Here is a 115,343-nt window from a genome sequence, read left to right on the forward strand (position 1 = left end):
ACTGTAGCGCCGGGTCACCGTCAGTTTGAGTTACCCCGTTAAACAAATAGTCGCTGGTTGCCGTTGCGGTTACGTCCCAGGACGCCTGCGCAGTGCCACTGATCAGGAGACCGGTAAACAGGGCTATATTAATCGCTTTTAAGTGCATTGAGTTGCTCCTCCATTTCGCCTGAGGCGTTATCCAGCGCACTGCTAATCTGAGTAATCTGCCCCGACAGTTTTTCTAAATCGTGCGTGGCGTCACTGATAGCGCTGATGTTTCGACTGATTTCTTCACTTACCTGATTCTGCTCTTCGGCGGCTGAGGCTACCTGGAACGCGTTGTCATTAATTGACTGTACTTGCTCAGTGGCTGAATTCAGCTGCTCGGAGGCTTGTTTTGCGCCTTCGAGTGTCTGTGTCACTTTTACCGCGCTGCTTTCCATTTGCTGAACACTTGCCTGAACCTGCTTTTGCAAACCCTGAATCAAGCCGTTAATTTCTTCTGTCGACTGGCGGGTACGTTGTGCCAGAGTTCTCACCTCATCAGCGACCACAGCAAACCCTCTTCCCTGGTCGCCAGCTCGGGCGGCTTCAATGGCGGCATTTAATGCCAGCAGGTTGGTTTGTTCGGCAATGCCATCGATGGTCTGTGTAATGCCGGTCACTTCGTCACTGCGGGCAGCAACTTCGGTAAATTGATGGCGTGCCTGGTCGAATTCTTCAGCCACTTGCTGGAAGGCTTTCAGGGTTTGATTGACCAGATCGTTTGCTTTAGTCAAAGACTTGCTCGACTCTTCTGCGCCCTGTGCCGTGTCACTGGCTAATGATGCAACCTGATTCGCTGTTGCGGTCATTTCGTTCATGGCGGTAGCCACTTGCTGAACTTGATCAGCCTGTATTTCGGTCGCGCTGGATGCCTGTTTCGAGCTATCGAGCATATGTCGGCTTTCCATCGCAACGTTTTCGGCAACTTTCTTCAAAGCCCGGACTAAATCGCGAAGTTTGGCAGTAAATAAGTTAAACCCGTCGGCCAGGTCGTTTAATTCACTGTGCGAGGTCCGCTCTAATTGTCGGGTAAGGTCACCCTCGGCACCGGCCAGTTCTTTCATTAGCATACTCAGGTTATTCAGTGGACGAGTGGATGCACTGACCCAGAAAAAGACCAGAGTGACGAATACGGCTAATAGTAATCCGGCAATCATTAATAGCCCCCAGACTGTTGAGGCCGTATCTTCTTCAAGGCTCTCTGACAGCTCAGTAACAGTTGCAAAAGCTAATTCGCGGGGTACGGAGACAATGATCCACCAGGTGGTATCAGAGGCTTCGGTATAAACCGGTTGCTTAACCACTATGTTGTCGGCGACGTTAAATTCTGACTGGCCAGGACTGTCGAGAAGCTCAGCTAATTCGGCATTAATAGATTCCAGCGACTTACCAAGACGGTTAGGGTGTTGGTTACTGGCGACGACGAAGCCGTTACTGCTGACCAGAAACATATTAGCCTTGCCCTGATAAAACTCCTGAGATTGTTGCTGAATACGGCTTTGCAATACCGGTAAGTTAATGTCGACACCCGCAACACCGCGAAACTCATTATTAACCACAACAGGATACACCAGTGAGGTTAACAGCATTTCTTCGCCGGGGCTGATCTCATATAAATAAGGCTCTATGAGGCAGGGTTTTAAGCTATCACGACTACAAAGGTACCATTCGGCTTCGCGGAAGCCTTGTTCGGTTAAGTTTGTAAGGTATTTCTCTGACGTGTCTTCGGTCTCAATAAATCGAGCCTGATTTGCGCCTTCCGACACCCAGTAAATTTCCAGAGTTCCCTGATTCGATGTATGTGGCTCACTGGAGCTGTATTCGTCATCAAGGGCGTCGTAACCATTGGGTTCGTACTGGTTATATATGGAAGAAACTGAGGGGTGAGCGAGTAGCAGGTTTCTTGCCAGAAGCTGTGCTTCGTCACGGGTATAGGGTTCTCCCTCACTGCCTACGGCGGTATTACGCATGATAGACGCAAGGCCTGCAGGAATATCGAAGCTACGGTTCAATAAAGCCTCAGTATTGCCGGCAAAGCGCAATGCTGTGTCATTTAAAGATGCGGTTACTTGCTCTTCCAGGGGCTCACTAATTTGCTCAATAGCATTTTGTCCGGCCTGGTTCATTGAGTACCAGCTGTACAGTGTCAGTGAGCCCATGCTTAGTATAAGCAGGCAGGCGGCACCAAATATAAGTTTAAAACGCAGTGACGCTGTTTGCATAAAAGTATCCAGGCATCCGATATAAAGGTTGTATACCTATATCGGGCTGAAAATACAAATCATGAGCGAAAAATAAGCAGTAATTTCTCTAGAAAACAGTTAGTCGGTAATTTACTGGCTTTATCGGCTTAACAACCAGAGCCAAAAGTTACGTTCAGCCGGCTCTGGAGGTAAGAAAGGCGCTAAGCGACTTCGCAATTTACTCACCTGATCCGCAGAAAGTTGAGCCGCTTCAGCGTGTGGGCTGCTCGCAAAACTCTCTTCAGCCATAAAGCGTTGATATACCTGAATGCTCTCAATAAAGTCATTGAGGTTTTTGCTGACCACAAACAGGTAATATTGTCTTTCGGTGTCGCAGTGATAAAGCGCAAAAATCTCACCCGACTCAGCGCACAAACATATGCGAAGAGGGTAGGTTTTTGGCAGGCTAAAGGTACCCAGAATGAACTTCAGATAATAGTCGTCGGGAAAGCCTTGGTGCCAGTTCCGTACGCTAATAATTGCGCCTTTCTCAAACTCAAATCCCGGGGCTTGTGTTGCTGTAAGTTGTTTAAATTGCGCTTTAAATGGTTCGCTTTTGAGCAGCTCAGGAATGTAATAGTACTTTGCCTTTTGCTTGTCTAAAGCCAGGTTAAGATTGTTCCAGCAGTCATAAGCTATCAGTTTTTCTCCGTCATGTTCGCAGGCCATAGGCACATTTATTGTCGGAGATGAATCGATATAAAAAATCTCGTTGGTGTTTAAATCAATCTCAACCAGCATCAAACTGAAGTAGGGGTCTGACAAGCTGCAATACAGGCGGGTGTTATCCGGGGTTGGTAAAAAAGGGCCGCAGAACAACCGATCAAACCTTTCTCCGTTTAAAACAAGCCCCACCAGCATTTCGCTTTTGCTCTGGTGGTAGTGGTCGCCAATCTCGCCGTCCAGCTGAATATCGACACCCAGTTGTTGCAGCTTACGAATGGGCGCATCGGAATAATTCCAGGGGTTTTCAACCGAATGTAGGGAAAAGTAGCCGGGTTCAGGAGGGTGAAGTCCCAAGTTTTTTGCTACCAGCAGGTGAGAGCCCCATCCATCGGTTTGAAACTTATCCGCCACGTGTTTCCAAAGGGTAAGGTACTTGTCTCGGTACCGGAAGAGGTTGAGATACGCCGGTCCATGCAGGCTGTCCAGAACCTGCAGGTGGAAGTCTTCATCGTCGCGATGTTCCTCGTAATACAGCCATGCGCGCTCATCGTTCATATATTTTAGGATGCCCGGAATGAGTTGTTCCAGCAGCTTCTTATTGTTCAGTTGAGTCGCCCAGGTATAAAAAAGCTCGAACATTCCAAGCTGATACAAACGACCACAGAGGTAGCTCGACTGATAGTTAAATTCTTGTGCTATCTTTTTACGCTCTGACAGGCTGCCGTGAACCATGGTGTTAATTAACATGATTTTGTTTTCATCGGAAAATAGCGGCTGATAACCGTCGGATGTCAGCCCATCAAAACACCAGCGCTGCGCCAATGCTTTGACTTCGTCTTTATTTAACTGGGCGAAACGCTCTTCTCCGGCGCGAATGGTATCCTCTGAAAGTGAGAAGACAGCGTAGAGCGTTTCTTTTAGACGTGTCGAACTGCTTTTTTTAGCCATTTTCTAAAAATGATTCCGATAGTTGATTAGCTTGAACTCATCAAAAGATAGGCAAAATAGGTTTCCGCCTGCGCTTTATACTGTTGCTGCTGCGCCTTCGGCAGCTTGCTTAACTGTTTTTCAAACAGCTTAATTAAGGCTTCGCTTTGCAGCATTCTCTTACTGGGCGGTAGTCTTTTCCCTTGTTCGGAAAGGAAAGTTTCCTGCCAGTTTGCCTCGCTGTGAAACATCCGAAATAAGTCATGAGCCACGCTGACAATAGCTACTGGATTCAGGTAGGGGTGCTGGTAATATGCGTCAATTAAAGACTGAATACGCTGGCGCACGTCCGGCATCACCATAAATTTTAAATCCAGTAACATCAGGTTCTGCATGTACCAGTAGATTTTTTCTTCCAGCTTTTTCCAATAGGTCTGATCGGCCTTTTCCTGAGCGGTGAAATGGCGCAGTTCATCGGAGCTATAATACAGCCAAGTGTAAAGAATGTGGCGCTCCAGCATGTTGCTGAATGCAGCGTCGTTTTTAGCTTCGTCAGCTACCTTTTCGTAAGCTTCTATAAGCTCAAGAGAAATATAAGGGGTGTGTGGTTGCTGCGCGTTGGCTCGGCGCTGTAAGTTTTTCAGGACCTCTACGCTGAGACACGCCTTAATAACGGGTTCAGCCAGTAATGCGTCTGAATTTTCGTAGCGATAGCCCAGTGCCTCTTCGCAACAGGAAGCGACAAGGTCAGCTTTATTTTGAATGGCATAAAGGCAGGCGGCATTGTGCACCAGCTCAGGCATTAACCACGCATAATCTTTAAAGCGTTCATAAAGCCTGATGCCCCGATCCGCCATGGTAATATTCGTGTCTTCGCTTATCTCACAGCACAGTTGCAGGCCGAAATTCAGTAACTGATACAAACGGGGCGCACTGCGATGTCGCTGCCATTTTAATGAAAAATCCCTGTCGAACCATTGCTGTATACATTCAAAGCGCTCCAGAGCGTTGCCATCGGGTATTTGTGGAAACCAGGTGTCGGGCTTAGGCTGCTGCGCGGGTTTAGGTGCCGGTGGCGTTAAGTCGTCGGGGCTGGAGACTCCGGGAAAGTCCTCTGTTTTGCTGCCAATTCGGCGCCCGCCCAGCCTGTAGTAGGCGTTTGCATCTTCAGCGTAGAGCTCATCATGAACTTTAAATGAACGCGCATCAGCGTCGGGAACAAGCTCCAGTGCCAGCTCACCATCAACCTCATTAGGGCTAAAAACCTGATCATCAACTAAAAAATAAAAATGGGCGTATTTACCAATACGACGGCAACGTCGTGGCTTCACTTTTATAAGTTGCTGACCAATAACTGCGTAGTTGTCATCCCGAATGCCCCAGGTGGTGGTTTTTAACGTTTCCGGGTTCAGCTCAGGAAAACGGTGAAAGCGCCAGGGAAACTGGTGACAATAGCTGTAAACCACCTTGCCGTTATAAAAGTACGAAAAATCCAGCTCTCTGGAACTCGGCTTAACGGTGGTGAGGCGCACAGGGTCAACGAATGTCGCTACACTAAGATCTAGCGTGCTCTTTTTACTTTTTGCCATGACATCCCTGTCTATTGGGTAATGCGAATATGAAACCCGAAAACCATAAACCGGACAAGCATCTTTACAGTAATCATACAGGAGAACCAGGGCCCGCTTGATTCCCAGACGACTTTTGACCATGCTTATTTAATTAAGTTACTGAGTAACGGTAAAAACTTGGAGGTTTAAATGGACAACAAAGACGCATTTGAGAAAAAGCACGAAGCAAAAATAGAAGAGATGAAAGCCGAGATTGACCGCTTAAAAGCCAAAGCAAAGCAGTCAGAGGCGGAATCTGAAATTAAGTATGAAGAAAAAATTAATGAGCTTGAAGCGTTAAAAGATGATGCGGAAAATAAGCTGGAAGAGGTTAAGAAATCCAGCAAGGACGCATGGTCTGACGTTAGTAAGGGACTGGAGTCGGCGACAGAGTCTTTATCAACGGCACTGAAATCGGCCAGTCAGCAATTTAAAAAATAAAGGGCAAAGGGGTGGCAGCTAGCTGGCTGTTAGCCACCCCGCAAAAAATGCTGCGACAAGTGCCCCGGCAATAATACCGATAAACCATGCAGCCCCAGCCCGGTTTCCTAAATTAATTGTCCAGCCAAGTATTGGATAAAATTTCGGCACCCAGCTGCGCGTATCTTTCTTGCTAAAGTATATGCCGAGCCACAAAGGCCGTGACCAGTTGCTTTCGTCATGCCATTCCTGAGAATTGATTTCTTCTTGAGTCATAGAGGCCTCCCAGAACAAATAATAGTCGATTTTTCCGGAAAATCACGGAGTGAGTTGATATCTCTATCAACTAAAGGTAGCTTCAGTCCATTCTCACTAATATGAAGCCATTATGTCCTCTTTATTAAACTGGATGAAAACTCTGGGCACGATACCTCTAGCCCTTTGCGTTCTTTTCGTTGTATTTCTGCCTTCGATTTTATTCGCGGCATTTATTGTCTGGATTTTCGACTTGCTGTTTCTTGACCTTGCATGGATGTCCTGGCCAACCTTTTGGTGGATACTCGGAACCTGGGTCGTAACTATGATTATTGCGTTAGCCGGCAATGCCGATAAAATTATGTTCGGCACCCCGAAGTAGATAGTTTTTAAAGTAGTTTAAGAGATATATTTAGTACATTTTTCTGGCTCTTTAACGAGCTATAAATGAGGTCGAATGAAACCGGGCAAGAAAGGCTTAGAACGAATTTGGTACGCAACTTTCAATTCGCTGCGAGGCCTGAAAAGTGCCTGGCAGTACGAGGCGGCCTTTCGACAGGAAGCACTAATGTGTTTGATTTTGGTGCCTGTTGCTTTTTACGTTGAAGCTTCGCTGGCCGAGCGGCTGCTATTGCTTGCAAGTCTTTTTATTCTGCTCATTACAGAACTTCTCAATTCGGCGGTGGAAGCCGTTGTTGACCGAGTTGGGGCAGAGTTCCACGAGCTTAGTGGCAGGTCGAAAGATTTAGCCTCGGCGGCGGTCTTTTTTGCCCTAATGTTTATGGTTGTGGTCTGGGTTAGCATTTTGTTTTTTTAATTTATAGCTTATTAGTCAGAGAGAAGAATTAGGTACAAATAAAACGGATTGCTGCTGGCGAAGCTCTTCTGGAACAATACCCAGCCAGCGTTTGCAGGCGCGTCGAAAGTTGTTGGGGTTACTGTAGCCCAGCTTCTGCGCAAGCTCGACATTGCTGTAGGGGTGTTTTTGCAGCAGGTTCAGCAGTTTGTGTAGCCGCACCAGGTCATATATTTGCTGAAAGCTGTAGCCATGACTTGCCAGTAGGCGTTTGCACGAGGACAGGCTAATGCCAATTTCAGCGGCTAACTCGGTCAGCGAGGCGTCGTGGCCCGTTTCAAGCTGATAATCCAGCCACTTAAAAACGCTTAGCATGACAGAAGCTTGAGCCTGTGTCTGATGCTGCATCTGACAAAAGCTAAGTGCCTGATGATATTGGGCTAAGTTGCGCTCAGGCGAATGTTCCTGAAGTTGCTCCGCCGGAATAGAGAGTCCACAAATAGGGCGTGAACTCACCTTTTTTACCCATTTTTTCCAGGTGGGTAAGGGCGAAATATTCTCAGGCAGAGCAACATGCCACTGGTTAACGGCTAAGCCTCGAGCTCTGCCCAGCATCAAAAGTATTGCTACACCAATTTTACAGTTGGCAGAATAGCAGAGTTGATTCATTTTCCCTGACAGCCCTTCAACTGGAATAAAGTCCAGTTGTAAGTAATTTTCAAAGCGTTGGGTGGGAGTAAATAAAAAGGGCTGTAGCAGGCTTTGAAAGCGCGATAAGTGAATAAGTGCCTGCTTTAGCGTTTGAGCGTGAACGGTCAGGTCAATCAGTGGGTTCAGTCTGTCGCTGAACAGTGTCTCTACAACCAATTGCCACAAGTGTGGGTCGTTAATTTTTTCTTCGGCAGACGCCAGTAACGACAGCATTTCATGATCGGTTAGCCGAAAGTTGTTTATCTGCAGTTTCTGTTCAGATAATGACGTGCCTCTGAAAAGCTCCGATGAGGAAATGCCGCGCCTCTCGGCAAGTGGCAGCAGTGCCCGAATAAAGGGTTTACCAAGCAAACGGCGCTGGTCGTTAGTTGGCCAGGGGCGCATAGTGAGTCATCTCCTCAACTCGCGTGTGTAATGCGGTAATTGCATCAACAGCTGAGAGTTCTTCAACGCAGTGAGTATGCACTTCCACACTCATGTAATTGGGTAACTCAAGTTCGGAGTTTAGATTCTGAGCTATAACCTTCATTAGCCTGTCGGCTTGCGACAAGCGAGTTTGCGGAAGCAGTATTAAGAAATGGTCACTGTGTTCCCGACACAGACAGTCCTGAGGCCTTAGCAGTAACACCATTAACTCGCTGGCCTGATGCAGGAGTTCGTCTCCGGCTTTTGTACCCATTTCATGATTATACTGGGCGAAGTTCTTGAAATTAACGCTAACCAGTACAGTCGACTCTGCATCAGTACTGTTTTGTAACGCTATTTCCCGTTCAACCAGCTTGATAAAATAAGGGGTGGTGTATAGCGAGGTTAAAGGGTCGACCCACTGATGAGACCGCAGGTTCTTTTCGCGTACCATAAGTTGTCGCGACAGCATTTTGTTTTCACGCCGCCATTCAGCTGCGGCAAAACTAATGATAATCAGCCCCACAGGAAGCGGAAAGGACTCCAGCCAGCTTAGTAACCGCAGTGCATCCGGATAGCGAAAAAATTCGTCTAATACGTCCAGCGTCATGGAAAAAATAAGCAGTAGACCACCGCTGTAAAACAGGTTGGTTACATTTCCCCGTGGCCGGTCAGTAACCGTAAATATGACAATTAAAATGGTCAGGAACAGGGTCGAGCCCTCACCAAGAATGTCCAGCGGATCAACGATTTCATAAGGTTTAACTACACCCAGTTGACTGCTAAGCAGCAAACAAATCAGAACCACTACGGCAATGAGCAGAACTCGCCAGTTGCTGATATAGCGTAAATTAATCAATCGCATTGAAGTCTCCGCATATCTAGGCATTAGAACGACAAAGACACTCTAACCTCCGGTTGTGACAGTTTGGTGACGCTGGTTTCGCTTTTTGGGCTTAACTGACCCGCATCAAAAGAGCTCATAAGTGGGTGATATGCATCCTCATATTGTCACTTTTTGCTTTTAAGGTATGTCGCATCAATCAAAAAACGACAGGGTTTGAATGATTATGAAGAAGACATATTTAGCTTGGCTTATTGCCGTTTCATGTGGTGCAACATCGCCACTTATGGCTCAGGAAGCGCAGGACGAGAGCACAGATAAAACAACCGAAGAAAAGCGCATTGAAGAGGTGCTGACTATTGGCTACGGCGATTCAATTAAACGTGCGGTGCAGGAGCAACGTGAGTCTGGCGGTATTATCAATGTTCTGAAAAAAGATGACATGGGTAAGCTGCAGGATGACAGCGTTAGTGATGCGTTGCAGCGAATTCCGGGTCTATCTGTAGAACGTGACCAGGGTGAAGGACGCTTTATTCGGATTCGTGGTTTAGCCCCCGATTTAAACTCGGTTTCATACAATGGCACCTCACTGGCGGCTCCTGAAGCCGGACGCCGAGCCGTGGCGCTAGATGTTATTCCGGCGGATTTGCTGGAATCGGTTGTGGTTAATAAAACCCTGACGCCTGATATCTCAGCAGGTAGCCTTGGCGGTAATATTGAACTGCAAAGCATGACTGCTTTTGACCGTGAAGGCTCGTTCTACTCTTTTACTGCTGATGTTGGTTATAACGAGCAGGCCAGCGAAACGAACCCGAAAGTTTCCGGTGTTGTCAGCAACACCTTTGATGTCGGCGATAAAGCGGACAGTTTTGGTATCGCCTTTGCCGGTAGTTATCAGGATCGCTCATTTACTACCGACAACGTTGAAACCGGTGGTAACTGGGACTTGGATGAACCGGGCCTGGAAGAATTTGAGCAACGTGCTTATTCGGTTACCCGTGAGCGAACCGGCTTAGCCTTAAACCTGGACTATCGCCCTTCGGATGATTCCGAATTCTACCTACGCTCGCTGTACAGTGAGTTTGCGGATACTGAAGTTCGTCAGGGTATTGTGACTGAGTTTTCTGATCCAATTGGCGCAGAAGCTAGTGCTGGCGGCGAAATTGTACGCGAGCTTAAAGACCGTAAAGAGACTCAGGAAATTACAGCAGTTGTGCTGGGCACTAAACAGAAGTTTGATGACTGGCATGTCACTTTGGAGGCAGGTACCAGCAAAGCCAGCGAAGATCAGCCTTTTGCTATTGGTGGAGCCAAGTTTACGCAGGAATTTGATGGCGGACTGGGCTACTCCGGCGTCAAACGTTTAGGGTTAATTGCCCCGGACAGCGCTTATCAGGCGTCAGAATATGAAATTGATGAAGTGGAAGTGAGTGACGCCTACACCGAAGAGACTGAAAAGAACGTTAAGCTGGATGTGGCTTATGACTGGTTACAACCCAGCTATCAGGTTACTTTTAAAGGCGGTGTTAAGTTAAGCCAGCGTGAAAAGTCCGCAGAAGAAAACATCTTTATTATGGAAGACTTTGCTGACCTGGGTGTTACTGGGCTAACGCTTGCTGACTACGAAACCTCGTCAAATGTTGAGTATGGCCTGGATCGATTTGGCCCCGGCGCTTCCGCTGACAAACTTTGGGATATGGTTAATACCTTCGAGTTACAAAACTTCCGGGATGAAGTTGAATCGAGAATCGCATCTTACGAAATTGATGAAGACATCAGTGCCGGTTACCTGATGGCCGACATGGGCTTTGGCAAGTGGCAGGTTATTGCTGGCGCGCGCTATGAACATGAGGAACGTACCGGGCGCGGTAACCGTTATGACGACGAGTTGGAAACCTTTACACCGGTCTCGGACAAATTCAGCGATGCAAACTGGCTTCCTAGTGTGGTGACTCGCTACGACTTAAGTAATGACACTATTATCCGTGCGGCCTACAGCACCGGCCTTGTCAGACCAAACTTTGAGCAAGTCAGATCCAGCTACTATCTGGAAAATGACGACGGCGACCTGAAGGCTGAATTCGGTAACCCGGATCTTGAACCATTAACCACGCAGAACCTCGATTTTGGTATTGAGCATTACGACGAAACCTTGGGTGTTATTTCCGCCATGGCCTTTTACAAAGACATTAAGAACTTTGTCTATGAAGCCGATGTTGCCGGACGTGCGGGTTACGAAAACTTTGATGAAGCTGTTACTTATATCAACGGTGATGACGCCTACGTTTATGGTTTAGAAATCAACTTTGTGCACCAGGTGTCTGGTTTTGATAACTGGCTGGATAACTTCTTAATCAATACTAACCTGACCTTTACCGACTCAGAAGCAACCGTTGACTGGACTGATGACGGGCAGCTCGTATCGCGCGACATTACTTTGCCAAGTCAGTCTGACACTACGGCAAACTTTGCGCTTGGCTACGAAGTTTATGATGTCAGCTTACGTCTGGCAGCGAACTACAAGTCAAAATATTTGGCTGAGCTTGGTGATGTTGAAGACAGCCGTTACGACATTTATGAAGACGACAATTTGACTCTGGACTTCTCCGCAAAATGGCTAATTAACGACCATGTCAGCCTTAGCTTTGCGGCCAACAACATTACCGACGAACCCTACTATGTTTATACCGGCCAGAAGCGATACAACGCGCAATACGAGAGTTACGGCCGCAGCTTTACTCTGGGTGTGCAGTTAATTAACTGGTAATGCGAAATAACGGTATTTAAAGGATAACTATGAGAAATAAAATGATTTTAAGCGCAGTAGCATCAAGTTTGATGCTACTTGCCGCTTGCGGTACGTCAGCGACAGAAACGAATCTTCGTCATAAAGTCGCACTGAATAATGACTACCTGAAAGTTACTGCTGATGGACTAAGCCTGGGTGATAAACGCGTTGCCGAAGGCGATTTTTTTCACCTGCGGACTATGCCGTTGAGTAATGGGGAAACTCTGGTTGGAGCTATGGATGGTAACACTCAGGAGCTTTTTCTGTGGCGTGCCAGCGGCAAAGATGTACAGCCGGTGTGGAAGGGCGAAATAACCAGCCGCGTGATAGAGGATATCTGCTTTTATGAGAGTAACGAAAACCAGCAGCTGTCTGTATTTCTGCTTGGCGGCCGTGGCGGTGCAGAGCAGCGATTGTTAAAGCAGGACGAGCAGTGGTTAAAAGAGCCGCTGGTTGTTCGCAATATGAACGTACCTTTTGACAGCACGGCTTGTGTTGTATCGAACGCGGAACAAAAGCTGTACGTTGCCGAAGCGGATCAGGCTGTGTGGGCGTATAACGCCGAGCCTGAAGTTGATCAGGGGCGCGACTTAATTGCAGCAGCTAAGCCTTTTGGGGTTATTGAAGGCGAAGTGAAAGCGCTGGAGCTGCTTGATGACGGCAGTTTGCTGGTGCTTGAAGAAGAGCCGCCGCGGCTGCTGGTGTATCGTCAGAATGAGCAGGGTTTTAAGTTTGATAAAGCCTTCGCAATTGACGACGCTGAAGCACTAACCGATGTGTCTGATTTAGGAAATGGCGAGCTATTGCTGACAGAAGAAGACATGACGGCAATGAGCAAGCTGACCATTGATACTCTGGAATCAAAACCGCGTCCGGGCATAAAGCCGGTGTCTCAGGTCGAGGCAACCCTGCAAACCGAACCCTCACCTTTACGCGGCGATGCGATTGATGATCCTGCCGTTTGGGTACATCCGGAAACACCTGAGAAAAGCCGCATCATGGGTACGGATAAGCGCACAGGTCTCTACGTTTATGACATGTCCGGTAAAATTGTTCAGGAATTTCCTGTGGGCCGCCTGAATAATGTCGATGTTCGGGGCTCCCGGGCAGTTGCTTCCTTGCGTGACAACAACAGCCTGCAATTGTTTGATATTAACGCAGACGGAGAGCTTTCGGTTGGTACCAATGCGCTTACCGATATTGAAGAGATTTACGGTCTTTGCATGGGTTATAACGAAGCGACAGAACAGGCCTCCGTTTATGTAAACGGCAAATCGGGTGTTATTCAGCAGTTTGTTATAAGCAACGACGGCAAGATGGAAAAAGTAAGAGAATTGAGCGTTCCTTCTCAGCCTGAAGGTTGTGTTGTGGATGATAAAACGCAACGCTTATTCGTTGGTGAAGAGGATGCCGCGGTATGGTTATTTGACGCTGCTGCTGATGGTTCAACCTCCGGTGAACCGGTTATTTTTGTTGACCAACATGAAGAGCTGGTCGCAGATATTGAAGGCGTCACTTTTGCCAGTGTTGATGGCCGGGACTTGTTGTTTCTCTCCAGTCAGGGCAACGACAGTTACATTGTGTTTGAAGGGCAAGCGCCCTGGTCGTTGCTTTCGCACTTCCGTATTCGCACCAATACCGAGTTAGCTATTGATGGCGCGTCAGAGACCGATGGCATTAACGTAACAACTCAGTCTCTGGGTAAAGGGTTTGAGCAAGGCGCGTTTATTGTTCAGGACGGACGTAACCGTATGCCGGAAGCGGGTCAAAACCTTAAACTGGTGCCGTTAGAGAATATTCTGAAAACCATTAAGTAAGTAGTTACTTCTCACACACTTACTGACAAAGCCGTCCGGTAGTTAAAGCTGCCGGGCGGCTTTTGTTCTTACGGCCTGAAGTTGCAGCTTTCTGGCTACATAAAAGCGAGTGCATTGTCTAGACTTAGTGCAAAGACACTAAATAGAGGAAAGCTATGACAGGTACTGAGCGACAAGATCTTGGACTGTTCACAGATTTGTATCAGCTCACAATGCTCGATGCGTATTTGCAGGAAGGCATGCAAGACGACGCGGTTTTTACCTTGTTCGTCCGGCGGCTTCCGAATGAGCGGAAATTTCTGTTGGCTGCGGGGTTAGATCCCTTGCTTGAAACCATTGAAAACCTGTCGTTCAGCGATGACGATTTGCGCTACCTAAAAGAGCAAAACTTCTCTCAAAAGCTTATCGATTATCTTCGTGATTTTGAGTTTACCGGGCAGGTCAGAGCGCTTCCTGAAGGTACGGTATTCTTTGAAAATGAACCCATTGTCGAGATTAAAGCGCCGCTGCCACAGGCGCAGCTTATTGAAACTCTGGTGATGAATCAGATACACCTGCAAACCCTATTAGCCTCAAAGGGAGCACGAGTTGCCCATGCGGCAGAAAAGCGGCCGGTTCTGGATTTTGGGGCACGCAGGGTGCATGGCATTGATGCGGGCAAAAAAGGCAGCCGGGCACTGTATTTAAGCGGTATTGCTGCCACTTCAAATATGCTGGCTGCGCGAACTTACGGTTTACCTGTAGCTGGCACTATGGCGCACAGCTATATTCAGGCTCACGATTCGGAATATCAGGCGTTAAAGAATTTTACCCAGGTTTTTCCGGAAACCGTCCTACTGGTAGACACCATCGATACCTTAAAAGGTGTAGAAAAAGTCATTCAGTTGGCCAATGAGCTGGGCGATGACTTTAAAGTAAAAGGCATTCGGCTTGACTCCGGTGACTTAGGTGATCTTGCTGTTAAAGCCAGAAAGCTGCTGGACGAACATAACCTTCACCATTTAGAGATTATTGCCAGCGGCGGTCTGGACGAACATAAAATTGCTCAGCTAATAGCAGACAAAGCACCAATTGATGGTTTTGGTGTCGGCACCGGCATGGGTGTCTCCGACGATGCAGCGGCACTTGATATGGCCTACAAACTGGTTGAATACGGGGGCAAGGGGCGTTTGAAGCTTTCCAGTGGCAAGCCTGTTTTGCCGGGCGAAAAGCAAGTTTTTCGCGAGTCTGGGGACAACTTCCGTCGCGACACTATTGCTCGTGCAGAAGAGCAGTTACCCGGCGAACCATTGCTGAAAAAAGTGATGCAAAGCGGCAAAAGGTTGCCTTCTCACCAGCGAGACATTGAAGAAATTCGACAGTACGCGCAGCAGCAGTTAAATAAATTATCCGAGTACGTCTCCTCGATAAGCAGCAAGGAGAAGTCTTATCCGGTCGAGATAAGCGATAAACTAGCGAGCTACCAGAAAGAAATAACCGAACACCTTAAACAAGAGGGTTAGCCCAGGTTTTCAGCGGAGGATATTCATGAAAGCGACTTTTGAACAAAACGATGCACTGATCATTGTGGATGTACAAAACGATTTTTGTCCGGGCGGCAAGCTGGCGCTGGACGAAGGTGGCGAGGTTGTGCCCGTTATTAATGCACTGAGCGCACAGGCTCAGGAGGCTGGCATTCCGGTCTTTGTTTCAAGAGACTGGCATCCGCGACATCATGTGAGTTTTGACGAGCGCGGCGGGCCATGGCCCGAGCATTGTGTACAGGATACCAAGGGCGCTGAGTTTCATCCTGATCTTATTTTGCCCGAGAACGCCCGTTTAGTCTCTAAAGGGGCTCGTTTCGATATTGATCAATATTCTGCGTTCGATAAAACGGGGTTGGTTTCGGAACTTGTGCACCTTAATATCAAACGCGTATGGGTTGTCGGCCTGGCGCTGGAAGTGTGTGTAAAAGCCACGGCACTAGACGCCACAAAAAATGACTATGAAACTTTTTTAGTGGAAGAGGGCACCCGCTTTATCGATAGAGTTGACGCTGAGAAAGCGCGGCAAGAATTAAAAGACGTCGGTGTTGTTATTAAATAGAGGTTTACTTCTTAAACAAAATGACTCGGTCGCTAACTACTTCAATGCGTAACTGGAAGCGTTGTGCTATCCACTGTATGGTTTTTGGTGTGTAAAAGCTGATATGGGTGGGGTCACCTTTGTAGCTCCACAGGTTAAAGTCGTCAGCCGTTTCTTTTGTGAACATGCAGGTCATTACTCCCAGCCAGCCGCTAGGTTTGACCAGGTTAATTAACAGCGCCCAGCTCTTATTGGGCTCCCGAAAGTGTTCTGCTACTTCGGTGCAGGTGACAAAGTCATACTGACGACTCAACTGGCCGGTATCCGGCGCGTAATAGATGTCATAAACAGACATCTTCATACCCTGTTCTTCAAGCATCAAATTCAATGTTGGACCGGGGCCGGAGCCAAAATCAAGACCCTCCATACCCAGAGACAGTTTATCCAGTAAAGGGGTTGCCAGGTGGTGTAAAAACTTACGGTAGCCAACATCGTTTGGACCATTTTCATGATAATCGTAAATGAGCTTCTCTTCGGCTTGAGACAGGAGGGTGTCAGGGTCTGCGAAAATAAGATCGCACTCCGTGCAGCGAAAATACTGACGCTTTTTATCTGCACAAAAAGGCTGGGATATTGAGGAACATAGAGTACATTGCATAGGGGTATGCTACCTCAGGGATTTAGAGTAAGCTAGTTTTTGAGCACATGGAAAAGGAGAATGGACATTGTATAAACATATATTTTTTATTGCATCGGTTTTGTTGCTATCAGCGTGCGGTGCGACTAAGCCTGAACCTTACGAAAAAGATGTCAGCCCTGAGAATAGGGAGAAATACAGCGGCGCTGAAGGTATGGAACAATATCAGAAAGATCAAAGCTATATCATGAGTAAGGAACTCGCTGACAAGTGCGCATCGGCGAAGATGGAGTTCCTTATTGCAGAGTCGGAAGAGAACACCAAAGAAATGGAAAAGCAAAAAGAGATAATAGAAGATACCTGTGTGTAAAAAGCGAGAAGAAAGCTGCTGCGTCTGAAACCTCAAATGCGGCGGTTTGTATCAATGTTCATTCCAAATTATTAAACACTTGCCTTAAAGTAACCGGCATTCCGATCTTTCGCTCTATTTCTCCTGTATCTATAAAACCTATCAAAGCAAACGAAATCTTGCCTTTGAGTAAGTAGCCGAGCGTTGCTATAACTTACATAACAAATATTCAAATTGAGCACAAAAAATAAGGAAGGCTAAATGACTAAATCAAGTGGTGGCGGTAAATGCCCTATCATGCACGGCAGCATGACCTCTGAGAAGAAAACAAACACCCATTGGTGGCCAAACTCGCTGAAGTTGGAAATTCTGCGTCAGCACGACACCAAAGCGAATCCGCTGGATGAAGATTTTAATTACGCGGAAGAGTTTAAAAAAATTAATTTAGAAGAGTTAAAGCAAGACCTGAAAAACTTTATGACCGACAGCCAGGAGTGGTGGCCGGCAGACTGGGGACATTATGGCGGTTTAATGATTCGTATGGCCTGGCACTCGGCGGGCTCTTATCGTTTAGCCGATGGTCGCGGTGGTGGCGGTACGGGTAACCAACGCTTCGCGCCGTTAAACAGCTGGCCAGATAACGTAAGCTTAGACAAAGCGCGTCGCTTGTTATGGCCAATTAAGAAAAAGTACGGCAACAAATTGTCCTGGGCCGATCTATTCATTCTGGCTGGTAATATGGCTTATGAATCCATGGGTCTTAAAACCTTTGGTTTTGCCGGCGGCCGTGAGGATATCTGGCACCCTGAAGAAGACACTTACTGGGGCAGCGAGAAGGAGTGGCTGGCGGAAACGAAAAACCGTTACAGCTCGGATGAAGAGCGTGACTCACTGGAGAACCCACTGGCTGCAGTGCAAATGGGCTTAATTTACGTGAACCCGGAAGGCGTTGACGGCAACCCTGACCCACTTCGTACCGCAAAAGATGTGCGCGAAACCTTTAAGCGCATGGCAATGAACGACGAAGAAACCTGTGCGTTAACTGCGGGCGGTCATACTGTGGGTAAGTGTCACGGTAATGGCAAAGAAGAAAACTTAGGCCCAGAGCCGGAAGCTGCAGACGTTGAAGAGCAGGGCATGGGCTGGCGCAACAGTGGCGGCAAAGGCGTGGGTCGCGACACCATGAGCAGTGGTATTGAAGGTGCCTGGACGACCAACCCGACCCAGTGGGACAACGGTTACTTCTACCTGCTGTTTAACTACGAGTGGGAGCTGAAGAAAAGCCCGGCCGGCGCCTGGCAGTGGGAACCTATCGACATTAAAGAAGAAGATAAGCCGGTTGACGTGGAAGATCCATCCATTCGTCATAACCCCATTATGACTGACGCCGATATGGCGATGAAAATGGATCCGGACTATCGCAAAATTGCGGAGAAGTTCTACAAAGACCCAGAGTACTTTGCTGACGTATTCGCCCGTGCCTGGTTTAAACTGACGCACCGCGATTTAGGTCCCAAAGACCGCTACTTAGGTGCCGATGTGCCGGAAGAAGACCTGATTTGGCAGGATCCTATTCCGAAAGTGGACTACACCTTAGGCGAACAAGAAATTGCTGATTTAAAAGAGAAGTTATTAAACACAGAGTTAACGTCTTACGAGCTGATTTCTACTGCATGGGACAGCGCACGTAACTTCCGTTGCTCGGATTTCCGTGGCGGCGCAAATGGTGCTCGTATTCGTTTAGCACCACAAAAGGATTGGCACGGTAACGAGCCGGAAAAACTGCACAAAGTCCTTCGTGTACTGGAAGAGCTGCAGTCGACGCTGGACAAGAAAGTGAGTTTAGCGGATCTGATTGTTTTAGGTGGTACGGCAGCGGTTGAGAAAGCCGCAAAAGATGCCGGTTATAACGTAACGGTTCCGTTTGCGCCGGGCCGTGGTGATGCGACAGACGAACAGACCGATGTAGAAAGCTTCGAGCCTTTAGAGCCATTGCATGACGGTTACCGTAACTATCTGAAAAAAGATTACGCGGTACCGGCGGAAGAGCTGATGCTGGATCGCACCCATTTGATGGGATTAACGGCGCCAGAAATGACAGTTCTTGTCGGTGGTATGCGCGCTTTAGGCGCTAACTACGGTGAGTCTGAGCACGGTGTATTCACTGACCGTGTCGGTACGTTAACCAACGACTTTTTCGTTAATCTGACCGACATGAACAATGTCTGGAAGAAAGCGGATGACCACTACGAAGTTCGTGACCGCAAAACTGACGAACTGAAGTGGACAGCAAGCCGCATTGACTTAGTCTTCGGTTCAAACTCTATACTGCGTTCGTACTCAGAGCTGTACGCTCAGGACGACAACCAAGAGAAGTTTGTAAAAGACTTTGTGAAGGCCTGGACGAAAGTGATGAACGCAGATCGGTTTGATTTATAGTCTGACATCAGGTTAGTGGGCAATTACAAAGGGCGCTTGATATCGAGCGCCCTTTTTCTTTGAACCGTTTAAGCTTTTAAATGCTTAAAACTCTGCCTCAAAACCAACACCAATTACCCTTGGTGCGCCGAATATCGCTAGTGGAACGTCAGTTCGTGCGTATTCAATGTATCCTTTATCGAAAATATTGTTGGCGAAAATATAGGCTGACCAGTCGAATTTATCATAGCTGATTTTTGCGTTAAATAAGGTTCGTGATGACACTCTACTATCTGTCTCGCGAGTGGACATCAATACTGAGTCGCGGTAATTCGCATTAACGTTCACCGTCCAGTCCCGGGCAGGGTATAAATTCACGCCTAAAGCGGCCGTATGTTTGGGGGCATAGATAAATTCTGTTCCTGAAAAGTTTCGGACCTGAGCCCCGGCAATAGCCTCAAACTGGTCGTACTGGGTTCTGGAATAAGAATACGAGCCGTACCAATCCATGTAGCTATTAACGTATTGACGTGCTTCCAGCTCCATGCCATATAAATGGGCTTTGCCGGCATTCACTGTGTGGCTATCAAAACTGTTTAGGCCGAAGTTGGCGCTGACTTGTTTGTCTTCCCAGTCAATATAGTAAAGGTTGCTGCTGACAAACAGGCTGTTATCTAACAGATGGCTGCGCCACGCCAGTTCGTAGTTTGTGGTGAATTCAGGGTCATAAGCAAAAACTTCTGCACGGGCAATATTGTAGGAGCTGCCACCGGAGCGGTAAGCACGCTGTACCGTCAAAGCCAGCGAATCGTTGTTATCGTAGTCCCAGCGGACCGCAAGTTTGGGCAAAAAGGCATTAAAGTCGCGGGTACTTTCGGGAACACTGTTACCTGCGCGCTCAACCAGGTTCAGTACTTCCTGATTGATACCGGTAATAATGCTATGTGGAGCTGTGCCGGCTTCACCGTAATTGGTTGGATCCGGTAAAGTTCCGGCAAAGGCTGTTTCGGTGAGTGACTCGTAGGTATAACGTTCCGTGTCGTAACGAAAGCCTGCAATCAGCGCCACGTTGTTGGTTAATGCGTATTCAACATCAGCAAATACGGCCCGGTTGGTCGAGCGGTCGGAGACATCGCTGTCATAATCAACAGGAATCAGGGGTAACTCCTGAGAGTAGCTGTTGGCAAATTGAGTGGCGGTAGCCTCGTCTAATCCCATATTTTGTAATGCGCCGACAATAGCCGCTACCGGAGTTGCAACACCAGCCATTTGGTTATCCGTTGCGTCTTTCTCACGGTTAGACCAGTAGCCGCCGAACAAACCATGAAAGTCAGGGTAATCAAAACTCAGCCGTATTTCTTGTGACTGGTTTTTATAATTATGATCCATCTCGCCGTAACGGTTATCTTCCGCTATTAAATCAATATCATACAAGCGCAGGGAGTCGGAATCTGACTGAGAGGTGACAGACGCCAGTGACCAATGTTCACTTAGCTCGTAACTTAAATCTAATGACACAATGTCCGTTGTAATATCGGTCACATTTTCGTGATCGGAAGTGGCTACCCGGTTGTCATAATAATTCTCTACATCGTAGCGGGTATAAGAAAATCGGTAAGGGTCTTCGCGGTCGTCACGCATAAAGTTTAATTTAGCAGTGAAGTCTCTTAGCCCGGCTGGATTCCAGAGCACTTTAAGGCGAGTCACTAAAGAGTCGACAGAGTCTTCCATCTCGTTGCGGGTAATATTCTTTGTAAAGCCGTCAAAGTCGCGTTTTTCTACGGCAACCCGAAAGGCCAGTTCGTCATCTATTAACGGACCTCCGCCGGCAAATGCCAGGCGTCTGTCGTTTGGATCTGACCAGATGGCCCGGGTTTTCCAGGTCCAGTCCATGGTCGGATCCTGAGTACTGATAATGATGGCGCCGGCTAATGAGTTTTCACCCTGCACCGTTGACTGCGAACCGCGCAGAATTTCCACCTGTGCAATATCCCATAAGTCGGTTGGGCCAGCGTCATTTACCTGACTGGGTATAGCAACACCATCGACATAGATTGTTGCTAACGGGTTGGCAGAAGCATTTTCATCGCGAATACCACGAATAGTAAAACCAGAGCCGCCGTAAGTTTCAGCAACGTTTGCGGTGCGGGAGATAATGTCGCTGAGGTCGAGCAAGTTTTCCTGATCAATTTTTTGTGCCGTTGTTACGGCGACACTACTGGTGGTTTCTGACAGTGAGCGCTCGCGTTTTTCACCCTGAACTTTAATAATTTCCAGGCCGTCTTTTTGCGACTGATCCATAGCGTCTTCTGCTGAAACAAGGGGAGGGGTAAAAGCAGCTCCAACAAAAATGAATGCACATAAACCTGTTATTATTCTTTCATTTTTTCCGGTCACTTTTTTGTTCTCCATGGTTTCGCTTGTGAGTCAGCTTTAATAAGAACGTCACTTTAATGTAAATGCGAATCAGTATCAATAACATGTTGGTTTTTTCTTCGAAAGGGTATAAAGCACGGTGCGTTATTATGCGTCGTTGATCGCTAAGCGAAGCAGAAGAGTACAATAAAGGTAGAAACGCGAACTTAAGGAGGAAGTATGTCCAAAGTATTATTGATAACAGGTGCCTCAAGCGGCATTGGTGAAGCTACAGCCCGAAAAGCGGCGAAAGAGGGATTAAAGCTGATATTAACGGCGCGCCGGAAAGAAAAACTGGATGCGCTGGTTGAGGAATTTGGTGCGGATAATGCCATTGGCATAGCTGCCGATGCCGGAAACTATGACGAGCTAGCCGAGGCTGTAAAGCAGGGCGTAGATAAGTTTGGTCAGCTGGATGCGGTATTCGCTAACGCCGGAACCGGGGTTTCGACCGCCGGAACAGAAGAGGGCGATCCGGACGAGTGGAAGTCTATGGTGGATGTGAATATCAATGGTCTTCTGTACACGGCTAAACTGACTTTGCCGCACTTACGTAAAACTACCGGTCACTTCTTAATGACAGGCTCTGCCGCCGGGCGAATTACGCTAAAAGGTTCGGTCTATGGTGCAACTAAGTGGTTCGTTCATGGTTTTGCCCAGAACCTGGCCGAAGAAATGAAAGAGTGGAACGGTCGCTGCACAACCATAGCACCGGGTATGGTCAATACGCCGTTTTTCGACGAACCTAAGCCGGACAAGCTGGCCCCTGAAGACGTTGCCGATGCGGTGTTGTATTCAGTCAATGCGAATCCGCGTAATTGTGTGCGCGAAGTGTTCTTAATGCCGGCGTATTGATTCAGCTCAGATTAAGAGACTTTAAAGACAAACAACAATAGTTATCATTTAATACTTCTCAAGGTTCCTGTATAATTTTAAGCCTGATTATGACATGAGCCTTGAGGAGTACTCGTGTTTTCCCGATTCTTTTTCCCTATTGCCTTAATAGGCACATTACTTTTCTCCGGTCAGGCTTTGGCCAGTTCTTCAGCGGATACTCAAAGTTCTGACATGCGTCAGTTATTGCAGCTGGCGGAATACGTTGGCGTAGACTATTCCGAAGCGGTAGCCAACGGTGAAGTCATTAATCCCGATGAATACAGCGAAATGACCGAGTTCGCCGGCCTCATTGGTGAAAAAACTGAACAGGCGCCGCAGGCGGTGCAACCAGAAATGCGTCAGCTGGTGGACAAGCTTAAGCAGTTGATTAATGACAAAGCCGACCCGGAAGCGGTGGTTACGCTAACCAGTGAGCTAAGAGACACTCTGCTGTCGGCTTTGCCAAAGCTAAGCCTCCCGTCAAAGCTGGCAAGTGAAAAGCACGTTGAGCAGTTATTTCAACAAAACTGCTCAGCCTGTCATGGTGCTGCCGGTCAGGGTGATGGCCCTGGTGCTACCGGGCTGGAGCCTGCCCCCACTAATTTTACCGACCGTGAACGCGCCAATAACCGCTCATTACTTGGGTTGTTTGACGCTGTTTCCGATGGCATCGACGGTACGGCAATGGCGTCTTTTAGTCATTTAAGCGAAGAAGAGCGGTGGGCGTTAACTTTCTACGTGGGCAGTCTGGCGTTTAATGACAGAGCTGACTCTGAGCAAAAAGTGGCGCTGAGCGAGTTAATTAATTACAGCCCGAATACCTTATTGCAGCGCGGCATTTCGTCTAACGCTATTGATTACTCGCGCACTCACGCTCGTGATTACTTTTCTGAAAGCTCAGTAAACAGTCCTATTGCAATTGCCCGCACAACCCTTGGCCAGGCTTTAAAGGCGTACCAACAAGACAATTATAGCGAAGCTAAACGGTTGGCTATTTCGGCGTATCTCGATGGTTTCGAGTTAGCTGAAAACTCCCTTAATGCCAAAGCTCCGGAGCTAATGCGAACCATAGAACGTGACATGATGGCGTTGCGTGGGGTTATCAGTAAACCCGGCAAGCTGCAGCAGGTAGAGCAAATGACAGCACAGTTGCAACAGGAACTGGACGTCGCGGCGAATACGATGTCGGAAGATAAGCTGTCAGAATCCGCATTGTTTGCCGCAAGCGCTGTTATTCTGTTACGCGAAGGGCTTGAAGCTTTACTCATTGTGCTGGCAATTGGCACAGTGCTGGCGCGCTCCGGGCGCAAAGACGGCCTGCGTTATGTGCACGCCGGATGGATCACGGCACTAATTGCGGGTGTCGGTACCTGGCTGGTGGCGGAATACTTTATCAGCATTAGTGGCGCCAGCCGCGAGATTATTGAAGGTGGGGCGGCGTTGCTGGCCGCCGTCATACTGTTCTATGTGGGTTACTGGATGCACAGCAAAACCCAGTCGCAGCAGTGGCAACGCTTTATTCAGGAAAAAGTGCAGACTCAGCTAAAGCAGGGCGCTTTATGGGGTCTTGCCGGTCTTGCCTTTTTAGCTGTGTATCGAGAAGTGTTTGAAACCGTATTGTTCTATCAGTCTTTATTGTTGCAGGCGCAGGATAATGGCAGCAGTGTCGCCTACGGTTTTGTCTTTGGCCTGGCGGTTCTGGCGGTAGTGGCCTGGGCTGTCATTAAATACTCAGTCAAACTGCCAATGAATACGTTTTTCAAGTTCACAACGTACATCATTCTGGCTCTGGTCTTTGTTTTGCTGGGCAAAGGCATTAGCGCCCTGCAGGAAGCTGCCTGGTTTAGTCATACGGCGTTCCCAGTGGATGTAACCTTCGACTGGCTGGGTATTTACGCCAGCTGGGAGACCTTAGGTGCGCAATTGGTGTATTTGATTCTTGTGATGGCTTTATTTAAACGGCAGGTTTCATCAAAATTGAATAAAGTCGTCTAAAAACTGTCATATTTAATCTTTAACATGCACCACAACTTAACATTGTTTGGTTATACTCCCTGGTTAAGTTTTTATGCCCCCAATATTTGGGGGCTTTTTTTTGGCTGTTTTAGACTAAAAAGTGTATTTCACCTGTACCCCAAACGAACGTCCGGGCTGACTGTACTGTTCCGTAGAGGCTTCGCTCTGGAGGCCTGCCACGCTCTGGTAGGGCACATAATATTTATCTGTTAAGTTACGCGCCGCAAGGTTAACTTGCCAGTTTGTCAGTGTGAAACCTGCCAGCACATCAACGGTGGCGTAGCCCGGTGTTTGAATAGATTCATCGGTTGGAACGCGACTCATGCTATCTACTGCGGTAACAACGCCACGCACATACCAGTCATTGCCGTGGTAACCCACTGAGGCATTGCCGGAAAGCGGTGACAAAGTGGTCAGGTAATCGTCTGTTGTTTCATCCTTGCCGGTTGTGTAGGCCACTGAAGAAGCTAATTGAATGTTGTCATTCAGCCAGTGAGTCACTGAGGCTTCAACGCCTTTTATTGTCACTTCGTCCTTATTAACATACTGGTACTCGACGCGATCCACACCCGGAATGTAGGTGGGACTGGTTCCGACGACCTGAGTATCGATAAAGTCGTCAAACTTGCTGTAAAAGGCTGACAGATTCCAGCGAGTGTTGTTGTCCGCAAATTTCAGGCCGGTTTCCAGTGAACGGCTGCTCTCAGGATCTAAGTCGGGATTAGGCAATATGGCATAAAAGGGTTCGATGCCGTGGTTCTGATACGCCTGATCATGAGGTGGAATTTTAAAGCCTTCAGCGTATTGAACGTATCCGCGAATATCATTTGAGAAAGTGTATATAGCCGCCAGTTTAGGTGACATAGCCGTTTCACGTATATCACTTAATAGCGACATGTCGTAGAGTGAATTGTCTTGAGGCGTCATGCGATAATGGTCGATACGGACTCCGGCAATGAATTTAATTGGGCTATCTTTCAGTTGAATGTTGTCCTGCAGGAATAGCCCGGCTAACCAGGTTTCTGCACCGGGAAAGGCTTTTTGCGGTTCGTTGTCCTGCAGTAAGGTGCCGTCTGCTGCGGTGCGAGTTTTAAAGCGTGGTCGTTCAGTGTCGTAGTAGTCAACATCGAACCCAAATACCAGATCTTGTTCCACTTGGTTGCCGGACAACAAGGTTTCGCCCTGCCAGCGAGCACCAATAATACGTTGTTCAAATCCGTAATCGTTATTGTCGATATAAGGACCGCTTTGATCCGCGCCTTGCACTATCTGGTCACTGTTTTGTTCGTAATGACTCAAATACAACTGCCAGTGTTGGGTATCGGTCAGCCAGTTGCTGTTATTATTGAGATAGTCGATGGAAAAGGCGGTTTGTTTATCTTTATCTTCGGTTTGCTCCGGCGGCTCCTGCAACTGCTCATTGTTTTGCTGGTAGTGATCCAGAGTAAACTTAAGTTCATTGTTATTTTCAAGCGCGATAGCCCACTTAGCCAGCACACCAACACTGTCGTAATCAAACTCCGGTAACGACTTTTCATAGTTCTGGGTTTCGTTTCCTTTGCGGGCGGTGAGCTGAATGGATGCCTGCGACCCGGAAAACTGTTTTGCCGCCTGCACACCTAAACTGCGTTCGTCTGCAATGCTATCGAAACCCGCCTGCAGGGAGAGTGCGTTTGATTCACCCTGTAGCATATCGTCAGGGTCAGGCGTAGTCAGAACAATAACCCCACCTAACCCGTCGGAGCCGTAAAGTGGCGATGCTGCGGCCTTAGCAACTTCAACTTGACTCAATTGTGAGACGTCCAGATAACCTCGGCCAACCAGATAGCCACCACCGCCGGCATAGGCGTCGTTTAAGCGTCGGCCGTCTTTAATGTACACCACCCGGTTACCGCCAATGCCTCGTATTGACAGGGTTTGTGCCTGACCCTGGCTGCCGGTTGAACTGATGCTGGGGTCATAACGAAAAATATCCGACAGGCTGTTACTAACCTGAATATCAATTTCTTCGGCTGTCACCACACTGACCGCACCGGCAACATCTTCCAGTTTTTCTTTACTGCGGGAACCGGTTACTACCAGTATTTCATCGGTTTCCAGCGTGGGTTCTGCTAAATCAGCAGCGTAAACGGTGGTTTGTAAGGTAGCGAAAATTGCTGTCGCCAATAAGCTTTTTGCAAAGCTGCGAGTTATTTTATGTCCTTTATTCACTTTTCATCTCCAATCCTGACTAACACGTCGTATGAAAAAATCAATAAGATCTAAACGAAAATGATTTGCATTTGCAAGTGAAAGTTACTATTTTTGATTTAGGACAAAAAAAGAAAACCTAATTCAGGAGTTTGATTGTGATGACAGGACGACAGTTTCTGGTTCATACCGGAGCCGCTTTTCTATTGTTGTTTTCGTGGTTCGGACAGGCTGAGGATACGCTGGGTGAAGACGTTAACCAGTTAATAACCGCAGGCGGAACCTTAACCGACATCGTGTTTGCGTTGAATAAAGACGACAGCCTGATTGGCGTAGATACTTCCAGCACTTCGCCTGCGGCTGTTAATCAGTTACCGAAAGTCGGTTACTACCGTAATTTATCCGCTGAGGGCGTTCTGAGCTTTGAGCCTGAACACCTGTGGGTGCTGGAAGGTGGCGGCAGCGATAAAGTGTTGCAACAAATTGAGGGGGCCGGAGTTTCTGTGGTTGTATTTAATAAACCAACATCGCTTCAGGAGCTGTACGACCTAATTGAAAATATGGCGGATCGCTTTGGCGCGCAAGCCGAAGGAAAGCAGGTGATTGCCGGTATCAAGTCGGCTTTGACGACGACTAGCTCGCGTAAAGAGCCTTTGAAGGCTCTGTTTGTTCTGCAGGCATCAGAGCGAGGCGTAGTGGCAGCCGGGAAGGATACGGTACCGGATTTGCTTTTCAGTTATTCCGATATTAACAACGTGTTTGCTCACGCTGGGTTTAAGACCGTTTCTACTGAATATCTACTGGCAGAACAGCCTGACTTTTTAGTTGCTCCTGAGCACGTGGTTAAAAGCCACGGCAGCAAAGAAGCGTTTTGTCAGGCGCAGGCACTTAAACTAATGGAAGCCGGGAAGAATTGCCGTGTTCTGGTTATGGACTCGCTGCTGGCGCTGGGTATGACAACCCGCATTGCAGAAGCTCAACAAGTGGTTGCTGAGTTTGCCAATGAGATAGCGGCGGGAAGGGAGTAAGACTATGCCGCTTGAACGTCGCTATTGGTTACTCGCCGGGGTGATGGGTATCGCCGTCAGCAGTATTCTGTTGCTTTCCAGCGGACCGGTGATGTCGGACTGGCGGTTGCCCTTTATCTGGTTACCGGGAGTCTTGTCCGAAGCAACCGATATTCAAAAGACGGTATTAATCGATATTCGGTTACCCCGGTTGGTTTTAGGACTAATGGTGGGCGCGGTGCTGGCGCAAAGTGGTACTGCAATGCAAACCTTGTGTCGTAATCCGCTGGCCGACCCCGGGCTCATTGGTATTTCGGGGGGAGCGGCTGTATTCGCACTGGCAGTTATTGCTTTAGGTCCCGAGTTCGGGTTGCAGGGACAGCTCTGGGTTTCCGGCGCGGCTTTTATCGGCGCGTTGCTGACCACCTTTGTGGTTTACCATTTGGCTGGAGGTCGTTCCGGAGTTCATGTTGCCACCTTACTGCTGGCAGGTGTTGCCATTAATGCGTTGGCCGGCTCCATTCTTGGTTTACTCAGCTACTACGCTAACGATGACGCCCTGAGGCTTATGAGTTTCTGGCAGATGGGCTCTCTGGCCGGAGCCGACTGGCAACAGTTACCACTTGGCTTTTTGTTTATGGGCGTTAGCTGCGTTGGACTCTTTATTCAGCGCCGGGCAATTAACACACTGCTTTTAGGTGAACGACAGGCGCGTTACCTGGGCGTTAATGTCGGCACTTTGAAGCGTCGGATAATTTTTTTCGTTGCGCTTGGTGTTGGTGGAGCTGTTGCCTTAACCGGCATGATTGGCTTTATCGGACTGATTATCCCCCACATAGCGCGAATGCTGGTTGGCGCTAATGTGCGCTGGTTAATGCCGGTATCCATGTTATTTGGCGCGGCCATTTTAGTGCTTACCGACTGGTTGGCAAAAACACTGGTTGCTCCGGCGGAATTACCTATTGGCATTATTACGGCGGCTATCGGCGCGCCATTTTTTATTTATTTGCTTATGAAGCAACGACGGAGGTTTTATGCTTGATATCGATGTGTCGAATCTATCTATTGGTCGGCAGCAAGTGTTAACGTCGCTGAATCTAAGTTTAGAAGCCCACCAATTTGTTGCCATTGTCGGTGAGAACGGCGCGGGCAAATCCACCTTTTTAAATATGTTGGCGGGGGAACTCCCTTATAACGGTTCTATTTACTTAAATGGAAGAGAACTGAACTCGTGGGATGCTTTGAAACTGGCGCCGATAAGAGCGGTTATGGAGCAACATCAGGCCGCGCCTGAAGGGTTATCGGTTAAGGAACTGGTGGTCATGGGACGATATTGGTCACAGGAGTCTGATGCCGATGCGGAACAACGCGCAACCCGATGGTTAAGCCGCTTTGATTTAGCCCAAATGGGTGAGCGAGGCATTGAAACCTTGTCTGGTGGTGAACAACAGCGGGCACATTTAGCCCGCTGTTTATGCCAGCTAGATAAAGACTTACCGGGTGAACAGTTGTTGCTGCTGGATGAACCGACCTCCGCGCTGGATGTGTATCATCAACATGCGGTGTTGCATGAAATTAAGTCGTTCAGCCAAAAAGGCAACCTTGTTCTGTCGGTTATGCACGATTTAAACCTGGCCTCTTTATATGCCGACCAGGTCATAGTTTTAGGCAATAACTGTATTCAGCATGTCGACAGCCCCGAGAGTGTTTTCCGGGAAGACATTCTGGAAAGAACCTATCGTACACCGGTGCATGTCAGCTCACATCCGAGCTTTTTAAAGCCAATGATTTTCACCGAGCCACGACATTAAGGAGTATTTTATAATGAATGAACGAATAAAAGCGGCGCGGGAAGCGCGAGTACTCGCACAAAATAACGATACCGCAGTGCTGTCTACTATCTCGAAGAAGTTACTGGGATATCCGTTCGGCTCGGTATCACCGTTTATGCTTTCAGCAGAAGGTCAGGTCATATTTTATGTGTCTGATATTGCCCAGCATGCCCGTAATTTATCAGTAGATAACCGTTTAAGTATTACCGTGTTTGATGCAGCTGAAAGCGGTGACCAGAATACTCACGGGCGACTGACGTTAACGGGAAATGCCCGGTTTTTAGTGGATGAGTCTTTAGGGGAATTGTACTTCCAGCGTTTTCCCGGCGCTTTAAGTTATCGCAATGCTCATGACTTTAAATTTTGGCAAATGGACGTTGAGCATATTCGGTACATTGGTGGCTTCGGCAAAATTTTCTGGATAAACCCTGCTGAATGGCTGCTGCTTGAACCCCAATGGAATTCGGCAGACGCATTGCAGATGATCCAGCATATGAATGATGACCATGCTGACGCTTGTGGCCTTATTTTGCGCCACCAGAAAGTGGAGTTCAGGAACTATGCAGGTAGCGTCAAAATGAGCAGTATTTATCCGGACGGGTTCCATCTAATTGCCGATGAACGCAGTGTTTTCATTCCTTTTGAAACGGACTGTGTGACCTCCGGTGAGGTCAGAAAGCAATTAGTAAAAATGACTCATGCGGCCCGAAATGTTATTGCAGCCTGACTTTTGAGCTAACACGTTAATACAATAAGCTTCATAAAACTGTAAGTTAAACGAAATCCTATTGAAACACTACCACATCTATCATACGTGCTCTCGTTTGGTAGCAGCCCTGGCAGTCACTCACTATTCATAGGATTTTGTTAATGAAAGCACGAAAATATCGTAATAAAAACTCAGTTAGTAAAAAAACGAAACTGAGTCAGGCAGTACAACAGGTTTTACTGAGCATGGCATTAAGTTCATCGGCTTATGCGCTTCAGGCTCAGGAGTTGAACGAAAGCGATAGTGCTGAAAAAGACGATATTGAAGTGATTGCGGTTAGCGGAAGCTACGTTAAAAGTCTGGAAAAAGCGGTTGATATCAAACGCTCCAATATCAGTTTTTCTGACTCGATAGTTGCGACAGATATTGCTGACTTCCCTGAACAGAACCTGGCAGAAGCTTTACAGCGCATGCCAGGGGTTACCATTGAGCGTAACAAAGGACTGGGTTCGAGAGTAAATGTTCGCAGCTTACCGACAGAGTTTACCCATGTATCCATTAACGGCCTGGCTACGGCCTCGGGCAGTGGAGGCCGTGATGTCGAATTTGATATTTTCGCATCGGAAATTATCCAGTCAGTAACTGTGAAAAAGTCGCCAACGGCGGCTGATGAAGAAGGCGGTATTGCAGGCTCTGTGCTTATCTCCACTGCCAGACCGTTTGATTACGATGAAACACAGCTTGTGGCTTCGGTAGAAGCGGCTCACAACTCTATTTCAGAAGAGGTTGACCCGAAGTTCTCTTTCCTTGCCAGTGACACATTCGGCGACTGGGGCGCGTTGGTATCGTTTTCACGTAGCGAACGCACCAACCGAACCGATTCTAACTCCGGCATCGATTTCCGACCACTGTCACGCTGGACTGAAAAGTCCGGTGATTCACAGTGGCAATCCGACCAAACCATTGCCGTGCTGGAACGAGACACTGGCGTTGTTATTGATGATCCGTTAGATAGTGACGAAACCGGCCGTGTGGTTTTTATGAACAAGGTCGGTGACCGTGCTTATTTAAACGAGCAGGAAAAGTGGGGTGCCACAGCGTCTATCCAATACAAGCCCAGTAATGACTTCAGCCTGACGCTTGATGCCATGTTAGGCGGTTATGACAATACCGAGGACGAATACGATGCAGCCGCTTATTCAGCCTCAAGTGTCAGTGCGTTAGAACGCATTCACGAATACGATGACACCACCTTCTCTGAGTACGGCATGGTGGTGCTTTCAGATGTGTCTTATGCTGCAACGCAACACGAATTTTTGAGCAAAGAGAACGTACACGAAACGGACTACAATCAACTGAGCCTGTCGCTGGACTGGCAGCTTGGCGAATGGACGGTTACCGGGTTGCTGGGGTACTCTGGTGCTGAGAAAACGTCGGACCGCACTAACCTAAAACATACGGCTTATGCGCCATCCAGAACGCGTTACACCAGCACGGGCGGTGAAACCATACCGAGCGATAACCCCGATACTATTGATATGTACAATTCGCCCGGTTCGTACTTGTTTGATTTCTACGATGTTGACCTTGAAGAGATTACCGACGATAAATACGCCGCACAATTTGACTTCAGCCGCGGTATTTTCTGGGATGCCTTTCCTGCATTAGCTAAGATCCAGTTCGGCGCGCGTTACACAGATAAGTCTAAAGAGCGGAACCTGGGCAATGTTCAGGTAAAAGGACCAACTGCGGGAGACAGCTCCTGGAGTGGTGAGCGAACGTTAGAGGACAGCGAGTTGACGCCGATTTCAGACTTAGTACCAGGCGGCGCTTACTTGCCGGAAGTTGAAGGGAAAGGTGGCTGGAGTCAGGTCTCTAATGGCTATGCGCGTAATGAATTTCGTTACGACGGCTTTAATGTGCCGTTCCAGGACAACCAGTTTTACCGCGTGGACGAGGAAGTGCTGAGCATTTACGCAATGGCAGATTTTGAATTTAATATCGGCCAGTTCCCAGTGTCTCTGAACACAGGCGTGCGCGCTGTTGATACCTCTGTTTTGTCTTTTGGTTACCATCAGGTTCAGATGCCTGACGGCAGCACGGGTTACACAGATGAGCCCGTGTCTAAAAAAGGGAGCTATACAGAGGTTTTACCCAGCCTGAATATGGTGGTTGAACTAAGTGACAGCGTTTTGCTGCGAGCTGCTGCTTCCGAAACCTTTATTCGTCCTGCATTAGGCGACATTGCCTATAAACGGACAGTCAGTGTCAACGAGTTCAAATACTTCGATGGTAACCCTGATTTGAAACCGACTTACGCCGACCAATGGGAGCTTGGTGTTGAGTGGTACTTAGATAACGGTGGTATTCTGGCTGCTTCCTATTTTGACAAAACCGTTGAAGGCGTCGTCCGTGAGTCTTTAACCGGGGTTGTAAAAGACGTGACCAAATACAATGATAACGGCACTCTGGATGGCGTTTATGACTTTGACGTGTATCAGAAGGTGAACGATGAAGGTTCTTACGATGTATCGGGAATTGAATTAATTGCTCAGTTCCCGCTTAAAGCGCTGCATTCGTCGTTAGAAGGTTTTGGCATTAACTCTAACTACACCAAGCTGGACAATTCGTTAACGGGGTCGTCTGATTTGGGTATTCCAACACCACCGCCGGGGTTGGCTGAAACCACCTATAACTTTACTGCTTATTATGAGAACAATAGCTTTGATGCACGGGTTTCATACAATTACAAAGACGACTACGTGGAGCGTATCGAACGTAGTATGTACCCAGTGTACCGCGACGCCTACGGTCAGGTTGATGTCTCTTTAGGTTACAAAATTAACGACTCAATTAAAGTGGTGGTTGAAGGAATTAACGTAACCGACGAAGCGACTAAAGGCTATACGATGGACTCTAAATTCCCGACCATGTATGAGTTCTCGGGACGTCGGATAAGCCTGGGCATTCGCGGCAGTATCTAAGCTATGAAGTGTTTATTAAGTACGATGTTACTTGCGCTGCTGTTTATGGCAGCGCAAGTCAAAGCTGACAATAAAGAGGTTCCGGCAGTTGCTTTTATGCCGGACATTCACTTTCACGATGTTTATGCCGACTTTAACGACGGTTCGTTCAAAGGCTTGCCGAACTCTCGTAGTAAGGATCACGCGACTATCCGCACTATGCAGGCTCAACTGCATTCTACCCGTCTGTTTAACGAAAACTACTTCGCACTGCTTGCCGCGCTAGATGATGCGGCAGCCAGAGGGATTAAACTCATTGCGCTTCCCGGCGACTTCAGCGATGACGGACAACAGGTGCACTTGCGCGGGCTGCAGAAAATACTCAAGCACTATCAGCAGAAGTACGATATGCGATTTTTTGCGGCACCGGGAAACCATGACCCGGTTCGTCCTTTCAGTCGTCCCGCCGGTAAACCGGATTATTTGGGCACAGACGGCCACCGACAGCGAATATTCAGCAAAGGTGCCGCAGAATGTACCGGGTATAAAGGCAAGCAGGCGGTTATTAAAACCGAAAACCCGCTGCCGACCATTTGCACAGAAGAAGTGCAGGAACTCGGGTATAAAGGTGTTTTATCGATATTGGGCGAGCACGGATTTTCGCCGCAGCCGGAATATATCTACTGGGAAACGCCGTTTAGCGGTTACAGCTACGAAGATTATGACTTAGCTAAGGGAAAAGCCAGCGCTGAACTCACTGCAAGACAATACGAAATTTGCAGCAACGGCAGCGGTGGCGAATTTAAGGCTGAAAACGCGGTTAACTGCGGGGAAATTACCGATGCCAGTTATCTGGTGGAGCCGGTTGAGGGTTTGTGGTTACTGGCCATAGACGCCAATGTTTATATTCCTAAAGCGCAGACAGGCAAGAAGTCGTTATCGGCTAATGACTTTCATGGCTCCGGTAACGCTGGCTATAACAAAGTGTTGACGCATAAAAAGCATTTAATGGGCTGGATAAAGGATATTGTAAAGCAAGCCGACGAGCGGGGAAAAACGCTGTTAGCTTTTAGCCATTTTCCTATGACAGAGTTTTATGACGGACAGTCTGACACGATATCTGAATTATTCGGTGAGGCGACGTTTCAACTGGCGAGGCGGCCAGATGACTCTGTTAGTAAACTGCTCGCCGAAACCGGGCTCAAAGTACACGTGGGCGGTCATATGCATATGAACGACACCGGCGTTACCCGCAGCGGCGAACAGTTTTTAGTGAATATACAAGCACCGTCACTTGCGGCTTATGTGCCTGCGTATAAAGTTTTAAGGCCTGGTAAGTCGGGCTCGCTAGCAGTTGAAACCATTGTTATTAAAGAGGTTCCGCGTTTTAACGAACTGTTTGAGCACTATAGAGAAGAGTACCAGCAGCTGCTGTCGACAGAGGCGGATAAACTCTGGGACAAAGAGGTTTTAACGGCAAAAAATTATCAGGAATTTACCAGTTGGCATATTCGCGAACTGACCCGTCAGCGTTTTCTTCCTAACGACTGGCCGGCTGATTTACGTGACTGGGTGTTTTCTTTAAACGGCGAGCAACTGTTGTCATTATCACAGCTGACAGAGCAGAGATCCTGGTCGGAGGCTAAAGCAGCAGGCGAGTCTTTAGCTCGCTCTAAAGGCTTCAAACCGTCAGACTTTTCGCAGTGGACGGGCTTTGAATTTGCGGTCGATTTCTACCGCATTCGTAATGCTGGCCGGTTAGCACTCAAGGATATTTCGAAGTCCCGTTTGCGTCAGTATCAGTTACTTGCCGTTAGCCTAAGCGAGCTCGCGAAAAAGGTTAACGCACCTGAACAAGTGGTTCAGGAAACCGAGAGTAAACACCAGTTGGCGGCTGCTCTGGCGCATCGTTTCGGACCGGTGCTGGATATTTTCCTTGCGCTGCAAGAAGGTGAGCCTGACGATAACTTCATTATAGACTGGCAATCGGGTGAGCTTAGCCGTTAAGTTAATGTAAGGGTTTTTGACATCCCCTCCCCACAACTCCATAATCCTTAATCTTTAGGCTTTGTGGGGAGTAAACGGCAGCAAGATGGCAGCTTCAGCGGAAGAAGAAAAACAATACAAAGCCTCGTGGAAACGCTTAACGCTATTTAGTGTGTTATTTGTTTTACTCACGGCTGCCGGATTTTACGCCATTTATGACCACTTTTCCGGCCGCAGTCTTACCTTCGATTTTCGTTTGTTTGCCCCTGAAGTTTTAAGTGCCGCAGTCTTGCTGTTACTGGTTTACTTCGCCGCCGACGGTTTGCGGCTTTACTACACTTTGCGCGCTCTGGGTTACCGTATTCCTAAAAAAGCCATGGCTAAACTGGTCTTTATTAATATCTTTTTCTCCAATATTACCCCTATGGCCACTGGTGGCGGTTTCGCGCAGGTTTGGTTCTTACACGAGCACGGCGTGCCTATTGGGCGGGCGACCGCTGCCACTACTATTCGTACGGTGTTGGCTATTTTCTTTATTTTTTCGCTGACGCCGGTGTTCTTGCTGGTGCTGGAGCCACTGCAGAACAAAGCTATTATTGGTGAAATTGGTACGGCTCTTGCCGTTTTCATTGTGCTTTATCTGCTCTTCTTCGCGGTGGTTTTGTTGCGGGCACATTGGTTAATTGGGCCGCTAAGCTATTTATGTAAAGCGGTGCATAAGCTGCAACTGATTAGTCCTGAGCGTCATCTGCGCTGGCAATACAAAACTCGCCGCGAAATGCTGCGTTTCTCCCGGAGTTTTTCGGAGTATTGTCGCGGCTCTAAAGTGGCTATTGCGCTGTCGGTATTGTCCACCGTCGTTTTTCTGCTCAGCTTATTCAGTTTTCCCGCGCTGCTAATGTGGGGTTTAGGATACGACGTTGATTACCTCGTCAGCCTGGGACTGCTGGTGGTTACCACCTTTATCATGTATTTCGCGCCAACGCCCGGTGCTTCTGGAATTTCCGAAGGTGTGTTTGGTAGCTTTTTTAATGACATTTTAGCCAATAACCATTTACTGTTAGTCACCTTTAGCTGGCGCTTTTTAACCATTTATCTTGGTATGTTATTGGGACTCTTTATTTTACAGCGCTACTTAGTTCAGTCGGCTAAAGTGCAGGGCATACAATGAATAAAACCAAGTTACTGAAAGTCCTGTTTTACCTCAACATTGCGGTTGTGGTTGGGCTTATTGGCTATAAAATTTATTTGAACCTGGTGACTTCAGAATTTGAGGCGGAGCATACCGAACAGCTCTCAGACATTAGTGCCCGGCTGGAAGGACAGGACAGTTACAGCTTTGCTGTCGTGGGTAATATCAATAATTCGGTTGGTATTTTCGAGCGTCGCATTATTCCTATGTTGAACGACACCGACATTGATTTTTTAGTGTCTGCGGGGAATGCTGTGAGCAGTGGAGGAGAAGATAAATACCGGGCAATAAAAGGTACTCTGTCGCGGCTGGATATGCCGTATTTACTGACCTTCGGTAACAATGAGTATGAAGAGTTTGGCAGCTTCCGCTTTTATGACCATTACGGTCCGCATTTTTTCAGTTTTACTGCCGATGACAGCCGCTTTATTTTCTTAGACAGCACGGGAAAAACGCCATGGCAATGGCAGCTTCGCTGGTTAACCGACATTCTTAAAGCCGACGATTCAAAGCATCGCTTTGTTTTTATTGGTCACCCACCTTTAGAGCCTGACGAAGAGTTTTTTTTAGCCCAGGAGGACGATTTCCTGCAACCCATGGAGTTCCGTCATGCGTTACTGCAGACAATAAGCAACTTCGGTGTTGATCGCGTCTTTTCATCCAATATCTCTATTTACTCAGAGCGTGAGCACAACGGCATTCCCTATATCACTACTGGGGGCGCGGGTGGTCTGGTACTGAATCAGGACGAGAGCTTTTATCACTATGTGAAAGTAACAGTGAATGCCGATGGCTCGGTTGAGCATTCTGTTGAAGAGCTGGAAATTGGTCAGCACCCCATTTTGAAGCAACTGGAAAGCCTGTGGTTCTTTATTCACTCGTTGTTTTACGTGGGCTACCTGAATTTTATTCTGCTGGTGAGCCTGTTTTTGGTTATTAGTACCAAATTGTACAACGCGGTATTCGTCGGTAAAGATTACTACCCGGACTACGATATTGACCCGCAGCCCTGGTTCAAAAAGCCGTTGCGCGTGGCCATGTTCACGAATAACTATCTGCCTTTTATCGGTGGTGTGCCAATTTCTATCGAGCGCCTGCGTCTGGGATTAGTTAAGCTCAAAGATAAGGTATTGGTTGTTGCGCCGCGCTATCAGCAAAGTAGTGAAAAAGAAGAGCATGTGGTGCGTATGCCGTCGCTGTTTTCTTTTGGTGAAAAGAGTGAGTTTCAGTTTGCCAATATTTTCTCCGGTGCCGTGCGTAAAAAGGTTAAAGCCTTTAAACCGGATATTATTCACGTTCACCATCCGTTCTGGATAGGTTCGCTTGGGGTCTTTATTGCGCGTCGCCTGAAAGTGCCAGTGGTTTATACTTATCACACGCGGCTAGAACATTATGCGCACTTTGTGTTTTTACCCGGTTCGTTGTTCCGCAATATTATTGCGCACTTTTTGGTGCGTCGCTTTGCCAACAAATGCGATGGCGTAATTGTGCCGACGCAATCGACGGAAGAATACCTGCGTATGATAGGGGTTAAGAAGCCTACCTTTGTACAGCCAACAGGTATTGAGTTTGAGCGTTTCCAGCAAGTTGACGACAAGCAAATAGAGGAGCTGCGCCAGCAACAAAAGCTAGGGGATGAAACGGTATTTGTTAGTGTGTCCCGGTTGTCGAATGAGAAAAATATCGACTTTATGATAGAGGCGGTGGCGCAACTGAAAGATCAAACCGATAAGCCGTTCCGTTTGCTGATTGTGGGCGACGGTCATCAACGCCACCGGTTACAGGAACGCATCGATAACATGAAACTGCAGCAGTACATTACTCTGGTAGGCTCAGTTCCGCCTGAGCAAATGGCCGCCTGGTATCAGTTAGGAGACGCTTTCCTATTTGCCTCGCAGTCAGAAACTCAGGGCATGGTCATTCTGGAAGCTATGGCAGCGGGCTTACCCGTGGTTGCGGTGCGCTCCAGTGGTATCGACGATGTTGTTGAAGACGGGCATAACGGTTTTAAGACACCGGCTAAGCAGGCTTTATGGTGTGAGCGGGTGAAACAGTTACTGGATGACGAGGCGTTACGCCAGAGCCTGGCAGAAAATGCTCTGGCTTTTGCCCGTGATTATTCGGTGGAAAAATTCAGTGATGACGTACGCCACATTTATGCGGAAACTCTGGCTCGGTATCACGAGAAAAAATAGCGCTGCAGCTAGCGCTACAAAATGTGGTTACCAAAGACCAGTAATTGGCAGACGATGATAATGGTCGTTAATAATACCCGTATACGGTAGTAGCCCATATAAGACGTCATAGCCGAACTGCGCGCCAGCTTTTGTTCAAAGTACAGAACTAAGGCAAAGCCCACCATCTGCATACCTAATGACCAGGCTGGCGCGCTAATTAAAATAGTGAACCAGGCCGCCAAAGCGAAAACATTGCTTAATAACAGTAAACCTGTTGTTTTTTCGCTTTCTGCGCGGTGCAGTGCCCGGCCCCATAAAGTGCCTCCCAGGAAACTGAGAATAATAGCGCCGTAAGTAATTAAAAACTCTAAAGGTGAAATGCCCCACCAGGTTCCGGTATGCATTAAAGCTGCAAGCGATGATGCCAGAAAGGGAATAAGCCCTAAAAAGCCCAGAGTATAAATTAGCCAGTTTTTACCTTTGTTCATAAAAAATGAGTCCACCAAAAGTCAGTTATTTTTATTTTACGATTATTGTTCAATTTACGTTTAGTCCAATTCTAAATGACTTACGTAATGAATACTAAACAGCAACTTTTATTCATTATGGCAGATTATCAGCTAGGTTTATTTGTATTTCGAGATGATCTCAGGGTTGAAGACAACCTGGCGCTTTATGAGGCCGCGCAGCGTAGTGAAACACTCATCTGCTGCTTTTGTTTTAATCCGACGCAGAATAAGTATGGCCATTATGGCATTCCGGCCATGGGTAAGCATCGTTTTACCTTTTTGCAGCAGAGCTTAAAGCAACTGCGAACCGAGCTGGAAAAACGTGGACAAAAACTCATTGTTTTGGCCGGGACATTTGACCGAATTTTAACCGAACTCATTTCTGAACGTCAGGTGGATGCAGTATTCCTGAGCCAGCATCAGGGCTACTACGAACGGCTTCAATTGGGTTTGTTACAGCAACGGTTTCCGTTTCTGCCTTTTCATGAAACACCAAACAACACCTTGTTTTCGGAGCCGGAACTTCCTTTTGAGCTAGCGGACTTACCGGAAACCTTTTCTCAATTCAGGAAAAAGGTCGAGCCGTTGAGCCGTGACTTTTCGGTTCAGCCGATAAACGCATTGCCTCCATTACCGGAGAACATCAGTTATCCGGGGTTCAAGGCTGAAACTCTGAATGAATTGGCGTCAGATGACTTTGAAGGTGGAGAAAGAGCCGCCTTAACGCATTTAACAAGCTACTTTTCTGGTGAGTCTGCCGGTACTTATAAACAAACACGAAATGCCTTAGACGACTTTTCGAGCTCGACCAAGTTTTCGCCCTGGCTTGCGCAGGGCTGCCTTTCCGTCCGGCAAATTATGGCAGCGTTAAGAGAGTACGAAGTGCGGTTCGGCGAGAGTGAATCCAGCTACTGGATAAGTTTTGAGTTATTGTGGCGCGAGTACTTTTTCTGGTACGCACTGAAACATGGAAAACGCCTGTTCGCTTTTGCCGGCCTCTCCGGTAAGTCACCCAAAACCAGCTTTTATTCTGAAAGGTTTCAGAAGTGGTGCTCTGGCAACACGCCTTATCCTATAGTTAACGCCTGCATGAAGCAGCTGAATGCCACCGGTTATATGTCGAACCGGGGGCGGCAGTTAGTTGCTAGTTGTTTTGTACACGAGCTGAGCCTGGACTGGCGCTACGGCGCTGCCTATTTTGAACAGCAGCTGATTGATTACGATGTTTCCTCCAACTGGGGCAACTGGCAGTATCTGGCGGGTGTGGGAGCCGACCCCAGAGGGCATCGCCAATTTAATTTGGAAAAGCAGACGGAACGTTACGACCCGGGCAATGAGTTTATTGAGCGTTGGGCCGGCGATCTGTCCGGGCAACCCATAGACAGCGTTGATGCCGCAGACTGGCCGGTGCGGTGAGCATGAATCGCACCGCAGTAGTGTGGCTAAAGCGCGACTTGCGACTGTCCGATCACGATGCGTTAGCTGCTGCTCTGAAGCATCACGACTCGGTTTTGCTGTGGTACAACGTTGAGCCTATGTTGCTGGATGATCCGCATTACGACATGCGGCACTGGCGGTTTATCTGGCAAAGTCTTTGTGACATGAATGAGCAGCTAAAACCCTATGGTGTAAACTTGCATATTTCCTGTGGCGACACTTTAGAGCAGTTGCAGCGGATACAGAATAAATTTGGCAGCATGGAGCTGTATAGCTATCAGGAAATTGGGTTAATCAATACTTACCAGCGCGACAAACAGGTTGCCAAGTTTTGCCGTGAGCAAAATATAAACTGGCACGAGTCTCCCTACGGTGCGGTGATACGGGCGGCTCGGTCGCGTACGGGATGGCGTAAAAACTGGAACAGAGTGATGCGGCTTGAGCCTGAAACTCTGGATTTAACAAGAGTTATTGTCAGTCCTTTCGAAATTTACCATCCACCCGCAGAATGGCAGGAGCACGACCCGTTGTTCCAGAAGGGCGGAGAGCTGGAAGCACGGCAGACATTGTTATCGTTTTTTGAAGGCCGGGGGAAACGATACGGAGTGAATATTTCCAAACCGGGATTAAGCCGCGAGAGTTGCAGCCGACTTTCGGCGTACCTTGCCTGGGGTAACTTAAGTCTGCGGCAGGTGTACCAGTATTGCTTAACCTACTGGCAGACACCTGGCTGGAGAAAACCCTTGCGTGCGCTGGTTTCTCGCTTGCACTGGCATTGTCACTTTATTCAAAAGTTTGAAAGTGAGGTAACTCAGCAGTGTAAGCCTATCAACCGCGGTTATGAGACTTTGCCGTTTCGAAATGATGAATTAGTTACTCAGCATTTAGAGGCCTGGAAACAGGGTAAAACGGGCTACCCGCTGGTGGATGCCTGTATGCGTTGCCTGATTAAAACGGGTTACATTAACTTCAGAATGCGCGCTATGTTGGTGAGCTTTTTGTGTCATTATCTGGCAGTAGACTGGCGTCTGGGTGCCGATTATCTAGCGTCACTTTTCCTCGACTTTGAGCCGGGCATTCATTATCCGCAGTTTCAAATGCAGGCGGGCGTAACCGGCATTAATACCGTGCGCATATACAACCCGACAAAACAGGCTCTTGAACAGGATGCCGAGGGTACTTTTATACGAACTTGGCTGCCAGAGCTCGCCGAGCTGCCGAATGAGTTGCTAATAGAACCCTGGCAGTTGACACCCATGGAATCGGCGATGTTCGATATTCAGCTGGGCACCGATTATCCGTATCCGCTCGTCGACAAAGACGAATATCGTGGGACCATGAGTGAAAACCTTTGGAACTGGCGCAAGAGCTCTCTTGTTCAATTAGAAAATAAAAGAATACTGAGCCGGCACGTTGATCGTTCAGGTTAGAGAGCAAGTAAATTAAACGTCAAACAACGATAATTGAGCTGTGATGAAGAAAAACGTATGGTTTGGTGCAGGCACCTTAAGAATTGAAGATATTGTCCGACTTTCTCGATGTGAGGCAAAAGCAGAACTGAATTCAGAGCCTCTATTCCGGGAGAGGATTCAGGCTGGTGCGGACTTTCTCGATAAACTCCTGTTGGAAGATGGTGTTATTTATGGTGTGACGACCGGCTATGGAGACAGCTGTACAGTAGCTGTTCCCACCGATTTAGTTGATGAACTGCCGCTGCACCTTACGCGCTTTCACGGTTGTGGCCTGGGCGAGCATTTTGATAAAGCAACGGTGCGGGCCATTCTCGCGGTTCGTTTATGTTCTCTGGCGCAAGGGTACTCGGGAGTAAGCTGGGAGTTACTTGAGCGACTGACCCTTATGATAAATGAGGATATATTGCCTCTTATTCCTCAAGAAGGGAGCGTTGGCGCCAGCGGTGACTTAACGCCTTTATCCTATATTGCCAGTGCGCTTGTTGGTGAAAATAAAGTGCATTTTCGCGGGCAGGTCATTTCAAGTGCGGAAGCCTTTAACACCTTTGGGTTATCCCCTTATAAACTTAGACCCAAAGAAGCTCTGGCACTGATGAACGGCACGGCAGTTATGACTGCAGTTGCTTGTCTGAACTTTGACAAAGCGGATTACTTCAGTCGTCTGTCGAGTCGTATTACGTCTTTGGTGTGTTACGCGCTTGACGGAAACGCTCAGCACTTTGACGAACATTTATTTCAGGTTAAGCCGCATGTGGGTCAACAACAGGTGGCTAAGTGGATACGCCATGATTTAGGGGAAATACCCACACAAAGAAATTCTGCGCGTTTGCAGGATCGGTACTCCATTCGCTGTGCTCCGCATATTGTAGGCGCATTAAAAGATGCTCTACCCTGGCTTAGGCAAACAATAGAAAATGAACTGAACAGCGCCAATGACAACCCTATTATTGACGCCGAGCGAGAACAGGTTCTGCACGGTGGTCATTTCTATGGTGGCCATATTGCTATGGCGATGGACACGCTAAAAACCCAAGTGGCTAATCTGGCCGATTTACATGACAGGCAAATGGCGCTGTTGATGGATCAGAAAGTTAATAACGGTTTACCGGCAAACTTATCTGCAGCCGATTCCTCAAGAGCTGCTATTAATCATGGATTTAAAGCGGTTCAAATTGGCTGTTCTGCCTGGACTGCAGAAGCACTAAAGCTGACTATGCCTGCCAGCGTTTTTTCCCGCTCTACTGAGTGTCACAATCAGGATAAGGTGAGCATGGGAACCATTGCGGCCCGGGACTGTGTGAGAGTTTTGGAGTTAACTGGACAAGTTGCTATCGCGACTCTTCTGGCCTCGTGCCAGGGGGTTCGGCTGAGGCAAAGAGTAAAGGGTACCTCGGAATCCTTATCTGTAGACGTGGAATACATGCTAAACGACATTGAAAAAGAATTTGCGCCGATAAAAGAAGACCGTGCGCTTGAAGGAGAGCTTCGTTTCTGGCTGGAGCAATTAGCTGAAAAACGCTGGTGTTTGTACACATCTTGATACTTATTTGTGCTACTTTCTAACAGGAGATTTTGCTAAATTAACGTGCTGCCTATAAGAACTTGCTACAAAAAGTTGATAAGGATAATAACAATGAAATATCTACTGGGAGCAGTTGCAGTCAGTTTGCTGACAGCCTGTTCACAAAATGCTGAAACAGAACAAGAGGCGAATACGCAATCTATGTCGTATCCGGAAACGCGTAAAGGCGATGTGGTTGATACCTACTTTGGTACCGAAGTAGCGGACCCGTATCGCTGGTTAGAAGATGACCGTAGCGAAGAGACCGAAAACTGGGTTAAAGCTCAGAATGAAGTGACTTTCGCACACTTAGAGTCTATTCCATATCGCGAGACGATAGAAAAGCGTCTGACCGAGTTGTGGAACTACGAGAAAATCAGCGCGCCGTTTAAAGAGGGCGATTACACCTATTTCTACAAAAACGACGGCTTGCAAAACCAGTATGTGGTGTACCGCCAGAAAGGTGACGAAGATCCGGAAGTATTCCTGGATCCGAACACCTTTAGTGAAGACGGAACAACCTCGCTGGCGCAGCTAACCTTTTCTGACGACGGTTCGTTAGCGGCATATTCAATTTCTGAGGGCGGCAGTGACTGGCGTAAAATTCGGGTTATTGACGCCGAAACCAAAGAACAGCTGGAAGAGCCGTTAGTGGATGTGAAGTTCAGCGGTATTTCCTGGGTAGACAATGAAGGTTTCTACTACTCCAGTTATGATAAGCCAGAAGGCAGTGAGCTTTCTGCAAAGACCGACCAGCACAAGCTGTATTACCACGAGCTGGGTACAGACCAGTCTGATGACAAACTGGTGTTTGGTGGAACGGATGCTGAGAAGCACCGTTACGTTGGCGGCTACGTTACCGATGACGACCGTTACCTGATGATTTCGGCGGCAAACTCCACCTCTGGCAATAAGCTCTTTATTAAAGATCTTACAGAAGAAGACAGTAAGCTGGTCACCGTTCTGGATCATACCGATTCGGATACTCGCGTATTAGATAACGACGGCTCAAAGCTCTATCTAGTGACGAACTTAGACGCGCCAAACCAGCGTGTTGTGACCGTTGATGCCAGTAATCCAACGCCTGAAAATTGGGAAGACTTTATTCCAGAAACAGAAAACGTGTTGAGCGTATCAACCGGTGCGGGTTATATCTTTGCCGAGTACATGGTCGATGCCGTAGCTAAGGTGAAACAATACGCTTATAACGGCGATATGGTTCGTGAAGTGCAGTTGCCGGGCGTAGGCAGCATAGGTGGCTTCTCAGGTAAAAAAGAAGCGGACGAATTGTACTATACCTTTACTAATTACAGCACACCGTCAACGATTTATAAGTTTGATCCGGACCAGGGCGGCTCTGAAGTTTATGCTGAGTCTGGTGCCGATTTTGACCCGGCAAACTATGAATCAAAGCAGGTGTTTTATACGTCTAAAGACGGCACCGAAGTCCCTATGATCATTACCTACAAGAAGGGCACTAAGCTGGATGGCTCAAACCCGACAATTCTGTATGGTTATGGTGGTTTTAATATCAGTCTGACGCCTTCGTTCAGCATTGCTAACGCAGCCTGGTTAGAAATGGGTGGCGTTTACGCCGTTGCTAACTTACGCGGTGGCGGTGAATACGGTAAAGACTGGCATAAAGCGGGTACCAAACTGCAAAAGCAAAATGTTTTTGACGACTTTATTGCCGCAGCTGAATACCTGATTGATGAGAAGTATACGTCATCTGATCATCTGGCTGTTCGCGGTGGTTCTAACGGCGGTCTGCTAGTTGGCGCAGTCATGACTCAGCGTCCTGAGCTGTTTGCGGTCGCATTACCGGCAGTTGGGGTTCTGGACATGCTTCGCTATCATACTTTCACCGCTGGTGCGGGTTGGGCGTATGACTACGGTACTGCCGACGACAGCAAAGAAATGTTCGAGTATTTGATTGGCTACTCGCCTGTCCATAACGTGGAAGAAGGCGTGGCTTATCCGGCAACGCTGATCACTACGGGTGACCATGATGATCGCGTGGTTCCAGCGCACTCATTTAAGTTTGCGGCGGAGCTTCAGGACAAAGCGGGCGGTGAAAATCCTCAGCTTATTCGTATTGAAACCAACGCTGGACACGGTGCTGGCACACCGGTTTCAAAAACCATTGAGCAGTATTCCGATATCTTCGGTTTTACTTTGTATCACATGGGGTTTGAAGAGCTTCCGGAGTAATTACTGACCAGTAAAGGCTTCGCTATAGACGGCGAAGCCTTTGCATCATTCTTTCTATATTTTTCTCATTTCCCGTTAATCTCTTTTCACTCCCACTCTCGTATTATGAGGATTCAATAATGAACAATGACTTTAATATTATGTGGGTAGTTGCCGCTGTAGTTGTTTTACTCTTACTGATAGCGTCGGTGCGCATTGTGCCGCAGCAAAGCGTGTATCTGGTTGAGTTGTTCGGGCGTTATCGGCGCATGCTGACGCCGGGGCTTAACTTTATTATCCCGCTTATTGAGCAGGTCGCTCATAAACAGTCAATGAGAACGCGGCAGCTGGATGTCGATGTTGAGACCAAAACAAACGATAACGTGTTTGTTATTGTCCGGGTGTCAGTACAGTATCGCGTGAGTAATGAAACCTCAGTTTATAATGCGTTTTATCAACTGGAAAACCCCGAGTGGCAAATGCAGTCTTACGTGTTTGATACGGTGCGCGCGCAAATTCCTAAGCAGAATCTGGACGCTGTATTCGACAATAAAGACTCTATTTCTAAAGATGTAAAAGAGCAGTTGCGCGATACCATGGAAGAATATGGTTTTGAGATTATTGCGTCGCTGGTGACAGACATTGACCCGGACCAGTCGGTTAAAGATTCAATGAACCAAATTAACGCCGCAGAAAGAGAGCGTCGTGCAGCAGAGCATAAGGCGGAAGCTGAAAAAATTATGCTGGTGAAGCAGGCTGAAGCCGACAAAGAATCGAAAATTTTGCAGGGTCAGGGTATTGCCGGTCAGCGTTTAGCGATTGCTGAAGGTTTGCGGGATTCTATTGCCATGGTTACCGATCAGGCAAACGATATATCCTCTAAAGATGTCATCGATTTGCTGAAATTTACTAACTATGTCGATGTATTGGGTTCTTTCGATACTGCCGCCAGTAAAGTGATTATGTTGCCACAGCCGACCAATCAACTGGACTCCTTATCATCTGATATTCTAAGTGCAATGGAAGCCGCTAAAGACACTAAAAAAGATGGCTGAAAGCTTCCCACTGCTAGCAGCTCAACCAATTTACGATAATAAAAATCGGTTTTATGCGGTTGAGCTGCTGTATCGCAGTGCTTTGAATTTAACAGCAGAAACGGTCGGAGACACAGCGGCAACCAGCGAAGTCGTGTTTAATCTATGCGCTGGCATTACCGATCAAACCGAACATTACGATGCTACTGCTTTTATCAATGTTTCCAGCGAATTTTTAGTGTCACAAAGCTTTTTACCTCTCGAACCGAACAAAGTGGTTATTGAGTTGGTGGAGCGAATTAAGCCAACTAGGGCAGTAGTCAATGCGGTTGCGCGTTGGTATGAGAAAGGTTTTCGTTTTGCGCTGGATGATTTTGAGTTCGACCCTGCGTGGGAGCCGCTGCTACAGTATGCGTCTTACATTAAAGTGGACGTATCGACTTTAACCTTGGCGCAAGCGCGGGCTTTTAAGCGGAAACTGAGTGGCTTCAAAGGTAAATGGCTGGCTGAGCGAGTCGAAGACGAGGCTACTAAGCAGGAATACGAAGAGTTAGGTTTTGAGCTGTTCCAGGGATATTACTTTGCAAAACCAGCGGTTGTTTACGGAACCAGGATGGAACCATCATCCTTGCAACTGGCAAAAGTATTGTCGCTTTGTTTTGAGGAAGAGCCCGACTTGACCGAGCTTTCCCGGGTCATTTCTGAAGACCCTCAGTTGTCGGTATGTTTACTTAAAATTGTAAATAGCCCCCTATACCCGACAGCCAGTCCGATAACCCGGGTAAAAGACGTTATTATGCGTCTGGGTATTGAAAAGCTACGGCGCTGGATAGCTTTAATTGGTGCAGTCACTGCAAGTAGCCCTGAAGCGTCCCGAATGGTCTTAGTGAGAGCACAAATGTGCTATGAACTGGCTAAATGGCAAAACTCGCCGGATTTAGATGCTGATCAATGCTATTTCGTGGGTTTACTCTCGGGTGTTGATATTATGCTGGGCGTGGATAAAGCCAGTTTCTTTGAAAAACTGCCGTTATCTGAGCAAACGAAAAAAGCGGTTGAGGACTGCGCCGGGCCTATGGGCCAATGTTTACGTATTGCACTTAAACTGGAGCGTTTAGTTCGAATGAAGGAACGGCTGGATAAAGTCGACTCGCGTCTGTTAACGACTTATCAGAGCGTGTCGACTAAAGTACAGGAGTTGTTTAATACCATTTAAGCCTGGCTGCTTTTTGCCAACTGCTGAATTCTTCCAACAATAGCACGTAAGCCGTTTCCGCGAGTCGGTGTAATGTGGTTTTCTAAGTCCAGCTGAGCAAAGTAGTTGTCGATATCAAAAGCAAGAATTTGTTCCGGAGTTTTGTCGTGGTAAGCCGCCATAACTAAGGTCAACAACCCCTGAACAATGACTGCGTCGCTATCAACGTGCAGCAACAGTTTGCCGTTTTTTTCTTCACTAATAAGCCAGACATTACTTTGGCAGCCGCGCACCAAATACTCATCTTTATGCTGGCTTTCCTGTAGACCGGGCAATGCTTTACCTAAATCAATGATGTACTGGTAACGTTGCTCCCAGTCATCTAAAAACTCTAAGTCATCAATGATTTCATCTGTGCTGGGTAAATTCATGCTTACCAATAACCTTCACTTATAAGTTAAAAGGACAACTAAAGTTAAAAGAAGACGCCGGCTTCAAGCTGAGCTTCTTCGCTCATCATGTCACGTGACCAGGGTGGGTCAAAAACCAGCTCAACGTTCACATTTTTAACGTGCGGTACCAGGGAAACCCGATATTCAACATCACCAACTAATACCGGACCCATACCGCAGCCTGGTGCGGTTAAGGTCATATCAATAGTAACGATACCGGAATCTTTATCAACAGCGACTTTGTAGATAAGTCCCAGCGAAACTAAGTTAATCGGAATTTCCGGATCATAAATAGTCTCTAACGCTTCCCAGACCTGATCTTCCGAAACTTCTCCGTTTGCTGGTGCTTCAAAGTCGAGCTTTTCTGGCTTACGACCAATAGCATCCGCATCAGTGCCGTCTATGCGCAGCATGTTACCCTGAAAGGTAACCGTATAGTTACCGCCTAAATCCTGAGTAATAGTAACAAACTCACCCTTAGGAATAACTTTAGGCTCACCCGTTGGTACGCGACGCGCTTTTACTTCACGGGTGGTGGACACCATTTTTTGCTGCATAATTTAAACTTCCGTTACTGCACGTTGAAGCTTTCGCCGCAACCACACTCATTAACAACATTCGGGTTGTTGAATTTAACCACGCCGTTAATGCCTTCTTTTACGTAATCAATTTCCGTGTTACGTACCAGTTCCAGCGCATTAGAGGCAATAGCGACTTTGATGTTGTCGTTAATATCGACCACTTCATCGCCGTCTTCCATCGCATCGACGGAATCAAGCACATAGGCATAACCCGTACAGCCACTTTGCTTAGTAGAAAGGCGAATTAGCTTGCCCGGTTCATCTTTTAAGCGTGACTCAAAGTAACGTACAGCGTTTTCTGTCATCGAAATTAACGAAGACGATGGTACAAATGTTTCTACAGACATGAGTCTCCTCCTGCCATTAGGCTAGCATTAAACGAGCTTTGTTGATGCCTTCAAAAAGCTTATCAACCTCGTCTAACGTATTATAAATGGTAAATGACGCTCGCGCAGTACCTGGTACATTCAGGCGTTTCATAAGCGGTTGAGCGCAGTGGTCACCAGTACGAATGGCAATACCTTGTTTGTCCAGCAAAAAGCCAATATCAGCCGGGTGTGCGCCGTCTAAAATAAAGCTTAGCACACCAATTTTGTTGTCGGCGTGACCAACAATGGTTAAGCCATCGGTTTGCTCTGCTAGTTGTGTTGCGCGTGCCAGTAAAGCGGTTTCGTGAGCTAAAATATCGGCCTTATTAAATTGCTGTAACCAGTTTATCGCTGCCGCCAGACCAATGGCTCCCGCGATATTTGGTGTACCGGCTTCCAGTCGGTTGGGTAATTCACCCCAGGTGGCGTCCTGGTAACTGACTGTCGCTATCATTTCCCCGCCGACTAACCATATAGGCCAGTCTTTTAAAACCTCGTAACAACCCCATAATACGCCAATGCCGGTTGGCCCGAATAGCTTATGACCGGAAAACGCGTAAAAATCACAACCGATGTCCTGTACGTCGATAGCGCCGTGCGCCACGCCTTGTGCGCCATCAATCATCACCAGAGCGTCTTTGGCCTTGGCGGCAGCGGTGAGTTCTTTAATTGGGTTGATGGTGCCCAGCGCATTTGAAATGTGCGGCATTGAAACGAAAGCCGTGTTCTCACTCAGCAGAGCGTGAAATTGCTCGGTATTGAGTGAACCGTCTTCATTAATGGGTACGACTTTTAACGTGGCGCCAGAACGCTTACACGCCTGTTGCCAGGTGACCAGGTTCGCATGGTGTTCCATTTCGGTCACCAGTACTTCTTCACCGGGTTTTAAGCGCTGAGCAACACCATTAGCGACCAGGTTAATACCTTCGGTGGTGCCGCTGGTCCAGATAACCTCTTCTTGACGATTAGCATGTATGTAATCAGCTACGGTTTTACGTGCGGCTTCGTAGCGACGGGTGGCTTCATCAGAAAGATAATGAGCTCCGCGATGAACATTAGCGTTGCACTGAGTATAGTAATCCGTCAGCGCATCGATGACCGCTTGTGGCTTTTGCGTGGTGGCAGCGTTATCCAGATAAACCAGTGGTTTACCGTTTACCTGCCGTTGCAGTATCGGAAACTGCTCACGAATTTGTGCAACGTTCAGGCTCATTGCTTCTCCATCATACTTTCAAAGCGGGTTTTCAAAATCGGCTGCAACCAGTCGGCCAGGGCTTTATTTGGCATCTGGAAAACCATTTCCTGTACGAAACCAAAGTTGAGCATAACCAGCGCTTGTTGCCTGTCGATGCCACGCGTCAGCATGTAATACAACGCTTCTTCGTCAATTTCAGCAACCGTTGCACCGTGCGCACACTGTACATCGTCTGCGTAAATTTCCAGCTCGGGCTTAGTATTAATTTGCGCACCACGAGTCAGCAGCAGGTTACGATTATTCAGTTCGGCCAGGGTTTTTTGCGCATGGCGGTGAATATGAATGCGGCCATTAAATACTGCTTTTGCCCTGTCACCGATAATGCCGCGGGCGTTCTCTTCGGTCGTGCCGTTAGGTGAGGCATGTTCGATGGTGCTGTGCAGATCGAAGTGCTGGCGTGGAGCCAGTAAATACACGTTATTAAACTTGGCGAACGCATGCTCACCAGCGTGTTCAATGTCTACGTCCAGACGCGTTAACTGACTGCCGTAGCCAATTAGGGTGCTGTTCAGTCTGGCGTGATCGTGCAGTTTAAAGTGACTGCCGCCAATATGAATCGCTTCGCCTTCGTGCAGGGCAAAACGGTAATGCTCTAAACGCGCTTTTTCGGCTATGTCATATTCAGCAAAGACCGTATTCAGGCTGTTACCTGAGCCGCTGCCGTGCTCAATAATGGTTGCCTGCGCATTTTCACCAACACGTACCAGCGTGCGCTGATGAGACTCGATACCGGCAGACGCAAAGTTAACAATGCGAATGGGTTGTTCAACTTTAGCGCCAGCCGCAATGTCGATAACGACACCTTGCTGCGCCAATACGTCGTTTACCAGGCCAAACAAATGACGGCTGGGTTTTACTTGCGCAAAAATAGCTTCAGCGGGTTCGCTGGGCGCTGACAGCTCACTAATAGTGATGCCTTCAGGTAACTTAAGCTTGCTGATGTCGGTACTAAGCTGGCCGTCCACAAACACCAAATCCAGACTGTTTAAGCCTTCAATGACTGGTGCTTCGGCGGTCGCGTTACCGGTGCTGGATTTCAGCTCTAAATCAGCAACCGGATGCAACGAGGTATAACGCCATGCTTCGGTGCGGCGTGTCGGCCATTGCTGTTGCTTTAACGTGTCCAAGGCTTGGGCCCGGACCGGAGATAGCCAATCGTCAACGGTCGAGGCACGCTCTAAAACGTGGTTTAACCATTGACTCATGCATCTGCTCCTTCTGCTTCAGCTAACCAGGCATAACCTGAGGCTTCGACTTCTTTCGCCAGTTCAGGACCGCCACTTTTCACAATTTTGCCTTTAGACAAAATGTGAACGTAATCTGGCTGAATGTAATCCAGCAGGCGTTGGTAGTGAGTAACAACAATAAAGCTGCGCTTACCGTCACGCTGACTGTTAACGCCATTGGCGACAACTTGCAACGCGTCTACGTCCAGACCTGAGTCGGACTCATCAAGGATGGCCAGTTTAGGCTCCAGCATGATCAGCTGCATAATTTCGTTACGCTTTTTCTCGCCGCCGGAAAAACCTTCATTGACGCCACGTTTTAAGAAATCCAGCGGTAATTCAACTTGCTTACAGGCTTCTTTTGCTTTTTTCAAAAACTCTGCAGAGCTTAAGGCGTTTTCGCCACGAGCTTCACGCATAGCATTTACAGATTCCTTCATAAATTCCATGTTGCTTACGCCGGGAATTTCAACAGGGTACTGGAAAGCCAGAAATATACCGGCTTGGGCGCGCTCTTCTACTTCCATGTCCAGTAAGTCTTTACCGTCCATTTCAACGCTGCCGCTTTCAACTTCGTAGCCATCGCGACCAGATAAAACGTAACCTAAAGTACTTTTACCGGCGCCGTTAGGACCCATAATGGCGTGTACTTCGCCGGGTTTTATTTCCAGATTCAGGCCTTTCAAAATCGTTGTTTCTTCTACACGTGCGTGCAAATCTTTAATCGATAGCATGTTTTACCCCACTGAACCTTCAAGACTGATTTCAAGCAACTTACCGGCTTCCACCGCAAACTCCATTGGCAGTTCGCGGAATACCTCTTTACAGAAGCCATTTACAATCATTGAGACTGCTTTTTCAGGGTCCAGGCCTCGTTGCCTACATAAGAATAATTGATCGTCACTCACCTTAGAGGTGGTGGCTTCGTGCTCAACAATCGCCGTTGGATTGCTGCTTTCTATATATGGGAATGTGTGTGCGCCGCACTGGTCGCCAATAAGTAGCGAGTCACATTCAGTAAAGTTACGTGCGCCTTCGGCACCAGGACCCATACGCACCAGACCACGGTAAGCGTTATTACTGCGACCGGCGGAAATACCTTTGGAAATGATGGTCGACTTGGTGTTTTTACCTAAGTGGATCATTTTGGTGCCGGTATCGGCTTGTTGTCTGCCGCGGGTTAACGCAACTGAGTAGAATTCACCAACGCTGTTATCGCCTTTAAGAATACAGCTTGGATACTTCCAGGTAACCGCTGAGCCTGTCTCTACCTGAGTCCAGGAAATTTTAGCGTTTTTCTCGCACAGGCCACGCTTAGTTACAAAGTTATAGATACCGCCTTTGCCGTTTTCATCACCCGGATACCAGTTTTGTACGGTAGAGTATTTTATCTCAGCATCGTCCAAAGCTACTAGCTCAACCACCGCTGCGTGCAGCTGGTTTTCGTCGCGTTGTGGTGCAGTACAACCTTCCAGATAACTGACATGGCTGCCTTCTTCGGCAACAATTAAGGTACGCTCAAACTGCCCGGTATTCTGTTCGTTTATACGGAAGTAAGTTGACAGTTCCATAGGGCAGCGAACGCCTTTTGGAATATAAACAAACGAGCCATCGGTGAATACGGCGCTGTTCAGCGCGGCAAAGAAGTTATCGCCACGGGGAACTACAGTACCTAAGTACTTTTTAACTAAATCAGGGTACTTGTGAAGAGCTTCGGAGATAGGACAGAAGATCACGCCTGCTTCTTCCAGTTTCTCGCGGAAGGTGGTGACGACAGAAACCGAGTCGAAGACCGCATCGACGGCTACGCCAGCCAGCATTTCCTGCTCATGCAGAGGAATACCCAGCTTTTCGTATGTGCGTAGCAGTTCCGGATCAACCTCGTCTAACGACTTAGGCTTGTCTTTCATACTCTTAGGTGCGGAGTAGTATGAAATTGACTGGTAATCTACCTTAGGATAATCGACGTGTGCCCAGTCAGGCTCTTCCATTTTTAACCAGGTGCGATAAGCCTTCAGACGCCATTCCAGCATCCATTCAGGCTCACCCTTAATGGCGGACAGACGGGCAATGACGTCTTCGTCCAAACCAATTGGGAAAGTTTCTGACTCTATTTCTGAAACGAAGCCTGCGTCGTATTTACGCGCAAGCGCCTGATCAATCTGTTCACTCATGATTTACCCACTCTAAAAGCTGCGGATGGGAGTTTCGCCCGTTACTGGCCGACAGTATAAAATACCTGACTAAAACACTCAACTTTATCTGCTGACCAACATTATACGGGATCACAGCCTTTTTGTCGCTTATTTCGCCGGGGAAGGTAAGCCTGTCGCTCTTTATTTTAAATGGTATGAGATAAATCAGAATGCTTGTTACATTTTGTTACATGTTCTAAGGTGCCATGTCTTTCAGTACAAATTTTAATCATATATTGTAAAGAGCTACATGAGTCGTTGGAAAAATGTAATATAAGAAGAATATAAGAAGAGAAGCACAGTAATAAAAATAAGTTTTTAGGTTTAGGGGGCTGTTATGGGGCGTTACACTCGGTTAGCGTTAATTGAACACCAAAAACGTACGCAGAACTTAGGGTTGCTTGCAGAATCCTTAGAAATGTCAGTCGTCCATCGTGCACTTTCTGAACTTGTTGATCATTCGCCAGAGCCCGAAACCATGGTGGCTTATTCTCTAGGGTCGGAGCAGTTATCTCGTTCTCACATTACCAATGAAATTGCTGCATTAACCAAAACCTATCCGTTATTTTTAGTTAATGCGAGAAAAGACGATGTTCGTCCTATTCAGGCCCTGAACCTTGGTGCTCGCGGTATCATCTATGAAAACGATCATTTAGACCGCGTACTGACTGCAATAAAAGTGATAAGCCAGGGGGAGCTCTATTATCCGCGTTCATTGCTTTCGGATAAAATTGAAGAAATGATGCTGCGCCGGCAAGCGGATGATTCTTTTACTACCGTGTCTCAAATTAGCTCCCTTACGCCACAAGAGTTAAAAATTATAGAGTTGGTTGCTACCGGAGCCCGCAATAAAGAAATTGCTGAGCACTTAAATATCAGTGCTCATACCGTGAAGACACACTTGTCTTCCATTTTTCGAAAGACCGGTGCGCGTAACCGGGTCGAACTACTAAAGTGGTCCAGTTACGCGACATCCGTTTAACGCTGATTAACTATCTGCACGCCAATACCCCATATCCAGGCCTTTTTCTATTAACTCTACCAGCGCCTTCTCCATTGCTTGTTTTACCGACAATTGAACCGGTTCGTTGGTTGAGTAGCCGCCTTCGAATTCGGCTAGCCGGTTGAGAGATACGTAGCGAAACAGGCCTGCCCGTAGTTCTTGAGAGAACACTTTTTTATTTGCTGATACCGAAACCAGCACCTGCCCACTATAAACGTCTACCGCTCGCAAATAGACGGATACCTGATCTTCCCGGTAGAGTTCAGATGCACCAATACCAAAATATTCTGCGCCGATACCTCCGGTACTAACATTGGTGTCGTAGCTTATAATACCGCCCTCCAGCAGCAGCCTGGCCTCACTTAACGGAGGAAGCTCTTTATTTTTGCTGGAGTTATGTATCTTTCGCTCGGTTAACAAATTTTGCAGGTTTTCACGCTCCATAGGTAAGAACCAGCCTGATTCCAGTAACATTTGAGTGAGCATAGAGGTTGCTCCCTGAGTCACTGCGGTAGAGAAACTGGAAACATTAGCCTGTGGTTTATACTGCCCCGTTTGATCCCTAAAGGAATAAACCGATACCGGAATACGGGTTTGAGGTAATGGGCTTTGCTTTAAAGTCGTCATTGTCGAGCTGGGAGCGTCAATTTCAGCGGGCTGTACATTGATGTCCGTTGGCTTGGGCATTAACGCACAGCCACTCATAATAAGTGAAGCTAGAATGAGGAAAAGTTTACGCATGATAATTCTCCTCAACTATATTGAAGGCATGGTGATAACAGTCTGTTCACCACTGCCGTTATGAGTGATGTAGACAACAACGCTACCGTCTGGCTGACCAACTACTTCAACCGTGTATTCACCTGTGTCATACAGGCCTTCAACAATTTCGCCATCTGCAATGCGACGGGTAAGTGAATTGATGATATTACGCTCTAACGCTTCACGAAAACGATCAACAAAAGAGCGGTCGGCGTCAGGTGCTGAATGGGCATTCTGACTTTGTGCTTTTTGTAATAAAAAACTCCCGTTCATTGGGTTTCCACCAAAGCTCGGGTTGATAGGTTGATAGACAATTTCAGTTGCTGCGGCATTCACTGCCACAAGCAAACAACTAATGAAGAGCCAACGTAATTTCATAATCTGCGCCTTTAAAAATTATTATCTTGTGGCGTATCAAATACAGAGTCCGCTTTTACTCGCGCGACTTCGTTAATACTGATCAAAATGGCTTTCTCGGCCATTTTCTTGACATCGTTTTGTCGTCTTCCGAAGTAAGTTTCGAAAACCTTTGTCTGCTCCATCTCTACCCATAAATAGGTGCCAGCCTGCGGATAGACTTGCTCGTGAATAACAACGGTAATGCCGTTAGTTGAAGGAATGTCACGCCAATAGCTGGTGTAGTAGAAGAAGAAGTCTTTACCGAAACGCGAAATGGTTCGGTCCAGCACCATGCCGCCAAGCTCTATTTCGTCGGCTTGACTAACCGGAGTAAACAGCAGAACGAGTAGAATGAGTTTCTTTAGCATAAGGACTAAGAAAGCGGCTGCACCAAAATGACGCAGCCGCTAATCTTACTTCTTAGTATTGAACAACAGTAGCGACGTTATAGTCGCCCTGCTGATATACGCTCATAGTGTTGCCGTCACTGGCCTGACCGCCAGTAACAACGTTGTAGTCACCTACTTGCTGAATATCAACACTACCGCCGCTACCGCCAACAATGAATGAACCTTCATCGCCAGCTATAACGTTGCTATTACCTTCCTGATAGAAGCTGATAAGGTTCTCATCGCCGCCAATAATGGTATCGATTAAGTTAATATCACCTTGCTGTTCGGAATCTAACGTGTTGCCTGAGGTTGTGCCTGCATCGTAAGAGTAAGCAAGAGTGACGTTGCCATCACCAACCTGGTTAGACATGACATCGTTGTCGTCACCAACAAACACAACTTCGGCTGTGTTTGCATCACCGCGCTGACGGCTCTGAATGTCGTTAGAAACGCCCTGGACAGCCACTGCGTTAAAGTTATCATCGCCACGGCTGCTGACCATGATGTCGTTTTGCTCACCGTAAGATTCACCGACGGCAGTGTTGTTATCGCCAGCCTGCTCAAGCTCAACATTATGCATGTCGCCTTCGGTTGCAAATACTGCGTAGTTATTGTCTCCGCGTTGGTACGCATCAATTAAGTTGTCGTTACCAATCATGCCATTCGCGGCTTCAACAACGTTTGAGCTACCTTGCTGCTGAACGACAATAAAGTTAGCTTCGCCTTGAATAGGCTGAATCAGGAATTCGTTTGCTGAACCGTCCTGAAATACATCGACAAAGTTTTCGTTGCCCTGTAAGTCTTCGGCAATGAAAATGTTAGATGAACCATATTGCTGAGCATAAACTTCGTTGTCATCGCCGTCTGCACCCACAACACCTGCAACGTTACCGTCACCTTCTTGTGATGCTTCAAAGGTATTGCGGTCGCCCGACGCATTGAAATAGCCTGACTCATTCAGTGAGCCAGACTGTTCACTTAAGAATAGGTTGTCACTGCCCGAAATCTGGAAGTTGCTCCAGTTGGAGTCGCCTGACTGATAAATTTCTGCTGCATTATAGTCACCACTGAGGTCGATGGTTGCCTCGTTTGCATCACCGGACTGATCAGCAATTGCTGTGTTACCGTCGCCCTGCAGGAAGATATTGGCAGAGTTCAAACTGCCTTCCTGATAAGCTGATAACCAGTTATCGTCACCAACGACATCGGCATTAAAAATGTTCCACAATCCAGACTGCTCGCCTTCGACCAAGTTGAAATCACCGGTTACGTAAGCATAAGCTTCCTGCCATTGGTCAAACTGCAGCAGTGATGTAACGTTATCGTCACCGTACTGGTCGGCATATGCCCAGTGTAAAACACCGGCTTGTTCGACATAAACTTCGTTACCAATTTCAGCGGCGCCAGCCGATTCCTGGTTGATGACGGCAATATGATTTTCGGCAACCGCGCTACCTGCAAAGGCAATGCCTATAGCAAGAGCGATAGCACTTTTCTTTATGAGTATTTTAGACATGATTGTTCTCCGTAATTGTTGTAATCAAAACTGCGTGATGGACATTTCAGCGGCAGAGCCTGATTGTTGGATAGTGATAGCGTTGTCGTTACCCAGCTGTTGTAGCTGAACAAGGTTGCTATTCCCCAACTGCAGGATGGTTGCTGAATTACCGCGTCCTGATTGTTCTGCAGTGACAGAATTATTGAACCCTTGCTGTTCCAGACTCAGAGTGTTCTCAAAGCCTGACTGAACCAAATACGCGTAATTTTGCTCGCCCGACTGGATAACTGAAGTGAGGTTATAAGATCCGAGTTGAGCAATTTCCGCATGGTTTGCAAGGGCCTGCCGCTCCAGTAACCCTGCTAGCGCAACAGGAATGTCTTTTGCCACTGCCACTCCGGGGAGTGAGACAAAAAGCAAAACCAGTGCTGCTAAAAGTTGTTTTTTGTAAGTCAAAGCGGAACACCTTTTGTTAATAATTCCGCTAACAAGAATAGGTGGTTCAGAGAGCTGAACAATCGTATGAAAGGGGTATTTTATGTGACTTATTGATGATGTTTTTGAATTGAAATATCTTTAATTTTCATTGCTTTGAATTTTTCCAGTCGCTTCCCTGCACCAAACGTCCTAGTCCTTTATTCGTATTTATGATCAGATTTCGTAAAGCTATATCTTTCGAGATATATTTACGTCAAAAATATGCTAGTTATTTTCTAGTGCTTAAGTTTTAGGCACGACGATAATTCATAAAACAACAAGACAGAGGAAGCAAAATGGCTAATATTAAAAAGTTAGTCGTTGGTATTTCTATGGCGTTAGTCGCGGGTTCAGCTGTAGCGGCAACCGATAAGAAAGCTGATGATGATTCACTGCTGGTGATGTTTAAGCAGTCAGTGACGAAAGAGCAACGGCAAGACTTAATCAAAAATGCGGGCGGCAGTTTACGCGCACTCGATGACAGTGGTCGTGATATAGCAATGCGTCATATTGCTGATGGCCGAATTGCTAAAGTTAACGTACGCAATGCAAAACAGCGTGATGCGTTAATCAAGCGTCTGTCTCAGCACCCGCTGGTTGAGGTTGCTGAGCCTAACTACGTTATTAGTATTAACGATTCAAAAGATCCCAAGTTTAATATACTTGCTACCCCGGATGATCCGGGTTTCGGTGATATGTGGGCGTTGGAAAACACCGGTCAGAGTGGCGGTACGCCGGGTGCGGATATTGATGCGCGACCAGCCTGGGATGTTACAACCGGTGACAGTAATATTGTTATAGGTGTGATTGATAGTGGTGTTGACTACACTCACCCGGATTTAGCTGGAAATATGTGGGTTAACCCCGGTGAAATCTGCGACAACGGGGAAGATGATGATGGCAATGGTGTTGTCGATGATTGCTATGGTTACTCGGCTATAACATCCAGCGGTGATCCAATGGATGAAAACGGCCACGGCACGCATGTTGCCGGAACCATTGGTGCAACATCAAACAATGGTGTGGGCGTTACCGGGGTTAACTGGGATGTGCAAATTATCGGTTGTCAGTTCCTCGATGCAGATGGCTATGGTAGTACAGCTGGCGCTATCGAGTGTATTGATTATATGGCCAATTTAAAGGCGAACCATGGTGTAAATTTGGTTGCGACTAATAACTCCTGGGGTGGCGGTGCTTATTCAGAGTCTTTGAGAACAGCCATCAGCGACAGTATTGATCAGGGTATTATGTTTGTTTCAGCGGCAGGGAACGATGGTATCGATGCCGATGTTACGCCAAGCTACCCGGGTGGGTATGATCTTGACGGGATTGTGAATGTTGCCAATACAACGCGTACCGACAGTATGTCCGGAACGTCAACCTATGGTCTGGAATCTGTTGATTTAGGTGCTCCGGGTACTGAAATTCTGTCAACTTACTTAAACGATGGCTATGCAACGGCAAGCGGAACATCAATGTCCAGCCCACATGTTGCTGGTGTTGCCGCATTAGTCTGGTCAATTGATCCAAGCCTGACAATTGCTGAAGTAAAGCAAATTCTTATGGATTCAGGCGAGAGTATTCCGGCATTATCGGGTAAAACTGCTTCAGGAAAGCGTCTGAACGCATTAAGTGCTTTAGAAGCTGCCGATCCAGATCCGACTTACCTGTTAACTTTGTCTCCGGGTCGACAGGAAATTGTCGCGGGTGACAACGCCTCCTTTACTCTTGATGTTGACAGCATTGCAGATTGGTCAGGCACTGTTGATTTAAGTGTTTCCGCGGAACCTGAACTGGATGTTTCGCTGTCTTCAAGCCAGGCCGGCGAAGGCGACAGCGTCGATGTGTTGGTAAGCACTACCGATGAAACGCAATGGGGCGAATACAGCATTACGGTTAGCAGCTCTGATGTTGAGACGGGTGAAATTACCCGTGAAGCGAGCTCGGTTGTGTATGTTCTGCCGCAAGGTTTGTCTGACTTCTATTATGAAGATACGGCGAATACCGACATTCCGGATAATGACAGTGAGGGTATTTCGCGAGTCATTAACGTACCTGAAACGGGTGTTGTTTTTGGTGCGGATGTGAGTGTTGATATTACTCATACCTGGCAAGGCGACTTGATTGTCAGCTTAACCTCGCCTGAAGGTACTGAGCATGTATTGCACGACCGTGCTGGTGGTAGTACTGAAGATTTAGTGCGCAACTGGTCTGTTGATACCTTTAATGGTGAAGATATGACTGGAGACTGGACGTTGACCGTTTCAGATAATGCTGGCGCTGATACAGGAACATTAAATCACTGGTCATTAACGTTAACGGCGGTGGAAGAAGACGATGGCTTACCGGATGCTCCGGTTGCCGGCTTCGAAGCCAGTGTTGATGATTTAACCGTAACCTTTACCAATACTTCGTCAGACAGTGATGGCGATATTGCCAGCTACTTATGGGAGTTCGGGGACGGTAATACATCGACTGAAGCTAATCCGGTTTATGCATACTCTGAAGCCGGAATTTACGACGTAACATTAACGGTTACAGATGAAACTGAGTTGTCGGATAGCGTAACGCAGTCGGTTAATGTCAGTATAACGGACATCGAACTGAGCGTTTATCGTGCGACTCATTTGCGTAACGATACAACCTTAGTTGATTTACGTTGGAGCGGAGCTGCCGGAGATGTGGATCTTTATCGTGACGGTGAGTTTATCGAAACCCTGGATAATTCAGGTCGATACCGCGATCGCTTTAAGTCAGATGGCAGTGACGTAGTTTATGAACTGTGTGAAACCGGAACTGAAGCTTGCCAGTCAGCTACAGCCAACTTCTAATGCTGAGTTGGGCTAAGCCGAAGTTTTAACGTATAAAGGGCACCAATTGGTGCCCTTTTTTTGCGCAATTATGCGTAGTGGCTAATTAAGGTTCATAGCGCGCTTCAAGATCGACGCCTGAGTAAGCGCTGTAGGCAAAGACACCAATGTGCCAGCGACCTTCCTGAGGGTTATCGATAGTGCAGACTTCTTCGTTTCCTGCATTATAAGGACGGCAGTCCCAGTCTGACTGAGTCGGTTCGCTGCCCTGACGCAGGTAAAGATCCGCATCGCCGCTTCCACCAGTGATGGTTACTGTCAATGTGGACATGCCAGCCGGAACGTCGAGATAGAAGCGGCTCCACTCATTAGTTGACGCCGATAAGTCATCAACAGTGCCACCACCGCCAGATGAGCCGTCGTCGCCACCATCATCGCCTCCATTGTCACCGCCGTTTCCGCTGCCGGAAGCCAGTGCTACTGCTGCAGCGGCATCAACGATACCAGTACCACAACCGTTGCAACTACCCGGGAAAGAACGGGCTGAATCGCGCAGAATCTGCTCGATATCATCTGGTGTTGCTGAAGGATCAGCTGCTTTAATTAAAGCGGCCGCACCGGCTACGTGAGGTGCTGCCATTGACGTACCCTGGCTGTAGCCGTAGCTATCAGAGCCTGGCGTTGAAGTACCTGTGTTGTAAGTAGACAGCACACCGTTAGGATCGTTAGCGCTTTGCATTGCACCACCTGGCGCTGCAACGTCAACATTCGAACCATAGTTTGAATAGTAAGCGCGATCGCCATTGCGGTCAGTAGACGCTACGTTAACAACGCCGTTACAGTTACCCGGGTTGTAGTTGGTTGAGTTGTCGTCACTGTTACCAGAAGCCACGACTACTGTAGCTCCGTTGTTGCGAGCTGTGTTGATTGCGTTTTGCGTGGTGGTGGAGCAGGTGCCGCTGCCACCCAGGCTCATGTTTAAGACATCGGCTGGGTTAGCGTTAGGGCTTGTTCCCGGAACAGAACCTCCTGAGGCCCAGACAATACCGTCGGCAATATCGGCTGTGGTTCCGCCACAGCGACCAAGAACACGTACGGGTACAATTTTAGCGCCATAGGCAACGCCGGCGACACCGCTGGAGTTATTTGTTTCAGCGGCAATGGTTCCGGCAACGTGAGTGCCATGCCAGCTCGAGTCTTGATCCTGAGCCGGGTAGCCATTACCACATGCTCCGGCACTGACCCAGTCGCCCGGATCTTGTGCGTCGCTGTCACGGCCGTCGCCGTCATTAGCGATAAAGCTATCTGAAATCATGTCATAACCGGGTAAAATATTACCGGCCAGATCAGAGTGTGGGCGATAACCGGTATCGAGTACGGCTACAACGACGCCGCTGCCGTCGACTGAGTCCCACGCTGTTGGAACATTCAGCCCACCAACGCTTTCATAATAATGCCACTGGTCGTCATAGTTAGGGTCGTTTGGTGTGGCAAAGTGACGGAGGATTTTATTTTCCTCTACGAATTCAACGTCGCTATCTGCTTTAAGTGACTGAAGGTATTCTTTCGTTTCTTCGGGGCTCAGTCGGCCTTGTGCTTTTACTACGAAATGTTGTTGCAGAGCCATTGAACGCTCAAAGGCGACACTTTTGCCGGTGCGCTTAGAAAGCACCGATGTAAAACCACGCATCTGTTGGGCGACAGCCGCAGCATTTGATGAAGGGTGTTCTGACGACTGTTGTTGCATTTGTTGCACAACTTGAGAGCCATCCTTGAGCTTGACGATAAAGCTGGTTGCTGGTCCATTTGACCGCTCTTTCAGTGATGGCTTTGCGCCATTGTTGCCGTTATCAGATCCGTTCTGCGATAAGGTTTCAGCTGCTACGCTGGTGCCAGCTAACAAGCCTGACAGTGCGATAGCAATTAACGTCTTATGCTGTTTATTTTTTGTCATCATAAGATTCTCTTTGTTGTTTTTCTGTGAATTTAAAATTAGTGATAAACAGCATCACTAGATACGTAACGTTATGTTACATAAGTAGATTCTGTAGAGAATGCTTGAGAAGTAAACCTTGCCAACAGTGTGGAAATATAATTAATGCTATAATATTTGAGGGGTTGTTACCCCCATGTTAACGTCTTGAAAGTCAGCGCTCACGCAAGTTGACGTCATTTTTAAAAATCACGAGTGATTTACACAACTTTACTTATATCGTTTTGTTATATTTTTATAGTAAAAATTAATTAACAGGAGCTGCATTTTTCTTCTGGCGCGTAAAAACGCGCTGATACGTCCGGGTGGGAGCGCTTTCTGCCTTTCATCACGTTTTCGCCAACGTTATGCAGCAAAGGGTTGCCCGGATCGCTGGTTGGCCCCTTAGCGTGTTTTGCTAAATGAGAAGGGAGTTTTAACACAGGAACCGAAGCATTCAGCTGAGCAGCCATGAAAAATGCCGATGAATAACGGGTAACCCCCGCTTTAGGGCTGGTAACACGATGGTTCGTCGCTTTTAAATAACCATTAGAAGCCAGCTCCAGTAATTCGCCAATGTTCACCACAAAGGCACCGGGACGCGGAGCCACCTTGTACCATTGTTGCTCGTACTCCACTTCCAGCCCGCTGTTTTCGTCTTGCAGAACTAAGGTGAGGTAGCCCGGGTCCTTATGTGCACCAACACCCTGACCAGAGGCTTCTGGGCTGCCGGGGTATTTAATAAGCTTAGTATGACGGTAAGGACCGTTACTGATGGTTTCAGCCAACGCGTCAGCCGGTTGCTCGAGACTCTCGCATAACGCCTCTAAAAGCTGCAGAGACACTTCGGTTAGCTTGTCCTGCCAGGACAACAACTGGGTTTTCATGGCAGGCAATTGCCGTGGCCACTGGTTGGGTCCTATGAGTTTTTGCCACTCATGGCGTATAGCGGACGCAGCCTGAGCAGGCAGTTCGTCCATGATATCAAATTGTTCACGACGATCCCGCCGGCCTGCCGTTAACTCGGAATAGTTTGCTGAGTAGCCACGAAAATGCGGTGAATGAATCATCTGCACCTGTTTCTTTTCTGCATCACTGAGCGCAAAAAAGGTTTTAGCGGTATCCAGTACCTTAACCTGTTCTGCCAGTGAAATACCGTGGTCTTCCAGGTAGAAGAAGCCAACATCACGCGCAGCTCTACCAAGGTCAGCAATGAATTGCTGGCGGTCAGAGGCACTGAGATAAAGTTTTCGCATGGATAATACTGGTATCGGGCTTTGCATAATTGACTCAACAGTTTGTTTCTGCCGCTGAGTTTACGTTGCCATGTAGCATTAACTGAAGAATCAAAATCTTCTATGGTAGACAGCTTGGCTATATCAATAATCTGCAATTAAGCCGGTACTTATTTCTGCTAGTACTCGACCAGTAACAGCTGCCTGTGTAGAATCTTTGGGTCTTTAATTAAACAGTGAGAAATTCAGAATGGGTCGCGCCTATCAAAACCGAAAAGAGTCTATGGCTAAAACGGCGAATGCAAAGAGTAAAGTTTATAGCCGTTATGGCCGTGAAATTTATGTTTGCGCCAAGCAGGGTGGTACCGACCCGGACGGTAATCTGGCGTTACGCGGCATGATAGACCGGGCCAAAAAAGACCAGGTTCCTGCTCACGTTATCGAAAAAGCGATAGACAAAGCACAAGGCGGAGCAGGAGAAGATTTTTCTCCGGCGCGTTACGAAGGTTATGGGCCCAGCAACTGTATGGTCATTGTCGAATGCTTAACCGATAACCCAAACCGCACCTTCGGCGATGTCCGTAACTGCTTTACCAAAAGTAAATCAAAAATTGGCGCTCAGGGCAGCGTTGCGCATTCATTTGACCACTGTGCGATTTTTGCCTTCCGGCATGACAGTGAAGACGAAGTGCTGGAAGCCATGATGGAAGCTGATGTTGATGTTACCGACGTTGAATTCGAAGATGGTCTGGTTACTGTATTTGCGCCAAATACCGAGTACGCGGCAGCCCGTCAGGCCTTAACTAACGCGTTTCCTGATATCGATTTTGAAGCCGACGAAATTCAGTTTTTACCTCAGGTAACGACCAGCATAGCTGAGGATGATTTACCAATGTTTGAACGTTTGATGGATATGCTGAACGATTTGGATGATGTTCAAAACATTTACCATAATGCCGAACACTAGGTTGATACAGATCAACTCGGTTATTCAGTAAACCTTATAAACTTCAGGGGTCTTCATTAACAAGGAGTTCCCCATGAAGCTTAAAGCATTATCGTGCGGTGTATTGTTAGGCTTGCTAAGCACTTCTGCATTAGCAAACGATTTTTCCATCAATGTTGGTGCCATCTCTGTCATGCCTGATGACAGCAGTAGTCACTTGAACGTTGTTGAGTCAGTAGCTGGTTTACCAGAGAACAGTACTGGCGCTGGTGTAAACACGAATACTCAGTTAGGTTTAACTTTTGATTATAAGTTAACTGAAAACTGGACGCTTGAACTGGTTGCAGCAACACCGTTCAGCCATGATATTACCGCAACAGGCTCGCTGGCGGGGCTGAAAATAGGTAAAACCAAGCACTTGCCACCAACCTTGCTGGCGCAATATCATTTCGATATCGACAGTGAAATGTTTAAACCTTTCGTCGGTATTGGTGTTAACTACACAGCTTTCTTTGATGAGCAAGTCGACCCACAGTTGCGCTCAACGTTAGGCGATCTGGGCGTTGTTACCGACAATGACGATGTCTCTTTAGCCCTGAAAAACAGCTGGGGCTATGCTCTGCAAGCTGGTGTAAATGTCGATCTGAGTGAAAACTGGGGTCTTCATTTCATGGTCAGCCGCATGGATATCGATACCACAGGTGATGTTCGTGTGAACGGTAATACCATTGAAAGTGTTGATGTTGATATCGACCCTTACGTTGCTATGGCCGGTGTTCGCTATAACTTCTAAAGCCTTTGCGCCGCTCGCCCCCGGGCGGCGCATTTTTAATGTGGCGAGCGTTTCGACAATTTGCGCTGTAACGTACGCCGATGCATCCCCAGCTCTCTTGCTGTCTTAGAAACATTTCCCTGATTATCGGTAAGCACTCTTTGAATATGCTCCCACTCTATTTGGGTTGGCGTTAAACGGTTTATGGAAGCGTCTTCTAACTCCAGTTTTTCATTAGTAAAACGGCGTAGTAATTCATTGGTACCCACAGGTTTTGTTAAGTAGTCGGTTGCGCCGCGCTTCATTGCTTCTACGGTTGTTGCAATACTGGCGTATCCGGTTAACACCACCAAGTGCTTGGGGGAGTAGCGTTCTTTAAGTGGCTGAATAAGTGCCAACCCATTGTCGTCGCCCAGCATCATATCCAGCAGAATACCGTCAAAATGACCTTCTAGCGCTAGTGCCTGATAACCCGAATGTGCCATTTGCACCAAAACACCATGATGTTCGAGACGCCTCTGCAAAATGCCGCAGAAACCCTCATCGTCATCAATAATAAGCAGCCGGAACTCACTCATAGGCGGTTACCGGCAAGATAATTAAGGTGAGTGTGCCCTCGGGAGTGGATTGCCAGCTCACTTGACCGCCAAGCCGTTCAAGCGTGGCGTGGCTGATAACCGCGCCAATACCCATACCATTTTCACTCAAGGTCATTGATTTGCCTATTTTTCGTTGTTGCGACTGGCTTAATCCATCACCATTATCGAGAATGTGGATGGTGAGCTGAGGGGGCGCATCAACTAACGTCAGGCTGAGTTGCACGGACACGGCCAGCTGGTGACTGCGCTCGCCAGCGCTAATAGCATTAATAACCAGGTTGGCGATAGCCGGAAACAGGGTTCGGTCGGCGTTAATAATGGTGCCTTTCAAACGCTCAGGGCATTGCCAGTTGACCTGAGCATCGGGTCGGGCAATTCGCAGAAGTTGGCGTAACTGAGTAATAATTTCCCCAACAGTGTAATTGTGTTGGCGTCTGGTGCGCACGTCCTCAGCAGCATCCCGCCATTGTTCAAGGCTTGCTTCAACTTTGCCCAGGTGTTCACTAAACTCTTGTTTTAGTGACAGCTCAATATCGCATTCCTGAAGTTCTTCGTTGAGTAACCGTAACGACTGCACAGGAGTGGCAACGTCATGAGTTAACTGAGCTGCGGCTGCACCTATCGTCAGAAGCTGTTCGTCACGCAGCTGGCGCTCACGCGCATTCTGCAACGCTTTTTCAGACTGAAACCATTGCCGCTTCAGGTAGTACATTGATAAAGCAATAATAGCCGCCGCAATCACAAAACCACTGACCATACCCATGGCGTGTTTCAACATCTCGTCGCTTAAGGCATGGGCGGTGTGACTTTGTTGTCCGGGCAAAACGGAAGGTAAACCTATTTGCGCAACTTGCCCCAGAATGCTTGTCAGCACAACAATCAAAGCAAAAGTTGATGGTAACAATAAAAACGCGATGACAATAAAAATCAGTAATAACGAGGTGAATGGGTTACTGATACCACCATTAAAGGCAACCCAGAGGTTGCCCAGTGCTATGTCCAGACATAAAGCTAAGCACAATGGCCAGGCTTTATGAGTAATAAATTTATAGGTCAGTAATGTCAGCATCGGGCTTAAAAGTGGTAGTTAGTCTGCAGCCAGACAGTACGGCCCGGCTCATTAACTTTGTCAATTTGCTGGTATCCGGAAATGCTGGCGGCGGAGCGACTCAAGTGCTCTGCATAGGTTTTATCCAGTATATTATCGACTCCTAAACTTAGCTGCCACTTTGGATCAATTTTCCAGTCGATATTTGCCGATAAAACACCATAACCCGGGCTGTTACCGATATCGTAGCCAATGACATTGCCCTGATTCACTGCTGTGCGCTCTTGTTTATCCACCAGGCGCCAGAGCAAAGAGTAAGTCAGTGCGTTGTGGCGGTAATCAGTGGCAATACGCAGTTCATCAGCAGGTTGCTGCGGCAGATAGTTATCATCGGTTTTATTACTTCCGCGGGTTATGGCCAGTGCTGATGACACAGACCAGGCTTGGGTCAACTGGTAACTTAAGGTTGTTTCCCCGCCCCAGGTTCGGGCATCAATATTACGGACGGTATCGGGTTGCATCATCATGCCTTTCTGCAAAAGAATAAAGTCATCGACCCGACTGTAGAAAATGGACGCGTCCAGTTGCCATTTGTCGGCGTTAATATCCAGACCGATATCCCATTGCTGGTTGGTCTCCGCGTTGGTATAAAAGGCCGATGCTGACGTTGGTGACTGGCGGTTGTTACCAATGGCCTCCCAGTAGTCCGGGAACCGCTCTGCCTGACCCCAGCCCGCATACCAGTAACCATTTTTAAGCTGTTTTTCTATACGAAGAAATCCGCTATGAAGGTTCTCACTGCGTGTTTCATTCGCCGTGGGGTTGGATTGGGCAGGAACTGACATTGGCGCAATGGTGGTGCGCTTGTCCGTCATTTTCCAGTGATCGAGCCGGTAACCGCTGACTAACTGCCACTCCTGGTCGATAGCATGGCGGTATTCGGCATAAATGCCATCTTGCTCAATAAAGGCATCATCAACCCGGCTAAGGCTTTCAAATGGTTGGTTCAACTGATCTTTGCTGGAACGGTTACGGTGAGCCGATTCATTATGTTCAAGCCCAGTTTTGAGTTGCCCGGAAGGGTTTAACTGCCATTCGGTAGCAAGTTTAAAACCACGGGAATATCTATCCGGATTACTTGACGTTGGGTTGGGCATCATCATCGACGGGGTAAACTCGCGCAACGAATAGTTGTCCATAACGTGGTCAATGGTATTGAAGTAGGTATTAACAGAAAGCTCTTCGAGCGAGCGGCTGTCAGGTTGCCATTGGTAATTCAGCGCGACGCTTTCACGGTCAAAGAGCACCCCATCCATACTGCGGTCGGCGTAGGCTGCTTCGCCATCGCTGACGCCAAGTTTGAGTATCAGACGATGCTGCCGTGACGGTGTCCAGGCCAGGTCCACATCCCCACTCCAACGCTCATACTGGCTGTTAATGCTATTACCCGAGCCATCTTCGTAGTCATCGGCGGTTGCGGCAGATGCGTTCACGCGTACATAGCCTGGTTGCGCTCCCCAGGTTAAATCAGCGGTGGTATTCAGGCGGCCGTACTGCGCTGTGGTGGCGTTCAAGTAACCGGAAAACTCGGGCACTTCAAAGAATTTTTCTTCGCGCTCAAAATGGATAGATGCCGCTGAACCGGCGAACAATACGGTTTGTGGACCCTTAACAATCGTCACGCTGTCATAACTTTGCGGGGTTATGTACGCCGTTGGCGGGTCCATGCGGCTGCTGCAACCACCCTGTAGCATTTGTCCGTCGTTGACTATGGTCAGTCTGCCAGCTCCCATTCCCCGGAATAATGGGTCAGCAGAGGCTCCGCCTTTGCGAGTTGCACTGAATCCCGCAAGGCTTTTTAAAAAATCACCGGCATCGTGAGCAGGCAGCGGTTGTCTTGGTTGTTTCGAGTCGACCACCCATTCACTGGGCGACTGCATCGATTCGCCAATAATGACAATTCTTTCCTGAATATCGCTGGTTTCGTTAGCGTAACTGAGAATTGGCAAGAGTAAGCAAGTTGCCAGAGGATAAATAGACTTCATATGACATTGTCCTTTAATAAGGTAATGTCGCTATTATTCTCTATTTTTTAGGTGGTTAGGATGCGACAAAAGGTAGCATCCCTTTAGGAGTACCACTTAAAGCGAAGGGCAGAATTTATCTTTCAGTAACTTCATAAAAGCTTCGGTGTCCGGGTCTTTTATGGAGTAGTACACGGTTTGCGATTCTTTACGAATGCTGACCAATTGCTGCTGACGCAATACCGCAAGATGTTGTGAAAAAGCTGACGGGCTTAAGTCAAAAAACTGATGAAGCTGACCCACACTTTGTTCACCTAAAGCCAATCGGCATAAAATTTGTAAACGGTGGGGGTTACCTAAAGAGCGCAGAAAGCTCGCCGCATTCTGCGCTTCTTCCTGAAGCATCTCTTGTGATTCAGTTGCACTCATGGTGTCGTTATTTTCCTGATTTTTCTAACTCACGCTCTGTTTTTAATCCTAACGCTTTTTTCATAAAAATGCCTGCCGGACAAAAACCCGTGAAAGATTGTTGAAATAGATTGGCGCCAATAAATACGGTCAGCCATACCCAGTTGGGGTGAACCCAATAAGTCAAAGCTACCGATAACAATACCATAAAGCCTGCAAATGCGGTTATAGCTCTTTCTACACTCATTATCGAACTCCTTAGTTTTTCTATTAAAACGCATACCGCATACGCAGATACGCGTTGTTGTTTTCGGTGAACTGGCCAAAAAAGGTCTCTGGACGTTCGCGGAAAAATAGGTTGAAGCTGCCGCTTAATGACCAGTTATCGTCAATGCGGTAGTCAAAAGTCGGCCGTAAATAGCCGTCGCTTTGATTCGGTGATACAAAAGCAAACAACGACAGATTCAGATCATCACGCTCGTCGCGCCAGGTTAGACGGGTGGTGAATACGGTGCGCGTTTGTGTGGCACCTTTCTCCAGGTAAGCCTGAAAACCGCCGGTAAAGCGCGTCCATAATTCTTGCTCGTAGCCAACCAGTGCGCGCCAATGGTCTTCTGCGTCATGACGGTTGTAATTAGCGACTTCGGTATTCACCAGTCCTGGTCCCAGAGGCATCCTAACGGAGGCGCCAACCACAGTTAAGCGGCCGAAGGTGGGTTGGAAGTTGTCAGTCACTGCCTCCGGGCTTTTGGTAAAGCCGTCGTAACCATAGACGGCGTATTCCACACCTTCGTGATTACGGAACAAGCGCAAAGCGTACTCATCGCGCGTGGGCTCAACAAACTGAATGGACGGATCGTCGCCTGTCAGCTGCTGGGTTAGCGGATTAAAATAAGAAATGCGTTCACCGCGAATGTAATTGTCGGGGTCAAACTCAGGAGACCAGACAAAGTCGAGATTGAACCAGTCGAAGTAGCTGGTGATACGCAGTGCGTCAGATGGCGCCTTCAAGTATTCCTGGTCACGTCCGACAAAGAAGGACTGCCAGTCTTTAGGGAACAGATCGTTAAGGAATAAGTAGTCGCCAGTGCCCCAGGTGAGTACCTGACGGCCAATTTTTATATCGGTGTTATCGAAAACCGTAAACTGAGCATTAAGTTCGCGAATTTGACCGTGCCAGGTTTCATCAAAGCCGTCGTACCAGCCGTCGGCTTTTGCTGTCCAGGCAATATCTTGCCAGCGTTCGTCAAAACCCAACTGTAGTCGAGGCTCAGCAATAGACAGACGCTTGTGATAGGGGGAGGATTCAAATCGTCCGCCTATTGCCGCCTCAACATAACCATAGACATCAATACCCTGGTCTTGTTCCGTTCCCCAGTCACTTTCCCATTCGTCATCCCCCCAGGAGTCCTGTGCCGATGCGGCCTGAGCCAAAGTGAAAAGAACAGTAAACGCTAAAATTTTCCGGTATGGCATAATTAGTCTCTCAGTTGTAACCATTCTGCCGGAGGGTTACGTAAGCTGCGCTCACTGAAAATACTGTCCGGTAAGCCAATGTCGTATTGCATAAAGCGGAATTGCATGTCGGTTTTACCGCCATTTTCAAGATCCGATATTCGTGAATGAGTCACAGTTGGGTAGCCTTGAACCGTTTCAATTTCTAGTACTTCCATTTTGCGATAAGCTTCGCCGCTGTCGTTATAGAAGGTGCTTTCTACTGGCAGCATGTGCTCTTTATCAATGACCACTTCGTAGTAGCTAAACTCAACGTTGCCAGGGTCTTTAGGTGTGCCTTTTAACACGTACTTTTCATCATCTTCCGACAGAATTTCATAGCTGTCTAAAGCGGTATTGCGACCGGAAACATCTTCATAGAAGAAGTGTGAACCAACAAAAGATGTACGCTTGTCACCTGCCGATATGCGTTTAACCAGATCCAGATCGGGTAAATAAAGCCAGCGGTCATCGTCGTCGTTTATCTGTTTTACCACGCGAAAGACAGTGTCACGCACGTCGGCAGGTCGTGAGAAGAATATCATCATGTCCTGAATTCCACGGTCTTCCTGGTCTTTGCGCAAAATGGTGAATTGACGCATTTGTTCGCGGTCCTGATTATCGGTGATGATCATCCGCGCTGCGCTGCGGCCGTCATCGCCAGAGTAATAGGCATTTAACTCGGCTTGCTCGACAATTTCACGAGCGCTTTTATCTGCGCCAATAGCCTGACTACTAACGAATAAAACTGCGGCGGATAAAGCGGTTAACAATAGGGTTTTCATGATGGATCTCCACGGAATATCAGGCGGTTAAAGGCAGTCATTACCGCCGGAAGCATAATAAGTGTCACTATGGCTGATATAGCCATAATACTGGCTAAAAACACGCCAACCGTAATGTAGGGCACTAAAGGTGCGAACAGCAGTGGCGTAAAGCCAATGGCAATGACAATGGCATTGCGGGAAATGGCTCGCGCGGGCTCATCAAACATAACTACCAGAGTGTCTTTCCAGTTTCCGGTTTGCTTGAATGTAGCGCGTGTGCGTTCAATGAAGTGAATAGCAAAGTCCACCGACAGCCCAAGCGTCAGCGATGACAGCACGGCAATGGGCATGTCGTAGTCTTTACCGACCCAGCCGATAAGTCCGTAAATAAAGGCAATGGTCAGACTCAGCGGTAACATGGCCAGTACACCGAAGACCACTGAGCGGAACAGCAGCACCATCATAATAAACACCACCACAAAGGCGCTGATTAAGCTGTCGAGCATGCCTTCGACCATGGCTTCCTGCCAAACCACGTTCAGGTAAGCTTTGCCGGCCCAGTCCATTTCAATGTTTGCAGGCAGAGGATTATCCTGAATATAGCTATCAACAGCGTTGACGACCTGGGTTACATGCTGGTTGTCACCGCTGGTCAGCTGCAACCACATTAAGCTGCGTTTGTAGTCCGGCGTAACAAAGTGCCAGAGGTCCTGCGGACGGTGCGATGACTGATACTGCAACAGGGTTTGCGCAACGCCGTTGGCATTGTCCGGCAATTCGTAGTCTTTTTCTTCGCCGGAGCGTAATTCACGGTTAACCGTCTTGACCACGTCGGACAGGCTGTTGGATTTGCCGACTAAACCGGTGGTTTGCAAATACGTTTGCATCTCGCTTATGTAAGCCAGTAATTCGGGACTCTGGAACGCTTTGCTGGCGCTATTCAGCTGTTCTAGCTCTGTCATTAAGCTGTCTAATGGTTCTAATTGGTCGGAACCGACGCTGAAGAGCAGATCATCAATAGCGATAATCCACTGGTTAAAGTCGACTTCTTCTTGCTCAAGAAGGGCACCTAAAGCATCGCGCGATGCTTTTGACAACGCATTGTTACTCAACGCATCCTGCACCGCTGACCGCGCCTTCCCTGTTGTATCTAAGGTGTTCTCAAACACAATGTAAGCGTTGTATGTACCGGCAAAGTGGTCATTCAATACTTCGTCCGCAATGCGCACTTCGTGGTCAGGCTTAAACCAACGCACCGGGTTGTCGTTAATGTTAATTTGCTGAATACCGAACCAGGAAAAAACCAAAACGGCCAGGAAAAAGGCTATCCACAATTTGGCGTGGCGAGCCGCGGTAGCTCCCGTTTTTTGCAGCCAACCTTGTTTATGCTCGTCATGAGTCACTTGAGTAAAGCTTTCCAGCGTTGATGGTTTCAGTGCACAAATATAGGCAGGCACGAAAAGCACCGTAATTAAGAAGGCCAAAAGAATTCCGGAGCCAACGAAAGCGCCGAACACCTGCACCGGTGGAATTGGCGTTAGCATCAGCGAGTAAAAGCCAATAGACGAGGTAATTGAGGTAAATAGCATGGGTGTAAACAAGTGCCCCAGCACGTCTTTTATGGTGTCTTTTGCATTACCTTTTTCACGGTATCGGTCCGAAAACTCGGACATAATGTGCACTGAGTCGACTACCGCAATAGGCATCAGGAAAATAGCGATCATCGACGACATAATGTGTACGGTAAAACCCATGGCAATGAGTGTTCCCATGGTAATGAGCACAGTAGACATCGCGACTATCATCGCTGCGCTTATGAAGCGCACATTGCGGAAGAAGAACCAAAGCAGGGCGAAAATTACCGCAGCTGCTAGCGGCGCTGAAATGCCCATTTGCACAAACATTTCATAACCAAACTGGTCTTCAGCAACGGGTAAACCGGTAATGTGCCAGTCATCACTGGTTTCCAAAGTGGCAATTTTTTCACGCAGTTGCTCCGCCAGAGCATAGCTCTCGTCTTTGCTCTCGATGGGCACATAAATAGCGGCTGCTTTACCATCGCCAGAAACAATGGTGTTGTAAAGCAATGGCAGGTCTTTTACTTGTTTTTGGATGTATTGCGCTTCCGCGTTACTTTCTGGCGGTTGTTTCATCATCCATTCAAAACGAATGGTGCCGGGCTCTTCCTGAGTAATATTATCGACATTCGCCAGTGACATCAGGTCGTCACTGATAACGCCATCCAGGGACTCTGCGTAATTCGATACGGTATGCAGGTCGGTTAAAGTGTTTTGGTTGTAGACGGTGTTCTTATTCACTACGCCAACGACAATCATGTCATGCATAGCGAAGGTTTCCTTTACCTCATTATGGAAAACACGCTGCAGGTTATTGTCCGGCAGCATGTTCTCCGGATCGGTATCAATGGTAATAGAGGGGATGAACGCAGCGGCAGCAATAGTGATCAGCGTCAACGTCCAAAAGACGCTTCTGCGATAGCCTGTTGCTAATTTCATAATAACATCGATCATATTATTTCTTGATAATCTAATTTAGAATAATTCGAAATATAGTCGATTATTTCCGAGTTGTCATCTATCTTGATGAAAAAATAACAAGGCGACTTCTATGACCACACCACACATTTCGGCAAAAGCCGGTGATTTTGCTGAGCTTTGCTTGTTTCCCGGCGACCCGTTAAGGGCAAAACATATTGCTGAAACACACCTGGATAGTGCTGAACTCATAAGCAATACCCGAAATATGCTGGCATTTACCGGGCAATTTCGCGGTACACCGGTGTCGGTGATGGGATCCGGGATGGGGATGCCGTCTTGTGCACTCTACGCACAAGAGTTGTTTCAGCATTTCGGTGTTGAGCGATTAGTGCGGGTAGGCAGTTGCGGCGCCGTATCAGCAAACCTCAATTTGAGTGATCTGGTCGTTGCCCAAGGCGCCTGTACCGACTCGTCAATGAATCAAAAGCTGTTTGGCGGTTACGACTTTGCTGCAATTGCAGATTACAAACTGTTAAGTGAATTCGTTGGTTATTGTCAGAAGAAGAACCAACGTATAGCCGTTGGCAATGTATTTTCTACGGACAGTTTTTACCATCCGGACAAAAAACTGGAGTCGCGGCTGGAAGCCATGAATGTTCTGGCGTTAGATATGGAGGCAGCGGCTCTTTATGCGGTAGCGGCTATTCATAAGAAACAGGCTTTAGCGGTTATGACGGTTTCTGATGAAATAAGAACGGGTAATGGCTTGTCGGCTAATGAAAGACAGACCGCTTTTACTGAAATGACCGAGATGACATTAGAAAGTTTACTGGTTTATTGATCACGATCAAGCAAAAGCCACTTGGCAACCAACAACCCTGTATTATGTGTGACTAATGCCGATGAATGAGCAGAATAAACCGTTTGTGGTTGTAGATTCTGTCTGTAGTGGAGTGGTTATGAAGTGGCTCGATTGGTTAACTCGCCCTGTCCAAAAGTTATTTAATTTACTGAGTTTTAGACGAAAATTTAGCTTGATTGGTTTTTTACTCTTTATTCCGGTTATTGTACTGAGTTCGTTGATGGTTAATGACTCACTGGAAAAAAGTCATCAGGTTGAACAAAAGCATGAAGCCGCTCAATACTGGCCAGAATTAAGAGGGCTTTTAGAGCATATCGCCATGCACCGGGGAATGACTGGGAGTGAAGCTCAAAAACGTGAGTTTTCCAGTGAAATAAACCGTTCAGTACAAGCCATTAATCGTCATTTTAGTGCTCTGGATGATCTTCAAAGTAAACCAGGCCAAAGTCATTTGCTGCCAGAATCATTATTGCTGGAGCTGCGCCGTAAGTGGCAGAGCTTAAGCGGTTCAACGGATACTTTTCATCAGCATACTGAGCTTTTGGGAAAAGTCCAAAGTGCGTTAAAGCTGCTTGGTAAAAACTCCCAACAACTGCTGGAAAATGATTTACCTAGCTTGTTCTTAGCACGTCTTTCTGTTGAAGAACTGCCGGAGTTAGTCGAACAGGGGGGTCGCTTAAGAGGGTTGGGAGCTCAATGGTTAAGCGGAAAAGAAAGTCCCGAATTACAACAGGATGTCACCATTTTAAGCTACGTGCTGGAAAATCAGGTTTCCGACTTTGTGGACGTTGTTGCGAGTTTATCCGAAGAAGTTAACGACCAGGGCTTGTTGATGCAGGCTAAGGCAGCCGAACAGCAGTTAAGGTTATTTAGCGAAACCGCTTCGAGCAAACTAATGGAACGAAATATGTCGGCCAGTGACTTCTTCCGTGAGGGAACAGCCGCGACAGGGGCGTTATTTGCTTTTTACGACAGCGTCATTCCGGCTTATCACTCAAGACTTGAACAACGCCTGACAAAATTAGACACGGTGATTTGGACCAACGCGGCTTTGATTGTCGGTGTGTTGTTATTGCAGTTACTGTTATTTACCAGCTTATATTTGGGAATTTACCGGGCTGTATCTGCCAATATCAAAATGGCCAAACAGCTGGCAAATGGCGACCTAAATAGTTTGAGCTCGACAGAGGGTCATGATGAGCTGTCGAAAATAACTCACTATCTGAACTCGGTTGCTATTGAGACCAGTTACTCAGTGGATGCTATACGTAAGTCGAGCGACGGCATGGACAGGCTGGGTAACGGTAATTATCAGGCAATTAAAGAGCTGGCCGAACGGGCAAGAGCTCAGGCTTCGCAAATGCAAAGCGCGGCTGCGGCAGTCGAGCAAATGACGTCGGCGATCAGTGAGGTGTCAGAGTCAACTCAGAAGGCCGCAACAGAAGCTGATAATACCCTGATCTCCGCCAAAAATGGGCAGCAGGTCGTTCATACCATGGTGGCTGCTATCCAGAGACTTGAGCAAGAAGTTTCGGAATCCCAGCGTGTTATAAAAACCTTATCTGAAGATAGCCAGTCTATCTCGAAAATATTGCTGACTATTAATGACATTGCCGACCAGACCAATTTGCTGGCGCTGAATGCAGCTATTGAAGCCGCCAGAGCCGGTGAGTCGGGTCGGGGCTTTGCGGTTGTTGCTGATGAAGTCAGACAATTAGCACAAAGGGTACAGGCTTCCACTGGTGAAATACAAAGTGTCATCGGTCGGCTGGAGACCAACACGAACAATGCAGTGCAAACCATGGAGCGCAATAAAACCCTGGCGGGCGAAAATGTCGAGCAAGCGAACCGGGCTGCAAGTTCATTATCCGACATTGTCGAAAATGTTGGTGTCATTAACGATTTGAATATTCAGATAGCCTCGACAACGGAAGAGCAGTCTGCTGTAACCATAAACATTCAGGAAAACATTAATTCACTTTCTGAAAGTGCACGAATTGTCGATGAACGCTCGCAAGAAGCGTTAGAAAGCTCAGCTCAATTAACGACTTTAGGCGGCGAAATTAAGTCTCTGGGCGACCGCTATTACATTGAAAAAGACGTTATAGAGCGACGTCTTACAGAGCAGGACGTACTCATTGAATGGTCGCCGAAACTGGATGTCGGTATTGAAGAAATTAACCGTCAGCATCAGCGCTTAATTTACATTGCTAATGAGCTTTACCGGCTGAAGCTGCGTGACGGTGATCAGCATGCGTTGCAGCGCCTGGTGGATTCGTTAATTAACTACACGGCAACGCACTTTAACTACGAAGAATTGTTAATGGAGCGTAATGGCTATCCGGACTTAGAAAACCACAAGCTTAAGCATCGCGACTTAGTGCAGGATGTCATGCGCTTCAAGCACCGGGTTGATGACCATGAAGATGTGATTGATGAGTTACTGGAGTTCGTAAAAGCCTGGCTCATGAACCACATTATGAAAAGCGATATGGCTTATAAAGGGCATCTCAACAGCAAAGGTATTCACTAGGGAATTTATAGCCCCAGGCTAATAACCGGGGCTTCTTCACTTTCCTGTCGCTGGGTAAAGTCATCTTTATCGGAAAGGTTTCTTCAGTCAGCTGCCACCAGGCTTCGCCGGGCGAGCATGGTAAGCCTCGCTACTAGAATGCAGGAATGTCGGTTTGTGAACGACCCAGAATTAACGCATGAATATCGTGTGTACCTTCGTAGGTATTCACCGCTTCTAAATTCATCACATGGCGAATCACGTGGTATTCATCGGCAATACCGTTACCACCATGCATGTCACGAGCCTGGCGGGCAATATCCAGCGCCTTACCACAGCTATTACGTTTAATCAGCGAAATAGCTACTGGACTCAGCGTGCCGTTATCGAGCTCGCGTCCGGCTTGTAGGCAACCTAATAAACCCAGGCTGATTTCAGTCTGCATGTCTGCCAGTTTTTTCTGTATCAGCTGGTTTGCTGCCAGCGGTCGACCAAATTGACTGCGTTCTAACGTATATTGTCGTGCTGCGTGCCAGCAGAACTCTGCTGCGCCAAGCGAGCCCCAGGCAATGCCGTAGCGCGCTTTATTCAAACAACTAAAGGGGCCTTTTAAACCTTTAACTTCCGGGAAAATGTGGTCTTCGGACACTTCAACGCCATCCATCACAATTTCGCCGGTGATAGAAGCACGTAATGAGAATTTACCGTCAATTTTGGGCGCACTCAGGCCTTTCATGCCTTTTTCCAGCACAAAACCGCGAATTTCGCCGTCGAGTTTCGCCCAGACCACGAATACATCGGCAATAGGCGAGTTGGTTATCCACATTTTAGAGCCAGACAGCACATAACCGTTGTCAGTGCGCTTGGCGGTAGTGTGCATACTGGCCGGGTCAGAGCCGGAATCGGGTTCGGTTAGACCAAAGCAACCAACCCATTCACCGCTGGCTAGTTTAGGTAAGTATTTCTTGCGCTGTGCTTCGGTGCCAAAGGTATAAATCGGGTGCATTACCAAAGAGGATTGCACACTCATTGCACTGCGGTAACCGCTGTCGACACGCTCAATTTCGCGCGCAATAAGGCCATAGCTGACGTGGTTAACACCGCTACCGCCGTATTCTTCCGGTAATGTAGCGCCTAGTAGCCCCATCTCACCCAACTCGTTCATAATTTGGCGATCAAAGTTCTCATTACGGTTGGCCTCCAGTACGCGAGGCATCAACTTTTCCTGAGCGTACTGATGAGCGCTTTCCTGAATCATTTTTTCTTCTTCTGACAACGTGCTTTGCCAGTTGAGCGGATCAGACCAATTAAAACCAGCGGATGACATCTAACCTCCTGAAAAAAGTACTAAGCGACTCGGCTTTCCAGAGCCGTAAAGTCATTAATAGTGAGAATGGACTGCTCGGTGTTAATCAGCTGCTGTTCTTTCAGTGCGGTGAAAATACGGCTGACAGTTTCAACGGCTAAGCCCAGATAATTGGCAATATCCGTGCGTGTCATTGGCAATCGGTACTCACTACGGGACAATCCATGTTGATGCATGTGCGTGCTTATTGAAAGTAAAAAGGCCACAACTTTCTGTTCAGCACTGGTATTAACAACGTTTAAGTAATGTTTGCTGCAATTTGCTAAACGTCGGCTCATAAGCTGCAGAAGGTTACTTTCAACTTTAGGAAGTTCCTGGGCAAATAATTTGCTCAGTCTAATTTCACACAGCATAGAGGTTTCCATGGTCTCGCAATATGTAGCTGCTGAACCGCTGGCTAAGCTCTCAAGACCGACAATGTCGCCAACCATATGAAAGCTGGTAATTTGCTGCTTACCATTGCTATCAATGGTGTAGCACTTCACCGAGCCGCTTTTTATTGCGAAAACTGAATTGAGTTTTTGCCCTTCACTAAAAACAACATTACGCTTGTTAAAAAGGTGCGGTTCGCGGCTGCATTTATCAAGAATTTCGACATCGGTTGGCACTAAACCGGCGGGTACGCAAATTGATTGCATGCTGCATTGGCTACATTGAATTGGGGTACGCATAGTCATCTCATCTGCTGAATTATTGATCTGGTTCACTATACAAAACCCTCCAGCAAATTTATCTACCTCTAAAGAGAGATGAGAGTTACCCCTTATCTTGTAGAATATCGACAGCCTCTACCGGACATACCGCGTAGCAGTTCGGTGTATCGTAATAACCTTCACACTCTACGCACTTATCCTGGTTTATCTCGTAAATGCTGTCGCCCATAGAAATCGCTTCGGTTGGGCATTCGGGTTCGCAAACATCACAGTTAATACAGCCATCGTTAATAACAATCATGCTACTTTCCTCACGGTTGCTTCTTTTATCAGAAAACAAAAGGGAATATCGTTTTTCTCTATGCTAACCGGTGTCTGCAGTTTCACTTGATAACCGGAACCGGGCGCGCGGATCATGGCCTCGTCTTTAAGCGACTCCATGCGGGCCAATTGAAACGGATAATTACCTTTGGGTGTCATCAGCAGCAGTTCATCACCAATAGAAAAGCCATTTTTCACTTCAACCTCATATAAGGTGTTGTCGGCGGTTGCTGCTGCCAGTTGTCCGACTAGAATATGCTCGCCTTCGCTGTGCGAGCGTTCATAATTCTGCAAGTCTTGTGGCGTATGGCGTTGTAAGAAGCCCGCAGTGAACCCTCGATTTGCCATACCTTCCAGTTCGCTAAGCAGCTCGTTATTAAAAGGCTTACCGGCCACGGCGTCGTCAATTGCGCGCCGATAAACCTGAGCTGTTCTGGCAATGTAATAGTCTGACTTAGTGCGGCCTTCAATTTTTAAGGAATGCACACCCATCTCAACTAAGTCCTTTACATATTCAACCGCGCGTAAATCCTTCGAGTTCATGATGTAGGAGCCGTGTATGTCCTCATCCAGCAACATTAAGTCCTGCGGACGCTTCGGGTCGCCGAGAAGTACTGGTTCATATTGACCCACAGCGTTTTCCTTTGCTTCGTGCACCTCATACCCCCAGCGACAGGCATTGGTGCAGGCGCCCTGATTGGGGTCGCGCTTGTTCATATAGCCAGACAGCAGGCAGCGTCCGGAATAGGCCATGCACAGCGCGCCGTGTACAAATACTTCAACTTCCATGTCGGGCACTTGCTTGCGCATTTCAGCAATTTCTTTGAGGCCCAGTTCGCGCGACAAAATAACGCGCTCAATGCCTTGCTGTTGCCAGAACTGAAGTGCAGCCCAGTTGACCGTGTTGGCCTGTACCGATAAGTGCAGAGGTTGTTCGGGAAAGTACTGTTGTAGCAGCATAACGACGCCGGGGTCAGACACAATTAAGGCATCGGGCTTCATGTCGATAATGGTGCAAATGTGTTCAACAAAACGGGCCAGCTTGGCGTTGTGCGGCGCAATATTGACCACAACATAAAAACGCTTTCCCTGCTTATGAGCTTCGTTAATGCATTCGCCTAAGTTCTCCAGGGTAAAGCTGTTATTGCGTACCCGCAGACTATAGCGAGGTTCGCCAGCATAGACGGCATCTGCACCGTAAGCAAAAGCCATACGCATAGCCTCGGGGCTACCGGCAGGACAAAGTAACTCTGGACGGAAATTTGCGGCTGACATAAAACACCTGTATCACCAAATTAACGGTGAAGAATAGCAGAATCAGGGAATTGACAGCTTGACGCAAATCAAGGAGAGATAGCGAGGGTAGGTGCTGGCAGAGTACCCTCGCAATTATGAACGACTATTATCAGTCATTATTGAGGCGCTTTATTGCCCTGTAGGTTAACCATCCATACGGCGGCCTCAACCCGGGAGCGTAGCCCCAGTTTTTTCAGTAAGTGTTTTACGTGCACTTTCACCGTGCCATCTGAAATATCCAGTTCGCGGGCAATGACTTTATTACTCATGCCTTTGGCAATTAAGCTTAAAATTTCGTGCTCGCGATTGGTTAAGTTACTCAATTGCGAAGTGGTTGACTGTGTTGGTTGTCGCAGTGCAGTTGCCAGTATTTCGGTAATGGCTTCGCTTAAAACCATTTTGCCGGTAACAGCGCGGTGAATTTGTTCCAGCAGCAGTTCTGGTTCCATGTCTTTTAGCAGGTAACCGTCGGCACCATTGGTTATAGCAGCAACCACGTCATCATCAGCATCACTCACTGTTAACATGATAATCCGCGAGGTGACTCCTGAGTCGCGGAGTCTTTTCAGAGTTTCTATGCCATCCATACCCTGCATGTTCAAATCCAGAACGATTAAGTCAGGGTCATGCTCTGCTGCTAACAGCAAGGCGTCCGGGCCATTACTGGCCTCTGCGACAACGGTCATGTCATCTTCCATCGCAATCAACTGCTTTAATCCTTTGCGCAGTAGCGGATGATCATCCACTAGCATAATGCTGGCCGCTTCGGTTGTCATCGTGTTCTCCCTTATAAATTTAACCCGGTTAGTTTGACACAGCTTGTGCACAAATTCACCGCAGACAAGCATGACTTACACTTCTGAATAAAGTTCTACCCCGAAAGAGGTAGCTGTTTACCCAATAATAAACCCAAAACTAACTCTTGATGTGAGTTGTATCCAAACCCTCATAGTTGCACAGTCCTTACTCTGTGAATATGACAACGAATTGCAATGTTATGGGCAAAGTTTCGCAAGCGAATACAATGAGCGATTTTCGTGATTACCTCGGTTCTCGCGCGCTTTCCCGTGGGTTAACACTGAGTGTGTTATTGCTTGGTGTCACATTTTGGGCAAGCTGGAGCGTTATCGTTGTCTTGCTGGCAAAATCAAACCTCAAGTTAAGCCCGGTTCAGTTGTTGTCATTAGTTGCTATTGCTGGTGCAAGCGGGGCAGTGTCCAAGCTGTTAGGAACGTTGCTGGCAAACATCCTCGGACGGTGGATGCCTACAGTGATTGCCACTCTTATGCTGCTAATGAGTACTATCAGCTTTGTGCAATTTTCAGCTGTGCAGCTGAGCTATCCAATATTGGTTGCTTTAGCCGCGGGGTCAGGCATTGGCTGCATGATGTTTGCGCCCGCATTCGACTTAACCCGCCAGTCAAAGATTATGATCCCCTTGCCATTGTCCATGAGCCTGGTTATTGGCATGACGATATTCTCTCTGTTTTTAGCTCAGTTGGTTGTTCCTCTGCTGGCTACCTGGCAGTTGGCTGCAGTGGATTCTGCTCTCATACTGGAACGCAGTAGTGGTCACTTTTTTGCTCGCATTGAGGCAGGTCAGGCTATTTTGCTAAACAATTTCAGTTTTGTCTGGGCGATCCTTTTTGGCCTGACAGCTATTTTGAGTGCCGCCGCTGCTTTATTGTCAAACCACAAACAGTCATTACCCAAAGTTACCTTAAAAAAGCTGCTGACTCACAATGGGCACGTCTGGTATTGCAGTATTTTGTACAACATGACGTTTGGCAGTTTTATCGGCTTTACTATGGCATTACCTTTGATGCTGGAATTTGTGTTCGGTTACAGCACCTTAATTCTGGTGTGGATGGGGCCTTTTATTGCTCTGTTAGCCCGGCCCTTCGGGCGTTGGCTGGCAACTATTTTTGGTGGTGCCCTGATAACGCAAGTGAGTTTGTTACTGATGATGATATTTGGGGCTTTGGCTGGCCGCTACATGTATTTTGCTCAACATGGTGCCACTGAACTCTACTTTGAGCCTTTCTTCATCAGCATGTTGGGGCTGATTTTTACCAGCGCTTTAGGGAACGGTTCAGTCGTTGTCAGTATGACCAAAGTCTTTCCCAGAACTTATACTCACAGAGTGTTAATTTGGGCGGGCACTATCGCGATGCTGGGCGCGGTTTATTTGCCCTTGCGCTTTGCCTGGGCTTTGCAGTCGCAAAATATGGATACCGTTTATATCGATTTCATTGTTTTTTATGTTATCGGGCTCTTGTTAAACGGTTTTGTCTATTTGCGCCGACGCGGCCAGTTCTATAACCCTTAAGAGTGTGGACGGTGTCTTTCACTATTGCAGCAAATAGTCCGGTGTAAAGGTGAAGCAAACTTCTGTTCCTCCGCTTTCCAGTCTTGAGATTTTTATTTCACCACCAAGGTTACGACTGCGTTCCTGCATAATGGCTAACCCGTAATGGTTAACCTTCTCCGCATTCTCAGGTAAACCGATGCCATCATCAGTAATTTTAAGTTCCACGTCTTGTCCACTGGGTTGCGACAGACTAATGTGTACTTCACTCCCTTGACTATGGTTTACCGCATTCTGACTGGCTTCACGAATAATTTGCAGTAAATGGATCTCTTCATGGGGCACCAGTGGAATGTTGTTAAGGCGATAGTCCAGATGGACAACCATATTACTTTGTTCGGTTAACTGCTTAACCGTCGTCTGCAATGCGCTGTAAAGTCCTGAGCCATCAACTTTTAAGCGGAAGGTCGTGAGCAATTCCCGCAACTGCCGGTAGGCCGAGTTTAGACCCTCTCTCAGCTCGTTACTGACATCATCTATAGTGGCGCGATCGTTCTTTTCAATGCCTTTGTGTAGCCGCGTAACCTGAATTTTTAAGTAGGACAAAGCCTGTGCCAGTGAGTCGTGCAGTTCGCGGGCTATAACGGTACGCTCGTGCATTAACGCCAGCCGCCGCACTTGCTCTTCCTCAGATTTCAGGCTCTGCGACAAGGCAAGCTGATCCGCTGTGGAACTCATCAATTGCTGTTGCCAGGTTGCCAGAGGCTGTCCCTGTTCGCAGCGAACAATTAATACACCGTAGTTTTGCTCTTCCCGTTTTAGCACAAAGCGATAAACCATTTTGTCATCTATTACCGAAGCACCAGGGCCAGCTTTAAGGCAGGTTGCGCAGTCACCGGCTTCACAGGGTTCGTGTGAATTGGGACGCGGTTGCAGTTGCAAAAACGGGCGGTTACCTTCTTCCGTTAACAGACATAACTCAATGTCATCCACTTCACCAATTTCGTATAGCTTTTCGATAACTTGCTGGTAATTATTGTAGTCATAGCTGTGCACGATAATGGAGCGTGCGGTATCGTACAGAAAGGACAACACTTTGTTTTTGCGCGACAGTTCCTGAGTTTGTTGCTCTACCCGGCGTTCAAGGCCACCATAAAAGTAGCTGACTGTTTCCGACATTTTGTTCATTGTGCGGGACAGCTGGCCTATTTCGTCTTCGTTATCAATTTTTGACTTAGCGGTAAAGTCGCCCTGACCTAAACGTTTGGAAACCGCCAGCAGGTGTCGAAGCGGTTGGTTGATTTTTCGTTTTAGCACGGTAAGTAAAAAGAAAAATATGGCAACGATAAAAAATGAGGCTAGAGCCAGAGAGCTGCGAACCGTCTCCATCCGTTTTTCTGAGTGATCTTGCAGCTGGCCGACCAGAGTGTCCAGCTGATTCACATAGTTGTCTATGGCGTTACTTTGCTGCTGGGAAAAGCGAGCAAAATCCTGCTCTGCTATTTCCGAGTGCACCCGTTGCCATTCGGTTTGGGCATCTTTGGCTAACTGCTGAACACTGCCGCCGGCTTTTACGAAGTGGCGATGAAGCAGGGGTTGTTCCCAGAGTGTTTCTATTTCTTGCGCCGTTTCGCTGGCCTGAACATTCTTGCCGCTAGATAACTGTAACGCAAACTTATAGGCTTTCATCCGGTGTGAACCCGCAACGTTAATCAACTCGGCGTCCTGCTCTGATTTTTCCAAAAGCCAGAATGCAGATAGAGAAGAGGCGCTGGCAACAATCACGATAAGCGCAAGCGATACTCTGAAGACATTAATTATAGAAGCGTTGCGTATCATTCCGGGCGACGTCCTGAGTGAAAGTTCCGGTACATGATATAGCATTTCGAAAGGGGGGCAAAAATAAGTGCAGATTAATTCATCAGTTTATTGTGGCGGTGGTATCGGGTTTGCGGCTCATACTTCCTCCAGTAAACTCCTCACAAAAGAAAAACCAAGCTTCTACAACAATTGCAGAAGCTTGGTTTATTAAGGGTTAATCAGATTTATGCTTTAAGCCTTTTACAACTTGCCAGCTGATACCTAATGCGCCAACGATGAAGATCATGTCGCCAACTGTACGGAACCAGCGTAGGTTCTGTAGCAGAGGCTGTTGCATGAAGGCTTCACTACGCGCATACCACAAGCCTTCGCTGGCAGCGGCGTAAAACTGAATGAAGCCGACAGGCAACAAGCTGGTGAAGAGCATTAGTGCTAAGCCAATGTTCATGGTCCAGAACGCCATTTTCATCAGTTTTTCATCGAACTGTAGATTCGGGCGAATGTAACGCAGAATCAACAGGACGAAACCAAGCGCCAGGAATCCGTACACACCAAATAATGCTGCGTGTGCGTGAGTTGGCGTAGTGTTCAAGCCTTGCACGTAGTACAGAGAGATAGGCGGGTTGATCATAAAGCCGAGTACACCTGCGCCCAGCATGTTCCAGAAAGCAACTGCAACGAAGCACAATAGTGGCCACTTAATGCGTTGCATCCAGGTTGCGCGTTTTTGCAGGCTGTAGTTCTCCCAGGCTTCATAGCCCAGAACAATCAGTGGCACGACTTCTAATGCTGAGAACGTTGCACCCACGGCCATGACCGGAGTGGTTGTGCCGGCAAAGTACAAGTGGTGGAACGTTCCTGGTACACCACCGAGCATAAACAGCGACGCAGAAGCCAGCGCTGCAACGGTTGCCATGCGACGGGAAACCAAGCCCATGCTGTGGAAAATAAAGGCCAGTGAGGCAGTTGCGAACACTTCGAAGAAGCCTTCTACCCACAGGTGAACAATCCACCAGCGCCAGTATTCCATAATAGAAATGTGAGTACGCTCGCCGTAGAAGAAACCAGCACCGTAGAACAGGCCAATAGCAACTACCGAAGCGGTAAACAGTGCCAGTAAGTTCTTGTCGCCCTTGACTTTGAATGCACCCCACACACAGCGCATCATCAGTACCAGCCAGAATACGATACCCAGGAACTTACCAATTTGCCATAAGCGACCTAAATCGACGTACTCATAGCCCTGGTGACCTAACCAGAAGTTCAGGTGTTCAGGCATAATTTGCGCAATGGCTAACCAGTTACCGATAAAGGTACCAGCAACAACTAACACCAGTGCCCAGAACAGGATATCGACACCCAGTTTCTGATACTTAGGATCTTTACCGCCATTAATAATCGGCGCAAGAAAGAGGCCTGCAGCCAGGAACCCGGTGGCAATCCAGAACATGGCAGCCTGAATGTGCCAGGTACGGGTTAGTGAGTAGGGGAACCACTCTGAAATATTAATGCCGTAGAATTCCTGTCCTTCGACTGTGTAGTGTGCGGTTAAGCCTCCCAGTAAAACTTGTAGCGAGAACAACGCAACCACAATAAACAGGTATTTACCTAAGGCTTTTTGTGAGGGCGTGAGCTTAATTTTGGCTATGGGATCATGCTCTGGCGCAACAGGGTCTTCTTCGTCGTGTTGACGTAAAAACGCCCATGCCCAGATTAAGAAGCCAACACCTGCAATTAAGAGAATCACACTGACAATTGACCAGATAATATTTTCCGCGCTAGGCACGTTATCTATCAAGGTTTCATGAGGCCAGTTGTTGGTATAAGTAATGTCTGAGTCAAAACGTTCTGTCGACGCGGCCCAGGCTGTCCAGAAGAAAAAGTCGTTCATTACCGCACGACGCGCTTCTGAAGGAAGCGTATTTTCTTTCATGGCGTAGCTGACGCGGGTAGGGCGCAGCTCCGGGTCATCGCTGAACAGCTTTGAGTAATACTCGCCGGTCTGCTCAATAGCCTGAATGCGTCGTTCACTTAGAATAACGGTATCTGAAGCTTTATCGTAAGTATTAGTCCGATACTCTTCTTTCAGCTCGTATTCAAGTTGATTTTGCTGCGAACCCTCAAGTTGTTCGTAGGGTTTGCCAAAGACTTCGTTGGCGCGAATGTCCAGCCAGGCAAGAAGTTCGCGGTGTAACCAGTCAGCTGTCCAGTCGGGCGCCTGGTAAGCACCGTGCCCCCAAATGGAACCCAGTTGCATGCCACCAACAGACTGCCAGGCGGTTTGCCCGTCTAAAACAGACTCTTCGGTTGCAATGACTTTGCCATTGGTACTCATGAACTTATCCGGAATAGGCGGAGCCTCCCGGTAAACTTCCGTTCCGAAGTACCCTAAAAGTCCAAAGGTAATTGCGAGAACCGCAATTAGCGTCCACCAAAGCTTACGATAACCGGCCATAATTGACCTCCTTGATGCTGAACAGCTTCATATTGTTACTCCATAGGTTTATGAGCAGAGAATTTTTATTAATTCGCTATGCATTCATCTAAGTGCAATATTGAGGCCATAGTTTAATTAACTGATAAATAAGGGATTTAATTTAAAAAGGGTATTTATGACTTAAGTTTATTAGGTTGTTTTTACTTTTATGGTTAAAAGTACCCTAAAGGTTATTTCTACCCTTTAATGGGTATCTCTTTATGGCCCCGTCATTTTTTCCTTCTTGCTTAAATCTTGAGCGTGATCAATGCACTCGAAACAGACTTAACTATGCTGAAGCACAATATGTAGTGATTATTTTTAAGTTAATAACAATATATGGTGTTTTATGGCGATTTACCCTACAAGGCTACATTACAGCGCGGAACAAATTGTCTGGCAGGAGGTTCCCGGAGAAGTGGCCTTAGCTTACACCATTACCGGCTGCCCGGTTGGCTGTAAAGGTTGCCATAGTGTGGATAGCTGGCCGGTGGGAAGTGGTTCTCCGCTAACGCCGGAGCATCTTACGCAGCAGTTGCAAAAATACCATGGGTTAATTAGCTGCGTTCTCTTTCTGGGCGGCGAATGGCAGCCCACAGCACTACTGAAACTATTAAAGCAAGTACGAAACGAAGGGCTAGAGACCTGCTTGTATACCGGTTATGAAGACGTCTCTCTGACCCTTCGCGAACAACTGACTTATTTAAAAACCGGGCCGTGGATTGCTGCCCGGGGTGGGCTGGAAAGCCCAACCACCAACCAACGCTTTTATGATTTACGAACACAGCAGTTACTGAACTGCAAGTTTCAAACAGGAGAATAATTATGTTGCGCTTAAACGAAGAACAAGTCACTGGCAAAGTCGATTTCATTCACGAGTATCTGCATGCTCAAAATGCGGCTGATGGATCGAAAATGGATGCAAACGCCAATGTCACACAAAAGAATATAGCAACGCTTGAAGCTGAGTTAATGAAAGATTTTTTTGTGCAGGTTAACCGCAAACAGGTCAGCAATAAAATTAGCGAACTCTTTGGTAATGATTTGGCGAAAGAATATGTTCGGCAAATTGAGAATCATGAAATTTACGTGCATGACGAAACCAGTCTGAAGCCTTATTGTGTCTCGGTCACTATGTATCCGTTTTTACGTGACGGCTTAACTAAGCTGGGTGGCGAGTCTCAGGCACCTAAGCATTTAGAGTCGTTCTGCGGCACCTTTGTTAACTTTGTTTTTGCCGTGAGCTCGCAGTTTGCGGGGGCTGTTGCAACGGTCGAGTTCTTAACTTACTTTGATTACTTTGCCCGCAAAGACTACGGCGACGACTACTTAAATACCCATCGTCACCAAATTGAAAACCATCTGCAGCACGTGGTGTATGCGTTGAATCAGCCTGCGGCGGCTCGCGGCTACCAGAGTGTGTTCTGGAATATCTCTATTTATGACCAGCATTACTTTGACAGTATGTTTGGCGAGTTTGTTTTCCCTGCGGACTTCACTAAACCGGAGTGGCGCTCGGTTAGCGCACTACAGGACTTCTTCCTGGACTGGTTTAACAAGGAACGGGAAAAGACCATTTTGACCTTCCCTGTGGTAACAGTGGCTATGCTGACGGACAACGGAAAGTGCAAAGATCAGCTGTTTGCCGAAAAAATTGCCGGGGAAATGGCAAGCGGTAATTCCTTCTTTGTCTACTTGTCCGACAATGCCGACTCGTTAGCGTCCTGTTGCCGGCTACGCAGTGAAATTAGCGACAATACGTTCTCCTACACTTTGGGTGCCGGTGGTGTCGCGACAGGCTCTATTAATGTCATTACCATGAACATGAACCGTTTGGTGCAGGATGGCCGAGATTTAGAGGAAGAAATCAGCAAAATTCACAAATATCAGGTGGCTTACAGAAAGCTGATGGAAGAATACAAGGAAGCGGGCTTATTAACCGTGTACGACGCGGGCTTTATTACCCTGGACAAGCAGTTTTTGACTATTGGTATTAACGGCATGGTTGAAGCGGCTGAATCTCAGGGCATTACTGCGGGAAACAACGAGGCCTATAAAGACTTTGTGCAAAGCCATCTAAAAGTGATTTATGACGCAAACAAGGCCGCTAAAAAAGAATACGGATATATGTTTAATACCGAGTTTGTGCCAGCAGAAAACTTGGGTGTGAAGAACGCCAAGTGGGACCGATCTGACGGCTATAAAGTGAGCCGTGACTGCTACAACTCCTACTTTTATGCCGTAGAAGACGAAGATGCCAATGCACTGGATAAACTGGTTCTTCACGGAAAAGAATTGATTGAATACCTGGATGGCGGTTCGGCATTGCATTTGAACCTTGATGAAAAGCTCAACACCTCAGGTTATTTGTCGTTACTCAATATTGCCGCGAAAACGGGCTGTAATTACTTCTGCATTAACGTCAAAATTACCATTTGCAACGCCTGCGAGCAGATTGATAAACGCACTTTAAGCGAATGTTCTTACTGTGGTTCTGAAGATATCGATTACGGAACCCGGGTGATTGGTTACTTAAAACGAGTGTCTGCTTTTAGTGCAGGCCGTCGAAAAGAGCACCATTTGCGTCATTATCACCGCAAGCAGCCTGCAGAGGTTGCTGTGGGTGCGGCACAATCCAATAGGGTATTGCGCAGAGCTAGCTAAAGTGGCACAAAATGCTTACAGAGAGGGATTAATTTTCCCTCTTTCTGTAGCTCTCAGAATTCGAGTTTTGTGGTAATCTCCGCGCGAAAATTCCTGCCGGAATAATCAACCACTTTCATTCTTAACCACCAACCAACAAGGAGAGTTGGTGCAGTTTATCTTTTGGTTCTGAACTGCACTAAAAAAACGCTATGAAAAGATTGCTGTTTACCGTCATTTCGCTGCTGTTTTCGGTATCAGTACTGGCTGCAGAACCCTCTGCTGACCGTATCGATCTCACGTCATCGACCGTTGGTTACGCTGCCATCGTTATTTTTATCCTTGCGTATATTTTGGTGATGGGAGAAGAGAAACTGCACATGAGAAAATCCAAGCCTGTGCTGGTTGCGGCGGGGGTTATATGGATACTCATAGGGTTTGTTTACAGTGGCGACAACGCGGTCCTCGCGGAAGAAGCCTTCCGGGAAAACTTACTAAAGTTCGCAGAGTTGATGTTGTTTTTGCTGGTGGCAATGACCTACATCAATGCGTTGGAAGAACGGCGTTTGTTCGATGCGCTCAGCGCCTGGTTGATGAAAAAGGGCTTTACCTATCGAAAACTCTTCTGGATAACCGGCTTTTTAGCGTTTTTCATCTCGCCTATTGCGGACAACCTGACCACCGCTTTGCTGATGTCGGCGGTGGTGATGAAGGTGGCCGAGGGCAATAAAAAGTTTGTCGCGCTTTGCTGTTCCAGTATTGTTATAGCGGTTAATGCCGCCGGTGCATTCAGCCCGTTTGGGGACATAACCACGCTTATGGTGTGGCAGTCCGGCAAAGTAGAATTTACCGAGTTCTTACAGCTGTTTGTGCCCGCGTTGGTGAACTACTTAATACCCGCAATTATCATGAGCTTCTTTATTGAGAACAAAAGTCCGACAACATTGCATACCGAAGTCGAGCTTAAGCGCGGAGCCCTGCGCATTACTTTCTTGTTCTTATTAACAGTCGCAACCGCCGTTGCATGCCACATTTGGCTGCATTTACCGCCGGTGCTCGGTATGATGATGGGGCTGGGCTACTTACAGTTTTTCGGTTACTTCCTGCGTATGACCCTGCCGGGATCACTGGCGCGCAAGCGAGCAATGGCAGAACGCGAAGGCGACCAAAAACGCCTGCAACAACTTGGTGGTGTCGTGCCATTCGACGTATTCAGCCGGGTTTCCCGTGCCGAATGGGACACCTTGCTGTTTTTCTACGGCATTGTGCTGTGCGTTGGCGGTTTAGGCTTTATGGGTTATTTAGGTTTACTGTCCGAGTCTCTTTACGGTGGTTTAGACCCAACCATAGCAAACAGTATTCTAGGTGTGGTCTCCGCTCTTGTGGATAACATCCCGGTGATGTTTGCAGTACTGTCCATGGACCCTGAAATGTCCACCGGACACTGGCTGCTAATAACCCTGGCCTGTTGTACCGGCGGCAGCCTGCTCTCTATCGGTTCCGCATCAGGCGTTGCCTTAATGGGACAAGCCAGAGGTTACTACACCTTTATGTCGCACCTGAAATGGACACCGGTAATAGCAATAGGCTACGCAGCCAGCATCCTGCTACACCTATGGCTAAACCAAGCCACCTTCCTCAGCTAGCGGGGAAGGGGAAAGGCTCTCTCGGGAAAGGACTGTTGCGCTCAGAGAGACGCCGTAAACCCATCCCTGGGGGCTTGGGTGGCGCCATCCTTGGCGCCACACACTCTCTGAGCGCAACAGCCCTTTCCCTCAACACCTTCCCCTGTTGCTCTACCTCTATCTAGTTGGATGCTTCGTCGCACTCGCTTTTCGGAAGCTACCGTTGATCTGACTATTAAGGTTTGCTTTCCAAAGTCAGCTGATAGAGGTAACCCGGTCGCAATATGCGCCGGGGAGAGCCTAAGAAAGTGTGTGGCGCCAAGGATGGCGCCACCCAAGCCCTACAGGGAAGTACTTGCGGGCGTCTTTCTTAGGCTCTCCCCAAGCGTATGAAGGCCGGGTTACCGCCCCAGCCGCTAAACGACTTTGGAGTAGCGGTTTTGGCCGTGATCCAGGTATTCGTCGAAACAGGCGCAGATACTGCGAACCCAGAGGCGACCTAAGTCGGTGACGCGGAGCTTTTTGTCGGAGACGTCGACTAGACCGTCTTCAATGAATGGTTTTAGTAGTGGTATGGCTTCGGCGAAATGAGCCCAAAAATCTTCGAGATCCCATTCTGCTTTAAAAGCTTCTATATCAAGCTCGAAATGGCAAATAACCTGAGAAATTAATGCGGCACGCAGCTTATCTTCGTCGTTTAACGCCATGCTTTTTATAATGGGTTTTTGTCCGTTATCTATCATTTTGTAGTAGGCAGGAAGCTCTTTTTCGTGTTGCCACAGTACACCGTTCACCTGGCTAATGGATGAAACACCTAAGCCCAGCAGTGCGTCCTGACCGTCGGTAGTGTAGCCCTGGAAGTTACGCTGCAAGCGGCCTTCGCGCTGAGCTATGGCAAGGCCATCGTCTTTTTTTGCAAAATGGTCCATGCCGATAAACTGATAACCGGCGTCATTCAGCTGAGTAATGGCTTGTTCCAGCAGGCTCAACTTAACCGATGGCTGCGGAATGGACTCTTCCGGTATTTTCTTCTGACCAGCGAAACGCTGGGGTAAATGGGCGTAGCTAAACACTGAAATGCGATCGGGATCCATTTCAATGACTTGCTCAATAGACTTCTTAAAGGTTTCCGGACGCTGGTAAGGCAGGCCGTAAATAAGATCTAAGTTGATTGACTCAAAGCCTAACTCTTTACTGAGTTCTAGCTGGTGTGCAATAAGCTCAATATCCTGTACGCGATTGATCGCAATTTGAACTTTCTTGTCGAAGTCCTGCACCCCGTAGCTGACACGATTAAAACCTAACTCGCGTAAATGGCGAAGCTTTTCGTCGCTGCAGCTGCGTGGGTCAATCTCTATGCTGACCTCAGGATTATCCGCGAAGGTAAAATGCTGATGAACCAGTTCCATTAGGCGGGTCAGTTGCTGTTCAGTCAAAAAGGTTGGGGTGCCACCGCCTAAATGAATCTGGCGGATCTTCTTGTCCTTTACCATTGGCTGGTACATCGCCATTTCGCGGGCGAGGTAATCCAGATACTTATCGGCTTTATGCTGGTGGCGGGTAATTACTTTATTGCAACCACAGTAATAACAAAGCTTGTGACAGAAAGGTAAGTGCAAATACAGACACAGTCCGTCATTTGCATTTTTCAGCGCGGCTTCTATGCGGCTTTCTGAAAATTGTTCGGAAAGCATTAACGCTGTGGGATAAGACGTATAACGAGGTCCATTAATGTTGTATTTTTCTATTAACTCTTTATCCCAGGTAACTGTACTCATAACCACCCCTTGACCCCAGTCAAAAACTATTTAATTAACTTATCTGTATTGTTTCACCTTTTTCTTTATAAATAAAATCACTAAACCGATCTCCTATTAAATATAAGGCCCTTGGTAGCTTTTGATTTACCTCAATAGTGTCTAAGAAGTTTTTTAAATGTAACCCTAATTCGGTATTGCCTTTCACCATTAGTTTTCGATTGAAGAATAATGTGTCAGGGTCAACCTTTCCGTAAATCAGTAAAAGCAGTGCGTCACCGTCTGCTGAGAGCTGTACGTCGGGTTCAACTGGGCTCTTAAGGGATTTTAGTTGGTTTCCTTTTAACGTCAAAAATAGAGATAAATCAATGTCTTTGACCTTTATCTCTATTATGTTCCCGGAAATAAAATTAAGCTCTCCTGAAGAAATTTCTTCCTTAAATAAAAGGTTTAATAACTTTTCAGATCCAAAGTTAATAAATTGAGGCGGAATTAATTTATTTATTGGTCGAATTATTTTAGGTATAGAAGATACCCAATTGGTGGTATTCATATTTTGCTCCTTTTGCAACAACAAAATAAAAGTTGTGAGCACTATAATGAATTAATAATTAGGGTGCTACAAAATATTAAATAGAGGTTTTAAATGGAATTGCTGTGTCCGGCCGGAAGTATCCCTGCATTAAAAGCTGCTATAGAAAATGGTGCCGATGCGGTCTATGTGGGGTTAAAGGATGAAACCAATGCGCGTCATTTCGCGGGTCTGAATTTAAATCAGATGAAGCTAGCAGAAGCAGCGGACTATGTGCACAAGCATGGTCGTAAACTGCACGTTGCCATTAATACCTTTGCGCATGCCAACAGTTGGGAAAAATGGCGAAAGGCGGTTGATGATGCTGTTCTGGCCGGCGCTGATGTATTGATTATTGCAGACCTCGCGGTTCTGGCTTATGCCGCTGAAAGGTACCCCAAAGTTGAAAGGCACTTATCGGTGCAGGCCTCTGCAACCAACGCCGGAGCCATCCGTTTTTACCAGCAGTTTGGCGTGTCGCGGGTGGTCTTGCCCCGAGTTCTGTCTATGCAGCAAGTCAGAGCACTGGCACGCACAACTGACGTCGAGCTGGAAGTCTTTGCTTTCGGTAGTCTCTGCATTATGGCGGAGGGGCGTTGTTATCTTAGCTCTTATTTAACCGGCGAGTCTCCTAATACCGCTGGAGCCTGTTCACCTGCGGCTTTTGTGGAGTGGGACGAACAGGACAATAAACTGGAGTCACGGCTTAACGGCGTGCTTATCGACCGTTTTGATGAAAACGAAAAAGCGGGTTATCCCACTTTATGCAAAGGGCGTTTTTCGGTTGACGACGAAACTTACAACGTACTGGAAGAACCGACCAGCCTGAATACCTTAAGTTTGTTGCCGCAACTGTATAAAGAAGGCATTGCCTCGTTAAAAATTGAAGGGCGGCAGCGCAGCCCGGCTTATGTGTCGCAAATTACCAGAGTCTGGCGTCAGGCTATCGATGCCGTTATGACCGACCCGGACGCCTTTGAAGTGGAAGATAACTGGAATTCGGTTCTGGCCTCACTTTCTGAAGGCAGTCAAACGACGCTGGGCGCGTACCACCGGAAATGGAAGTAACCAATATGAAGTTTTCTCTAGGACCTATTCTGTATTTTTGGCCGAAACAACAGGTTTTTGATTTTTACCAGCAAGCCGCGGAGTCGGATGTTGACCATGTGTATCTGGGCGAAACCGTTTGCAGTAAGCGTCGTGAATTAAAACTGGATGACTATCTGGCGATAGCGCATATGCTGAGAGAAGCCGGGAAAAAAGTAACGCTGTCGACAATGACCTTGTTGGAAGCTCCTGCGGAGCTCCGGGAGCTGGGTAAATATTGCGATAATGGCGAGTTTGATGTTGAAGCCAATGATGTCAGTGCTATTGGGGTGCTGCAGGAGCAGGGGTTGAACTTTACCGCAGGGCCGGCCATTAATATTTATAATCACCAGAGTCTGCGCCGTTTAATTGATATGGGCATGACCCGCTGGGTGGTTCCATTTGAACTTTCCCGCGACTGGCTGCAGGACGTCTTACAGCACAACCTTATTGACACCGTGAGGGACTGCTTTGAAGTGGAAGTTTTCTCCTTTGGTCATATACCTTTGGCCTGGTCTGGTCGTTGCTTTACTGCCCGCTCGGAGAACCGCCCGAAAGATCAGTGCGAGCTGTGTTGCATAAAGTACCCGGAAGGCCGGGAAGTGAAAAGTCAGGAAGGTCAGCAGGTGTTTGTGCTTAATGGTATTCAGACGCAATCGGGTACACGTTATAACCTGATAAACCAGCTGCCGGGTATGAATGGCCTGGTCGATATTGTGCGTATTAGTCCGCAACCCGAGGGAACTTTCGACTGGCTACAACGCTTCCGCAATAATATCAATGGGGAACATCCCGTGACCCTGACGAGCAAAGAGAATAATGGCTATTGGTTACAACTGGCGGGTTTAGCGACAGGCTAGAATCTCTAAATAGGTATTAACCGACTTTTAGTGGTAGAGCGTCGATCTTCGTCAAAATAAAAGGTATATTAAAAATGTATCTTTTATTAATAAGCGGTGACAGTGATGCAAATCACAGACAGACAAAAAGAAGAGCAGTTAACTCCTATTCTGCGGCAGGCGTTTCGGCCATTGTTCCTTTTGGGGGCAGGGTTTAGCGCCATAGCGATGCTGCTGTGGGGGTTAGCTCTTGGCGGAAAGCTCAGTTTGCCTGTATACGGCAACATCATGTTCTGGCACAGCCATGAAATGATATTTGGCTTTGTTATTGCCATAGTCCTGGGTTTTTTATTAACTGCGGTGCAGAACTGGACCGGACTTAGGGCGCCACATGGCAAGACTCTGCTTATTCTGACCGTTTTATGGGCAGCCGCCAGGTTAATGTTGCTGTTGGGCGGTGAACTGCCGTGGTGGTTAGTTGCAGCTGTGGATGTCAGTCTTTTACCTGTTGCCGCGTTGCTGTTCGGGCGTATGGTGTTAAAAGTAAATCAGACCCGGAATTTATTCTTTGTGCCCATTTTGCTGTTGCTGACGGTGTGCAACTTGCTTATGCATTACGGCTTACACTTTGGTCACTATCACATTCAGGTGCTTGGCGCTTACAACGCAGTATTTCTGGTGACTTTGTTAATGGCCATTATTGGCGGACGAGTGCTGCCAATGTTTACTGCCAACGGTACTCAAACGCCTAGAGTAACGCCAATAGTCTGGCTTGATCGCATAGCTTTAGGCAGCTTGTGGCTTATCTTTGCTGTACACTTTCTGAATCTGCACACGCTGTTGCCTAACCAGATAATGGTCGTTTTATTTGGTGTTTCAGCGGTGGCAACCGGGATAAGAGTTGCGCGCTGGAAAATCTGGATAACCTGGAGAGTACCGCTGCTTTGGTCACTGCATTTAGCTTATTGGTTTATCCCCATTGGTCTGGCGTTATTTGCATTGCGTTATGCGGGTTTCGACCTGACGCAGAGTCTGGCGCTGCACTCCTTAACCGCCGGAGCTATGGGAAATATGATCCTCAGCATGGTAGCGCGCGTTTCGTTGGGTCATAGTGGGCGTCCGTTGCAACCAAAACTGATAATGACCGGCGCATTTTTACTGGTGTTAATAGCCGCTTTAACCCGGGTCTTCTTAATCTGGATGGCTCCCGATTTAGCCAGCCACTGGTTAATGTGTAGTGCTTTAGCCTGGACTCTGGCTTATGGCATTTATGTTGTGGTTTATTTTAAGGTGCTGACAACACCCCGCGCCGACGGTAACCCGGGTTAAGTTTCTTCCGGAGAGTGGTCGGGGCGCGCAGCCAGCCAGCACCCGACCACAACCAGCACAACACCGACAATTGCTTTTAGCCACACCGGAACTTGCGGAACAAATAACCATAGTACCAGGTACCCGGTTGCCATCATGACTAAGGCTATTATCTTAGAACGGCGTTTAATGACCCGGTGGTCGCGCCAGGCTTTTATGTCCGGGCCGTATTTGGGGTGGTTAAGTAGCCAGGCTTCAAGCCGGGGCCAGCCTTTACTAGCAGCCCACAATGCCGCAATGAGAAAAGGTACTGTGGGCATTACCGGCAGGGCAATGCCGATAAGTCCAAGTAATACAAAAAATAGCGCCAGAGCGCGCCACAATAATCGAATTAACAGCTCCCGCGTCACGACTTCATTCCCAGCCGGCTGGCCATTTTGTGCAGGTTACTGGCATCCAGCTGCAGGTCTCTAGCGGCCTGACTCCAGCTGTTGTTATGACGGCTTAAAGCTGCCTCTATCATCTTGCGCTGAGTATAATTTACCGCTTCTTTCATCGACACGTTAGCCGGAGGTAAGCTGGCTCCTACGGAGTTTTTTCCAGAGTCGGTGGTGGCTGACAAAGGCAGTTGCACATCCAGATCCAGCATGTCGGGTTCAATGGTGGCAATATCGGTTTTTTCCACACCGTGGCTAAGCAGCTTAATAGCGGCCCGGCTGATAACATGTTCCAGTTCACGCACATTACCTGGCCACTGATACTGTTGTATGGCAAGCTCAGCCTCCGGCGATAAGCGCAAAGCCCGCAACCCCAGACGAGCCCGGTTTAGCTCGAGAAAATGTCCGGCCAGAATAGACACATCGTCACCGCGCTCGCGTAATGGCGGAATTGGCAAAGGATAAACCGAAAGGCGGTGGTATAAATCAGCACGGAAAGTTTCATTACTGACTTGCTGGCGCAGATTTCGGTTGGTGGCGGCTATAAGGCGAACATCTACTTTTCGGTATTTGTCAGAGCCTAAACGCTGAATTTCACCATTTTGCAGTACTCTCAGTAACTTGGCCTGTATGGATAAGGGCAGCTCGCCAACTTCATCCAGAAACAGCGTACCGCCGTGAGCGACTTCAAAGCGTCCTGAACGGTCGCTGGTTGCGCCGGAAAACGCCCCTTTTACGTGTCCAAAAAGCTCGCTTTCCGCAAGTGACTCGGGCAGAGCCGCGCAATTTACATAAATAAGGGGTTTGTCGCTGCGCTGTGAGAGTATGTGCAGTTCACGGGCAAACAGCTCTTTACCGACACCGGTCTCGCCCAGTAGCAGTACGGGCAAATCGGCACTGGCAACCACTCGCAGTTCTTTCAGCACACTTTCAATGGCTTTGCTGTGCCCGATAATTTCCGACTCGTTTCTTTCTGTGGTGCCGGATTTTGGCATAGTGCGTTGCTGGCCTTGTCGCAGAGCCCTGACGTTTTGCTCCAGCTGGCCAATGCGAACGGCGGTCTCAACGAACAAGCTAAACTTTTGCAGTTCAATCATTGAGTTGTCGGTAAATGTACCGGGTTGCAGTGCGTCTAAGGTCAGTACACCCCAACACTTATTCTCCAGATACAAACTAATACCAATGCAGTCGTGAACGGGCAGCGCATTACCTGGCTGCTCAGCGAGCAGTCCGTCGTAGGGGTCTGGTAATGACGAATCGTGCTCAAAACGTACGGGGTTACGAGATGCCAGCAATGCCGCTAACCGGGGGTGCTGTGCTACAACAAACCGACGACCCAAGGCCTCGCGTACCAGCCCCTGAATAGCAACCGGTTGCAGCACTTCATTATCCAGCTTTAATAAAACCACTGCGCCGCAGTTGAAGTGACTGCGCAAGGTGTTGACCAGATTTTGTAAACGAACCGCTGCAGGCTGCTCGGTAAGCAGGTCTGCTAATAGACTTTCTTGCAACATGGTTAAATTGACTGCCCAGGTTAAAAATACCCTTATTGGTTGGGTTGATAGTACCGTGACACCCCGGAGAGTCAATAATCCTAACGGGGTAGGAGCTGGCCTGTTTGTTGCAGTCCTGACCGGAGTAAGAAACTTTATTTAGCAAACAGGAGTGACCCATGAGTACTTTCGATGACCGTTTACAGACTGCCGAGCAACAATGGCAGGACGCTTCACCCAAGCATTTGATAGAGCATATTTATCTGCGTTTTCATCAGCGCCATCGCGAACAGCTTCCTGAGTTAAAGCAATTGGCCATGCGCGTTGAAGCCGTTCATGGTGATCACCCCGAAGCCCCGGTTGGTCTGACTGAACACCTGGATAACCTGATGCAGGAGCTGGAAAGCCACATGACAAAAGAAGAACAAATTCTTTTTCCTTTGCTGTCACGTGGTGTTTATCCCGGCGGGCCAATTTCAGTAATGGAAAGCGAACACGTTCAGCATGAAGGTGAACTTAATAGAATTGACGAACTGACCAATAACTTAACGCTACCGGAAGGCGCCTGTGGTACCTGGACAGCTCTTTATAAAGGCTTAAAAGAGCTGCAGGATGATTTGCACGAGCATATTCACCTGGAAAACAACCTGCTTTTTGTTGAAAAGAAAGCATCGGCACCTGAGCACGGTAAAGACTTTTGTTGCGGTTCGTGTCAGTAACTCTGCTTAAAGTACATCACCTTTTCTAAATATCGGCGGCTCTCCGCTAACGGATGCTTAGAAGTTAAGTCCCGGTAAACAATGCCGGGCTGACTTCGGTTTATAATTTGAACCGCGTTGCTGCGGTTGGAAGAAAAGGTTTTCAGCACGTTACCGGCGCCACCATTGTACGCTGAAACAATAGCGTATTCGCGACTGCGCGGATGTTGCACACCTTTTAAGTACTGGGTGTTCAAAATGTGCAAATAGGCACTGCCAATATCAATGTTCTGAGCCGGGTCAAACAATTGTTGAGACGTGGGCTGCCCGGGAATTTTACGAACGCGTTCAAACACGTCACGTCCGGCGGTCGATGCCACTACCTGCATTAAGCCGTAAGCGTTAGCGTGGCTCACCGCATAAGGGTTAAAGCTGCTTTCGGTTTCAATAATGGCATAAATAAGCTCAGGCTCCAGGTTATAGCGTCGCGCTGCGGCTATAACGTAGTCTGCATACTGGTGTTTGCGTAGCTCCTGGTGTTCATCGACCAAAGCAATTTGAACCTCATACACCTTGTTGTTTTTAGCGCGCCGGGTGCGCAACTGGTTTTTCACCAAATACTCGGCAAAGCGATTCGCCCGCCATTCGTACTCGACGACCACATTGTCCTGGTCAACAACTTGCCCGCGCAAAAATGGTTTTCCCGTCCGTTCAGGCTCTTTATCGGTAAAAATATCAACGGCAGTGAGGTCGGTTGGCGTTAACAGCGTACGCACAATAGCGGCTTTGAGTTGTTCCCGGGTTTTGGCTGGATCATTGCTGTCATGCAATGTCGCAACGGTCAGCAGGCCCTGCTCAAAATCGACAACGGCTTTGGCATGAAAGTTATCACTGTATTTAACGTACTTTTTCGCGCTGGGAACCGTGTTTTCCTCGTCGCCCCAAATGGCTTCAGCAACGGCACGCAGGTCGCGCAAAGCCTCGCGTAAGTCCTCAATGTCGCTAATAAGCAGTTGTGGGTTGCTGCGGTAGCTATGCAAACGTTCACGTGCCATAGATTCCACCACGGCGCTTGGGTTGCTACCGCTAAGCACGCCGGAATTGACCACGCGTTTTACGTTATTAGGTGTTATTTGGCATCCTGCCAAAATTAGCGTTGTGGTTATAGCGGCCAGCAGAGTGGTTAATTGAGTCTTTTTATTCATAGCGCCTAAATTGAGCTTCACTTCCCTTGTTCAAGCTTTTACATTAGAGAGACATAAAAAGAAACCCTAAGCACAGTTTAAAAGTGCATAAAACAACAGGAATGAAGATGCGCAGTCTCAAATTTGCGGCGCTGATAGCCGCCTCATGGTTGGTCATGCCGACTCAAGCACAACAACTCTCGGGCGAGAGTTCGTTACTCCCCGAAGCGAACTACAGTAATTCAGAAGTGACTGTTGAGCAGGTCCTGGGTTATCCGCTTGGCACTAAAATTACCAGCCCGGCCGACATGAGCCGTTATTTTGAAGCTCTGCAGCAGGCTTACCCCAAACAAGTAAAATTGCTTGAGTACGGCAAAAGCTGGGAAGGGCGTACGCTTTATTACGCGGTTATTTCCAGTGAAGACAATATGGCTGACTTTGACGGTTTTATGAAGGGCATGCAGGCCTTAGCCGACCCGCGCAAAACCGACAGCGATAAGGCTGAGCAGTTAATTGACGAATTGCCCGGTAGCATCTGGCTGTCCTATGGCGTTCACGGCAATGAAATTTCGTCACCGGAAGCCGCTATGGTAACCGCCTATCATTTGCTGCATGACCAGCGTGAGCAGACCCAACGCTGGTTAGATAACACCATGGTATTCATTGACCCACTGCAAAACCCGGACGGGCGTGCCCGCTTTGTGGATCGTTATTACATGAGTGTTGGGCTTGAGCACTCAGGCGATCGCCGCAGTGCGGAGCACAACGAACCCTGGCCTAACGGACGCACGAACCACTACCTGTTTGATATGAACCGCGACTGGATAGCACTGACTCAGCCTGAAATTAGCGGGCAAATAGATGCTTTATTAAAATACTATCCGCTGGTGTTTGTTGATCTGCATGAGATGGGTGGCGATTCCACTTATTACTTCACCCCAGAGGCTCGGCCTTATAATCCACTGATTACCGAGTCACAACGCGAAACGCTGAACTGGATTGGTAAAAATAACGGCCAGTGGTTCGACGAAAAGGGCTTTGATTATTTTACCCGCGAAATTTTCGATGCGTTTTACCCGGGCTACGGTGCCAGTTGGCCGCTGTATCAGGGCTCAGTTGCAATGACCTACGAGATGGCTTCAGCGCGCGGGCATTTGTTTGACCGTACAGACGGTGACGTACTGACCTACGCCGACGGTGTTCAGCAGCATTTTATAGCGTCTATCTCGACGATTCAGACAGTTTCTGAGCGTCGCGAAGCCTTATTGCAGAAGTTCTGGGAATACCGCAAGTCAGCGGTTGAAGCCGGCGAAGACGGTGATGTCCGTTCTATTATTCTGCCCGCCAAGGACGACCCGGCTGCCGCACGTAAACTGGCTTCTTTACTGGTTGAACAGGGTGCAGAAGTGAAGCAGGCGGAAAAGGCGTTTGATGTGTGCGGTACTGATTATGAAGCTGGTGCTTATATCATTGATATGGCACAACCTGCACACCGCATGATACGCACCTTAATGGATAAACAGGTGGATATGGCGGATGACTTCCTGGCAGAGCAGGAGCAGCGCCGTAACAATAACCTGCCGGATCAAATTTACGACGTGACCGGTTGGTCTCTGCCGTTGATGTTCAATGTCGACAGCCACACGTGTGATGACTTACCTGACGTTGCTACAGCCTTTGTAGAAGAAGGTCGTATTGAGCCTGGCAAAGTGACTAACCCGGACGCCAAAGTGGCTTTTTTGGTTCGCTGGGGTGACATGAATGCAGGTCGTTTCCTCGCTGCTGCATTGCGCGAAGGTTTAGAGGTTCGCCAAAGCGAATTAGCCTTTACCCACGAAAGCGCTGGTGAATTCCCCAGTGGTTCATTGATTTTAACCCGCGCAGACAACCCTGATGGTTTGCAGACTAAATTACAAAAGCTCGCTGAGGCGTCAGGCGCAACCGTTGAAGGCGTTGATACAAGCTGGATGACTGAAGGGCCTAACTTTGGTTCGCACAACGTAAGCAAACTGGAAGCTCCGAACATTGCTATTGCCTGGGATGAGCCGGTTAGCCCTTACAGTGCAGGGCATACCCGCTTTGTGATTGAACGCCAGATGGGTTATCCGGTAACAGCTATTCGTACCATGCAGTTATTGCAAGATGACCTTAATGGTCTGGATGTTCTGATATTACCGCAAGGCGCATACTCCGGCGTGCTTAACGACAAAACCGTTGAGAAGATCCAACAGTGGGTGTCAGACGGTGGTGTGTTGCTGACCTTAGGCAGCGCTTCTGCCTGGGCGGTTGAAACCGGTCTGCTTAATACCCAGCTGGAACGCAAAGTGCCGGAAGAAGGCGTTACTGAGCCTGATGAAGAAATTAAAGTAGACGGTAAAGTGATTGAAAGCCGCGAGCAGTTCTTAACGGAAATAAAACCGCACGGCGCTGACCCCGACTGGGTGCCGGGTGCTTTGCTAAATACCGAAGTAGATACAGACCACTGGTTAAGCGCCGGTGTTAAACCGCAGGTTGTGAGTATTTATAACGGTAACGACGTATTTACCCCCATTGATATTGATCACGGTCGCAACATTGCGTGGTTTGCTGGCGCGGATAGCCTGTTAGCCAGTGGCTTTTTGTGGGACGATATAGCTCAGCAATTACCTTACAAACCGCTGTTAATGTGGCAGCCAAGCGGTAAAGGCATGATTATCAGCTTTACTCAGGAACCCACGTACCGTGCCTATATGGACGGCTTAAATACCTTGCTGATGAACGCCTTGTTCCTGGCACCGGCAAAAGCACAATAGGAGTCTGACATGGCAGAATTTGGCGTCATAGGTTTAGGGCGTTTTGGTGCCCGAACTTCAAAAGAACTGCTCGATCTTGGGCATCGTGTCATAGGCGTTGATTCGAACGAAAAAGCCGTTGAAGCAATGGCGGATGTGTTAACGCATTCTGCCATTGCCGACGTGACCGATGAAAAAGCTTTGGAAGAACTCGATTTAACCAACTGTGAAGTGGTTCTGGTTGCTATTGGGGAAGATCTGCAAGCCAGTCTATTGTGTGTTTTGCACCTGAAAACAATTGGTGTAGAAGAAATTTGGGCAAAAGCGACCTCTAAATCCCACCATCAAATTTTATCAAAACTGGGTGTAAAGCGTATTATTCATCCGGAAGAAGAAATGGGAATAAGGGTAGCGCAGTCGCTGAATTACCCTATGGTTAATGAATACATGTCGCTCGGGCACAATTGGTTCTGTGTCGAAATTAGTATTGGTGAGTATTTAAAAGGAAAAACCCTGAACGACATCATGCCCGATGACAGTGAGTTCTTTCATGTATTATTAATAAAACGACGTGATGAAGTGACAGTAAGCCCGTCACTATCGATGACTCTGGAAGGTAATGAGACCCTGGTTATGGCGGGCAGTTTAAAAGCGTTAAAATCCGTTGCACCTAAGCTAAAAGAGTCTTCATGAAACAGTGGGCATCCTCACTAGCATGGTTGTATCGTCGCCCCGGGCGTAAAAGACGTAGAGCTTTTAAAGCCAGCCCTCCGGTTATTCTTTCCGGTGGGTTTGCCTGTCTAATTTTATTAGGCACTTTACTCTTAAAGTTACCGTTTTCAACTGAACAGCCAATAACCTGGTTAGAGAGTCTGTTTACCGCAACCTCAGCCGTTACCGTGACCGGACTGGTCGTTGTCGATACTGGAGCGACTTACACGCCTTTTGGAATGAGTGTTTTGGCTCTGCTGATTCAGGCGGGTGGTTTAGGCTTTATGACTTTTGCGGTATTGGCTGCTATTTCGATAGGCGGTCATGTCGGGATTCAGCATCAGGTACTGGCAAAAGAGGCTATGCAGCAAACCAGTCTTGCCAGCATTGGCCGTACGGCAAAAGCGGTGGTATCGCTGGCGCTGATTGTTGAGGCTATAGCTGTGGTTGGCCTGACATTAACCTGGTGGCAGGAAAAAGGTTTCGTGGACGCCTTTGCTGAAAGTATTTTTTACGCTATTTCCGCTTTTAACAGCGCAGGCTTTGTTTTGTCTCCTAACGGTATTGTGGATTACGCCAGTAGTATTCCGGTTAACCTGATCATCAGCATTTTATTCGTTATAGGTGGTTTGGGCTTTTCGGTCATTACTAATATTTACGAAAAGCGGCGTTGGTATAAATTCTCGGTTTATACCCGCGCTATTTTGTGGGCGACATTAATTATTAATGTATTGTCGGTTGCTATTATTTGGCTGCTGGAAATGAACAACCCGGCAACCTTTGCCAATTTAAGTCTTGGTGACCAGGCGATGGCGGCGTGGTTTCAGGCTACTACGCCTCGCTCCGCAGGCTTTAATACGGTTGATACCGGAGCAATGACCGACGCTAGTGCTGTTTATACTATGCTACTGATGCTAATCGGTGGCGGTTCAATGAGTACCGCAGGTGGCATAAAGTTAGGAACTTTTATTGTTTTGCTGGTCGCCACTTATGCTTTTCTTCGTCGTCGTGAGTATGTGACCCTATTGAACCGCACGGTACCTCAGGAACTGGTTATGAAAGCTCTTGCGGTCACTTTGGTTACCCTTACTTTGATGTTTCTGGGGATATTTACCCTAATGATTTTGAATCCGCTGCCGTTTATAGATATAACCTTCGAAGTTTTGTCGGCTTCGGCAACGGTTGGATTATCTCGTGGAATTACCGCAGAAGTGACATCGGCAAGTCAGTTGGTATTGGTGTTTTTGATGTTCGCGGGCCGTGTTGGACCGTTAACTCTGGCGTATTTTTTGGCTACACCAAGAAAACGGCATATACGCTTTCCGGAAACCGATATTCAAGTGGGATAATTTGTTGGTAAACGCATGATCATATAAGAAAGATAACAAGAGAAGCTCCGAAGATGCTGAAAAAATTAAAGTTCACGCAAAAGGTCATTATTGTTGCGTCGTTGATACTGGTACTCGTGCTGGGAGTCTTCACGCTGACCAACTTTTTGCAGATGTCGAATCAAACCCGCAGTAATTTGCAGCATCAAATGCAGGCTTTGTCTGACTCAGTATCAAACAATATTTCGCAGTGGTTTGATGATCGCATGAGCATTGTTCAGGCAACCGCGAATGCCTACCATGTTGATGATTCCACAGACCGTGCTCTAGAGCGGGTTCAACAATCCAAAGCCGCTGGTAAGTTTAAAAATGTGTATTACGGTTTGCTCGACGGTACTTTTCTGCTCGATGATCCCAGCATCGACCTGCCGGACGATTACGATGCCCGCGGCCGTCCCTGGTACCAGCTGGCGGTTGATGAAGGGCAGCCAACCTATACCGCGCCTTATATAGATGTCACAACCAATGAATTGACCATTACTGCGGTGGTACCCATGCGTCGCGATGGCCGGCTGGTGGGAGTTGCCGGTGGCGATATGATGCTGGATGAGATTTCTAACATTGTTAACGACATCGATTTTATGGGGCTGGGTTATGCCTTCTTAGTTAGCGGTGATCGAAATATTCTGGCACACCCCAACAAAGACTGGATTGAAAAATCTGTGAACGATTACGCTGGTCAGTCAGTTGCTTTTAGCTCTGATTTTTCCGAATACCGTATTGATGGAGCAGACCGCCTCGTGTCATTCCATAAAATAAAGGGTATTCAGGGAGTTGAATGGTATCTGGGAGTGGTTATTGACCGTGAGCAGGCTTACAGCAACGTGTCATCCTTTGCCTGGACCGCCATTGTTTACCTGGTTATTGGCATTGTGGCGGTAGTGGTGTCATTAACCTGGTTACTACGCTTATTGCTTAAACCTTTGCGTCGCCTAAATGAGGCCGTAACCGATATGGCTCGCGGAGAGGGTGACTTAACACAGCGGCTGCCGGTTGAATCCGACGACGAGTTTGGCCTTGTTTCACGCCGTATGAACGAGTTTATTGAGAAAATCCAGCAAGCCTTGCTGGAAGTGAATGCGGCGGCACAACAAGTGGAAGGCAATATTCGCAGCATGGTTAAGGCAAGTGACGATTCAATGGACATAGGCAGTGAACAGGCCGGAAAAGCCAGTTCTGTTGCAACGGCGGTGAATGAACTGGGTGCGAGTGCTAATGAAATTGCCGAAAATGCTGCAAAAGCCTCTGAACAGGCAAGCTCTGGTACCGAAAAAGCGTCATCTGCCAGAGATTCATTGCAACACAACCGACAACAAATTCAGCACTTGTCGGAGCGCATGGATGCCTCCAGCCAGGCAATTCATACCCTGGATGAAGACACACAGAACATTGGTAAGATCATTGAGGTTATTAAAGGCATAACAGAGCAAACTAACTTGCTGGCTCTAAATGCGGCTATTGAAGCGGCACGAGCAGGGGAAGCCGGTCGCGGTTTTGCGGTGGTTGCGGATGAAGTGCGCAGTCTGGCTCAGCGAACTTCGTCGTCGGCGGGCGAAATTGAAACCATGATAGAACGGGTCAGAGCCGGAACGCGCAGCGTTGTTCAGGTTATTCAGGAAAGTCAGGAAATAAGCAGTGCCTGCGTGTTAAGCGCGGAAGAGTCTGCTGAGCACATGTCTGAAATTAACGCTATCATTGTAACTATTGATGACGTGAACCACTCAGTAGCGTCGGCAACAGAACAACAGACTTCAGTGATCCAAACGCTTGATCGTGACATTATGGATATTAGCAGTATGAACGATCAGAGTGTCGACAATCTAAATAATACCAAGCAGGCTTGTCGCGAGCTGAATACGGCATTTGAACGCTTGGAACAATTGGTGACACAGTTTAAACTGAATTGATCGAAATCAACTATTGGAGCAAACCTATGAACAAAGCATGGATGATTGGCGCCATAGCACTACTTGGCGGACCTGTTCTGGCAACAACGGCTCAGGCAGTAGAACGTACAGAAGCATCAGAGCAAGCCCAGGCTTATATTATTTCTCCGCAAAATGGTGAAGTGGTTGGTAAAACCTTTAAAGTGAAGTTTGGCTTAAGTGGTATGGGTGTAGCACCCGCGGGTGTTGACGTAAAACACACCGGGCATCATCACTTGATGATTGATAAAGACGAACTGCCAGCCATGGACAAGCCTATGGGCGGTGACGTGACTCATTTTGGTGGTGGTCAGACAGAAACGACCGTGACCTTAGAGCCGGGTGAACATACGCTACAAATTATCTTAGGCGACAAGAACCACGTACCGCATAACCCGGCCGTGGTGTCAGAAAAAATCACTGTCACAGTGAAAGAAGACTAATCCAGCTCGAGTTCGAGTTGTAATTGCTCGTTGGGGTCAGGCAATGTTGCACTGATCCCCAACAGCCTTACCCCTTTTCCTTTCCCACGTTGCCAGGCTTCATCTAATAACTGATAAAACAGGCTGGGTGAAATAAACTGAGCACTACGGGAGACCGTTGTTTGTGTGAAGTCCGAGAATTTCAGCTTTAGTGTCTGGCTACGAATGGGCTGCTCACGCCAGTGAGTGATTTTCATTCGTTGACGCAGTTTCGGTAATAAATTGTCCTGAACATAAGCCTGAGCTGTCGATTCCAATCGCATATCCGTTGCCAGGGTTTGTTCAACCCCAACACTTTTGCGAATGCGCTCTGTAACAACTTCGCGGCGATCCCGCCCATGGCAGCGCTCAAATAGTACATACCCGGCTTTATCACCAAGAATGGCCTGTAATTGCTGCAATTCGATATTCTGGATGTCTTTTCCTGTGGTGAGTCCATAGTTAGTGAGCACTTGCTGACTTTTAGGTCCAACACCGGGGATTTGTTTGAGGTTTAATGCCGCAATGTAGTCCATAACTTCCGCCGGACGAACCACAAACTGACCATCGGGTTTGCGCTCTTCGCTGGCAATTTTGGCCACCATTTTCTGGTTTGAAATGCCGGCAGAGCCGGTTATTCCCAGAGTTTTAATTTGGTCACGAACAAAGTTCATGGCCAAAGTTGCGCTGCCTTTAAAGCCTTCCAAATGAGTTAAGTCCAGATAAAACTCGTCGATAGAAGCCGGTTCAATGCGGGGAGTTAATTCATGCAAAATGTCCAGAACCTTATTGGACAGTTCGCGGTAGTAGTTGCCGTCGGGTCGTATAAAGGTTAACTGCGGGCACAAACGGCGGGCATGACTACCCGGCATCGCGCTTTTAACGCCAAACTGACGAGCCAGATAATTTGCTGTTGCAACAACCCCCCGTTCACCACCGCCACCGACAGCAAAAGGGCGTGTTTTAAGGCTTGGGTCGCGTAATTCTTCAGCCGAAGCAAAGAACGCATCCAAATCCAGCAAAGCTATTTTGCGAGCAATTTCAGCCAAGTGTTTATCCTTTGCACATTTGTGGTTATAATCGCATCCACTAACTGGGCGTGCAAGAACACCAGCCATTTGTAGGAGAAACCAGTGAAAGCTATGAATTCATTTTTCGTTAAGAGCGTTTTAGGCACCATTTCAATGCTGTTTGCGCTAAGTATTAGTGCGGCATCAGTGCAGGATGATATGTCACGTGAAGCAATTGCCGAACGTATTAAACCTGCAGGAAAACACTATGTGGCTGGTGAAAGCAGTGCCGCGGAAGAAAGCAGCGGACCGCGTTCAGGCCAGCAAGTTTACGATAAGTATTGCACTGCCTGCCATACCAGCGGTGTTATGGGTGCTCCTAAAATTAACGAAGCGTCTGACTGGCAAGAACGTTTAGACCAGGGTATGGAAACGGTATTGAAGCACGCAGTAGAAGGCTTTAATGCCATGCCGCCTAAAGGAACCTGTAGCGACTGCTCAGAAGAAGAAATTCAAGCTGCAATAAATTACATGACTGAAGAAATTTAGTTTTATTTGCATCTTCAGTAACAAAAGGCCACCACCCGGTGGTCTTTTTTGTGTCAATCGACGTTAATTCGCTCTCTTAACTTCCTTCGCTAATTAATTTTTAACCAGATCTTTTCTATTTTTTGACACAGGTCTATACTGTACGACTGTTACTAAACGCAACAAGTGTTAACAAAATGTATTTCGCGGCAAGGAGTGTCAGTGTCTAAGGTTGAACCTGAATGACAGACCGTACGCATAGCGAGGAACAGCTTCAGAATATAAAAACTGAAAATGAACGCTTGCACAAAGTCATCGCCCGACTAAAGGGGTTGACCCAAAAGTATCGGTCTGCTGAAGTCGTACAAAAAGCGCTGTTCCGAATATCGGAACTGGCGGCTTCTGCGCGCGAAATGGACAACTTTTATCAGTCTCTGCACGAAATTATCGGCGAACTGATGTACGCCCGTAATTTTTATATTTGTCTTTACGAACCTCAGGAAGAGCTGGTCGATTTTGTTTATTTTGTCGATGAAATTGATCAGGACACCTTATTTGAACGCATACCTATAGAGCAATTGAAGAAAGGCTTAACGGGTTATGTTTTGCGAAAAGGCCAGTCTTTGCTTTGCCCGCCGGAAGTGTATCAGCGCTTAATTGATAACGCCGAAATAGAAGGTTTAGGGGCAGAGCATCAGGACTGGTTAGGTGTTCCGTTAAAACGTGGTGACGTGACCATAGGTGTTATGGTGGTGCAGAGCTACAGCGCTGACGTTCGTTATGACGCCTCAGATGAAGATTTGCTTACCTTTGTATCGCAACACGTAGTGAATGCGCTCGAACGTTTAAAGCAGCGCGACTTAATGCAAAGCGAAATAGAGCACCAGACAGCTGAACTACGCCATGCGAATGAAAGCTTAATGAGCGAGATTACCATTCGTGAAAGGGCTGAGCAGCAAACCTCGGTGCTCTTTGCTATTTCTGAACTGACCAATACCTCTGACGATATGAATGCCTTTTATCGACAGTTGCATAGACAAATCGGTAAATTGATTCATGCCGACAACTTCTTTGTCGCGCTTTTATCAGACGATAAAAAGTTTATACACTTTCCCTACCATGTGGATGAAACAGGCGCTAAAGCCGAACGCCGACGAGCTGGTAAAGGTTTAACCGAATACGTTATTAAGATGCGTGAACCTGCCTTTATCGATGCTCCTGTACGTCAAAAACTGCTGAAGAAAAACGAGATAGAGCTGGGCTACGGTGGTATGAAGCTGGCTAAGCAATGGCTCGGTAGCCCCTTAATGATGAACGGGCAGGTGTTTGGGGTTATAGCGGTCCAGACCTACGACGGCGACTTTTTATATCATAGCGATGATTTAGAGCTGCTGAACTTCGTTTCGCAGCACGTTGCCGTGGCCATTGACAGAAAACGCTCAGCGGAAGAAATTCAGCGAGTGAACCAGTTCCTCGAAAAGAAAGTGGCGGAGCGTACCGAAGAGCTGGTGTCCGAAATAGAACGACGGAAAAAAACCGAATCCAGCTTATTCCACGCAGCGCACCACGATAACCTGACCGGCTTACCTAACCGCATATTGTTCAATGAACGTTTGCAGCAGGCCGTGGCGCATAAACGACGGCACCCTGAGCACCATTTTGCGGTGCTATTTGTTGACCTGGACCGCTTTAAAAATATAAACGACACGCTTGGGCACTCTGCCGGCGATGAGTTCTTGCTGGAAGTCAGCAAGCGTATTGGTGACTGCGTACGTGACAACGATATGGTGGCGCGCTTAGGTGGTGATGAATTCGTTATTCTGCTGGATACCATTACCAGTATTGATGACGCCAAAGACGTTGCCAAGCGCATGATCCAGCAAATGAGTGAGCCTTTCCATCTGAACGGACAGGAGCATTACTCCGGCGCCAGTATCGGCATTGCCGAGTGTCTGGAAGAAACTGATTCGGCTGAACGGCTGTTACGCGACGCAGATGCAGCCATGTACCAGGCTAAAGGTATGGGTCGCGGGCGCTACGTATTATTTGATGACAGCATGCATGAAAACTTAGTGGACAGTGTTCGTAAGGAAACGGCGTTGCGCCATGCTAAAGTTGAGAAAGATTTCGCTGTCAGTTTTCAGCCAATAGTGAATTTAATGACAGGCGAGGTCAAAGCCGTAGAAGCTAAATTGGTGTGGGAAGACCCGCGCTACAGCTTTAAAAGTGAAGAGTTGTTACCTCTGGCCGAGCGCACCGGCCTTATTGTGAAGCTTGACCGCTTTGCTTTACGGGCAGCCAGCCAGTGGCTTGTTGAAAATAGTGCCAGTGCTGAAACTATGCTGCACCTGAATTTATCTGTGCGTCATTTATTGAAAACCAGTCACTTGAATGAGCTGGTGAATATTGTGAGTGAAAGCGGTGTTAAACCAGAGAATATCGCACTGGAGTTTGATGAAACCGACCTGGTCAGAGACGGCCGCCGGGTACTGGCCAGTTTAAGGCGGCTTTCCGAATTTGGCTTTAAGCTCGTTATAGACAACTTTGGCAGTGGCTCCGGGCCGCTTCAGTTCCTGTATAACTTTCCGTTTACCATACTTAAGTTGGATCATCATTACATTGCCCGGCTAAGCAGTAATAACCGGGCGCAGGCCATGTTAAAGCACATTGTTACCTTGTGTCATGAGCTCGATATTGCTGTTTATGCCGATGGACTGGAAACTGAAACGCAAAAAAATGATGTGGAAAAGCAAGGTGTTATTATGGGGCAGGGCAGCTTCATTGACGAAAACTATGAAGGCACTGTAGCCAAAGACGACGACACCTCTTCCGTATCAGCTTAGTTGTGCGCTACTTTTTCAGAGCGTTTTTCAACATTTCCAGGCCCTGACTTCGTTGCTCTTCACGTTCCTCGTCAGATTTTTGCTTGCGATGTTCCCATTCTAAATCGTCTTGCGGTAATTCCAGCAAAAAGCGGCTGGGTTGTGGTTCCGTTTTTTCTCCAAACTGACGGCGCTCCTTAGCCATAGTAAAGACTAACTTATGCTGGGCGCGGGTAATGCCGACGTAAGCCAGACGGCGTTCCTCTTCAATGTTATTTTCATCAATACTGCTTTGGTGCGGTAACAGGCCTTCTTCCATGCCCACTAAAAACACTTGTGGAAACTCCAGACCTTTAGAGGCGTGCAAGGTCATTAGCTGCACCTGTTCAAACTGCTCGTCGTCTTCGTTACGGGACATCATATCGCGCAGCGACAAGCGACTGACCACCTGATTCAATTCCATGGGTTCATGTTCGGCGTCGCCTTTTAGCATGTCCGATACCCAGCGGTGGAGTTCGTACACGTTTTTAATCCGCATTTCGGCGGCTTTCGCGCTGGGGCTTTGCTCAAACAGCCAGTCTTCGTAGCCAATTTCGCTCAGCAGTTGTTTTACCGCGTCACTGGCGTCTTCCTGATGATCGGCGCGGCGGGCCAGGGTATCTATCATGTTGCGGAACACGTCCACATGTTGAAACACACCGGTACTAAGCTGCGTTTTTAAATGGGGCGACTGACAGGCTTCAAATAAGCTACAGCCTAACTCCTGCGACAAACGGCCAATACGCTCAACGGTCTGCGGGCCAATGCCGCGCCGCGGGGTATTAATAATGCGCAGAAAGGCGGTGTCGTCGGTTGGGTTCACCAGTAACCGCAGGTACGCCATAATGTCTTTGACTTCCGCGCGCGCAAAGAACGACTGACCACCGGTAATTTTATACGGGATGCGGTTGTTCATCAGAGCTTTTTCAAACAGACGCGACTGGTGATTACCCCGGTATAAAATGGCAAAGTGATGATACGGCGTTTTGCGAAGGAACCGCTGTTTTACAATTTCGGCAACCACGCGTTCCGCTTCATGCTCTTCGTTACGACCAAAAATAACGCTTATCGGCTCGCCGTACTGCATTTCCGAGAACAGCTTTTTCTCAAATACGTGCGGGTTGTTTTCAATGAGAATATTTGCGGCTTTCAGAATACGCCCGTGCGAGCGATAGTTTTGTTCCAGCTTAACCACGTCCAGTTGTGGGAAGTCCTGCTTCAACAAGGCCAGGTTTTTAGGCTGTGCGCCCCGCCAGGAATATATCGACTGATCATCGTCGCCTACCACGGTAAAACGAGCGCGTTCGCCCACCAGTAATTTAACCAGTTGGTACTGGCTGGTGTTGGTGTCCTGATATTCGTCCACCAATAAATACTGAAACTTTTTCTGCCAGCGTGCGCGGGCGTTTTCGTTGGTCGCCAGTAACTGCGTTGGCAGGCGGATCAAGTCATCAAAGTCCACGGCATTACAGGCGCTCAGGTTATTCTGGTATTGCTGGTAGACCTGCGCGAA

At 47.7% G+C, this 115,343-nt stretch carries 93 protein-coding genes (2 of these 93 cut by a window edge); 46 read left to right on the forward strand and 47 right to left on the reverse strand.

All coding sequences use genetic code 11. From position 1 onward, the window contains the following. From ACN0TF_RS06335 to ACN0TF_RS06350, 4 genes are all read right to left on the reverse strand, one after another. Positions 1–148, reverse strand: the 5' end (the start) of a protein-coding gene (locus ACN0TF_RS06335) for a TorF family putative porin (protein WP_417441231.1). Its footprint begins 530 nt before the window's first position; 148 of the gene's 678 nt are visible here — the first part of the coding sequence; its start codon is at positions 146–148; its stop codon lies off the left edge, out of view. Next, positions 129–2,249, reverse strand: a complete 2,121-nt coding sequence (locus tag ACN0TF_RS06340; RefSeq protein ID WP_417441232.1) for a methyl-accepting chemotaxis protein — start codon at positions 2,247–2,249, stop codon at positions 129–131. The genes ACN0TF_RS06335 and ACN0TF_RS06340 overlap by 20 nt, the downstream gene beginning before the upstream one ends. A 120-nt stretch (positions 2,250–2,369) precedes the next feature. Beyond that, positions 2,370–3,884 (reverse strand): hypothetical protein, encoded by a 1,515-nt coding sequence (locus tag ACN0TF_RS06345; RefSeq protein WP_417441233.1) that lies wholly within the window; start codon positions 3,882–3,884, stop codon positions 2,370–2,372. A 26-nt stretch (positions 3,885–3,910) separates the two neighbouring features. After that, positions 3,911–5,452: a hypothetical protein gene (locus tag ACN0TF_RS06350; RefSeq protein ID WP_417441234.1), complete on the reverse strand. Its 1,542-nt coding sequence runs from the start codon at positions 5,450–5,452 to the stop codon at positions 3,911–3,913. Positions 5,453–5,623: 171 nt separating this feature from the next. Here ACN0TF_RS06350 and ACN0TF_RS06355 point away from each other — a divergent pair, with 171 nt between their 5' ends. After that, on the forward strand, positions 5,624–5,914 hold the full coding sequence (locus tag ACN0TF_RS06355) for a coiled coil domain-containing protein (protein ID WP_110012930.1): 291 nt from the start codon (positions 5,624–5,626) through the stop codon (positions 5,912–5,914). An 18-nt stretch (positions 5,915–5,932) separates the two neighbouring features. On the opposite strand, the gene ACN0TF_RS06360 is transcribed toward ACN0TF_RS06355, so the two are convergent. Next, entirely contained in the window at positions 5,933–6,169 is a 237-nt protein-coding gene (locus ACN0TF_RS06360) for a hypothetical protein (protein ID WP_417441235.1), read from the reverse strand. Positions 6,170–6,281: 112 nt separating this feature from the next. Here ACN0TF_RS06360 and ACN0TF_RS06365 point away from each other — a divergent pair, with 112 nt between their 5' ends. Next, the gene (locus tag ACN0TF_RS06365) at positions 6,282–6,530 is read left to right on the forward strand and encodes a hypothetical protein (protein ID WP_253617231.1); all 249 of its coding nucleotides are present in this window, start codon (positions 6,282–6,284) and stop codon (positions 6,528–6,530) included. 75 nt (positions 6,531–6,605) lie between these two features. Next, positions 6,606–6,965, forward strand: a complete 360-nt coding sequence (locus tag ACN0TF_RS06370; RefSeq protein WP_417441236.1) for a diacylglycerol kinase — start codon at positions 6,606–6,608, stop codon at positions 6,963–6,965. A 15-nt stretch (positions 6,966–6,980) separates the two neighbouring features. On the opposite strand, the gene ACN0TF_RS06375 is transcribed toward ACN0TF_RS06370, so the two are convergent. Both ACN0TF_RS06375 and ACN0TF_RS06380 read right to left on the reverse strand, forming a co-directional pair. Further along, on the reverse strand, positions 6,981–8,039 hold the full coding sequence (locus ACN0TF_RS06375; RefSeq protein WP_417441237.1) for a helix-turn-helix transcriptional regulator: 1,059 nt from the start codon (positions 8,037–8,039) through the stop codon (positions 6,981–6,983). After that, on the reverse strand, positions 8,020–8,925 hold the full coding sequence (locus ACN0TF_RS06380; RefSeq protein WP_417441238.1) for a GGDEF domain-containing protein: 906 nt from the start codon (positions 8,923–8,925) through the stop codon (positions 8,020–8,022). The genes ACN0TF_RS06375 and ACN0TF_RS06380 overlap by 20 nt, the downstream gene beginning before the upstream one ends. Before the next feature lie 205 nt (positions 8,926–9,130). Between ACN0TF_RS06380 and ACN0TF_RS06385 the strand changes: the two genes are divergently transcribed. The 4 genes from ACN0TF_RS06385 (at position 9,131) to ACN0TF_RS06400 (ending at position 15,594) form a co-directional block, all read left to right on the forward strand. Beyond that, entirely contained in the window at positions 9,131–11,671 is a 2,541-nt protein-coding gene (locus ACN0TF_RS06385; protein WP_417441239.1) for a TonB-dependent receptor, read from the forward strand. A gap of 29 nt (positions 11,672–11,700) precedes the next feature. Continuing rightward, entirely contained in the window at positions 11,701–13,509 is a 1,809-nt protein-coding gene (locus tag ACN0TF_RS06390; RefSeq protein ID WP_417441240.1) for a phytase, read from the forward strand. A gap of 155 nt (positions 13,510–13,664) precedes the next feature. Beyond that, on the forward strand, positions 13,665–15,011 hold the full coding sequence (locus ACN0TF_RS06395; protein ID WP_417441241.1) for a nicotinate phosphoribosyltransferase: 1,347 nt from the start codon (positions 13,665–13,667) through the stop codon (positions 15,009–15,011). A gap of 25 nt (positions 15,012–15,036) precedes the next feature. Next, positions 15,037–15,594: an isochorismatase family protein gene (locus ACN0TF_RS06400; protein WP_417441242.1), complete on the forward strand. Its 558-nt coding sequence runs from the start codon at positions 15,037–15,039 to the stop codon at positions 15,592–15,594. Positions 15,595–15,598: 4 nt separating this feature from the next. Here the strand turns inward: ACN0TF_RS06400 and ACN0TF_RS06405 are convergent, their stop codons facing one another. Beyond that, positions 15,599–16,231: a class I SAM-dependent methyltransferase gene (locus ACN0TF_RS06405; protein WP_417441243.1), complete on the reverse strand. Its 633-nt coding sequence runs from the start codon at positions 16,229–16,231 to the stop codon at positions 15,599–15,601. Between the two features lie 67 nt (positions 16,232–16,298). On the opposite strand from ACN0TF_RS06405, the gene ACN0TF_RS06410 reads away from it, so the two are divergent. Both ACN0TF_RS06410 and katG read left to right on the forward strand, forming a co-directional pair. Then, complete coding sequence (locus ACN0TF_RS06410) at positions 16,299–16,580, forward strand: hypothetical protein (protein WP_417441244.1); 282 nt, start codon at positions 16,299–16,301, stop codon at positions 16,578–16,580. Between the two features lie 240 nt (positions 16,581–16,820). After that, complete coding sequence (gene katG / locus ACN0TF_RS06415; RefSeq protein ID WP_417441245.1) at positions 16,821–18,998, forward strand: catalase/peroxidase HPI; 2,178 nt, start codon at positions 16,821–16,823, stop codon at positions 18,996–18,998. 84 nt (positions 18,999–19,082) lie between these two features. Here the strand turns inward: katG and ACN0TF_RS06420 are convergent, their stop codons facing one another. Continuing rightward, complete coding sequence (locus ACN0TF_RS06420) at positions 19,083–21,389, reverse strand: TonB-dependent receptor (RefSeq protein ID WP_417441246.1); 2,307 nt, start codon at positions 21,387–21,389, stop codon at positions 19,083–19,085. A 183-nt stretch (positions 21,390–21,572) separates the two neighbouring features. Here ACN0TF_RS06420 and ACN0TF_RS06425 point away from each other — a divergent pair, with 183 nt between their 5' ends. Beyond that, positions 21,573–22,247, forward strand: a complete 675-nt coding sequence (locus ACN0TF_RS06425) for an SDR family oxidoreductase (protein WP_417441247.1) — start codon at positions 21,573–21,575, stop codon at positions 22,245–22,247. A 114-nt stretch (positions 22,248–22,361) separates the two neighbouring features. Beyond that, entirely contained in the window at positions 22,362–24,263 is a 1,902-nt protein-coding gene (locus tag ACN0TF_RS06430) for a cytochrome c/FTR1 family iron permease (RefSeq protein ID WP_417441248.1), read from the forward strand. 114 nt (positions 24,264–24,377) lie between these two features. Here ACN0TF_RS06430 and ACN0TF_RS06435 read toward each other — a convergent pair whose 3' ends face one another. Then, entirely contained in the window at positions 24,378–26,495 is a 2,118-nt protein-coding gene (locus ACN0TF_RS06435; RefSeq protein ID WP_417441249.1) for a TonB-dependent hemoglobin/transferrin/lactoferrin family receptor, read from the reverse strand. A 140-nt stretch (positions 26,496–26,635) separates the two neighbouring features. On the opposite strand from ACN0TF_RS06435, the gene ACN0TF_RS06440 reads away from it, so the two are divergent. The 8 genes from ACN0TF_RS06440 (at position 26,636) to ACN0TF_RS06475 (ending at position 38,358) form a co-directional block, all read left to right on the forward strand. Beyond that, positions 26,636–27,502, forward strand: coding sequence for a heme/hemin ABC transporter substrate-binding protein (locus ACN0TF_RS06440; protein WP_417441430.1), 867 nt, complete (start codon positions 26,636–26,638; stop codon positions 27,500–27,502). A 4-nt stretch (positions 27,503–27,506) separates the two neighbouring features. Then, positions 27,507–28,523, forward strand: coding sequence for a FecCD family ABC transporter permease (locus ACN0TF_RS06445; RefSeq protein ID WP_417441250.1), 1,017 nt, complete (start codon positions 27,507–27,509; stop codon positions 28,521–28,523). Beyond that, a complete protein-coding gene (locus ACN0TF_RS06450) occupies positions 28,516–29,292 on the forward strand; it encodes an ATP-binding cassette domain-containing protein (protein WP_417441251.1) in 777 nt (258 codons plus the stop codon). Before ACN0TF_RS06445 ends, ACN0TF_RS06450 begins: the two co-directional genes overlap by 8 nt. A 13-nt stretch (positions 29,293–29,305) precedes the next feature. Then, positions 29,306–30,040: a HugZ family protein gene (locus tag ACN0TF_RS06455; protein ID WP_417441252.1), complete on the forward strand. Its 735-nt coding sequence runs from the start codon at positions 29,306–29,308 to the stop codon at positions 30,038–30,040. A 143-nt stretch (positions 30,041–30,183) separates the two neighbouring features. Continuing rightward, entirely contained in the window at positions 30,184–33,006 is a 2,823-nt protein-coding gene (locus ACN0TF_RS06460; protein WP_417441253.1) for a TonB-dependent receptor, read from the forward strand. Positions 33,007–33,009: 3 nt separating this feature from the next. Beyond that, on the forward strand, positions 33,010–34,992 hold the full coding sequence (locus ACN0TF_RS06465) for a metallophosphoesterase (protein WP_417441254.1): 1,983 nt from the start codon (positions 33,010–33,012) through the stop codon (positions 34,990–34,992). Positions 34,993–35,077: 85 nt separating this feature from the next. Then, positions 35,078–36,142 carry a lysylphosphatidylglycerol synthase transmembrane domain-containing protein gene (locus tag ACN0TF_RS06470; RefSeq protein WP_011233382.1) on the forward strand — a complete coding sequence of 355 codons (1,065 nt, stop codon included), beginning with the start codon at positions 35,078–35,080 and terminating at the stop codon, positions 36,140–36,142. Beyond that, positions 36,139–38,358: a glycosyltransferase gene (locus tag ACN0TF_RS06475; RefSeq protein ID WP_417441255.1), complete on the forward strand. Its 2,220-nt coding sequence runs from the start codon at positions 36,139–36,141 to the stop codon at positions 38,356–38,358. Before ACN0TF_RS06470 ends, ACN0TF_RS06475 begins: the two co-directional genes overlap by 4 nt. A 14-nt stretch (positions 38,359–38,372) precedes the next feature. Here the strand turns inward: ACN0TF_RS06475 and ACN0TF_RS06480 are convergent, their stop codons facing one another. Beyond that, entirely contained in the window at positions 38,373–38,828 is a 456-nt protein-coding gene (locus ACN0TF_RS06480; protein WP_417441256.1) for a DUF3429 domain-containing protein, read from the reverse strand. Between the two features lie 87 nt (positions 38,829–38,915). Here ACN0TF_RS06480 and ACN0TF_RS06485 point away from each other — a divergent pair, with 87 nt between their 5' ends. The 6 genes from ACN0TF_RS06485 to ACN0TF_RS06510 all read left to right on the forward strand — a co-directional run bounded on the left by ACN0TF_RS06485 (position 38,916) and on the right by ACN0TF_RS06510 (position 47,759). After that, positions 38,916–40,265: a DASH family cryptochrome gene (locus ACN0TF_RS06485; protein ID WP_414018812.1), complete on the forward strand. Its 1,350-nt coding sequence runs from the start codon at positions 38,916–38,918 to the stop codon at positions 40,263–40,265. Between the two features lie 2 nt (positions 40,266–40,267). Further along, on the forward strand, positions 40,268–41,716 hold the full coding sequence (locus ACN0TF_RS06490; protein WP_414018811.1) for an FAD-binding domain-containing protein: 1,449 nt from the start codon (positions 40,268–40,270) through the stop codon (positions 41,714–41,716). 43 nt (positions 41,717–41,759) lie between these two features. Then, the gene (locus ACN0TF_RS06495) at positions 41,760–43,298 is read left to right on the forward strand and encodes an HAL/PAL/TAL family ammonia-lyase (RefSeq protein ID WP_414018810.1); all 1,539 of its coding nucleotides are present in this window, start codon (positions 41,760–41,762) and stop codon (positions 43,296–43,298) included. A 93-nt stretch (positions 43,299–43,391) separates the two neighbouring features. After that, positions 43,392–45,530, forward strand: a complete 2,139-nt coding sequence (locus tag ACN0TF_RS06500; RefSeq protein WP_417441257.1) for a prolyl oligopeptidase family serine peptidase — start codon at positions 43,392–43,394, stop codon at positions 45,528–45,530. Between the two features lie 119 nt (positions 45,531–45,649). Further along, positions 45,650–46,564, forward strand: coding sequence for an SPFH domain-containing protein (locus tag ACN0TF_RS06505; RefSeq protein WP_417441258.1), 915 nt, complete (start codon positions 45,650–45,652; stop codon positions 46,562–46,564). Further along, positions 46,557–47,759: an EAL and HDOD domain-containing protein gene (locus ACN0TF_RS06510; RefSeq protein WP_417441259.1), complete on the forward strand. Its 1,203-nt coding sequence runs from the start codon at positions 46,557–46,559 to the stop codon at positions 47,757–47,759. The genes ACN0TF_RS06505 and ACN0TF_RS06510 overlap by 8 nt, the downstream gene beginning before the upstream one ends. Here ACN0TF_RS06510 and ACN0TF_RS06515 read toward each other — a convergent pair. The 7 genes from ACN0TF_RS06515 to sufB are packed head-to-tail and all read right to left on the reverse strand — an operon-like array spanning position 47,756 to position 53,794. Further along, the gene (locus ACN0TF_RS06515) at positions 47,756–48,169 is read right to left on the reverse strand and encodes a SufE family protein (protein ID WP_417441260.1); all 414 of its coding nucleotides are present in this window, start codon (positions 48,167–48,169) and stop codon (positions 47,756–47,758) included. The two genes, ACN0TF_RS06510 and ACN0TF_RS06515, sit on opposite strands and share 4 nt — an antisense overlap. Before the next feature lie 44 nt (positions 48,170–48,213). Further along, the gene (gene sufT, locus ACN0TF_RS06520; protein ID WP_417441261.1) at positions 48,214–48,747 is read right to left on the reverse strand and encodes a putative Fe-S cluster assembly protein SufT; all 534 of its coding nucleotides are present in this window, start codon (positions 48,745–48,747) and stop codon (positions 48,214–48,216) included. Between the two features lie 14 nt (positions 48,748–48,761). Next, complete coding sequence (locus ACN0TF_RS06525) at positions 48,762–49,118, reverse strand: HesB/IscA family protein (protein ID WP_011233413.1); 357 nt, start codon at positions 49,116–49,118, stop codon at positions 48,762–48,764. A gap of 16 nt (positions 49,119–49,134) precedes the next feature. After that, positions 49,135–50,352 carry an aminotransferase class V-fold PLP-dependent enzyme gene (locus tag ACN0TF_RS06530; protein WP_417441262.1) on the reverse strand — a complete coding sequence of 406 codons (1,218 nt, stop codon included), beginning with the start codon at positions 50,350–50,352 and terminating at the stop codon, positions 49,135–49,137. Then, positions 50,349–51,599 (reverse strand): Fe-S cluster assembly protein SufD, encoded by a 1,251-nt coding sequence (gene sufD, locus ACN0TF_RS06535; RefSeq protein ID WP_011233415.1) that lies wholly within the window; start codon positions 51,597–51,599, stop codon positions 50,349–50,351. The genes ACN0TF_RS06530 and sufD overlap by 4 nt, the downstream gene beginning before the upstream one ends. Then, positions 51,596–52,354: a Fe-S cluster assembly ATPase SufC gene (sufC, locus tag ACN0TF_RS06540; RefSeq protein WP_034819043.1), complete on the reverse strand. Its 759-nt coding sequence runs from the start codon at positions 52,352–52,354 to the stop codon at positions 51,596–51,598. Before sufC ends, sufD begins: the two co-directional genes overlap by 4 nt. A gap of 3 nt (positions 52,355–52,357) precedes the next feature. Further along, positions 52,358–53,794 (reverse strand): Fe-S cluster assembly protein SufB, encoded by a 1,437-nt coding sequence (sufB, locus tag ACN0TF_RS06545; protein WP_054488734.1) that lies wholly within the window; start codon positions 53,792–53,794, stop codon positions 52,358–52,360. A gap of 358 nt (positions 53,795–54,152) precedes the next feature. Here sufB and ACN0TF_RS06550 point away from each other — a divergent pair, with 358 nt between their 5' ends. Then, positions 54,153–54,797 (forward strand): response regulator transcription factor, encoded by a 645-nt coding sequence (locus ACN0TF_RS06550; protein ID WP_417441263.1) that lies wholly within the window; start codon positions 54,153–54,155, stop codon positions 54,795–54,797. 6 nt (positions 54,798–54,803) lie between these two features. Here the strand turns inward: ACN0TF_RS06550 and ACN0TF_RS06555 are convergent, their stop codons facing one another. The 5 genes from ACN0TF_RS06555 to ACN0TF_RS06575 are packed head-to-tail and all read right to left on the reverse strand — an operon-like array spanning position 54,804 to position 58,325. Beyond that, entirely contained in the window at positions 54,804–55,562 is a 759-nt protein-coding gene (locus ACN0TF_RS06555; RefSeq protein WP_417441431.1) for a CsgG/HfaB family protein, read from the reverse strand. A 12-nt stretch (positions 55,563–55,574) separates the two neighbouring features. Further along, a complete protein-coding gene (locus tag ACN0TF_RS06560; protein ID WP_110012969.1) occupies positions 55,575–55,958 on the reverse strand; it encodes a curli assembly protein CsgF in 384 nt (127 codons plus the stop codon). An 11-nt stretch (positions 55,959–55,969) separates the two neighbouring features. Beyond that, entirely contained in the window at positions 55,970–56,347 is a 378-nt protein-coding gene (locus ACN0TF_RS06565) for a curli production assembly/transport protein CsgE (protein WP_110012970.1), read from the reverse strand. 52 nt (positions 56,348–56,399) lie between these two features. After that, positions 56,400–57,887: a hypothetical protein gene (locus ACN0TF_RS06570; RefSeq protein WP_110012971.1), complete on the reverse strand. Its 1,488-nt coding sequence runs from the start codon at positions 57,885–57,887 to the stop codon at positions 56,400–56,402. A 24-nt stretch (positions 57,888–57,911) separates the two neighbouring features. Then, the gene (locus tag ACN0TF_RS06575) at positions 57,912–58,325 is read right to left on the reverse strand and encodes a curlin subunit CsgB (RefSeq protein WP_110012972.1); all 414 of its coding nucleotides are present in this window, start codon (positions 58,323–58,325) and stop codon (positions 57,912–57,914) included. A 317-nt stretch (positions 58,326–58,642) separates the two neighbouring features. Here ACN0TF_RS06575 and ACN0TF_RS06580 point away from each other — a divergent pair, with 317 nt between their 5' ends. Further along, positions 58,643–61,177 (forward strand): S8 family serine peptidase, encoded by a 2,535-nt coding sequence (locus ACN0TF_RS06580; protein WP_417441264.1) that lies wholly within the window; start codon positions 58,643–58,645, stop codon positions 61,175–61,177. A gap of 85 nt (positions 61,178–61,262) precedes the next feature. Here ACN0TF_RS06580 and ACN0TF_RS06585 read toward each other — a convergent pair whose 3' ends face one another. Then, entirely contained in the window at positions 61,263–63,113 is a 1,851-nt protein-coding gene (locus ACN0TF_RS06585) for a S8 family peptidase (RefSeq protein WP_417441265.1), read from the reverse strand. Between the two features lie 287 nt (positions 63,114–63,400). Next, complete coding sequence (locus ACN0TF_RS06590; protein ID WP_417441266.1) at positions 63,401–64,411, reverse strand: isopenicillin N synthase family dioxygenase; 1,011 nt, start codon at positions 64,409–64,411, stop codon at positions 63,401–63,403. A gap of 202 nt (positions 64,412–64,613) precedes the next feature. On the opposite strand from ACN0TF_RS06590, the gene ACN0TF_RS06595 reads away from it, so the two are divergent. Both ACN0TF_RS06595 and ACN0TF_RS06600 read left to right on the forward strand, forming a co-directional pair. Then, the gene (locus tag ACN0TF_RS06595; RefSeq protein WP_417441267.1) at positions 64,614–65,330 is read left to right on the forward strand and encodes a YebC/PmpR family DNA-binding transcriptional regulator; all 717 of its coding nucleotides are present in this window, start codon (positions 64,614–64,616) and stop codon (positions 65,328–65,330) included. Between the two features lie 73 nt (positions 65,331–65,403). Then, entirely contained in the window at positions 65,404–66,102 is a 699-nt protein-coding gene (locus ACN0TF_RS06600; RefSeq protein ID WP_034819027.1) for an OmpW/AlkL family protein, read from the forward strand. 35 nt (positions 66,103–66,137) lie between these two features. On the opposite strand, the gene ACN0TF_RS06605 is transcribed toward ACN0TF_RS06600, so the two are convergent. The 8 genes from ACN0TF_RS06605 to ACN0TF_RS06640 all read right to left on the reverse strand — a co-directional run bounded on the left by ACN0TF_RS06605 (position 66,138) and on the right by ACN0TF_RS06640 (position 74,952). Continuing rightward, entirely contained in the window at positions 66,138–66,659 is a 522-nt protein-coding gene (locus ACN0TF_RS06605) for a response regulator transcription factor (protein WP_417441268.1), read from the reverse strand. After that, positions 66,652–67,749 carry a sensor histidine kinase gene (locus ACN0TF_RS06610; RefSeq protein WP_417441269.1) on the reverse strand — a complete coding sequence of 366 codons (1,098 nt, stop codon included), beginning with the start codon at positions 67,747–67,749 and terminating at the stop codon, positions 66,652–66,654. The genes ACN0TF_RS06605 and ACN0TF_RS06610 overlap by 8 nt, the downstream gene beginning before the upstream one ends. 5 nt (positions 67,750–67,754) lie before the next feature. Continuing rightward, on the reverse strand, positions 67,755–69,773 hold the full coding sequence (locus ACN0TF_RS06615; protein WP_417441270.1) for a TonB-dependent copper receptor: 2,019 nt from the start codon (positions 69,771–69,773) through the stop codon (positions 67,755–67,757). 96 nt (positions 69,774–69,869) lie between these two features. After that, a complete protein-coding gene (locus tag ACN0TF_RS06620; RefSeq protein ID WP_417441271.1) occupies positions 69,870–70,181 on the reverse strand; it encodes an ArsR/SmtB family transcription factor in 312 nt (103 codons plus the stop codon). Positions 70,182–70,188: 7 nt separating this feature from the next. Next, complete coding sequence (locus ACN0TF_RS06625; protein WP_153849448.1) at positions 70,189–70,407, reverse strand: DUF2892 domain-containing protein; 219 nt, start codon at positions 70,405–70,407, stop codon at positions 70,189–70,191. A 23-nt stretch (positions 70,408–70,430) separates the two neighbouring features. Next, positions 70,431–71,636 carry a hypothetical protein gene (locus ACN0TF_RS06630; protein ID WP_417441272.1) on the reverse strand — a complete coding sequence of 402 codons (1,206 nt, stop codon included), beginning with the start codon at positions 71,634–71,636 and terminating at the stop codon, positions 70,431–70,433. Between the two features lie 2 nt (positions 71,637–71,638). Next, complete coding sequence (locus ACN0TF_RS06635; RefSeq protein ID WP_417441273.1) at positions 71,639–72,439, reverse strand: outer membrane lipoprotein-sorting protein; 801 nt, start codon at positions 72,437–72,439, stop codon at positions 71,639–71,641. Continuing rightward, the gene (locus ACN0TF_RS06640) at positions 72,436–74,952 is read right to left on the reverse strand and encodes an efflux RND transporter permease subunit (RefSeq protein ID WP_417441274.1); all 2,517 of its coding nucleotides are present in this window, start codon (positions 74,950–74,952) and stop codon (positions 72,436–72,438) included. The genes ACN0TF_RS06635 and ACN0TF_RS06640 overlap by 4 nt, the downstream gene beginning before the upstream one ends. A gap of 97 nt (positions 74,953–75,049) precedes the next feature. Here ACN0TF_RS06640 and deoD point away from each other — a divergent pair, with 97 nt between their 5' ends. After that, complete coding sequence (gene deoD, locus ACN0TF_RS06645) at positions 75,050–75,760, forward strand: purine-nucleoside phosphorylase (protein WP_417441275.1); 711 nt, start codon at positions 75,050–75,052, stop codon at positions 75,758–75,760. Positions 75,761–75,878: 118 nt separating this feature from the next. Continuing rightward, entirely contained in the window at positions 75,879–78,314 is a 2,436-nt protein-coding gene (locus tag ACN0TF_RS06650; protein WP_417441276.1) for a bacteriohemerythrin, read from the forward strand. Positions 78,315–78,447: 133 nt separating this feature from the next. Here ACN0TF_RS06650 and ACN0TF_RS06655 read toward each other — a convergent pair whose 3' ends face one another. The 5 genes from ACN0TF_RS06655 to narL all read right to left on the reverse strand — a co-directional run bounded on the left by ACN0TF_RS06655 (position 78,448) and on the right by narL (position 82,705). After that, the gene (locus ACN0TF_RS06655) at positions 78,448–79,620 is read right to left on the reverse strand and encodes an acyl-CoA dehydrogenase (RefSeq protein WP_417441277.1); all 1,173 of its coding nucleotides are present in this window, start codon (positions 79,618–79,620) and stop codon (positions 78,448–78,450) included. A gap of 20 nt (positions 79,621–79,640) precedes the next feature. Beyond that, a complete protein-coding gene (locus ACN0TF_RS06660) occupies positions 79,641–80,330 on the reverse strand; it encodes a helix-turn-helix domain-containing protein (protein ID WP_235598903.1) in 690 nt (229 codons plus the stop codon). Positions 80,331–80,415: 85 nt separating this feature from the next. Further along, positions 80,416–80,613, reverse strand: a complete 198-nt coding sequence (locus tag ACN0TF_RS06665; RefSeq protein WP_011233443.1) for a YfhL family 4Fe-4S dicluster ferredoxin — start codon at positions 80,611–80,613, stop codon at positions 80,416–80,418. Then, a complete protein-coding gene (yegQ, locus tag ACN0TF_RS06670) occupies positions 80,610–81,908 on the reverse strand; it encodes a tRNA 5-hydroxyuridine modification protein YegQ (RefSeq protein ID WP_417441278.1) in 1,299 nt (432 codons plus the stop codon). The genes ACN0TF_RS06665 and yegQ overlap by 4 nt, the downstream gene beginning before the upstream one ends. A 137-nt stretch (positions 81,909–82,045) precedes the next feature. After that, positions 82,046–82,705 (reverse strand): two-component system response regulator NarL, encoded by a 660-nt coding sequence (gene narL, locus ACN0TF_RS06675; protein ID WP_417441279.1) that lies wholly within the window; start codon positions 82,703–82,705, stop codon positions 82,046–82,048. 248 nt (positions 82,706–82,953) lie between these two features. Here narL and ACN0TF_RS06680 point away from each other — a divergent pair, with 248 nt between their 5' ends. Next, positions 82,954–84,258, forward strand: a complete 1,305-nt coding sequence (locus ACN0TF_RS06680) for a nitrate/nitrite transporter (RefSeq protein WP_417441280.1) — start codon at positions 82,954–82,956, stop codon at positions 84,256–84,258. Between the two features lie 21 nt (positions 84,259–84,279). Here the strand turns inward: ACN0TF_RS06680 and ACN0TF_RS06685 are convergent, their stop codons facing one another. Together ACN0TF_RS06685 and ACN0TF_RS06690 are read right to left on the reverse strand one after the other, a co-directional pair. Next, positions 84,280–86,076 (reverse strand): ATP-binding protein, encoded by a 1,797-nt coding sequence (locus ACN0TF_RS06685; protein ID WP_417441281.1) that lies wholly within the window; start codon positions 86,074–86,076, stop codon positions 84,280–84,282. Positions 86,077–86,272: 196 nt separating this feature from the next. Then, positions 86,273–88,513, reverse strand: a complete 2,241-nt coding sequence (locus tag ACN0TF_RS06690) for a nitric-oxide reductase large subunit (RefSeq protein ID WP_417441282.1) — start codon at positions 88,511–88,513, stop codon at positions 86,273–86,275. Positions 88,514–88,883: 370 nt separating this feature from the next. Between ACN0TF_RS06690 and nrdG the strand changes: the two genes are divergently transcribed. From nrdG to nhaD, 3 genes are all read left to right on the forward strand, one after another. Then, positions 88,884–89,357, forward strand: coding sequence for an anaerobic ribonucleoside-triphosphate reductase activating protein (gene nrdG / locus ACN0TF_RS06695; protein ID WP_417441283.1), 474 nt, complete (start codon positions 88,884–88,886; stop codon positions 89,355–89,357). A gap of 2 nt (positions 89,358–89,359) precedes the next feature. After that, a complete protein-coding gene (gene nrdD, locus ACN0TF_RS06700) occupies positions 89,360–91,198 on the forward strand; it encodes an anaerobic ribonucleoside-triphosphate reductase (protein ID WP_417441284.1) in 1,839 nt (612 codons plus the stop codon). A 191-nt stretch (positions 91,199–91,389) separates the two neighbouring features. Further along, positions 91,390–92,823, forward strand: a complete 1,434-nt coding sequence (gene nhaD / locus ACN0TF_RS06705) for a sodium:proton antiporter NhaD (RefSeq protein ID WP_417441285.1) — start codon at positions 91,390–91,392, stop codon at positions 92,821–92,823. 395 nt (positions 92,824–93,218) lie between these two features. Here nhaD and hemN read toward each other — a convergent pair whose 3' ends face one another. Continuing rightward, entirely contained in the window at positions 93,219–94,580 is a 1,362-nt protein-coding gene (hemN, locus tag ACN0TF_RS06710) for an oxygen-independent coproporphyrinogen III oxidase (protein ID WP_417441286.1), read from the reverse strand. Positions 94,581–94,614: 34 nt separating this feature from the next. Then, positions 94,615–95,112 carry a ubiquinone anaerobic biosynthesis accessory factor UbiT gene (gene ubiT, locus ACN0TF_RS06715; RefSeq protein WP_417441287.1) on the reverse strand — a complete coding sequence of 166 codons (498 nt, stop codon included), beginning with the start codon at positions 95,110–95,112 and terminating at the stop codon, positions 94,615–94,617. Between the two features lie 93 nt (positions 95,113–95,205). On the opposite strand from ubiT, the gene ubiU reads away from it, so the two are divergent. The 3 genes from ubiU to ACN0TF_RS06730 all read left to right on the forward strand — a co-directional run bounded on the left by ubiU (position 95,206) and on the right by ACN0TF_RS06730 (position 98,384). Further along, positions 95,206–96,198: a ubiquinone anaerobic biosynthesis protein UbiU gene (ubiU, locus tag ACN0TF_RS06720; RefSeq protein ID WP_286824149.1), complete on the forward strand. Its 993-nt coding sequence runs from the start codon at positions 95,206–95,208 to the stop codon at positions 96,196–96,198. Positions 96,199–96,203: 5 nt separating this feature from the next. Then, positions 96,204–97,076, forward strand: a complete 873-nt coding sequence (locus ACN0TF_RS06725; RefSeq protein ID WP_417441288.1) for a U32 family peptidase — start codon at positions 96,204–96,206, stop codon at positions 97,074–97,076. A gap of 105 nt (positions 97,077–97,181) precedes the next feature. Then, complete coding sequence (locus ACN0TF_RS06730; protein WP_417441289.1) at positions 97,182–98,384, forward strand: NnrS family protein; 1,203 nt, start codon at positions 97,182–97,184, stop codon at positions 98,382–98,384. On the opposite strand, the gene ACN0TF_RS06735 is transcribed toward ACN0TF_RS06730, so the two are convergent. Continuing rightward, complete coding sequence (locus tag ACN0TF_RS06735; RefSeq protein WP_255801535.1) at positions 98,381–98,773, reverse strand: YbaN family protein; 393 nt, start codon at positions 98,771–98,773, stop codon at positions 98,381–98,383. The genes ACN0TF_RS06730 and ACN0TF_RS06735 overlap by 4 nt on opposite strands. Continuing rightward, on the reverse strand, positions 98,770–100,314 hold the full coding sequence (gene norR, locus ACN0TF_RS06740; protein ID WP_417441290.1) for a nitric oxide reductase transcriptional regulator NorR: 1,545 nt from the start codon (positions 100,312–100,314) through the stop codon (positions 98,770–98,772). Before norR ends, ACN0TF_RS06735 begins: the two co-directional genes overlap by 4 nt. Positions 100,315–100,472: 158 nt before the next feature. Between norR and ACN0TF_RS06745 the strand changes: the two genes are divergently transcribed. Then, positions 100,473–101,012, forward strand: a complete 540-nt coding sequence (locus ACN0TF_RS06745) for a hemerythrin domain-containing protein (RefSeq protein ID WP_110013002.1) — start codon at positions 100,473–100,475, stop codon at positions 101,010–101,012. On the opposite strand, the gene ACN0TF_RS06750 is transcribed toward ACN0TF_RS06745, so the two are convergent. Then, positions 101,006–102,196 carry a murein transglycosylase domain-containing protein gene (locus ACN0TF_RS06750; protein WP_417441291.1) on the reverse strand — a complete coding sequence of 397 codons (1,191 nt, stop codon included), beginning with the start codon at positions 102,194–102,196 and terminating at the stop codon, positions 101,006–101,008. The genes ACN0TF_RS06745 and ACN0TF_RS06750 overlap by 7 nt on opposite strands. Positions 102,197–102,303: 107 nt before the next feature. On the opposite strand from ACN0TF_RS06750, the gene ACN0TF_RS06755 reads away from it, so the two are divergent. The 5 genes from ACN0TF_RS06755 to ACN0TF_RS06775 are packed head-to-tail and all read left to right on the forward strand — an operon-like array spanning position 102,304 to position 109,413. After that, a complete protein-coding gene (locus tag ACN0TF_RS06755) occupies positions 102,304–104,967 on the forward strand; it encodes a M14 family zinc carboxypeptidase (RefSeq protein WP_417441292.1) in 2,664 nt (887 codons plus the stop codon). Between the two features lie 9 nt (positions 104,968–104,976). Beyond that, positions 104,977–105,639 (forward strand): potassium channel family protein, encoded by a 663-nt coding sequence (locus ACN0TF_RS06760; RefSeq protein ID WP_417441293.1) that lies wholly within the window; start codon positions 104,977–104,979, stop codon positions 105,637–105,639. Next, complete coding sequence (locus ACN0TF_RS06765) at positions 105,636–107,006, forward strand: TrkH family potassium uptake protein (RefSeq protein WP_417441294.1); 1,371 nt, start codon at positions 105,636–105,638, stop codon at positions 107,004–107,006. Before ACN0TF_RS06760 ends, ACN0TF_RS06765 begins: the two co-directional genes overlap by 4 nt. Before the next feature lie 53 nt (positions 107,007–107,059). Then, positions 107,060–108,952 carry a methyl-accepting chemotaxis protein gene (locus ACN0TF_RS06770; RefSeq protein WP_417441295.1) on the forward strand — a complete coding sequence of 631 codons (1,893 nt, stop codon included), beginning with the start codon at positions 107,060–107,062 and terminating at the stop codon, positions 108,950–108,952. A gap of 26 nt (positions 108,953–108,978) precedes the next feature. Further along, the gene (locus ACN0TF_RS06775; RefSeq protein ID WP_417441296.1) at positions 108,979–109,413 is read left to right on the forward strand and encodes a DUF4399 domain-containing protein; all 435 of its coding nucleotides are present in this window, start codon (positions 108,979–108,981) and stop codon (positions 109,411–109,413) included. On the opposite strand, the gene dinB is transcribed toward ACN0TF_RS06775, so the two are convergent. Continuing rightward, entirely contained in the window at positions 109,410–110,480 is a 1,071-nt protein-coding gene (gene dinB, locus ACN0TF_RS06780; protein ID WP_417441297.1) for a DNA polymerase IV, read from the reverse strand. The two genes, ACN0TF_RS06775 and dinB, sit on opposite strands and share 4 nt — an antisense overlap. Before the next feature lie 84 nt (positions 110,481–110,564). Here dinB and ACN0TF_RS06785 point away from each other — a divergent pair, with 84 nt between their 5' ends. Both ACN0TF_RS06785 and ACN0TF_RS06790 read left to right on the forward strand, forming a co-directional pair. Continuing rightward, positions 110,565–110,990: a c-type cytochrome gene (locus ACN0TF_RS06785; RefSeq protein ID WP_417441298.1), complete on the forward strand. Its 426-nt coding sequence runs from the start codon at positions 110,565–110,567 to the stop codon at positions 110,988–110,990. A 221-nt stretch (positions 110,991–111,211) separates the two neighbouring features. Continuing rightward, on the forward strand, positions 111,212–113,812 hold the full coding sequence (locus ACN0TF_RS06790) for a diguanylate cyclase domain-containing protein (protein ID WP_417441299.1): 2,601 nt from the start codon (positions 111,212–111,214) through the stop codon (positions 113,810–113,812). A 7-nt stretch (positions 113,813–113,819) separates the two neighbouring features. On the opposite strand, the gene rep is transcribed toward ACN0TF_RS06790, so the two are convergent. Further along, positions 113,820–115,343, reverse strand: partial view of a DNA helicase Rep gene (gene rep / locus ACN0TF_RS06795; RefSeq protein ID WP_417441300.1) — the 3' portion only. It continues 486 nt past the right edge of the window; only the last 1,524 of its 2,010 coding nucleotides appear in the window; its start codon lies beyond the right edge, outside the window; the stop codon is at positions 113,820–113,822.

The sequence above is a fragment of the Idiomarina sp. genome, from assembly GCF_048265525.1.
GTDB lineage: Bacteria > Pseudomonadota > Gammaproteobacteria > Enterobacterales > Alteromonadaceae > Idiomarina.

Excerpts from the sequence above, each read along its gene's own strand:
- ACN0TF_RS06340 (WP_417441232.1), bottom strand. The coding sequence starts at position 2,249 with ATGCAAACAGCGTCACTGCGTTTTAAACTTATATTTGGTGCCGCCTGC.
- ACN0TF_RS06345 (WP_417441233.1), bottom strand. The coding sequence starts at position 3,884 with ATGGCTAAAAAAAGCAGTTCGACACGTCTAAAAGAAACGCTCTACGCT.
- ACN0TF_RS06350 (WP_417441234.1), bottom strand. The coding sequence starts at position 5,452 with ATGGCAAAAAGTAAAAAGAGCACGCTAGATCTTAGTGTAGCGACATTC.
- ACN0TF_RS06355 (WP_110012930.1), top strand. The coding sequence starts at position 5,624 with ATGGACAACAAAGACGCATTTGAGAAAAAGCACGAAGCAAAAATAGAA.
- ACN0TF_RS06360 (WP_417441235.1), bottom strand. The coding sequence starts at position 6,169 with ATGACTCAAGAAGAAATCAATTCTCAGGAATGGCATGACGAAAGCAAC.
- ACN0TF_RS06365 (WP_253617231.1), top strand. The coding sequence starts at position 6,282 with ATGTCCTCTTTATTAAACTGGATGAAAACTCTGGGCACGATACCTCTA.
- ACN0TF_RS06370 (WP_417441236.1), top strand. The coding sequence starts at position 6,606 with ATGAAACCGGGCAAGAAAGGCTTAGAACGAATTTGGTACGCAACTTTC.
- ACN0TF_RS06375 (WP_417441237.1), bottom strand. The coding sequence starts at position 8,039 with ATGCGCCCCTGGCCAACTAACGACCAGCGCCGTTTGCTTGGTAAACCC.
- ACN0TF_RS06380 (WP_417441238.1), bottom strand. The coding sequence starts at position 8,925 with ATGCGATTGATTAATTTACGCTATATCAGCAACTGGCGAGTTCTGCTC.
- ACN0TF_RS06385 (WP_417441239.1), top strand. The coding sequence starts at position 9,131 with ATGAAGAAGACATATTTAGCTTGGCTTATTGCCGTTTCATGTGGTGCA.
- ACN0TF_RS06390 (WP_417441240.1), top strand. The coding sequence starts at position 11,701 with ATGAGAAATAAAATGATTTTAAGCGCAGTAGCATCAAGTTTGATGCTA.
- ACN0TF_RS06395 (WP_417441241.1), top strand. The coding sequence starts at position 13,665 with ATGACAGGTACTGAGCGACAAGATCTTGGACTGTTCACAGATTTGTAT.
- ACN0TF_RS06400 (WP_417441242.1), top strand. The coding sequence starts at position 15,037 with ATGAAAGCGACTTTTGAACAAAACGATGCACTGATCATTGTGGATGTA.
- ACN0TF_RS06405 (WP_417441243.1), bottom strand. The coding sequence starts at position 16,231 with ATGCAATGTACTCTATGTTCCTCAATATCCCAGCCTTTTTGTGCAGAT.
- katG (WP_417441245.1), top strand. The coding sequence starts at position 16,821 with ATGACTAAATCAAGTGGTGGCGGTAAATGCCCTATCATGCACGGCAGC.
- ACN0TF_RS06420 (WP_417441246.1), bottom strand. The coding sequence starts at position 21,389 with ATGGAGAACAAAAAAGTGACCGGAAAAAATGAAAGAATAATAACAGGT.
- ACN0TF_RS06425 (WP_417441247.1), top strand. The coding sequence starts at position 21,573 with ATGTCCAAAGTATTATTGATAACAGGTGCCTCAAGCGGCATTGGTGAA.
- ACN0TF_RS06440 (WP_417441430.1), top strand. The coding sequence starts at position 26,636 with ATGACAGGACGACAGTTTCTGGTTCATACCGGAGCCGCTTTTCTATTG.
- ACN0TF_RS06445 (WP_417441250.1), top strand. The coding sequence starts at position 27,507 with ATGCCGCTTGAACGTCGCTATTGGTTACTCGCCGGGGTGATGGGTATC.
- ACN0TF_RS06450 (WP_417441251.1), top strand. The coding sequence starts at position 28,516 with ATGCTTGATATCGATGTGTCGAATCTATCTATTGGTCGGCAGCAAGTG.
- ACN0TF_RS06455 (WP_417441252.1), top strand. The coding sequence starts at position 29,306 with ATGAATGAACGAATAAAAGCGGCGCGGGAAGCGCGAGTACTCGCACAA.
- ACN0TF_RS06460 (WP_417441253.1), top strand. The coding sequence starts at position 30,184 with ATGAAAGCACGAAAATATCGTAATAAAAACTCAGTTAGTAAAAAAACG.
- ACN0TF_RS06465 (WP_417441254.1), top strand. The coding sequence starts at position 33,010 with ATGAAGTGTTTATTAAGTACGATGTTACTTGCGCTGCTGTTTATGGCA.
- ACN0TF_RS06470 (WP_011233382.1), top strand. The coding sequence starts at position 35,078 with ATGGCAGCTTCAGCGGAAGAAGAAAAACAATACAAAGCCTCGTGGAAA.
- ACN0TF_RS06475 (WP_417441255.1), top strand. The coding sequence starts at position 36,139 with ATGAATAAAACCAAGTTACTGAAAGTCCTGTTTTACCTCAACATTGCG.
- ACN0TF_RS06480 (WP_417441256.1), bottom strand. The coding sequence starts at position 38,828 with ATGAACAAAGGTAAAAACTGGCTAATTTATACTCTGGGCTTTTTAGGG.
- ACN0TF_RS06485 (WP_414018812.1), top strand. The coding sequence starts at position 38,916 with ATGAATACTAAACAGCAACTTTTATTCATTATGGCAGATTATCAGCTA.
- ACN0TF_RS06490 (WP_414018811.1), top strand. The coding sequence starts at position 40,268 with ATGAATCGCACCGCAGTAGTGTGGCTAAAGCGCGACTTGCGACTGTCC.
- ACN0TF_RS06495 (WP_414018810.1), top strand. The coding sequence starts at position 41,760 with ATGAAGAAAAACGTATGGTTTGGTGCAGGCACCTTAAGAATTGAAGAT.
- ACN0TF_RS06500 (WP_417441257.1), top strand. The coding sequence starts at position 43,392 with ATGAAATATCTACTGGGAGCAGTTGCAGTCAGTTTGCTGACAGCCTGT.
- ACN0TF_RS06505 (WP_417441258.1), top strand. The coding sequence starts at position 45,650 with ATGAACAATGACTTTAATATTATGTGGGTAGTTGCCGCTGTAGTTGTT.
- ACN0TF_RS06510 (WP_417441259.1), top strand. The coding sequence starts at position 46,557 with ATGGCTGAAAGCTTCCCACTGCTAGCAGCTCAACCAATTTACGATAAT.
- ACN0TF_RS06515 (WP_417441260.1), bottom strand. The coding sequence starts at position 48,169 with ATGAATTTACCCAGCACAGATGAAATCATTGATGACTTAGAGTTTTTA.
- sufT (WP_417441261.1), bottom strand. The coding sequence starts at position 48,747 with ATGCAGCAAAAAATGGTGTCCACCACCCGTGAAGTAAAAGCGCGTCGC.
- ACN0TF_RS06525 (WP_011233413.1), bottom strand. The coding sequence starts at position 49,118 with ATGTCTGTAGAAACATTTGTACCATCGTCTTCGTTAATTTCGATGACA.
- ACN0TF_RS06530 (WP_417441262.1), bottom strand. The coding sequence starts at position 50,352 with ATGAGCCTGAACGTTGCACAAATTCGTGAGCAGTTTCCGATACTGCAA.
- sufD (WP_011233415.1), bottom strand. The coding sequence starts at position 51,599 with ATGAGTCAATGGTTAAACCACGTTTTAGAGCGTGCCTCGACCGTTGAC.
- sufC (WP_034819043.1), bottom strand. The coding sequence starts at position 52,354 with ATGCTATCGATTAAAGATTTGCACGCACGTGTAGAAGAAACAACGATT.
- sufB (WP_054488734.1), bottom strand. The coding sequence starts at position 53,794 with ATGAGTGAACAGATTGATCAGGCGCTTGCGCGTAAATACGACGCAGGC.
- ACN0TF_RS06550 (WP_417441263.1), top strand. The coding sequence starts at position 54,153 with ATGGGGCGTTACACTCGGTTAGCGTTAATTGAACACCAAAAACGTACG.
- ACN0TF_RS06560 (WP_110012969.1), bottom strand. The coding sequence starts at position 55,958 with ATGAAATTACGTTGGCTCTTCATTAGTTGTTTGCTTGTGGCAGTGAAT.
- ACN0TF_RS06565 (WP_110012970.1), bottom strand. The coding sequence starts at position 56,347 with ATGCTAAAGAAACTCATTCTACTCGTTCTGCTGTTTACTCCGGTTAGT.
- ACN0TF_RS06570 (WP_110012971.1), bottom strand. The coding sequence starts at position 57,887 with ATGTCTAAAATACTCATAAAGAAAAGTGCTATCGCTCTTGCTATAGGC.
- ACN0TF_RS06580 (WP_417441264.1), top strand. The coding sequence starts at position 58,643 with ATGGCTAATATTAAAAAGTTAGTCGTTGGTATTTCTATGGCGTTAGTC.
- ACN0TF_RS06585 (WP_417441265.1), bottom strand. The coding sequence starts at position 63,113 with ATGATGACAAAAAATAAACAGCATAAGACGTTAATTGCTATCGCACTG.
- ACN0TF_RS06590 (WP_417441266.1), bottom strand. The coding sequence starts at position 64,411 with ATGCAAAGCCCGATACCAGTATTATCCATGCGAAAACTTTATCTCAGT.
- ACN0TF_RS06595 (WP_417441267.1), top strand. The coding sequence starts at position 64,614 with ATGGGTCGCGCCTATCAAAACCGAAAAGAGTCTATGGCTAAAACGGCG.
- ACN0TF_RS06600 (WP_034819027.1), top strand. The coding sequence starts at position 65,404 with ATGAAGCTTAAAGCATTATCGTGCGGTGTATTGTTAGGCTTGCTAAGC.
- ACN0TF_RS06605 (WP_417441268.1), bottom strand. The coding sequence starts at position 66,659 with ATGAGTGAGTTCCGGCTGCTTATTATTGATGACGATGAGGGTTTCTGC.
- ACN0TF_RS06610 (WP_417441269.1), bottom strand. The coding sequence starts at position 67,749 with ATGCTGACATTACTGACCTATAAATTTATTACTCATAAAGCCTGGCCA.
- ACN0TF_RS06615 (WP_417441270.1), bottom strand. The coding sequence starts at position 69,773 with ATGAAGTCTATTTATCCTCTGGCAACTTGCTTACTCTTGCCAATTCTC.
- ACN0TF_RS06620 (WP_417441271.1), bottom strand. The coding sequence starts at position 70,181 with ATGAGTGCAACTGAATCACAAGAGATGCTTCAGGAAGAAGCGCAGAAT.
- ACN0TF_RS06625 (WP_153849448.1), bottom strand. The coding sequence starts at position 70,407 with ATGAGTGTAGAAAGAGCTATAACCGCATTTGCAGGCTTTATGGTATTG.
- ACN0TF_RS06630 (WP_417441272.1), bottom strand. The coding sequence starts at position 71,636 with ATGCCATACCGGAAAATTTTAGCGTTTACTGTTCTTTTCACTTTGGCT.
- ACN0TF_RS06635 (WP_417441273.1), bottom strand. The coding sequence starts at position 72,439 with ATGAAAACCCTATTGTTAACCGCTTTATCCGCCGCAGTTTTATTCGTT.
- ACN0TF_RS06640 (WP_417441274.1), bottom strand. The coding sequence starts at position 74,952 with ATGATCGATGTTATTATGAAATTAGCAACAGGCTATCGCAGAAGCGTC.
- deoD (WP_417441275.1), top strand. The coding sequence starts at position 75,050 with ATGACCACACCACACATTTCGGCAAAAGCCGGTGATTTTGCTGAGCTT.
- ACN0TF_RS06650 (WP_417441276.1), top strand. The coding sequence starts at position 75,879 with ATGAAGTGGCTCGATTGGTTAACTCGCCCTGTCCAAAAGTTATTTAAT.
- ACN0TF_RS06655 (WP_417441277.1), bottom strand. The coding sequence starts at position 79,620 with ATGTCATCCGCTGGTTTTAATTGGTCTGATCCGCTCAACTGGCAAAGC.
- ACN0TF_RS06660 (WP_235598903.1), bottom strand. The coding sequence starts at position 80,330 with ATGCGTACCCCAATTCAATGTAGCCAATGCAGCATGCAATCAATTTGC.
- ACN0TF_RS06665 (WP_011233443.1), bottom strand. The coding sequence starts at position 80,613 with ATGATTGTTATTAACGATGGCTGTATTAACTGTGATGTTTGCGAACCC.
- yegQ (WP_417441278.1), bottom strand. The coding sequence starts at position 81,908 with ATGTCAGCCGCAAATTTCCGTCCAGAGTTACTTTGTCCTGCCGGTAGC.
- narL (WP_417441279.1), bottom strand. The coding sequence starts at position 82,705 with ATGACAACCGAAGCGGCCAGCATTATGCTAGTGGATGATCATCCGCTA.
- ACN0TF_RS06680 (WP_417441280.1), top strand. The coding sequence starts at position 82,954 with ATGAGCGATTTTCGTGATTACCTCGGTTCTCGCGCGCTTTCCCGTGGG.
- ACN0TF_RS06685 (WP_417441281.1), bottom strand. The coding sequence starts at position 86,076 with ATGATACGCAACGCTTCTATAATTAATGTCTTCAGAGTATCGCTTGCG.
- ACN0TF_RS06690 (WP_417441282.1), bottom strand. The coding sequence starts at position 88,513 with ATGGCCGGTTATCGTAAGCTTTGGTGGACGCTAATTGCGGTTCTCGCA.
- nrdG (WP_417441283.1), top strand. The coding sequence starts at position 88,884 with ATGGCGATTTACCCTACAAGGCTACATTACAGCGCGGAACAAATTGTC.
- nrdD (WP_417441284.1), top strand. The coding sequence starts at position 89,360 with ATGTTGCGCTTAAACGAAGAACAAGTCACTGGCAAAGTCGATTTCATT.
- nhaD (WP_417441285.1), top strand. The coding sequence starts at position 91,390 with ATGAAAAGATTGCTGTTTACCGTCATTTCGCTGCTGTTTTCGGTATCA.
- hemN (WP_417441286.1), bottom strand. The coding sequence starts at position 94,580 with ATGAGTACAGTTACCTGGGATAAAGAGTTAATAGAAAAATACAACATT.
- ubiT (WP_417441287.1), bottom strand. The coding sequence starts at position 95,112 with ATGAATACCACCAATTGGGTATCTTCTATACCTAAAATAATTCGACCA.
- ubiU (WP_286824149.1), top strand. The coding sequence starts at position 95,206 with ATGGAATTGCTGTGTCCGGCCGGAAGTATCCCTGCATTAAAAGCTGCT.
- ACN0TF_RS06725 (WP_417441288.1), top strand. The coding sequence starts at position 96,204 with ATGAAGTTTTCTCTAGGACCTATTCTGTATTTTTGGCCGAAACAACAG.
- ACN0TF_RS06730 (WP_417441289.1), top strand. The coding sequence starts at position 97,182 with ATGCAAATCACAGACAGACAAAAAGAAGAGCAGTTAACTCCTATTCTG.
- norR (WP_417441290.1), bottom strand. The coding sequence starts at position 100,314 with ATGTTGCAAGAAAGTCTATTAGCAGACCTGCTTACCGAGCAGCCTGCA.
- ACN0TF_RS06745 (WP_110013002.1), top strand. The coding sequence starts at position 100,473 with ATGAGTACTTTCGATGACCGTTTACAGACTGCCGAGCAACAATGGCAG.
- ACN0TF_RS06750 (WP_417441291.1), bottom strand. The coding sequence starts at position 102,196 with ATGAATAAAAAGACTCAATTAACCACTCTGCTGGCCGCTATAACCACA.
- ACN0TF_RS06755 (WP_417441292.1), top strand. The coding sequence starts at position 102,304 with ATGCGCAGTCTCAAATTTGCGGCGCTGATAGCCGCCTCATGGTTGGTC.
- ACN0TF_RS06760 (WP_417441293.1), top strand. The coding sequence starts at position 104,977 with ATGGCAGAATTTGGCGTCATAGGTTTAGGGCGTTTTGGTGCCCGAACT.
- ACN0TF_RS06765 (WP_417441294.1), top strand. The coding sequence starts at position 105,636 with ATGAAACAGTGGGCATCCTCACTAGCATGGTTGTATCGTCGCCCCGGG.
- ACN0TF_RS06770 (WP_417441295.1), top strand. The coding sequence starts at position 107,060 with ATGCTGAAAAAATTAAAGTTCACGCAAAAGGTCATTATTGTTGCGTCG.
- ACN0TF_RS06775 (WP_417441296.1), top strand. The coding sequence starts at position 108,979 with ATGAACAAAGCATGGATGATTGGCGCCATAGCACTACTTGGCGGACCT.
- ACN0TF_RS06790 (WP_417441299.1), top strand. The coding sequence starts at position 111,212 with ATGACAGACCGTACGCATAGCGAGGAACAGCTTCAGAATATAAAAACT.